This window comes from Streptosporangium sp. NPDC001559 (assembly GCF_042893955.1).
Lineage (GTDB): Bacteria > Actinomycetota > Actinomycetes > Streptosporangiales > Streptosporangiaceae > Streptosporangium.
Map to the genome: position 1 here is coordinate 451400 of NZ_JBIAVG010000003.1, position 113977 is coordinate 565376.

109 protein-coding genes (2 of these 109 cut by a window edge) are annotated in these 113977 nt (G+C 69.9%); 81 read left to right on the plus strand and 28 right to left on the minus strand.

Going from position 1 to position 113977, the window contains the following annotated elements; genetic code table 11:
• Window positions 1–357, plus strand: partial view of an MBL fold metallo-hydrolase gene (locus ACFYY8_RS09170; RefSeq protein ID WP_390038782.1) — the end only. 612 nt of this gene lie to the left of the window's left edge; the window shows 357 of its 969 coding nt (coding positions 613–969); the start codon falls outside the window, past its left edge; it ends in the stop codon at window positions 355–357.
• A gap of 6 nt (window positions 358–363) precedes the next feature.
• Here the strand turns inward: ACFYY8_RS09170 and ACFYY8_RS09175 are convergent, their stop codons facing one another.
• From ACFYY8_RS09175 to ACFYY8_RS09215, 9 genes are all read right to left on the minus strand, one after another.
• Window positions 364–2898, minus strand: a complete 2535-nt coding sequence (locus ACFYY8_RS09175) for a penicillin acylase family protein (protein WP_390038784.1) — start codon at window positions 2896–2898, stop codon at window positions 364–366.
• A 222-nt stretch (window positions 2899–3120) separates the two neighbouring features.
• The gene (locus ACFYY8_RS09180; protein WP_390038786.1) at window positions 3121–3597 is read right to left on the minus strand and encodes a GNAT family N-acetyltransferase; all 477 of its coding nucleotides are present in this window, start codon (window positions 3595–3597) and stop codon (window positions 3121–3123) included.
• Between the two features lie 36 nt (window positions 3598–3633).
• The gene (locus ACFYY8_RS09185) at window positions 3634–4956 is read right to left on the minus strand and encodes a cysteine--tRNA ligase (RefSeq protein ID WP_390038788.1); all 1323 of its coding nucleotides are present in this window, start codon (window positions 4954–4956) and stop codon (window positions 3634–3636) included.
• A 21-nt stretch (window positions 4957–4977) separates the two neighbouring features.
• Window positions 4978–6825 carry a sigma factor-like helix-turn-helix DNA-binding protein gene (locus ACFYY8_RS09190; protein ID WP_390038790.1) on the minus strand — a complete coding sequence of 616 codons (1848 nt, stop codon included), beginning with the start codon at window positions 6823–6825 and terminating at the stop codon, window positions 4978–4980.
• 49 nt (window positions 6826–6874) lie between these two features.
• On the minus strand, window positions 6875–8932 hold the full coding sequence (locus ACFYY8_RS09195; RefSeq protein ID WP_390038793.1) for a UvrD-helicase domain-containing protein: 2058 nt from the start codon (window positions 8930–8932) through the stop codon (window positions 6875–6877).
• A 3-nt stretch (window positions 8933–8935) separates the two neighbouring features.
• Window positions 8936–11185, minus strand: coding sequence for a hypothetical protein (locus tag ACFYY8_RS09200; protein WP_390038795.1), 2250 nt, complete (start codon window positions 11183–11185; stop codon window positions 8936–8938).
• 177 nt (window positions 11186–11362) lie between these two features.
• Window positions 11363–12115: a methyltransferase domain-containing protein gene (locus tag ACFYY8_RS09205; RefSeq protein ID WP_352016532.1), complete on the minus strand. Its 753-nt coding sequence runs from the start codon at window positions 12113–12115 to the stop codon at window positions 11363–11365.
• Window positions 12116–12244: 129 nt separating this feature from the next.
• The gene (locus ACFYY8_RS09210; protein ID WP_390038797.1) at window positions 12245–13309 is read right to left on the minus strand and encodes an ABC transporter substrate-binding protein; all 1065 of its coding nucleotides are present in this window, start codon (window positions 13307–13309) and stop codon (window positions 12245–12247) included.
• A 75-nt stretch (window positions 13310–13384) separates the two neighbouring features.
• Complete coding sequence (locus tag ACFYY8_RS09215) at window positions 13385–13621, minus strand: hypothetical protein (RefSeq protein ID WP_352016534.1); 237 nt, start codon at window positions 13619–13621, stop codon at window positions 13385–13387.
• Window positions 13622–13730: 109 nt separating this feature from the next.
• Here ACFYY8_RS09215 and fdxA point away from each other — a divergent pair, with 109 nt between their 5' ends.
• The 3 genes from fdxA to ACFYY8_RS09230 all read left to right on the plus strand — a co-directional run bounded on the left by fdxA (window position 13731) and on the right by ACFYY8_RS09230 (window position 15939).
• Window positions 13731–14057, plus strand: a complete 327-nt coding sequence (gene fdxA / locus ACFYY8_RS09220; protein WP_352016535.1) for a ferredoxin — start codon at window positions 13731–13733, stop codon at window positions 14055–14057.
• 125 nt (window positions 14058–14182) lie between these two features.
• On the plus strand, window positions 14183–15262 hold the full coding sequence (dapC, locus tag ACFYY8_RS09225) for a succinyldiaminopimelate transaminase (protein WP_390038800.1): 1080 nt from the start codon (window positions 14183–14185) through the stop codon (window positions 15260–15262).
• Window positions 15263–15273: 11 nt separating this feature from the next.
• On the plus strand, window positions 15274–15939 hold the full coding sequence (locus ACFYY8_RS09230; protein WP_390038802.1) for a DUF4178 domain-containing protein: 666 nt from the start codon (window positions 15274–15276) through the stop codon (window positions 15937–15939).
• Here ACFYY8_RS09230 and ACFYY8_RS09235 read toward each other — a convergent pair.
• On the minus strand, window positions 15936–16787 hold the full coding sequence (locus ACFYY8_RS09235; RefSeq protein ID WP_390038804.1) for a hypothetical protein: 852 nt from the start codon (window positions 16785–16787) through the stop codon (window positions 15936–15938). The genes ACFYY8_RS09230 and ACFYY8_RS09235 overlap by 4 nt on opposite strands.
• A 175-nt stretch (window positions 16788–16962) precedes the next feature.
• Between ACFYY8_RS09235 and dapE the strand changes: the two genes are divergently transcribed.
• From dapE to ACFYY8_RS09250, 3 genes are all read left to right on the plus strand, one after another.
• Window positions 16963–18027 (plus strand): succinyl-diaminopimelate desuccinylase, encoded by a 1065-nt coding sequence (gene dapE / locus ACFYY8_RS09240; protein ID WP_390038806.1) that lies wholly within the window; start codon window positions 16963–16965, stop codon window positions 18025–18027.
• A 182-nt stretch (window positions 18028–18209) separates the two neighbouring features.
• Window positions 18210–19004, plus strand: coding sequence for a TIGR00730 family Rossman fold protein (locus tag ACFYY8_RS09245; RefSeq protein ID WP_390038808.1), 795 nt, complete (start codon window positions 18210–18212; stop codon window positions 19002–19004).
• 40 nt (window positions 19005–19044) lie between these two features.
• The gene (locus ACFYY8_RS09250) at window positions 19045–19632 is read left to right on the plus strand and encodes a TIGR00730 family Rossman fold protein (protein WP_390038810.1); all 588 of its coding nucleotides are present in this window, start codon (window positions 19045–19047) and stop codon (window positions 19630–19632) included.
• Here the strand turns inward: ACFYY8_RS09250 and ACFYY8_RS09255 are convergent.
• Window positions 19609–19908 carry a hypothetical protein gene (locus tag ACFYY8_RS09255; RefSeq protein WP_390038812.1) on the minus strand — a complete coding sequence of 100 codons (300 nt, stop codon included), beginning with the start codon at window positions 19906–19908 and terminating at the stop codon, window positions 19609–19611. The genes ACFYY8_RS09250 and ACFYY8_RS09255 overlap by 24 nt on opposite strands.
• 42 nt (window positions 19909–19950) lie before the next feature.
• On the opposite strand from ACFYY8_RS09255, the gene ACFYY8_RS09260 reads away from it, so the two are divergent.
• The 4 genes from ACFYY8_RS09260 (at window position 19951) to ACFYY8_RS09275 (ending at window position 23538) form a co-directional block, all read left to right on the plus strand.
• Complete coding sequence (locus ACFYY8_RS09260; RefSeq protein WP_390038814.1) at window positions 19951–20805, plus strand: hypothetical protein; 855 nt, start codon at window positions 19951–19953, stop codon at window positions 20803–20805.
• Window positions 20802–21347 carry a DNA-3-methyladenine glycosylase I gene (locus ACFYY8_RS09265; RefSeq protein ID WP_390038816.1) on the plus strand — a complete coding sequence of 182 codons (546 nt, stop codon included), beginning with the start codon at window positions 20802–20804 and terminating at the stop codon, window positions 21345–21347. Before ACFYY8_RS09260 ends, ACFYY8_RS09265 begins: the two co-directional genes overlap by 4 nt.
• Window positions 21348–21737: 390 nt before the next feature.
• Entirely contained in the window at window positions 21738–21905 is a 168-nt protein-coding gene (locus ACFYY8_RS09270) for a DUF3117 domain-containing protein (RefSeq protein ID WP_012894793.1), read from the plus strand.
• A 175-nt stretch (window positions 21906–22080) separates the two neighbouring features.
• Entirely contained in the window at window positions 22081–23538 is a 1458-nt protein-coding gene (locus ACFYY8_RS09275; protein ID WP_390038818.1) for a leucyl aminopeptidase, read from the plus strand.
• A gap of 9 nt (window positions 23539–23547) precedes the next feature.
• Here ACFYY8_RS09275 and ACFYY8_RS09280 read toward each other — a convergent pair whose 3' ends face one another.
• Window positions 23548–24198, minus strand: coding sequence for an O-methyltransferase (locus ACFYY8_RS09280; RefSeq protein WP_390038820.1), 651 nt, complete (start codon window positions 24196–24198; stop codon window positions 23548–23550).
• A gap of 172 nt (window positions 24199–24370) precedes the next feature.
• Here ACFYY8_RS09280 and sigE point away from each other — a divergent pair, with 172 nt between their 5' ends.
• From sigE to ACFYY8_RS09305, 5 genes are all read left to right on the plus strand, one after another.
• Window positions 24371–25003: an RNA polymerase sigma factor SigE gene (sigE, locus tag ACFYY8_RS09285; protein WP_352016547.1), complete on the plus strand. Its 633-nt coding sequence runs from the start codon at window positions 24371–24373 to the stop codon at window positions 25001–25003.
• A gap of 52 nt (window positions 25004–25055) precedes the next feature.
• Complete coding sequence (locus tag ACFYY8_RS09290) at window positions 25056–25586, plus strand: anti-sigma factor family protein (RefSeq protein WP_390038823.1); 531 nt, start codon at window positions 25056–25058, stop codon at window positions 25584–25586.
• Entirely contained in the window at window positions 25583–26608 is a 1026-nt protein-coding gene (locus ACFYY8_RS09295) for a sigma-E factor regulatory protein RseB domain-containing protein (RefSeq protein WP_390038825.1), read from the plus strand. The genes ACFYY8_RS09290 and ACFYY8_RS09295 overlap by 4 nt, the downstream gene beginning before the upstream one ends.
• Window positions 26609–26703: 95 nt before the next feature.
• Window positions 26704–28335: a S1C family serine protease gene (locus ACFYY8_RS09300; RefSeq protein WP_390038827.1), complete on the plus strand. Its 1632-nt coding sequence runs from the start codon at window positions 26704–26706 to the stop codon at window positions 28333–28335.
• Window positions 28336–28441: 106 nt separating this feature from the next.
• Entirely contained in the window at window positions 28442–28819 is a 378-nt protein-coding gene (locus ACFYY8_RS09305; RefSeq protein ID WP_390038829.1) for a sec-independent translocase, read from the plus strand.
• A gap of 27 nt (window positions 28820–28846) precedes the next feature.
• Here the strand turns inward: ACFYY8_RS09305 and ACFYY8_RS09310 are convergent, their stop codons facing one another.
• Window positions 28847–29989: an Mrp/NBP35 family ATP-binding protein gene (locus ACFYY8_RS09310; protein ID WP_390038831.1), complete on the minus strand. Its 1143-nt coding sequence runs from the start codon at window positions 29987–29989 to the stop codon at window positions 28847–28849.
• Window positions 29990–30211: 222 nt separating this feature from the next.
• Here ACFYY8_RS09310 and ACFYY8_RS09315 point away from each other — a divergent pair, with 222 nt between their 5' ends.
• Window positions 30212–30679 (plus strand): MarR family winged helix-turn-helix transcriptional regulator, encoded by a 468-nt coding sequence (locus ACFYY8_RS09315; protein WP_390038833.1) that lies wholly within the window; start codon window positions 30212–30214, stop codon window positions 30677–30679.
• Between the two features lie 4 nt (window positions 30680–30683).
• Here ACFYY8_RS09315 and ACFYY8_RS09320 read toward each other — a convergent pair whose 3' ends face one another.
• Both ACFYY8_RS09320 and ACFYY8_RS09325 read right to left on the minus strand, forming a co-directional pair.
• Window positions 30684–31169, minus strand: a complete 486-nt coding sequence (locus ACFYY8_RS09320; RefSeq protein WP_352016554.1) for a DUF1003 domain-containing protein — start codon at window positions 31167–31169, stop codon at window positions 30684–30686.
• Window positions 31162–32403 carry a magnesium transporter MgtE N-terminal domain-containing protein gene (locus ACFYY8_RS09325; RefSeq protein ID WP_390038835.1) on the minus strand — a complete coding sequence of 414 codons (1242 nt, stop codon included), beginning with the start codon at window positions 32401–32403 and terminating at the stop codon, window positions 31162–31164. Before ACFYY8_RS09325 ends, ACFYY8_RS09320 begins: the two co-directional genes overlap by 8 nt.
• 118 nt (window positions 32404–32521) lie before the next feature.
• Here ACFYY8_RS09325 and ACFYY8_RS09330 point away from each other — a divergent pair, with 118 nt between their 5' ends.
• A complete protein-coding gene (locus ACFYY8_RS09330) occupies window positions 32522–33478 on the plus strand; it encodes a DMT family transporter (protein ID WP_390038837.1) in 957 nt (318 codons plus the stop codon).
• Window positions 33479–33512: 34 nt separating this feature from the next.
• On the opposite strand, the gene ACFYY8_RS09335 is transcribed toward ACFYY8_RS09330, so the two are convergent.
• Window positions 33513–33875, minus strand: coding sequence for a hypothetical protein (locus tag ACFYY8_RS09335; RefSeq protein ID WP_390038839.1), 363 nt, complete (start codon window positions 33873–33875; stop codon window positions 33513–33515).
• A 63-nt stretch (window positions 33876–33938) separates the two neighbouring features.
• Between ACFYY8_RS09335 and ACFYY8_RS09340 the strand changes: the two genes are divergently transcribed.
• Window positions 33939–34880, plus strand: a complete 942-nt coding sequence (locus ACFYY8_RS09340) for an HpcH/HpaI aldolase/citrate lyase family protein (RefSeq protein WP_390038841.1) — start codon at window positions 33939–33941, stop codon at window positions 34878–34880.
• Window positions 34881–35367: 487 nt separating this feature from the next.
• A complete protein-coding gene (locus ACFYY8_RS09345; protein ID WP_390038843.1) occupies window positions 35368–38496 on the plus strand; it encodes a hypothetical protein in 3129 nt (1042 codons plus the stop codon).
• On the opposite strand, the gene ACFYY8_RS09350 is transcribed toward ACFYY8_RS09345, so the two are convergent.
• Complete coding sequence (locus tag ACFYY8_RS09350; protein ID WP_390038845.1) at window positions 38459–38863, minus strand: NUDIX hydrolase; 405 nt, start codon at window positions 38861–38863, stop codon at window positions 38459–38461. The genes ACFYY8_RS09345 and ACFYY8_RS09350 overlap by 38 nt on opposite strands.
• An 89-nt stretch (window positions 38864–38952) precedes the next feature.
• On the opposite strand from ACFYY8_RS09350, the gene ACFYY8_RS09355 reads away from it, so the two are divergent.
• The 8 genes from ACFYY8_RS09355 (at window position 38953) to pqqE (ending at window position 45930) form a co-directional block, all read left to right on the plus strand.
• Window positions 38953–39582 (plus strand): DUF6758 family protein, encoded by a 630-nt coding sequence (locus tag ACFYY8_RS09355; RefSeq protein WP_390038847.1) that lies wholly within the window; start codon window positions 38953–38955, stop codon window positions 39580–39582.
• Window positions 39583–40109: 527 nt separating this feature from the next.
• Window positions 40110–40727: a MarC family protein gene (locus ACFYY8_RS09360; protein ID WP_352016271.1), complete on the plus strand. Its 618-nt coding sequence runs from the start codon at window positions 40110–40112 to the stop codon at window positions 40725–40727.
• 163 nt (window positions 40728–40890) lie between these two features.
• A complete protein-coding gene (locus ACFYY8_RS09365) occupies window positions 40891–41604 on the plus strand; it encodes an MBL fold metallo-hydrolase (RefSeq protein WP_390038850.1) in 714 nt (237 codons plus the stop codon).
• Window positions 41605–41611: 7 nt separating this feature from the next.
• A complete protein-coding gene (locus ACFYY8_RS09370) occupies window positions 41612–42508 on the plus strand; it encodes a RecB family exonuclease (RefSeq protein ID WP_390038852.1) in 897 nt (298 codons plus the stop codon).
• 464 nt (window positions 42509–42972) lie between these two features.
• On the plus strand, window positions 42973–43833 hold the full coding sequence (gene pqqB / locus ACFYY8_RS09375; protein ID WP_390038854.1) for a pyrroloquinoline quinone biosynthesis protein PqqB: 861 nt from the start codon (window positions 42973–42975) through the stop codon (window positions 43831–43833).
• Window positions 43830–44516: a pyrroloquinoline-quinone synthase PqqC gene (pqqC, locus tag ACFYY8_RS09380; protein WP_390038856.1), complete on the plus strand. Its 687-nt coding sequence runs from the start codon at window positions 43830–43832 to the stop codon at window positions 44514–44516. Before pqqB ends, pqqC begins: the two co-directional genes overlap by 4 nt.
• Complete coding sequence (pqqD, locus tag ACFYY8_RS09385; protein ID WP_390038858.1) at window positions 44513–44815, plus strand: pyrroloquinoline quinone biosynthesis peptide chaperone PqqD; 303 nt, start codon at window positions 44513–44515, stop codon at window positions 44813–44815. The genes pqqC and pqqD overlap by 4 nt, the downstream gene beginning before the upstream one ends.
• A complete protein-coding gene (gene pqqE, locus ACFYY8_RS09390; RefSeq protein WP_390038860.1) occupies window positions 44812–45930 on the plus strand; it encodes a pyrroloquinoline quinone biosynthesis protein PqqE in 1119 nt (372 codons plus the stop codon). Before pqqD ends, pqqE begins: the two co-directional genes overlap by 4 nt.
• A gap of 10 nt (window positions 45931–45940) precedes the next feature.
• On the opposite strand, the gene ACFYY8_RS09395 is transcribed toward pqqE, so the two are convergent.
• Together ACFYY8_RS09395 and ACFYY8_RS09400 are read right to left on the minus strand one after the other, a co-directional pair.
• A complete protein-coding gene (locus tag ACFYY8_RS09395; protein WP_390038862.1) occupies window positions 45941–46813 on the minus strand; it encodes an alpha/beta fold hydrolase in 873 nt (290 codons plus the stop codon).
• Window positions 46814–46926: 113 nt separating this feature from the next.
• Window positions 46927–48741, minus strand: a complete 1815-nt coding sequence (locus ACFYY8_RS09400; protein ID WP_390038864.1) for a DEAD/DEAH box helicase — start codon at window positions 48739–48741, stop codon at window positions 46927–46929.
• Between the two features lie 364 nt (window positions 48742–49105).
• Here ACFYY8_RS09400 and ACFYY8_RS09405 point away from each other — a divergent pair, with 364 nt between their 5' ends.
• Complete coding sequence (locus ACFYY8_RS09405) at window positions 49106–49756, plus strand: ferritin-like fold-containing protein (RefSeq protein WP_362914266.1); 651 nt, start codon at window positions 49106–49108, stop codon at window positions 49754–49756.
• A gap of 478 nt (window positions 49757–50234) precedes the next feature.
• Here the strand turns inward: ACFYY8_RS09405 and ACFYY8_RS09410 are convergent, their stop codons facing one another.
• The 3 genes from ACFYY8_RS09410 to ACFYY8_RS09420 all read right to left on the minus strand — a co-directional run bounded on the left by ACFYY8_RS09410 (window position 50235) and on the right by ACFYY8_RS09420 (window position 51469).
• Window positions 50235–50465 (minus strand): DUF3107 domain-containing protein, encoded by a 231-nt coding sequence (locus ACFYY8_RS09410; protein ID WP_184718831.1) that lies wholly within the window; start codon window positions 50463–50465, stop codon window positions 50235–50237.
• 90 nt (window positions 50466–50555) lie between these two features.
• Window positions 50556–51182 carry a TetR/AcrR family transcriptional regulator gene (locus tag ACFYY8_RS09415; RefSeq protein WP_352016261.1) on the minus strand — a complete coding sequence of 209 codons (627 nt, stop codon included), beginning with the start codon at window positions 51180–51182 and terminating at the stop codon, window positions 50556–50558.
• A 59-nt stretch (window positions 51183–51241) separates the two neighbouring features.
• On the minus strand, window positions 51242–51469 hold the full coding sequence (locus ACFYY8_RS09420) for a hypothetical protein (protein WP_390038866.1): 228 nt from the start codon (window positions 51467–51469) through the stop codon (window positions 51242–51244).
• A gap of 184 nt (window positions 51470–51653) precedes the next feature.
• Here ACFYY8_RS09420 and ACFYY8_RS09425 point away from each other — a divergent pair, with 184 nt between their 5' ends.
• Entirely contained in the window at window positions 51654–52505 is an 852-nt protein-coding gene (locus tag ACFYY8_RS09425; protein WP_390038868.1) for a Ku protein, read from the plus strand.
• A 343-nt stretch (window positions 52506–52848) separates the two neighbouring features.
• Here ACFYY8_RS09425 and ACFYY8_RS09430 read toward each other — a convergent pair whose 3' ends face one another.
• Complete coding sequence (locus ACFYY8_RS09430) at window positions 52849–53211, minus strand: hypothetical protein (protein WP_390038870.1); 363 nt, start codon at window positions 53209–53211, stop codon at window positions 52849–52851.
• A gap of 291 nt (window positions 53212–53502) precedes the next feature.
• Between ACFYY8_RS09430 and ACFYY8_RS09435 the strand changes: the two genes are divergently transcribed.
• The 9 genes from ACFYY8_RS09435 (at window position 53503) to ACFYY8_RS09475 (ending at window position 63848) form a co-directional block, all read left to right on the plus strand.
• Window positions 53503–54426, plus strand: a complete 924-nt coding sequence (locus ACFYY8_RS09435; RefSeq protein WP_390038872.1) for an alpha/beta fold hydrolase — start codon at window positions 53503–53505, stop codon at window positions 54424–54426.
• A gap of 80 nt (window positions 54427–54506) precedes the next feature.
• Window positions 54507–55688 (plus strand): adenylyltransferase/sulfurtransferase MoeZ, encoded by a 1182-nt coding sequence (gene moeZ / locus ACFYY8_RS09440; RefSeq protein WP_352016256.1) that lies wholly within the window; start codon window positions 54507–54509, stop codon window positions 55686–55688.
• A gap of 137 nt (window positions 55689–55825) precedes the next feature.
• Entirely contained in the window at window positions 55826–56569 is a 744-nt protein-coding gene (locus ACFYY8_RS09445; RefSeq protein ID WP_390038874.1) for a hypothetical protein, read from the plus strand.
• Complete coding sequence (locus ACFYY8_RS09450; RefSeq protein ID WP_390038876.1) at window positions 56557–57792, plus strand: S8 family serine peptidase; 1236 nt, start codon at window positions 56557–56559, stop codon at window positions 57790–57792. Before ACFYY8_RS09445 ends, ACFYY8_RS09450 begins: the two co-directional genes overlap by 13 nt.
• A 67-nt stretch (window positions 57793–57859) precedes the next feature.
• Complete coding sequence (locus ACFYY8_RS09455) at window positions 57860–58900, plus strand: hypothetical protein (RefSeq protein ID WP_390038878.1); 1041 nt, start codon at window positions 57860–57862, stop codon at window positions 58898–58900.
• Complete coding sequence (locus ACFYY8_RS09460; protein ID WP_390038880.1) at window positions 58894–60072, plus strand: S8 family serine peptidase; 1179 nt, start codon at window positions 58894–58896, stop codon at window positions 60070–60072. Before ACFYY8_RS09455 ends, ACFYY8_RS09460 begins: the two co-directional genes overlap by 7 nt.
• A gap of 122 nt (window positions 60073–60194) precedes the next feature.
• Window positions 60195–60575, plus strand: a complete 381-nt coding sequence (locus ACFYY8_RS09465) for a hypothetical protein (protein ID WP_390038882.1) — start codon at window positions 60195–60197, stop codon at window positions 60573–60575.
• Window positions 60563–60883: an MGMT family protein gene (locus ACFYY8_RS09470; RefSeq protein WP_390038884.1), complete on the plus strand. Its 321-nt coding sequence runs from the start codon at window positions 60563–60565 to the stop codon at window positions 60881–60883. Before ACFYY8_RS09465 ends, ACFYY8_RS09470 begins: the two co-directional genes overlap by 13 nt.
• A 181-nt stretch (window positions 60884–61064) precedes the next feature.
• On the plus strand, window positions 61065–63848 hold the full coding sequence (locus tag ACFYY8_RS09475) for a CDP-glycerol glycerophosphotransferase family protein (protein WP_390038886.1): 2784 nt from the start codon (window positions 61065–61067) through the stop codon (window positions 63846–63848).
• Window positions 63849–63861: 13 nt separating this feature from the next.
• On the opposite strand, the gene ACFYY8_RS09480 is transcribed toward ACFYY8_RS09475, so the two are convergent.
• Window positions 63862–64503: a hypothetical protein gene (locus ACFYY8_RS09480; protein ID WP_390038888.1), complete on the minus strand. Its 642-nt coding sequence runs from the start codon at window positions 64501–64503 to the stop codon at window positions 63862–63864.
• Window positions 64504–64972: 469 nt separating this feature from the next.
• Between ACFYY8_RS09480 and ACFYY8_RS09485 the strand changes: the two genes are divergently transcribed.
• Window positions 64973–65809 (plus strand): SDR family oxidoreductase, encoded by an 837-nt coding sequence (locus ACFYY8_RS09485; RefSeq protein ID WP_390038890.1) that lies wholly within the window; start codon window positions 64973–64975, stop codon window positions 65807–65809.
• A 140-nt stretch (window positions 65810–65949) separates the two neighbouring features.
• On the opposite strand, the gene ACFYY8_RS09490 is transcribed toward ACFYY8_RS09485, so the two are convergent.
• Both ACFYY8_RS09490 and ACFYY8_RS09495 read right to left on the minus strand, forming a co-directional pair.
• Entirely contained in the window at window positions 65950–66291 is a 342-nt protein-coding gene (locus tag ACFYY8_RS09490) for a cupin domain-containing protein (protein WP_390038892.1), read from the minus strand.
• 82 nt (window positions 66292–66373) lie between these two features.
• Window positions 66374–67330 (minus strand): LysR family transcriptional regulator, encoded by a 957-nt coding sequence (locus ACFYY8_RS09495; RefSeq protein ID WP_390038894.1) that lies wholly within the window; start codon window positions 67328–67330, stop codon window positions 66374–66376.
• A gap of 105 nt (window positions 67331–67435) precedes the next feature.
• On the opposite strand from ACFYY8_RS09495, the gene ACFYY8_RS09500 reads away from it, so the two are divergent.
• Window positions 67436–68161 carry an SDR family NAD(P)-dependent oxidoreductase gene (locus tag ACFYY8_RS09500; protein WP_390038896.1) on the plus strand — a complete coding sequence of 242 codons (726 nt, stop codon included), beginning with the start codon at window positions 67436–67438 and terminating at the stop codon, window positions 68159–68161.
• A 99-nt stretch (window positions 68162–68260) separates the two neighbouring features.
• Here ACFYY8_RS09500 and ACFYY8_RS09505 read toward each other — a convergent pair whose 3' ends face one another.
• A complete protein-coding gene (locus ACFYY8_RS09505; RefSeq protein WP_390038898.1) occupies window positions 68261–68539 on the minus strand; it encodes a hypothetical protein in 279 nt (92 codons plus the stop codon).
• A 341-nt stretch (window positions 68540–68880) separates the two neighbouring features.
• Between ACFYY8_RS09505 and ACFYY8_RS09510 the strand changes: the two genes are divergently transcribed.
• The 5 genes from ACFYY8_RS09510 to ACFYY8_RS09530 all read left to right on the plus strand — a co-directional run bounded on the left by ACFYY8_RS09510 (window position 68881) and on the right by ACFYY8_RS09530 (window position 79450).
• The gene (locus ACFYY8_RS09510) at window positions 68881–69756 is read left to right on the plus strand and encodes a helix-turn-helix domain-containing protein (RefSeq protein WP_390038900.1); all 876 of its coding nucleotides are present in this window, start codon (window positions 68881–68883) and stop codon (window positions 69754–69756) included.
• A 502-nt stretch (window positions 69757–70258) separates the two neighbouring features.
• Window positions 70259–73405 (plus strand): ATP-dependent helicase, encoded by a 3147-nt coding sequence (locus ACFYY8_RS09515; RefSeq protein ID WP_390038902.1) that lies wholly within the window; start codon window positions 70259–70261, stop codon window positions 73403–73405.
• Complete coding sequence (locus ACFYY8_RS09520) at window positions 73399–76860, plus strand: ATP-dependent helicase (protein WP_390038904.1); 3462 nt, start codon at window positions 73399–73401, stop codon at window positions 76858–76860. Before ACFYY8_RS09515 ends, ACFYY8_RS09520 begins: the two co-directional genes overlap by 7 nt.
• A 935-nt stretch (window positions 76861–77795) precedes the next feature.
• Window positions 77796–78470, plus strand: coding sequence for a response regulator transcription factor (locus ACFYY8_RS09525; protein ID WP_390039065.1), 675 nt, complete (start codon window positions 77796–77798; stop codon window positions 78468–78470).
• 32 nt (window positions 78471–78502) lie between these two features.
• On the plus strand, window positions 78503–79450 hold the full coding sequence (locus tag ACFYY8_RS09530; protein WP_390038906.1) for a sensor histidine kinase: 948 nt from the start codon (window positions 78503–78505) through the stop codon (window positions 79448–79450).
• A gap of 114 nt (window positions 79451–79564) precedes the next feature.
• Here ACFYY8_RS09530 and ACFYY8_RS09535 read toward each other — a convergent pair whose 3' ends face one another.
• Window positions 79565–80176 carry a helix-turn-helix domain-containing protein gene (locus ACFYY8_RS09535; protein ID WP_390038908.1) on the minus strand — a complete coding sequence of 204 codons (612 nt, stop codon included), beginning with the start codon at window positions 80174–80176 and terminating at the stop codon, window positions 79565–79567.
• Between the two features lie 493 nt (window positions 80177–80669).
• Here ACFYY8_RS09535 and ACFYY8_RS09540 point away from each other — a divergent pair, with 493 nt between their 5' ends.
• The 35 genes from ACFYY8_RS09540 to ACFYY8_RS09710 all read left to right on the plus strand — a co-directional run.
• The gene (locus ACFYY8_RS09540) at window positions 80670–82139 is read left to right on the plus strand and encodes an FAD-dependent monooxygenase (RefSeq protein ID WP_390038910.1); all 1470 of its coding nucleotides are present in this window, start codon (window positions 80670–80672) and stop codon (window positions 82137–82139) included.
• Between the two features lie 8 nt (window positions 82140–82147).
• On the plus strand, window positions 82148–84433 hold the full coding sequence (locus ACFYY8_RS09545; protein ID WP_390038912.1) for an SDR family oxidoreductase: 2286 nt from the start codon (window positions 82148–82150) through the stop codon (window positions 84431–84433).
• Between the two features lie 25 nt (window positions 84434–84458).
• Entirely contained in the window at window positions 84459–85325 is an 867-nt protein-coding gene (locus ACFYY8_RS09550) for an SDR family oxidoreductase (RefSeq protein ID WP_390038913.1), read from the plus strand.
• On the plus strand, window positions 85306–86010 hold the full coding sequence (locus ACFYY8_RS09555; RefSeq protein WP_390038915.1) for an antibiotic biosynthesis monooxygenase family protein: 705 nt from the start codon (window positions 85306–85308) through the stop codon (window positions 86008–86010). Before ACFYY8_RS09550 ends, ACFYY8_RS09555 begins: the two co-directional genes overlap by 20 nt.
• Window positions 86011–86061: 51 nt before the next feature.
• Window positions 86062–86976, plus strand: a complete 915-nt coding sequence (locus tag ACFYY8_RS09560; RefSeq protein WP_390038917.1) for an alpha/beta hydrolase — start codon at window positions 86062–86064, stop codon at window positions 86974–86976.
• Complete coding sequence (locus tag ACFYY8_RS09565; protein ID WP_390039067.1) at window positions 86976–88229, plus strand: cytochrome P450; 1254 nt, start codon at window positions 86976–86978, stop codon at window positions 88227–88229. Before ACFYY8_RS09560 ends, ACFYY8_RS09565 begins: the two co-directional genes overlap by 1 nt.
• On the plus strand, window positions 88226–88465 hold the full coding sequence (locus tag ACFYY8_RS09570; RefSeq protein WP_390038919.1) for a ferredoxin: 240 nt from the start codon (window positions 88226–88228) through the stop codon (window positions 88463–88465). Before ACFYY8_RS09565 ends, ACFYY8_RS09570 begins: the two co-directional genes overlap by 4 nt.
• Before the next feature lie 35 nt (window positions 88466–88500).
• On the plus strand, window positions 88501–89238 hold the full coding sequence (locus ACFYY8_RS09575; RefSeq protein WP_390038921.1) for a class I SAM-dependent methyltransferase: 738 nt from the start codon (window positions 88501–88503) through the stop codon (window positions 89236–89238).
• 73 nt (window positions 89239–89311) lie between these two features.
• The gene (locus ACFYY8_RS09580) at window positions 89312–89635 is read left to right on the plus strand and encodes a TcmI family type II polyketide cyclase (RefSeq protein WP_390038923.1); all 324 of its coding nucleotides are present in this window, start codon (window positions 89312–89314) and stop codon (window positions 89633–89635) included.
• The gene (locus ACFYY8_RS09585; protein WP_390038925.1) at window positions 89632–90903 is read left to right on the plus strand and encodes a beta-ketoacyl-[acyl-carrier-protein] synthase family protein; all 1272 of its coding nucleotides are present in this window, start codon (window positions 89632–89634) and stop codon (window positions 90901–90903) included. The genes ACFYY8_RS09580 and ACFYY8_RS09585 overlap by 4 nt, the downstream gene beginning before the upstream one ends.
• A complete protein-coding gene (locus tag ACFYY8_RS09590; protein WP_390038927.1) occupies window positions 90900–92120 on the plus strand; it encodes a ketosynthase chain-length factor in 1221 nt (406 codons plus the stop codon). The genes ACFYY8_RS09585 and ACFYY8_RS09590 overlap by 4 nt, the downstream gene beginning before the upstream one ends.
• Window positions 92121–92159: 39 nt before the next feature.
• Window positions 92160–92420 (plus strand): acyl carrier protein, encoded by a 261-nt coding sequence (locus tag ACFYY8_RS09595; protein WP_390038929.1) that lies wholly within the window; start codon window positions 92160–92162, stop codon window positions 92418–92420.
• Between the two features lie 27 nt (window positions 92421–92447).
• Entirely contained in the window at window positions 92448–93233 is a 786-nt protein-coding gene (fabG, locus tag ACFYY8_RS09600) for a 3-oxoacyl-ACP reductase FabG (protein ID WP_390038931.1), read from the plus strand.
• Window positions 93234–93250: 17 nt separating this feature from the next.
• Window positions 93251–94192: an aromatase/cyclase gene (locus ACFYY8_RS09605; RefSeq protein ID WP_390038933.1), complete on the plus strand. Its 942-nt coding sequence runs from the start codon at window positions 93251–93253 to the stop codon at window positions 94190–94192.
• 113 nt (window positions 94193–94305) lie between these two features.
• A complete protein-coding gene (locus ACFYY8_RS09610) occupies window positions 94306–94890 on the plus strand; it encodes an NADPH-dependent FMN reductase (RefSeq protein WP_390038935.1) in 585 nt (194 codons plus the stop codon).
• A 102-nt stretch (window positions 94891–94992) separates the two neighbouring features.
• Window positions 94993–96153, plus strand: a complete 1161-nt coding sequence (locus ACFYY8_RS09615) for a glycosyltransferase (protein WP_390039069.1) — start codon at window positions 94993–94995, stop codon at window positions 96151–96153.
• Window positions 96154–96897, plus strand: a complete 744-nt coding sequence (locus ACFYY8_RS09620; protein WP_390038937.1) for an NAD-dependent epimerase/dehydratase family protein — start codon at window positions 96154–96156, stop codon at window positions 96895–96897.
• A gap of 4 nt (window positions 96898–96901) precedes the next feature.
• A complete protein-coding gene (locus ACFYY8_RS09625) occupies window positions 96902–98293 on the plus strand; it encodes an NDP-hexose 2,3-dehydratase family protein (RefSeq protein WP_390038939.1) in 1392 nt (463 codons plus the stop codon).
• 102 nt (window positions 98294–98395) lie between these two features.
• Entirely contained in the window at window positions 98396–99664 is a 1269-nt protein-coding gene (locus tag ACFYY8_RS09630) for a beta-ketoacyl-[acyl-carrier-protein] synthase family protein (protein ID WP_390038941.1), read from the plus strand.
• Window positions 99661–100740, plus strand: coding sequence for a beta-ketoacyl synthase N-terminal-like domain-containing protein (locus ACFYY8_RS09635; RefSeq protein ID WP_390038943.1), 1080 nt, complete (start codon window positions 99661–99663; stop codon window positions 100738–100740). Before ACFYY8_RS09630 ends, ACFYY8_RS09635 begins: the two co-directional genes overlap by 4 nt.
• 10 nt (window positions 100741–100750) lie before the next feature.
• A complete protein-coding gene (locus ACFYY8_RS09640; protein WP_390038945.1) occupies window positions 100751–101158 on the plus strand; it encodes a hypothetical protein in 408 nt (135 codons plus the stop codon).
• Complete coding sequence (locus ACFYY8_RS09645; protein ID WP_390038947.1) at window positions 101155–101652, plus strand: 3-hydroxyacyl-ACP dehydratase FabZ family protein; 498 nt, start codon at window positions 101155–101157, stop codon at window positions 101650–101652. Before ACFYY8_RS09640 ends, ACFYY8_RS09645 begins: the two co-directional genes overlap by 4 nt.
• A gap of 192 nt (window positions 101653–101844) precedes the next feature.
• Window positions 101845–103389 (plus strand): acyl-CoA carboxylase subunit beta, encoded by a 1545-nt coding sequence (locus ACFYY8_RS09650; protein ID WP_390038949.1) that lies wholly within the window; start codon window positions 101845–101847, stop codon window positions 103387–103389.
• A gap of 20 nt (window positions 103390–103409) precedes the next feature.
• Window positions 103410–103670: an acyl carrier protein gene (locus tag ACFYY8_RS09655; RefSeq protein ID WP_390038951.1), complete on the plus strand. Its 261-nt coding sequence runs from the start codon at window positions 103410–103412 to the stop codon at window positions 103668–103670.
• A gap of 191 nt (window positions 103671–103861) precedes the next feature.
• On the plus strand, window positions 103862–105547 hold the full coding sequence (locus ACFYY8_RS09660) for an ABC transporter ATP-binding protein (RefSeq protein ID WP_390038953.1): 1686 nt from the start codon (window positions 103862–103864) through the stop codon (window positions 105545–105547).
• Complete coding sequence (locus ACFYY8_RS09665) at window positions 105544–107520, plus strand: ABC transporter ATP-binding protein (RefSeq protein WP_390038955.1); 1977 nt, start codon at window positions 105544–105546, stop codon at window positions 107518–107520. Before ACFYY8_RS09660 ends, ACFYY8_RS09665 begins: the two co-directional genes overlap by 4 nt.
• Before the next feature lie 54 nt (window positions 107521–107574).
• Window positions 107575–108315, plus strand: a complete 741-nt coding sequence (gene fabG / locus ACFYY8_RS09670) for a 3-oxoacyl-ACP reductase FabG (protein WP_390038957.1) — start codon at window positions 107575–107577, stop codon at window positions 108313–108315.
• 51 nt (window positions 108316–108366) lie between these two features.
• Window positions 108367–108576 carry an acyl-CoA carboxylase subunit epsilon gene (locus ACFYY8_RS09675; RefSeq protein WP_390038959.1) on the plus strand — a complete coding sequence of 70 codons (210 nt, stop codon included), beginning with the start codon at window positions 108367–108369 and terminating at the stop codon, window positions 108574–108576.
• On the plus strand, window positions 108573–109766 hold the full coding sequence (locus tag ACFYY8_RS09680; protein ID WP_390038961.1) for an MFS transporter: 1194 nt from the start codon (window positions 108573–108575) through the stop codon (window positions 109764–109766). The genes ACFYY8_RS09675 and ACFYY8_RS09680 overlap by 4 nt, the downstream gene beginning before the upstream one ends.
• Window positions 109763–110719, plus strand: a complete 957-nt coding sequence (locus ACFYY8_RS09685) for an acyltransferase domain-containing protein (protein WP_390038963.1) — start codon at window positions 109763–109765, stop codon at window positions 110717–110719. The genes ACFYY8_RS09680 and ACFYY8_RS09685 overlap by 4 nt, the downstream gene beginning before the upstream one ends.
• Window positions 110720–110794: 75 nt before the next feature.
• A complete protein-coding gene (gene soxR / locus ACFYY8_RS09690; RefSeq protein ID WP_390038965.1) occupies window positions 110795–111244 on the plus strand; it encodes a redox-sensitive transcriptional activator SoxR in 450 nt (149 codons plus the stop codon).
• Between the two features lie 114 nt (window positions 111245–111358).
• Window positions 111359–112582: a polysaccharide pyruvyl transferase family protein gene (locus tag ACFYY8_RS09695; protein WP_390038968.1), complete on the plus strand. Its 1224-nt coding sequence runs from the start codon at window positions 111359–111361 to the stop codon at window positions 112580–112582.
• A 31-nt stretch (window positions 112583–112613) separates the two neighbouring features.
• Window positions 112614–112961 carry a nuclear transport factor 2 family protein gene (locus tag ACFYY8_RS09700; RefSeq protein ID WP_390038970.1) on the plus strand — a complete coding sequence of 116 codons (348 nt, stop codon included), beginning with the start codon at window positions 112614–112616 and terminating at the stop codon, window positions 112959–112961.
• A 43-nt stretch (window positions 112962–113004) separates the two neighbouring features.
• Window positions 113005–113934, plus strand: a complete 930-nt coding sequence (locus tag ACFYY8_RS09705) for a 3-oxoacyl-[acyl-carrier-protein] synthase III C-terminal domain-containing protein (protein WP_390038972.1) — start codon at window positions 113005–113007, stop codon at window positions 113932–113934.
• Window positions 113935–113960: 26 nt separating this feature from the next.
• Window positions 113961–113977, plus strand: the 5' portion of a protein-coding gene (locus ACFYY8_RS09710) for a hypothetical protein (RefSeq protein WP_390038974.1). Its footprint extends 736 nt past the window's final position; 17 of the gene's 753 nt are visible here — the first part of the coding sequence; its start codon is at window positions 113961–113963; its stop codon lies beyond the right edge, outside the window.

Consider the following 113977-nt stretch of genomic DNA (forward strand, 5'->3'; position numbering starts at 1 on the left):
GTCGTCAGGACCGTGGACCAAACGGTCTACTTCGCCGGGGACAGCGGGTACGGCGAGCGCTTCACCCAGATCGGGGAGCGCTATCCGACGGGCATCGACCTGGCCCTGATGCCGGTCGGCGCGTTCGAACCCCGCTGGTTCATGAAGAACTCGCATGTCGATCCGGCGCAGGCCGTACAGGCGTGCGCGGACGTCGGGGCGCGGCGGATGGCGACCATGCACTGGGGCACCTTCCTGCTGTCCGGCGAGCCGCTGCTGGCCCCGGTCGAACAGGCCCGCGCGGCATGGACCGCGGCGGGCAGGGACCGCGCCGACCTGTGGGACCTGGCCGTCGGCGAGTCCCGGGTCCTGCCGTGAACCGGGTCACGGCAGGAGGGTCAGGGTGTCGACGGCGGCCTTTCTTACGGACTCCTCGCGGGAGAGCATCGGCGTCGTCCCGCCGTCGGCCCACAGGGGCGCCTGGTCCCAGTAGTTGTCGTGGAAGGCGTGTCCCGAGGCGCCCGTCAGGTTGATCCATCGTGACCTGTCCAGGTCGGCGAGGTCGACGACCATCCGCATCGACGGCAGCCAGCTGACCTCGTACCCCTCCTGGACGTCCCAGCCCGCGGCGTCGACCGCGTCGTCGTTGCCCGGCACCGGGAACGGGCCGCGGTTGAACAGCCGTTCGACCAGGGAGATCCCCGAGGAGCCAAAGGTCTGGTTGGTCAGGGTGAGCGTGTGCACCTCACCCCAGCGCCACGCCTTGACGTCCTCGCCCAGGCGCTGCCGCAGCTCGTCGTAGCCGAGCGCCATGGCCCGGCGCAGCATGTCGTCGCGGGTCTCCCGCTGCGGTGTCCGCGTGTCGTCCCAGAACGGGTCCTCCGGCCGGTCGAGCATGACGCGGACCACCTCGAACCACCGGTCGCCACCGGTCGGCCAGGCCACCTCCGGCAGGTCGTCGTTGAAGGTCTCGATGAGCAGGTGCCGCCAGACGGCGTTGAAGTACGCCGCGGGGGCCGAGTCGACGCCCTGCGAGCCGTCCCAGGAACGCAGCAGGTCGAGGGCGCGTGCCGGGTCTCCGGCCACCTTCAGGGCCGTCAGCCGGGGCACCAGGAAGGGCGCGAGGCCGTTGCCGGTGTCCTGCTGGATCGCGCCCATGGTCTCGACGCCCACCTTGCCCTTGGCGATCTCGGCCTCAAGGCGGTCGAGGATGCGCTGGGAGCGGTAGCCGTACGCCCAGTCCTTGGTCAGCATGTGCGGGTAGCGCCCGGGATCGACGACCGCGTTGTTCGCGGTCACGACGTAGCCCTCCGGCGGGTTGTAGGCGCTGGGCAGGTCCTGGAAGGGGATGGTCGACTGCCAGGAGTACTCGCCGGTCCAGCCGGGGACGGGCCAGGTGCCGTCGCCCCTGGTCCTGACCGGGATGCGGCCGGGCGCCTGGTAGCCGATGTTGCCGTCCACGTCGGCGTAGACCATGTTCTGCGAGGGAACCTCGAACTTGCTCGCCGCCGCCCTGAAACTCGGCCAGTCACGTGCCGTGTTGAGGTCGAAGATCGCGTCCGCGGTCCTGCCGGGTTCCAGTGCGGTCCACTTGAGGGCGACCGCGTCCGCCTGTTCCCTGAAGACCGTGGCCGCGCCGGGCAGGGCGGCCTTCGCGTCGCCCATGACGTCGGAGATGATCGGCCCGTGCAGGGTCTCGCGCACCGTGAGCGTGACCGGATCGCCCCCCGCGACCTCGATCTTCTCGGTCCTCGTGGTGAGCGGCCGCCACTCGCCCATGAACAGGTAGTAGTCGTCCTTCACCCGTTCGAGATACAGGTCGGCGACGTCGGGGCCGAGGTTGGTGAACCCCCAGGCGACCCGGTCGTTGTGCCCGATGATCACGCCGGGCAGCCCGGAGAAGGTGAACCCGGTGACGTCGAAGGAACACCGCTCACTCTTGGTACGGCAGTGCAACCCGGTCTGGTACCAGATCGAGGGCATCCCCGGCGCCAGGTGCGGGTCGTTGGCCAGCAGCGGCTTGCCCGAGGCGGTGTGCGCGCCGCCGACGACCCAGGAGTTCGAACCGATGCCGTTGCCCCCCTTGGGGTCGCCCATCAGGCTCGGTACCGCGGCGACGGTCGCGGCGGCCCCGGTCAGCGCCGTGGGGTCGGCACCCTCCTCGGGGTGGGGTGAGGCGCCACGCGGCTCCTGGGCCTGGTCGAAGCCGTGGTCGGTGACCGAGCCCTTGGTGACGATCGGCCGATGCGCGCCGAAGGGGTAGCCGGGCCAGAGCTGCTCGACCCGTTCACGGGGCAGTTCGCTCGCCGCCACCGCTCTGCCGATCTCGTCGGAGAGGTTGGAGCGCAGGTCCCAGGCCATGGCCTTGAGCCAGGCGACGGAGTCGACGGGGGTCCACGGCTCCGGCTGGTAGCCGGAGTTGGTGAGCTTGAGCAGGCCGTACTCCAGGCTCTTGCCGAGGGCGCCCTCGTGCTGCTCCATCCAGGAGTTGACGCCCTTGGCGTAGGCGTCGAGGTAGCGGCGGGTCTGCTCGGAGAGCATCGGCAGCTCCCGTTCGGCGATCCGCCGCCAGCCCATGGTCCTGATGGCCTTGTCCTGGGGGAGCGTCGAGGGGCCGAACATCTCGGACAGGCGTCCGGCCGTCACGTGCCTGCGGAAGTCCATCTCGAAGAACCGGTCCTGGGCGTGCACGTAGCCCTGGGCGAGGAACAGGTCCTCCGAGGAGTCCGCATAGAGGTGCGGCACCCCTGTTTTATCGCGATATACGGTGACTTTTCCGGTCAGGCCCTTCACCTTGAGGTCGCCCGACACCTGCGGGAACGACGCTCGTACGGCCAGCACCCCCGCTCCGGCCAGAGCCAGGCAGAGCACCACGAGGGTGGTCACCACCCGCGCGAGCCACATGAGCGGTCGGGGCATCCGGGCATATGGCCGGAACTTCACAAACACCTCCTAGGCGGCGTGCTCGAACAAGTTTGGCAGCTCTTCGCACGTCAGAACGCCGCTTCCACCTCCGCGACCCCCGGGGAACCGCGTGACGGCTCCGGGCGCAACGGGGGAAAACCCGTGGCGAGGTGGGAAAAAGACGGTGGAACGGCTCAAGGAGGACGGTGACGGTCGGTCATCGGCGACAACGGTGGGTCAGAGCGGTGTCTCCAGGACGACGGAGCGCGCGGCGAAGCCGTTGCGCTGGTAGAAGCGGATCGCCCCCTCGTTGCCCGCGTAGGCCGTCACCCCGGCGTACTGCGCGCCGTTGCCCCCGGCCCACGTCCTGAACTCGGCGACCAGCCTGCTGCCGATCTTCTGCCCCCGGTAGGCGGGCTGCACGTAGATGCTGCCCAGCGTCGCGACCGCGACCGGCCGCATCGGGGTCGGCCCCGACAGCGAGCCGGTCATGTGGCCCACGACCCTGCCCCCGTCGTCGGCGACCATCACCAGGCGTGCCGGGTCGCCCAGCGCGGCGGCGAAGTGGACCGGGCCGTGCTCCTTCGGCCAGTTCACGTCGAGAGAGGGGTCACGCCTGCCGGCGTCCTCGGCGAAGAGGGCCGCGCTGCACGCCACGACCCCGTCGAGGTCGGCGGCCGTGGCCGACCGTACGACAACGCCATTGTCACTCATGATCGGGACGCTACCGGTCGCCACCGACAAACGGCTTCAGGCGGGCCGCACCGACCAGTCCTGTCCCTCGGGTGTGTCACGGACGAGCACCCCGAGACCGGCCAGTTCCGCGCGGAGACGGTCGGCGGCGGCCCAGTCTCCGGCCTCCCGCGCCCTCGGGCGCCGCTGGAGCAGCTCTGCCGCGCCCGGCGGCAGGCTCTCGGAGCGGCCGATCCCACAGGACAGGTCGAGGCCCAGGACACGGTCCAGATGCAGGAACGCCTCAAGCCTGGCGCCGGGCGCGACCGCCTCGTCGCGTTCGAGCGCGCGCAGCAGGCGCAGCGCCAGCGGTGTGTCGAGGTCGTCGTCGAAGGCGTCCTCGATCGCGGAGACCGGCCCCGAGGGCATCGGGCGGCTCGGCGACTCCGCCCACCCGGCCACCCGCGAACGCCAGCGCCGCAGCGTGGCGTCGGCGACGCGCAGGGCCTCCCAGGTGAGGTCCAGCCGCCCGCGGTGACGGTGTTCGAGCAGCGCCAGCCGTACGGCCAGCGGGTCGAGACCGGCCTGGGCCACCTCCCCGAGCGCCGACGCTCCGCCCGCGCGTCCGTCCAGTTCGTGCCCGTCGAACAGCAGGTGACCGGAGTGGGCCCAGTGGGCGACCACCTCGTGCCCGGTGACCGCGTCCGACTGGGCGCGTTCGTTCTCGTGGTGGGGGAAGCACAGGTCGATCCCGCCCACGTGCAGGTCGATCCGTTCGCCGAGGGAGCCCAGGGCCATGGCCGAGCACCCGATGTGGCGGCCCGGCACCCCCCGCCCCCACGGTGCCAGCCAGGCGGGTTCGTCCTCGGTGGGCCGCCACAGCACCCAGTCGGCGGGGTGCCGCTTGCGCGGGCCGGCCTCCCCGGCGCGGGGCCGTAGCCGCTCGGGACGGTTGCCGGACAGCTCGCCGTAGGAGGGGAAGGAGGTGACGTCGAAGAGGACGGATCCGTCGGAGGCCGGATAGGCGTGCCCCCGCTCGATCAGCCCGGCGATCATCTCGATCACCGGGCCGACGGTCTCGGAGACCTCGGGGGAGTGCTGGGGCGGATGGACGTTCAGCGCGAGCGCCTCGGCCTCGAACGAGTCGCGCCGGCCACGCCCCTCGGCCCCGTGGCCGGCGGGAAGGCGGCCCAGATCGGTGAAGCCCAGGCAGTGGACGACCCGGACGCCCCGCCGTTCCACCACCCGCCTGACCAGGTCGGCCAGCAGACCGGCGCGCAGGTCGCCCAGATGCGTCACACGCCCGGCGGCCGGACCACAGCCGTAGACGCGCATCGAACGGGCGCCCTGCGGGAGGACCGGTTCGACGCGGCGGTGCCGCGTGTCATACAGCCGTAGCATTCTTCGAGCCTACGGGACGCCTCAGACGGCCCCCTCAAGAAGGACGAGAATGTCGCGATCACCCCGGTCACGCAGCCGGGCGCCGACATCCTCCTTCGGAGAGCCGTCCGGCAGGCCGATGCGGGCGCCGATGAGGCGGATGCCCTCGGCCTCCGAGGCGACGGGCGCGGTGTAGCCGATCAGGTGCAGGGCCCGGTTCAGCGGGGGCAGGGTCGCCGCCGCCGAGGGCAGGTAGCGGGTCAGCAGCTCACCCCCGTCGGAGACCGTGAGGAAGACGTGGTCGCCCTCCGCCGCGTTCGCGGCCACCAGGATGGGGCGGATGGAGCCCATGGTCGGCTGGTTGTGCCAGCTGACCACCACGTCGCCGGACGGGGTCGAGGCGGTCAGCTGGCCGCCGGGGGCCATGCCCAGGTAGGCGGCGAACCCGGTGGGCAGCGGGGAGCCGGAACCGCGCAGGTGCTCGGCGTTGACGTCGACCCGGTGCCACCAGCGCCCGTCACGGCTGCGGAAGCACCGCCTGGTCGAGGAGACGTCCCTGCGGGGCTGGTAGTCCGACTGCTCGGAGCCCGCGACCCTGATCCAGCCGCGCTGGGTGCGTTCGAACCCGGGGCCGCCCGCGTAGGCGCGCACCGAGCTCTCACTCACGTCGTAGCGCGAGGTCAGGTTCGTCACGATGGTGTTGACCGAGGCCTCGCCGTTGGCCCGCTCGATCTCCCTGGCGATCATCTCCCGGATGCCGAGATACTCCTCGCCGCCCCACCTGGCCAGGCCGTACTTGTTGCGGTCGAGGCGCAGGAAGCGGTCGTCGGCGGTCAGCTGGTTGCGGATGCCGACCAGGCTGTAGTCCTCGCCGATGCGCTCCTGGATCTCCTCGGGCGTCAGCGCGGTGCCCGCGACCGCGAGCACCGCCTCGGCCTTGTCGTTGACGCTGCGCGGCCAGGGCACCACATGCCCTTCGAGCACCCGCAACTGGGGTACGGCGATGAGCCAGCGTTCGGCCACGTCCTCGCGGATGCCGAGCTGGCTGACCAGCGAGACGGCCTCCTCAAGGGGGCGCGGCCCGTCGGTGAACAGCTGCCTGGTCTTCTCCCGCAGCTCGTCGGCGCCGCCCGCGACGAGCCAGCCGTCCACCTGGTCGTAGCCGGTGAGCAGGGTCCGCACGAACCGCCAGGACGGGATGCCCAGCGTGGCCAGGTCGCTGCGGTGCCACGGGACGGCGGCAGCCAGGTCGTCGGCGGGCACCGCGGAGCCGAGCCTGCCACGCAGCCAGGAGACGTGCCCGACCAGCGGGGCGGCGTCCTCACTCGTCAGCCAGGCCTCGACGTGGTCGCGCAGGTCGCGTTCGATCTGCCTGATGCGCTCCCTGGTCACGGAGAAACGCTGGGCCAGGTCGTCCAGCGTGGCCCGCTGCGAGGCGTAGAGGCGGTCCCTGGCGATGGCCCGCTGCCGCTCGTCCAGGGTCGCGAAGACCTCGTCGATCAGCTCGGGCAGCGGCCGGTCCGGGCGGGTGGGACGCGTCTGGCCGACGCTCTCCTCGGTGACGGGCTCCAGGAGGCGTTCGATGACCCCGGTGAACATCCGGTGCACCACCTCGCGTCCCAGGCCCTCCGGCGTGCTGACGCTCGAAGCCGGGTCGGAGAACCTGAGCAGGGGCAGGACGTCGCCGAGCATCAGGTGGCCCCAGCACGTCAGGGCGAGGTCGGCCAGGCGTCCGGCGACCTCGGACGTCCCGATGGTCGAGCAGGCCCGATCGAGCGGGAGCGCCTGCCACCACGCCTCGGGAAGACGGGGGTCGGTTGCGATCGGCGCTACCTGGCCGGGAGAGGTCCAGCGCAGGGGGGGCGCGATGTCGCTCAGGCTGAGGTTCATTGAGGTCCAACCGGCAAAGGGGAATATATCCGCAGTTCAGAGTATGTCGTTAGGTCGGGAGAAAGGGGCTTGCTCGTCCGGAGTGGGACACGTAAAGAAGCTCCCTGGCCCGGGTGCACGCGACATAGAGCAGGCCACGCTCCCGTTGGAGGTCGTGCGCCCGCGCGGTCGGGTCCTCCTCGGCCGGGGTGAGGGAGTCGGGAGCGGGCACGACACCGTCGGCGACTCCGATCACGGCGACCCGGCGGAACTCCAGGCCCTTCATGCCGTGCAACGTCGTCACCCTCACCCCCAGCTCGCGCAGGGCGTCACGGGCGTCGCGCACGAGGCCCGCCGTCCTGGCGGCCACCCCGATCTCCTGGGGTGGCACACCCTCCTGGATCCACTGTCCCACCTGTGTGGCCAGACCGGTCAGCTCTTCCTCCGGTGAATCGTAGGCACGGACCACCGGACGCGCCCCGTTCCGTGTCGCGCGGAAGCCGTACAGCTCCTGCACTCCGTCGACCAGGCCGTCCGCGGGGCCGCCGCCGCGCAACCGCACGCCCCAGGAGAGGATCTCCTGTGGAAGCCGGTGCGACACCTGCAGACGCCGTCTGATCGCGTCGATTCCCACCGAACCGAGTGTCACCCGGGTGTCGAAGATCCGTTGGTGCGGATCGCCCACGATGAAAAGGTCGTCCCGCCCGTACGGCACCGCCGCCCGCAGCAGCCGCCACTGCGCCGGATGCAGGTCCTGCGCCTCGTCGACCACGATGTGCCGGTACGGCTCCCGCCGCGGCGCGCTGTCGGCCAGCAGGTCCCCGGTCGTACGGCCGAGCAGCTGGCAGGCGTCGCCCGCGAGCTGGAGCAGGGTGCGCTTGCCGCGCTCCTTGAGCCGCAGGGTGACGTGCTCGACGGCCCCCCACACCTCGGTCCGCTCCTCGGCGGAGAGCCGGACGCCACGGCCCGACCTGGGGGCGTCGAGATACTCCTGCAGAGTCCTGAGGTTCTGCGCCAGCACGACCTGTTCCCACTCGCGCAGCAGGAAGGCCGGGCTGTGACCGGTGTCCGTCTCCAGCCAGAGCGCGTTCACCTCGGCGGCCCCGGCCAGCGCGGGCGCCCGTCCCTCCGCCTCGGCGACGATGCGGTGGGCCAGCCGGTCCACGTTGCCGACCTCGATCCGCTTACGGGTCACCTCGTCCTCGATCAGCAGGTCGAGACGGGAGGCGAGGTCGGCGCTCAGCCGCTGGGAGAAGGTGACCAGCAGGATCTGGCCCGCGCCACGTCTGGCCAGGAAAGCCGACCGGTGCAGGGCCAGCAGGGTCTTGCCCGTCCCGGCCCCGCCGGTGACCAGGGTCGGCTGCTCGTGGGTCTCCCAGCGGGCCAGGCGGTGCAGCGTCGGCTGGAGGAACACGCACCAGGCGGGTGCGTCGAGGACGTGGTTCAGCTCACGCGGGCTGCCCACGAAGATCGCACGGTCGGGGCTGCGCAGCAGCGCGGCGGTCAGGTCGTCGGGGTCGATCGGCCCGGAAGGGGGCGCGGTCGCCCGGCAGGTCTCAAGCTCCCGCCAGGCCCCGGCCATCGACTCACCCCTGGCCAGCGCGGCCAGTGGGGCGTACTGCGTGGCGGGCAGCAGGGGTTCGAGCGCCTCCAGGGTCAGCTCGTCGGTGATCTGCCTGACGAGGCCGAGCAGCCCGCGTTCGACGCCGAGCTCGGCCATGTCGGTGTCACAGGTGTCGGCGAACAGCCGGACCGAGGTCGCCCCGGCCGCCCTGAGCACGGCGGGCTCGATCCGTTCGAGCGCCTCGGCGTCCCACATCTCGACCACGCCGAGCGCGGTGTTGACGCTGAAGCGATGGCGCCTCGCGTAGGCCCAGGCCTCCGTCTCCGGCAGAACGGTCAGCAGCCAGTGGACGTCCCGGTGCCTGACCATGACGCCGCGATGGCCTTCGGCCAGCCTGAGGGTGACGACCCTGGGGTCCCTGGCCCCCCTGACCCTTTCCGGGTGCGGAGCCCCCGCCACGTTCTGCATGAAGCGGCGTACCGCGACGACGGCGTCCCGGCGCGCGGGCTGGGCCAGCGCGCCGAGTTCGGCGGGGAAGTCCGGGGAGATCGCGAGTCGGGGCATGGGCTAGGCCAGCAGGGACAACAGGTCGCGGTCCCCACGCTCTCTCAACCGGGCGAGCAGGTCCGGCAGGCCGACCTGCCCGGTCATGCCGACCCGGGTGGCGATGACCCTGGCCGCCTGCTCCGCCGTACCGCCGGGTGCCGTGTAGCCGACCAGCCGCAGCGCCCGCGCGACCGGCTCCGTGTCACCGCCCGCCGCGGGCAGGTGCCTGGCCCGCAGGACCCCCTCGTCGGACAACGTCACGAACAGGTGGCCGCCGGGCTTGGCCCCCGCGTCCTCAAGGAGTGTCCTGAGTGATTCGAGAACGGGACGCTCCTGCCAGCTCAGGCCCAGCTCGCCGACCGCGCTCTGCACCCTGCGGGCGCTCCCCGGCGACAGGCCGAGATAGGCGGCGAACCCACTGGGCAACGGACACTCGACGCCCTGGAGATGCTCGGCGGTGACGTCGATCCTGAGCCACCAGCGCCCGTCGGGCTGCCGGAAGCAGCGCCGGGTCAGCGAGACGTCCTTCAGCGGGCGGAACGGGCCCTCCCTGCGCTCCTCGTCCTCCTGGGCCGGTTGTTCCCGCTGTGGAGGCGGAGACCCCTGTTGTGGAGGCCCCTGCTGCGGAGGACGCTGCCCGGCGCCGAGGATGCGCAGCTGCGGGACGCCCGCGAGCCAATCCTTGGCCACGTCGTGGTGGATGCCCAGGGAGGCGACCAGGTCGAGGGCCTTGGACATGGTCAGCGGGGGTTTGGCGCCGCTGATCACGTCGCGGGTGAGGTGACGCAGTTCGGTGATGTCCCCCTCGACGAGCCAGTCCTCGGCCAGCCGGTGGTGGGGCAGGGTGGCCAGCACGAACTGCCAAGCGGGCACGTCCAGCGAGCGCAGCTCACGGGCGTGCCAGGACGCGACCGTGGCCAGGCGGGCCTTGGGCGCGGCCTTGCCGAGCGCCCTGCCGACCTCCGCCAGATGCTCCCGGTACGGCTCCGCCTCCGCCGAGGCGAGCCACTCGCCGAGCCTGTGCCGCAGGGCGGTCTCGACCTCGTCGATGACCTCGGGCTGCACCGCGAAGAGCTTGGACAGGGCCTCGACGGCCGCGGGCGCGTCGGTGAACACCCTGTTCTGCGCGACGGCCCAGCTCCTGTCGTCGAGGTCGGCGAAGGCGCCGTCGAGCAGCGCGTACAGGTCGTCCGGCTGGGGGACCCGCTCGGCGGCGGGCTCGGCGGGCTCGGCGGGCTCCGGTTCCGGCTCCCGCCGGGCCTCCGGTTCCGGCGCGGTCTCCGGCTCGGGCGCGGTCTCCGGCTCGGGCCGAGGTTCCAGCTCGGGCTGAGGTTCCGGTTCGGGCTTCGGCTCGGGTCCGGTCTCCGGGCTCACGGCGGTCATCGGCTCGAAGAGCCCGCGCTCGGAAGTGGAACCCGCCTGAGGAGGCGGCTTGGGGAGTGTGGACCCAGGGGTCCGCTTCGGCCGTACGGGAAGGGGAATCGGCTTGGGCTCGGGCGGGGCCGGGGGAGCGGCCCGGGAGACGGCCGGCGGGGCGTCCGGGGAAGCCGAAGCCTCCGCGGGCTCCTCCCCGCCCTTCTCCGCGGCCTTGTCCGTGGCCTCCTCCGCGGTCTCGGGAGCCTGGGGCGTGTCCTCGGACACGGCCTCAGGTACGGCCTCAGGCTCCGCCTCGGACCCCTCGGACACGGCCTCAGGTACGGCCTCGGCGTCGTCCTGCGGGGCCTCCTGGGGAGCTTCCTGGGGAGCCTCAGGGGCGTCCTGCGGCGCGGCTTCGTCCCCGGACCCCTCGGTGCCCCCGGCCTCCCCGTTGCTCTCGGCGTCCCCGTTGCTCTCGGCGTCCCCGGCGTCCTCGGCGTTCTCCGTGGCGTCCTCGACGGCCCCGCCGGTAAGGGCGTCCTCGACGGCCTCACCGGTACGGGCGGGCGCGACGCCCGGGGCGGCCAGGCGGGCGAAGACCGCGCCGAACAGCGCGTTCAGCACGGGAAGCGGCTGAATGAAGGGCTGCTCGCGCAGCTCGTGACCGGTCAGGGCCAGCAGCCCCGCCCAGGAGCCCGCACGGTCGAGGGCGATGGCCGTACAGGGTTCGTCGGCGTCCTCGGGGTCCAGGACGTACAGGGCGGGCAGCACGTCGCCGACGGCGGCGGCGGGCCAGTGCTCCAGGGTGATCCCGGCGAGAATTCCGGCTAACCGCTCGGGACCGAGCAGGGCCAGCACCCGGGAGACGGGCAGGCTGCGCCACCACGCGCCGGGCAGTTCAGACTGGTCGCGCAAGAGTGGAATCGTGGCCGCGTCGCTCCAGCGGAGCGGCGGCACGAGGTCACTCAGACAGAAGTTCATCCGTTCCCTTCACCAGCCCCTCAAGCCGCCCGAGTCACTCCTCGTCGCCGGGGAACGAGACTCATGGAACAGACCATAGTCTGGCAAATCGCCCCAGCGCATCGGGTCTGGTCAGCGTCGTACGGCGGCGAAGCGGAGCCGCACGTAGTCGGCCATCCAACCGGTCTCCCGCCGCAGGGCGGGAGCGGCCAGTTCGTTCACCCGAAGCAGCAGGGATTCGACCAGCTCCACCGGCTTCCCCTGAATCAGGGAACCGGCGAACGTTCGCACCCAGTCGGCGGCTCCCCCCGGGCACTCGTCGAGCGGGGTCGGCCGGTCGAAGTACTCGAGCAGGCGGAGGGTGAAACCGCCCTTCTCCAGCCGTGTGGCGTATTCGGCCGGACTGGGGAAGTACCACGGAAGGTCGGGCTCGGGGAGCCCGTGCTCCCGCCAGGCGGTGGACAGCGCCGCCGTCAGCGCGGCGCAGTTGCCGGCGCCGCCCATCTCCGCGACGAACCGCCCGCCCGGCGTCAGCGCCTGCCACACGTTGGAGATCACCGTGTCGGGCTCCCGCCCCATCCAGTGCAGGGCCGCGTTCGAGAAGACCGCGTTGTACGGCTCCGCGACCGTGAAGTCACGCCCGTCCCCCACGATGAACTCAAGTCCGGGATGCAGGGAGAGCGCCTTCTCGATCATCGCGGAGGAGCCGTCGATGCCGAGCACCCGTGCCCCCCGTGAGCTGATCTCGGCGGTCAGCAGCCCGGTGCCGCAGCCGAGGTCGAGGACACGCTCTCCCGGCTGGGGGTCGAGCAGGTCGACCAGGGGAGCGCCGTGGGCCGAGACGTATCCGAAGCTGCTGTCGTAGGCGCGAGCGTTCCACCTCATCTGACTCGGGGTGTCGTATCGCAAGACGATCAGCTCACATTCCGAGACGCCACGGCCTCTTATCGGTCCTCCCCAGACACTTTAGAGCCTCAAAGATGTCCCGACATATCAGTCGCATCAGCCTCCGGCTTAACCGACCCTCTCCGCCCACTCCTTCTTGAGGTAGGTCTTGGCCGTGTCGGTCTCGGGGATCGTCAGGATCACCGGCTTCGCGCTGGTCACCGGAAGTCTGGCGGCGGCCTCGGTGTCCAGGGTGCCACGCATCTGCAGGGCCTCCATTCTGACAGGTCTGGCATACCCCTTGAGGAAGAGGTTCTGACCCCGGTCGGAGAAGAGGAACTCCTGCCAGAGGCGGGCCGCCGCCGGGTGCGGGGCGTCCTTGTTGACGGCCTGGACGTAGTACGCGCTGAGCACGCTGTCACCGGGGATGGCGACCTTCCAGCCGTTCGCCTCGTGGGCCGCCCGCTCGGCGTTGTGGTAGTCCCAGTCGACGACCACGGTGGCCGCCCGCTCGTTCGCCGCGAGGTTGCCCGCCTTCTTCAGGCGGCCGAAGAAGGCGACGCCCCTGGCGGCCTCGGCCTTGCCCGCGCTGAGCGAGGCGGCCATCACCCCGTTGAAGGCGGCGGCCGTCTGCCGGGGGTCACCGGGCAGCGAGACGCTGTAGCCGGGCTTGAGCAGGTCCTGGTAGGAGGCGGGCGTCGCGACCTTGCGCGGGTCGTAACCGATGGACATGTAGCCGCCGTATCCGGCGTACCAGCGCCCGCCGTAGTCCTTCAGGTTGTCGGGCACGTCCGGCCACTGCTGCACCCGGTAGGGGGCGAACATCGGGGCGTTGGCGACCGCGACCTCCAGGCTCAGGTCGAACACGTCCGGCTTGAGCTGCGCGGCGGCCTCGATCTCCCGGCGGCTGCTGGCCGCGGGCTCCACCTGGTTGACCTTGATTCCGTACTCGTCGGAGAAGGTGTCGATGATCTCGCCGTAGTTCACCCAGTCACGCGGTAGCCCGATGACGGTGAGCGAACCCTCTTTCCTGGCGGCCTCGACGAGACGGTCCATCGTCGAGAAGCCGTCCTTCAGGGAGGCGGCCTGTGGCTTGATCGGCGGGAGCTTCCCGTCGTCCTGCGCCTGTGTGCCGCCGCATCCGGCGGTCGTGGCGATGAGGATCATGGCGGCGGCGCTGATGCGTACGGTCACTCACCGAATACTCTCGGTGATCGCGCCGTGGGTCGAGGAGGCGCGGCCTTTTTTGGGAAACGACTGGGGAACGGCTTACGTCCGGCCGGGCCGTCCGCCCTGGACGACCTTCGCCGCGACGAGTTCGGAACGGCGGATCTCAACGAGCGTGCCGTCGCGCTTGCGCACCCCGAGAAGATCGTCACGCCAGAACTCGAGTTCGCCGACGGCGTCACGGAAACCCTCAGGAACGCGACGCCGGGTAGTTACCCTTTTGCCCACGTCGGAAGGGGTTAGGGTGATTTTGAGGGCAGCACTGATACCGAGGATCATCGTCTTTTGCCCCCTCCCGTTTCAGACATCTGGTGGGCACGGCAATACTAGGGCGTAGCAACCCGCGGTCGAAGTCGTGCCTAGGTGCGGATAAAAGAAGGAGCCCGAGGTGACCTACGTCATCGCGCAGCCTTGCGTGGACGTCCTGGACAAGGCGTGCATCGAGGAATGCCCCGTCGATTGCATCTACGAGGGCGAGCGCATGCTTTACATCCACCCCGACGAGTGCGTGGACTGCGGCGCGTGCGAACCCGTCTGCCCGGTTGAGGCGATCTTCTACGAGGACGACCTTCCCGACCAGTGGAAGGACTTCTACAAGGCCAACGTCGAGTTCTTCGACGACCTGGGCTCCCCGGGTGGCGCCTCCAAGATCGGCAAGATCGCCAAGGACCACTCCGTCGTCTCGGCGCTGCCCCCGCAGGCCGAGGAGCACTAGAACACATCCCCGCGGGCGGGGGGCGACGCCGTCCGCCCGCGAGAGTCAGTCACCCGGATGTCCCGGGCGAAGAGGTCCCTTCCCCGGCCGGTGAGGCGGGGGGACAGTCATCAGCGGGGAGAGCTGTGATCGGCCTGCCAGATTTTCCGTGGGATCGGCTCACGCCGCTCAAGACGCTGGCGCAGGAGCATCCCGACGGGATCGTCGACCTCTCCGTCGGCACCCCCGTCGACCCGGTGCCCCCTCTCGTACGGCAGGCGCTCGCCGACGCCTCGGACAGCCCCGGATACCCGCTGACCTACGGCACCGAACGGCTGCGCTCCGCGGCCGCGGGCTGGCTCTCCCGCCGTCACGGGGTGAACCTGGACCAGGCCAACGTGCTGCCGCTGATCGGCTCGAAGGAGTTCGTCGCCTGGCTGCCGACCCTCCTCGGTGTCGGGCCGGGGCAGCGGGTGGTCTTCCCCGCGCTGGCCTACCCCACCTACGACGTCGGAGCGCGCCTCGCGGGGGCGGAGCCGTACGCGACGGACGGGTTGTTCTCCCTCGGCCCCGAGCGGGTGCCGCTCGTCTGGGTGAACTCCCCCTCGAACCCGAGCGGCAAGGTCCTGCCCGCCGAGCACCTGCGCAAGGTGGTCGCGTGGGCCCGTGAGCGCGGCGCCGTCGTGGCCTCCGACGAGTGCTACATCGAGCTGGGCTGGGAGGAACAGCCGATCTCGATCCTGCACCCCGACGTCTGCGGCGGCTCACACGAGGGCCTGCTCGCGGTGCACTCGCTGTCGAAGCGCTCCAACATGGCCGGTTACCGGGCGGGCTTCGTGGCCGGAGACCCGGAGCTGGTCGGGCGGCTGCTCGAAGTCCGCAAGCACGCCGGGATGATCATGCCTGGGCCGGTCCAGGCGGCGATGGCCGTGGCGTTCGACGACGACGCGCACGCCGACGAGCAGCGCGAGCGCTACGCGGCCCGTCGCGCGCTCCTGCGTCCCGCCCTTGAGGCGGCGGGCTGGCGGATCGAGCACTCCGAGGCGGGCCTGTACCTGTGGGCGACCAACGGCACCGACTGCTGGAAGCAGGTGCGCTCACTGGCGGACAAGGGCATCCTGGTCGCGCCCGGAGACTTCTACGGCCGGGCCGGTGCGGAACACGTCCGGATCGCCGTGACCGCGAGTGACGAGCGCATAAGTGCGGCGGTGAGCCGCCTCCAGTAGGATCGCGCGCCATGACCCCTGAGGTCGCCGCGATACTGGGACTGAGCGCGGTCACGCTCGTTCTGCTGCTGGGCGCGCTGTTCGCGACCACGCGCCAGGACAGGAGGCCACGCGGGTCCGGGGCCCCCGGCGAGTCCCCCGTCCAGGCGGCACAGGCCGCGGAGCCTGCCAGGCCGAGCGCGGGCCATGTCGGCATCGACTACCCCGACCCCCGCACGATCAAGGTCGGCGACACGATCGACTGCCAGGGCGTGCGGACCCGCGTCCTGGGAGCCCTGTACCTGTCGTCGCAGGGCGTCGAGTGGACCGAGTACCTCCTCGACGACGGCAGCCGCCGCTACCAGTGGCTGTCGATCGAGACACGGACCGGTTCCGACTCCGACGCGCCGCACCTGGAGGTGCTGCTGTGGACGCCGGTGCCGACACAGGGCATGGTCCCGGCCAGGACCACACTGAGCGTCGAGGGCGTCGAGTTCTTCCCCGTCGGCCGCGGCACCGCGGCCTTCCGCTCGGAGGGCGTCACCTTCATGCCCGAACGCGGTCTGCTCGACTTCGCCGACTACCGGGCCTCCGACGGCCGCCTGCTCTCCTTCGACCGTCCCCAGGACGAGCCCTGGACCTCCTCCTACGCCCAGCCCCTGGCCCCGGGCTCCATCACCATCCAGAAACGAGGCTAGGAGATGTCGACCTTGCCCTTTGGGGCGGTCGTGTCGGGCCGCCAGCCGTTCTCGCCGTTGGCGGACGTCCACGCCTGGCCGCTGTAGCGGACCCGCCGCAGCCCGAACTTCTGCGCGTGCGCGACCGACCAGCTCGCCCTCAGCCAGCCGTCACGCGAGGACGCCGCCTCGAACGAGGCGCTGGCGCCGAGCGCGTGGACGAGCCCGCGCATCGCCCTGTCAGCGGGGGGACGCGGCGTCGTGGTGGCCGTGCCCGACGTGCTGGGGGTCGAGGTCGGCTCGGGGAACCAGCAGTGCACGGCCTTGGGCACCCTCCCGGTGAAGGCCGCCGCCAGGATCTTGCCCTCGTCCTCATGCTGGGCGTAGGCCGACCCGTCGGCGGAGCGCTGCACCCGCTGCGCCGCCTCGTGGAGCGGCAGCTTGAGGTAGCCCTTCACCTTGACCAGCGCGGAGAAGAACTTCCCCGACGCGTAGACAGGGTCGATCAGCTGCTTGGGGGTGCCCCATCCCTGTGAGGGCCGCTGCTGGAAGACCCCGACGGAGTCACGGTCGCCGAAGGGCAGGTTCAGCAGCTTGGACTCCTGGATCCCGGTGGCGTAGGCGATCACCACCGCCCGTTCCGGCAGCTTCCTGCGGGCGGCGACCGCCGCGATGACCGAGGCGACCTGAGCCTGGTCGATCTCCAGTTCGAGCGTGCCGCCGGGCGTGGTGATCTTGCACCCCTCACCGGTCTCCCGGAACGGCGTCACCCGGTTGATCAGGGTGAAGACCCCCACGGTGATGGCCGCGGCGAGCACGGTCACGATCGCGACGATCGCGATGACCCCTTTGGAGAAGCGCCGACGCACGCTGAAGAACCTACCGATCGCAGACAGCGGGAAGGCGACGGCACTTCCTGCGAGCCCCGGAGGAGCCGTCGCGCTCTGTTATCGTTTCACAGGTTTTGCGAACGGGATCGCCCTTCGTGACGGCGGACGGCCGGGTCCGGGGCGGCTGAGGATCGGCTGAGGATAGGGTCGCCGCATGAGTACGCGGCTGGACCTCACACAGGACGTCGGCGCGCTGACCGCGCGAATCGTGGACATCGAGTCGGTCAGCGGAGACGAGAAGGTCCTGGCGGACGCGGTCGAGGAGGCGCTGCGGGCACTGCCGCACCTCCGTGTCGACCGTGACGGCGAGTCGATCGTGGCCAGGACCGGGCTCGGCCGGAGCGAGCGGGTGGTGATCGCGGGCCACATCGACACCGTCCCGGTCGCGGACAACCTGCCCAGCCACGTCGAGGACGGCCTGCTGTACGGCTGCGGCACCTCGGACATGAAGGCGGGCGTCGCGGTCGCGCTGAAACTCGCCGCCGCGCTCGACGAGCCCGCCAGGGACGTCACCTACGTCTTCTACGACTGCGAGGAGATCGAGGCGGAGCGCAACGGCCTGCGCAGGCTCAGCCTCGACCACCCCGACTGGCTCACCGGCGACTTCGCCGTCCTCATGGAGCCGACCGACGGCGAGATCGAGGGCGGCTGCCAGGGCACGCTCAGGGCCGAGATCACCGTGCGGGGCAGGAGAGCGCACAGCGCCAGGTCGTGGCTCGGCGTCAACGCCGTGCACCGGGCCATGCCGGTGCTGGAGATCCTCAACGCCTACCAGGCCAGGCAGCCGGTCGTGGACGGGCTCGAATACCACGAGGGGCTCAACGCGGTGGCGATCCGCGGTGGTGTCGCGGGCAACGTGATCCCCGACGAGTGCGTGGTGACCGTCAACTACCGCTTCGCCCCCGACCTTTCCCTCGACGCCGCGCAGGAGCACGTGCGCGAGGTCTTCGACGGGTTCGAGCTCCGTTTCACCGACCTCGCCCCGGCCGCGCGTCCCGGGCTGACCGACCCGGTCGCCGGGGCCTTCGTCGCCGCGGTCGGCGGCACGCCCAGGGCCAAGCTCGGCTGGACCGACGTCTCGCTGTTCTCCGGGCTCGGGATTCCCGCGGTGAACTACGGCCCCGGCGACCCCAATCTGGCGCACCAGCGGGGGGAGTACGTCTCGCTGGAGAAGATCGCCGACTGTGAACGCAGGATGATCGACTGGCTCCGCGGCTGAGCGCCGCACGGTACGCGGGCACAAATGAAAGTGGCTTTCCCCGCCGGCCATTTGGCGGGGAAAGCCACTTTCAGTCCCGAGCAGCACCCTCGGCAGTTAGACGTGGCGCCGGAGAAATCCGGTTCCCGGTTTTCCCCCAGAATTTTCAAGATTTTTCCAGAAGCGGCGCTAGCGTGTTCGGCATGAAGAAGACACGCCCCGAACGCCGTCAGGGAGCCGCGGTCGTCCGCGGTGACCTGGTCTCCGACTCCACCCACGACCAGCGCCTTCTCGACCGCAGGGGCCCCGCCGACTGGCTGCACATGGACCCGTGGCGGGTTATGCGCATCCAGGCGGAGTTCGTCGAGGGATTCGGTCAGCTCGCCGAACTGCCCGAGGCGGTGACCGTCTTCGGATCCGCGCGCACCCCGCAGGAGTCGCCGGACTACAAACTGGGCGTGGAACTCGGCCGCAGGCTTTCCGAGGCGGGCTACGCCGTGATCACCGGTGGCGGTCCCGGCTGCATGGAGGCCGCCAACCGCGGCGCCAGGGAGGCGGGCGGCGTCTCCGTCGGCCTGGGCATCGAGCTTCCCTTCGAACAGCACATGAACGAATATGTGGACCTCGGCATCGAGTTCCGCTACTTCTTCGTGCGCAAGACCATGTTCGTGAAGTACTCCCGCGGCTTCGTCGCGCTGCCCGGCGGCTTCGGCACGCTGGACGAGCTGTTCGAGGCGCTGACGCTGGTCCAGACGCGCAAGGTCACCTCCTTCCCCGTGGTGCTGCTCGGCACGGAGTTCTGGGGCGGCCTGTACGAGTGGATCAGGACGACCCTCGTGGACACCGGCAAGATCTCCCCGGCCGACCTCGACCTCATCCAGGTGACCGACGAGGTGGACGAGGCCGTACGGATCATCGTCGAGGCCGACAGGGACCGGGCGAGCGGCCTCGGGAAGGGACAGCAGGCCGCGCGGAGCACGGTCGCCGACGCCGAATAAGGGTTTCCCCGCGATCCCGGGCCACGACTATGGTTCCGATGTGTTCATATGCGTTTTCCTGGCATCACACCGGAAGATCGACAGGAAGTATCTGACGCTGGCGGAGGAGGTCGGGGCCGAACTGGCCCGGCGCGGGCACACCCTGGTCAGCGGCGGGGCGACGGTCTCGTGCATGGGGGCGGTCGCCAGAGCGGTCAGGGCGGGCGGCGGCCGTACGGTGGGGGTGATCCCGCAGGCCCTGGTGGATGTCGAGGTCGCCGACCACGACTCCGACGAACTGGTCGTCACCACCGACATGCGTGAGCGCAAGGGGGTCATGGACGCCCGCTCGGACGCCTTCCTCGTGCTGCCCGGCGGCATCGGGACGCTGGAGGAGCTGTTCGAGATCTGGACGACCAGGACTCTCGGTCTCCACGACAGACCGCTGGTGCTCCTCGACCCGTGGGGGCTCTACGCTCCGCTGCGGAGTCTGATCGAGGGCATGCACGAGGAGGGCTTCACCCGGCCCAACGTCTTCGACGCGATCTCCTGGACCACCACGGTCGAGGAGGCCTTCGAGCACCTGGAGAAGCGGACCAGACACCTGGAGCCGGGCGTCGAGGAGCTAGGCGAGGCCACGGCGGGTTAGCGCCGGGGGGCGCCGCCCGGCCAGCGACTCGGTCATCTCGACCGCGAGCCGCACCTGCTCAGGGCGGGTGGTGCGGAACACCCTGGCCCCGGCCCACGCGCAGACGGAGGCCGCCGCAAGCTCGGCGGCCTCTCCGTCGTGCCCCGCGAGGTCGGCGGGCGTGACGACGACGGTGTGCCCGGCCCGGACGAACTTCTCGATCTCGGCGATCGATCTCGCCTCGGCCCAGGAGGGATCGCCCTGGTCGCCGGGGGTGAGCACCGTGAGAGCGGTCATGAGGCGATCCTAGATCAGTGGGAGTTGTGGCACGATTCGTATGTGCTGGTCGTACTCGCCCTCGCCGCCTTAGCCGTCATCGCCGCAGTCGTGGCGGTCTCCATGGGGCGGGGTGGTGAACTGGCCAGATTCGCCCCCGACGTCCCCCCGGTCGAGCTGCCAGAGCCGAAGAGACTCGAGGCCGCCGACTTCATGGCCCTGCAACTGCCGGTGAGCGTGGTCGGCTACAACACGCAGAGCGTCGACGAGACCCTCAACCTCGTGGTGAACGCGCTGAGCGAGCGTGACACCAGGATCGCGGTCCTCGAACAGCAGATCGCCGAACTGCTCGCGGGCAGGCTCCAGGCCCGCCACGACGCCGCCCACACGGCCCCGCCGGTCATGCGCGAGGCCCTCTCCGAGTCCACGGGCGCGGTACGGCGTGCGGACCCCGAGACCGAGGAGCCGGTGGAGCCCGGTGAGGCGGACACGGCCGAGGCCATGGAGCCCGAGAAGGTTCAGGAGCCGGACGAGCCCCAGACCGTTCAGGAGGCCCAGAAGGCTCAGAAGCCTTCCGAGGCCGGTGAACCGGTGGAGACCGGTGAGGCGGACGCGGCCGAGGCGGGTGAGCCAGAGAAGGTTCAGGAAGCTCAGAAGGCCGAAGAACCCGGCAAGGCCGCAGAGCCTCAGGAAGCCTCGGAACCTCGGGAAACCGAGAAGCCCGTGGCCGAGGAAGCCGCCAAGCCCGAGGAGCCCCTGGAAACCGTACGGTCCCCTGAGGAGTCCGCCGAGCCCGCCGAGATCTCCGCGGGCGCCGTCAAACCCGCCGAGAGCGCGGAGAGCGCCGACAAGGACTCGGACGAGCAAGACGAGAAGGACAAGAAGCGGGAGAAGCAAGGTGTGAAGGAGGCCCGGTGACGGAACCGACACGTTGCGGCTGGGTGAGCTCCGCGCCCGAGTACATCGCCTACCACGACGAAGAGTGGGGCCGTCCGGTCACCGGTGACGACCGGGTGTTCGAACGCCTGTGCCTTGAGGCCTTCCAGTCGGGCCTGTCGTGGATCACGATCCTTCGCAAACGGGAGAACTTCCGGTCGGCGTTCGCCGATTTCTCCATCCCCGCCGTCGCGGCGTTCGGTGCGGCCGACGTCGAGCGGCTGCTCGCCGACACCGGCATCGTCCGTAACCGGGCCAAGATCGAGGCGGTCGTCGCGAACGCGCGGGCCGCGCTCGACGTCGACCTGTCCGACCTGATCTGGAAGCACGCCGACCCCGGGGCGCCCGTCCCCAAGACGCTGGCGGACGTGCCTCCCCAGACGCCCGGGTCGAAGGCCCTCGCCAAGGAGCTCAAGGCGAACGGCTTCCGTTTCGTCGGCCCGACGACCGCCTACGCCCTGATGCAGGCCATCGGGCTGGTCAACGACCATCTGGAGGACTGCTGGGTGCGGGGTACCTACTGACCCCCGACCTGACCCCGGCCGAGCCGGAACGCCTTCCCGGCGGCCCCCGAGCCGTTCAGTTGATCGTCTCGGTCCGGTAAATTCTCCGCGCCGCCACGCGCGCCCGTCCCGCCCGCTCCGGGACCACTTCGTAACCTGCCACCTCTGTGGCCTGGTCAGGGAAGTGAGAGGTCCCGCGGCCCGTCCGCGGACCGCGACGGCCCGGATGTCCGCGGGGCCGTCCCCGAGCGCGAAGGACGGTCTTGATTGCCCGATGAGTCGATGCTGGGGCTGATCGTTCCCATTCCGAGCGCGGAGACGGGATAATAGGACATCACAGAAGACGTGAATGCGTCGGCCACCCTCGGGTCAGTCGGAGATCCGGAGCCCGAAGCAGGAAGGGATACACGCATGGCGGCTATGAAGCCGAGGACCGGTGATGGTCCGCTGGAGGTCGTCAAGGAAGGCAGGGGCATCGTCATGCGGGTTCCCCTTGAGGGTGGCGGCCGGCTCGTCGTCGAGCTCTCGGCGGACGAGGCCAGCGCCCTTGGCGAAGAGTTGAAGAAGGTCGTCGTCTGATCCCGGCCTGAGACCAGCGGTGACGCCGGGCCCCGACTCGATCTCGTTCGCGGAGCACGACAGCCACTGCGGCCCGTGCGCCCCCGATCGACGAACACGGCCCTGGCCACCGGACCGCCGGAGCGCGGCTCGTGCCAGGGCCGCGGTGTCCCCCGGCTGATGACTGGAGTTCCACATGCCCATCTCTCCGTACACCCTGCTCACCGGTGCCCCCTCGGAACACGGGGCCGCCGTCCCGGCGGGGGTGCCGCCGCTCGGGGAGGCAGGGCTGCTCGCCGTACCCTTCTCCGCCGACCGCGCGCCCGAGGTGGAGCTGCCGCTGCCCGTCGAGGCCCTGCTGGCGCACTACGAGGCCAAGGGCGAGGCCGGTGAGGTCGTCGAGGTCCCGGTGGCCAACGGCGACGGCGTCGGCCGGGTGCTGCTCTACGGGGTCGGTGACGGTTCGGCGGGCGCGCTGCGCAAGGCCGGCGCCGCGGTCGTACGGCGGGGCAGGGGCAGGTCCTCCGTCAGGGCCGTGCTGCCGGAGGGTCCGGTGGCCGCGTTCGTCGAGGGCGCGCTGCTGGCCACCTACACCTTCAGGATCGGCGAGACCAGGTCCGCCCCCGCGGCCCTGGTCGAGTTCGTCGGCGACGGCGTCGAGGCGGAGGTCGCCAGGGGCGCCGTGGTCGCCGAGGCCGTCTCGTTCGCCAGGGACCTGGCCAACACCCCGGCCTCGATCAAGACGCCGCAGTGGCTCGCCGAGCGCGCGACGGAGCGGGCCGAGGCGGCCGGAGGCGTCGACGTGAAGGTGTGGGACGAACGCGAGCTGCGCGCCGAGGGCTTCGGCGGCATCCTGGCGGTCGGCCAGGGCTCGGTCAGCCCGCCGCGCCTGGTCCGGCTCTCCTACAGCCCGCAGGGCGCCACCAGGCACGTTGTCCTGGTCGGCAAGGGCATCACCTTCGACACCGGCGGCCTGTCCCTGAAGCCGTCCGACGGCATGAAGTTCATGAAGACCGACATGGCGGGAGCCGCGACCGTCATCGCGGCCGTCGGCGCGCTCGCCACGCTGGGCGCGCGGGTGCGGGTCACCGCCCTGGTCGCCGCCGCGGAGAACGCCTTCTCCGGTACGGCCCAGCGCCCCTCCGACGTGATCACCCAGTACGGCGGGCGGACCGTCGAGGTGCTCAACACCGACGCGGAGGGCCGGTTGGTGATGGCCGACGCGCTGGCCTACGCCGACGCCGAGCTCGACCCGGACGTCATGGTGGACGTCGCGACGCTCACCGGCGCGATCAGTGTCGCCCTGGGCAAGGACGTGGGGGCCGTCTTCGCCTCCGACGACGCCCTGGCGGCCGAGCTGACCGAGGCGGCCACGCAGACGGGGGAGCGGCTGTGGCGGATGCCGCTCATCGAGGACTACTCTCCGGCGCTGGAGTCGAGCGTGGCGGACCTGGCCAACATCGAGGCCGGATCGACCTACGGCGCCGGTTCCATCACGGCGGCGCTGTTCCTGCGCGAGTTCACCGGCGGGCGGCCGTGGGCGCACCTGGACATCGCGGGTGTCGGCAGGAGCACCGCGGACGAGGGCTTCCTCAGCAAGGGCGCCACCGGCTACGGCGTGCGCCTGCTGCTCGACTGGCTGACCAGGAGCTGAGCAGAACGGCTAGGAGCCGAGTTTGACGGCGGCCAGGACGCCGTCGCCGAGGGGGATCATCAGGGGGCGCAGCCGTTCGTCACCGCGGACGAGCTTGCCCAGCTCCCGCAGGGCGACGACGTCCGGGTCACGCCGGGTGGGGTCGGTCGCCCTGTGCTGCCACAGCGCGCTGTCGAAGATCACGATGCCGCCGACGCGCAGCAGGCGGACCGCCTCGGCCAGGTAGTCGGCGTACTCCTGCTTGGCTCCGTCACAGAAGACCAGGTCGTAGCCGCCGTCGGACAGACGAGGCAGCACGTCCAGGGCCCGTCCCGTGATGAGGCGGGTCCTGCCGCCGGGGAAGCCCGCCTGGGCGAAACTCTGCCGGGCGAGGCGCTGGTACTCCGGCTCGACGTCCACGCTGGTGAGCGTGCCGTCCTGGCGCATACCGCGCAGCAGCCACAGCCCGGACACGCCGCATCCCGTGCCGACCTCCACGACGGCCTTGGCGTTGATGGCCGAGGCGAGGAAACAGAGCGCGGCGCCGGTGCCGGGCGGGATGGGGGTGACCCCGACCTCCGCGGCGCGTCGGCGCGCGTCCCAGAGGATCTCGTCCTCCCTGTGGAATTCCTCGGCATAGGCCAGAGCGGCCTCCAACGGACTTGTCGGCGTCTCTGCCATCGGCCTCTCCTTCCCGCTTTCTCCGTACGGAGTCATATAGGAACTGGGTCGCAGCCTAGGGGAGCCAGGCCCGATCGGGAACTCATGTCACGCCTGGTGCGTTGCACGGTTTAAGCGGCCTTTGCCGGTCCTGAGGGTAGTGAGTGCGCACGAAGGGACGAAACCAGGCACTATGGCGATAGCGGTGGTCCCGGAGAGAGGAGTGCTGGTGGACGAGTTCGACCACCAGACGGATACTCCCGTGTCTGAATGGACACCTCCCACCTGGGAGGAGGTGGTCCGGACCCATTCGGCGCGCGTCTACAGGCTGGCCTATCGGCTGACCGGTAACGTCCACGACGCCGAGGACCTCACACAGGAGGTCTTCGTCAGGGTCTTCAGGTCCCTGTCGAACTACACTCCGGGGACCTTCGAGGGCTGGCTGCACCGCATCACCACCAACCTGTTCCTCGACATGGCGCGGCGCAAGCAGCGCATCAGGTTCGAGGGCTTGGCGGACGACGCGGCGGAACGGCTGCGTGGCCGCGAGCCGTCCCCCGCCCAGGTGTACGACGACACCCATCTCGAACCCGACATCCAGGCGGCACTCGACGCGCTCGCGCCCGAGTTCCGCGCGGCCGTCGTTCTGTGTGACATCGAGGGGCTGTCCTACGAGGAGATCGCCGCGACACTCGGCGTGAAGCTCGGCACGGTCCGCAGCCGTATTCACCGTGGCCGGGCTCAGCTGCGTGACGCGCTGGAACACCGCGCGCCCCGCGGAGATCAACTCCCCCCGACCATCACCCGCGGGGAGGAACTCGCATGAGAAGCCGCAGTTATGACGAATGTCACGACGAGCCGCTTGGCAAGGAGTGGTCATGAGTCATCTTGGAGAACGTGTTTCCGCGCTGGTCGACGGTGAGCTGAACCACCACGAGCGTGACCGGGCGCTGTCCCACCTCGCCTTCTGCGCCTCCTGCAGGGCCGAGGTGGAGGCCATGCGGGCGCTGAAGAGCCGCCTGAGGTCGCTCGACGGGCCCGCGATGCCCGCCGACCTGACGATGTCCCTGCTGCGGATGGCCGACCCCGGCGACCCGTTACCGCCGCGTGAGCGGCCTTTCCCCAGCGGCTCGCGGACCTTCGGCGGGGCGCCGATCCCGGGCATGCACACCGTCGCGCCGCCGGACAACCGGCCGCGCGGGCGAGCCGGATCGACGCGCCGCGCCCGCAGGGTCGGCTACGTCGCGGTCGGCGTCGCCTCCGCGGCGGTCGCCATCGGCACGCTGTTCGTCGTCGGCGGTCCCGACCCCGGCCCGCGTGTGCCCCCGGTCGACATGTTCGCCAACCAGCACAGGAACACCGCCCCGTACGGAGGCTCGGCGACTCCGAGCTTCTCGCCCACTCCGTGATCCGGCTGCCCGCCTGCCTGGCCGTGGCGGTCGCCATGGTGCTGGGCCTGGTGGCGGGCAGCCCGGCGCGAGCCGTACAGCAGTCTGTGCAGCACGGTGAGCGCGACGAGGACACGGGCCTGCGGCTGCTGCGTGAGGCGGCCGCCGCGGCCAGGGGGCGCGGTTACTCGGGCACCCAGTACGTCACGACCTGGGGCCGTTCCGGGTCCTTCTCCTCCATGGTCGAGGTCCGCAACGTCCCAGGGCGGGGTCTGTCGGTGACCTCACGCCCCTCGGGTACGGCGGGCTGGGTCGACCCCGGCACTCCCGCGGGGAGCATGGCCGCCCCCTCGGAGACGATGCTTGAGGTGCTGGCCCGCAACTACCGGGTGGTCGACGCGGGCAGGACCCGTACCGGTGGCCGTGTCGCCCACCTGGTGGACGTCCTGCGCACGGACGGCACGCCCGCGGCGCGTTACTGGCTGGACGAGTCGGGGGGCCTGGCGCTGCGCCGTGAGTTGTTCGACGGCCAGGGCCGGACCGTCCACGTGGGCGGCTTCCTCGACCTGACCCTCGACCCGGTGGCGCGCGGGAGCTCCGTGCCCGCGCCGGCTCCGGGCGGTCTCGACCTGGGCGAGGTGCCCGAGCTCCTGGACCGGGGGTGGCGTTTCCCCGCTGAGTTGCCCGGCCGCCTTGAGTTGTTCGCGGCGCACACCGCACCTGCCGGATACTTGTATCTGGGATATTCGGATGGGTTGTCGGTCGTGTCGGTTTTCGTGGACTCTGGTGTGCTTGATGGGGAAAAGCTCCGTGGGTGGCATGCCCAGCGTCATGACGGGCATACGATCTGGATGCGGAACTCAGCCGAGCAGGGGACGATCTGGGCCAGTGGGGACCATGTCTACACCGTCTTCGCGGACGCTCCGGCCGACACGGTCGACGCCGCGGTCGCGGCACTGCCCCACGAACCCGCCCCGAACCTGTGGAACCGGCTGGGCAGAGGAGCCCACCGCCTGCTTTCCTGGGTCAATCCCTTCGGATAGGGCGCGTTTTACGTCTCTCGTATGCCGTTCAGGGGAAGATTGCCGGGTGCCCCCGGTGAGTTGCCTCATGCGAGGCGAGGAGTGGTGAACATTCGATGACCGACGAGAACCGTACCCACGAGGCGGACGAGGCCGAGGGGCGTACGCAGTCGGGCCTCGCCGACGACAGAGGCGGTGCCGGCGCGACCTCGGAGTTCTCCAGGCCGGAGTTCCTGCCCGCAGGGCAGCCGCCTCCCTCGCCGGTGGACCGGTCCCACGGAGTCCAGGGCTCCCAGGGGTACGGCGAGGGCTGGAGCCAGCTCGGTGAGCCTCCGGCGCGTGCCCGCTGGGGCGCCAGGGAGCCGGAGGGACCCGGATACGAGGACTGGACCGGGCGTCAGGCCGCGCCTCCCGCCAACGGCGGCTGGGGAGACCCATCGGGCAGGACCTACCGCGACACCGCGGTCTTCGCCGCCCCCACGGGCTTTCCGGGGAACCAGCCGCCCCCGCCGTCGCGGGCGCACGGGCTCGGGCTGGGCTGGGCACCTCCGCCCGCGCCTCCGGTCCCCGGCGGGCCGGGGCCGTACGACGGGACCTTCGGCGGGTCGGCCGTCACCGAGCGGCGTGGCCCGCGCACCGGCACGCTGGCCGTACTGGCCGTGGTGATCGCGCTGCTGGCCTCCGCGGCGGGCAGCTTCGGCACCTACCTGCTCACCCGCCCGGCCAACTCCGACCTCGACCCGTCCTACCGGCTGGGGACGGCACCGAGCGGCTCCAACTCCAGGGCCCCCGAGTCGATCGCGGGCGTGGCCTCCAAGGTCCTGCCCAGCGTGGTCTCGCTGTCGGTCAACGCGGGCACGAGCGCGAGCACCGGCTCCGGCTTCCTGATCAAGGGCGGTTACGTGGTGACGAACAACCACGTGGTCGCCGGGGCGGAGCCGAACAACAGCCAGATCCAGATCCAGTTCAGCAACCGCAAGTCGACCTCCGCCCACGTCGTGGGCCGTGACCCCGAGTCCGACCTCGCGGTGGTCAAGCCGGACGAGACCTTCGGCGCCCCGGAGATCGCCCTCGGCAACTCCGACAACGTGGTCGTCGGCGACCCGGTCGTCGCCATCGGCTCCCCGCTCGGCCTGAGCGGGACCGTCACCTCCGGCATCGTCAGCGCCCTCAACCGTCCCGTCCAGGCCGGTGAGGAGAACAGCACCGACACGACCTGGCTGAGCGCCATCCAGACCGACGCCGCCATCAACCCCGGTAACTCGGGTGGCCCGCTGGTCAACTCGGCGGGTGAGGTGGTCGGCGTCAACTCGGCGATCGCCACCCTCGGCAGGTCGGTCGGCGGCCAGAGCGGCAGCATCGGCCTCGGCTTCGCCATCCCGGTCAACCACGCCCGCAGGGTCGCCGAGGAGCTGATCACCACCGGCACCGCCAAGAAGTCCCGGATCGGCGTCACCATCGACCAGTCCTACCAGGGCACCGGTGTCCGCATCGACACCGAGGTCAGGGGCGCCACCAAGCCCGTCGAGCCCGAGGGACCGGCTGACAAGGCCGGCCTCAAGCCCGGGGACATCATCACCGAGGTCAACGGCATCGTGCTGCAGGACGGCTACGAGCTGATCGCGCTGATCCGCAACAAGGCGCCGGGGGAGAGGCTGACGGTGAAGTTCCAGCGTGGCGGCCAGGAGAAGACCGTCGTCGTGACCGTCGGTGCCGCGTCCCCGCAGCCCACGCCCAGTCCCTCATGATCGATGGAGGGGCTGGTGCGGGCACGGGTCGTGGGCATTAGTCTGGAAAAGGCTCCGGGCGTATGTCCGGAGCGCCGCCTTGGTGTCATCCCGCTAGGAGATCACGGTGTTCGGACTCGGCTGGCCTGAGATCTTGGCGCTTGTGGTCATCGCGCTCCTCGTCTTCGGGCCGGACAAGCTGCCCCAGGCGGCCGCGCAGGCGGGCAGGACGCTGCGTTCCCTGCGGCAGATGGCCAACAACGCCAAGCAGGACCTGCAGGACGGTCTCGGGCCGGAGTTCGCCAACTTCGACCCGACCGACCTGAACCCGAAGAACTTCGTCCGCAAGCACCTCACCGGTGACCTGGAGGACGAGTGGCGCAGCGCCACGGCGGGCGTCGCCGGAGGCGCCGCCGCCTCCGGCCGCACGGGGACCGACGTCCTGGACGACTTCGACGAACTGGGGTACGGCGAGCTCCCGCCCTACGACTCCGAGGCCACCTGACCTCTGGGGCCCGCCGTACGTCCCGCTCTAGCGGCCCCTGGTCGGGGAGATGCCGAGCTGCATGCCCTTGAGGCTGTTCGACCTCCTGCTCAGACCCGAGGCGATCTTGATCAGCTCGGCGGCGGCCGGGGCGTCGGGGTCGGTCAGCACGAGCGGCTTGCCCTCGTCGCCGCCCTCGCGAAGCCGCATGTCGATCGGCACCTGGCCGAGCAGCGGCACACGGGCGCCGAGGGTGCGGGTGAGCGCGTCGGCGACCGTCTGGCCACCGCCCTCACCGAAGACGGCGATCCGCTCGTCACAGTGCGGGCACGGCAGCCAGGCCATGTTCTCGATGACGCCCGCGATCTGCTGGTGGGTCTGCACGGCGATCGAACCGGCGCGCTCGGCCACCTCGGCGGCGGCCTGCTGCGGGGTCGTCACCACGAGGATCTCGGCAGAGGGCATCCGCTGCGCCACCGAGATCGCGATGTCACCGGTGCCGGGGGGCAGGTCCATCAGCAGGACGTCGAGGTCGCCCCAGAAGACGTCGGCGAGGAACTGGTGCAGCGCCCTGTCCAGCATCGGGCCGCGCCACACCACCGGAGTGTTGCCCTCCGGCTTGAACATGCCGACCGAGATGACCTTGATGTCATGCGCGACCGGCGGCATGATCATGTCTTCGACCTTGGTCGGACGCTCGGAGACGCCGAGCATGCGGGGCACGCTGTGGCCGTAGATGTCGGCGTCCACGACACCGACCTTCAGACCGCCGGCGGCCATCGCGGCGGCGAGGTTGACGGTCACCGAGGACTTGCCGACTCCGCCCTTGCCCGAGGCGACCGCGAACACCCGGGTCAGGGAACCGGCCTGGGCGAAGGGGATCTCCTTCTCGGGCCCCCGGTTGCCGCGCAACTTCGTCTGGAGCGACTTGCGCTGCTCGGTGCTCATGACGTCCATCTCGACCTGGACGCCCGTCACCCCTTCGACCTTGGAGACGGCCGTGGTGACGTCGCGTGTGATGGTGTCACGCATGGGACAGCCGGACACGGTGAGGTAGATTCCGACGCGCACCACCCCCTCGGGGGAGATGTCGACGCTCTTGACCATGTCGAGTTCGGTGATCGGCCGACGGATCTCAGGGTCGTTGACGGTCGCCAGCGCGGCCGTGACCAGTTCCGGGGTAGGTGCCATCGAAGTGTCGGCAACGGGCGTCGCGATGAGGCGGCGGGGCTGCCGTCCCTCCTTGTCTATTGTCGTCCAGGCGTTTCACGGACAGTTCGTGCCGCTCCCGGCTGAGAGTGGGAGGGGTCACGGACCCATGGTATGAACCGGAGGTTGACGCCGGGAATTCCGGGCTCCCGCACCTGGGTGATCCTCTATGTAGGTGCGCGTGCAACAGTCTAAGGTTACTGCGTGACCGTTACGGCGGACGAGCCGAAGGAGGCCGTCAACTCAGAGGAGCTGGTGGTCTGGAGGGTGCTGCAACGCGTCCAGGCGCGTGTCACCCGGGCGCTGGAGACCGACCTGCTCGTCGGTCACGACCTCGCCCTGGCCTCCTACGACGTGCTCTCCCATCTGGCGGAGGCACCGGAGGGCAGGCTGCGCATGAACGACCTGGCCGAGCGGGTCCTGCTCTCCCGCAGCGGCCTGACCAGGCTGATCGACCGCCTCCAGCGTGACGGCCTGGTCGACCGCGAGGCCTGTCCCAGCGACGCGCGTGGCCTGTTCGCGGTGCTCACCGAGGCCGGTGCCGTACGGCTGGCGCAGGCACGGCCCACCTATCTGCGGGGCATCCGCGCCCAGCTCCTCGACACCCTGGGCCCTGAGGAACTGCGCCGGTGCGCCTCGACCCTGACCGAGCTCTTCCCCGCGGACGACTGACCCCTCAGAGGAGGTCGTTCGCCGGGGGCCGGGGTTGCTGGAGGTCCTCCAGCAGGCGTTGGAGTTCGGAGCGGACGTAGTCGCGGGTGGCCACGTCGCCCAGGGCGATCCTCAGGGCCGCGATCTCCCGGGTCAGGTACTCCAGGTCCGCCTGGTTGCGTTCGGCCGCGGCCCGGTCTATGTCGGTCTGGACGCGGTCCCGGTCGTCCTGCCGGTTCTGGGCGAGCAGGATCAGTGGCGCCGCGTAGGAGGCCTGGAGCGAGAGCATCAGGGTGAGGAAGATGAACGGGTAGGGGTCGAACCTCCCCTCGCCCGGCACCAGGGCGTTCCACACCACCCAGACCCCGACGAAGACGGTCATGTAGACGAGGAACCTGGCGGTACCGAGAAAACGCGCGATGCGTTCGGACAGCTTCCCGAAGGCCTCGGGGTCGTAGTGCGCGCGCAGACGCAGGCCCTGCTGTCTCGGCTGGTCGAGACGGTCAACCATGTTCGGCTCCCGGTTCGTGGTTGCGCTCCCGCCAGTCTTCGGGCAGCAGGTGGTCGAGGACGTCGTCCACGGTGACGGCGCCGACCAGGCGGCCGAGCTCGTCCACAACGGGCACCGCCATCAGGTTGTAGGTGGCCATGTAGGAGGCCACCTGGTTGAGCGTGAACTCGGGCCTGATCGGGTCGAGCGAGCTGTCCACGACCCCGCCGAGCAGCGTCGAGGGAGGCTCGCGCAGCAGCCGCTGGAAGTGCGCCAGCCCGAGGAAGCGGCCGGTCGGGGTCTCGATGGGCGGCCTGGCCACGTAGACCTGCGCGGCCACGGAGGGCGTGACCTCCCGCTGGCGGATGTGGGCGAGCGCCTCGGCGACGGTCGCGCTCGGCGGGAGCACCACGGGTTCGCTGGTCATCATGCCGCCCGCGGTGTCCTCCGGGTAGATCAGCAGTCGCCGGATGGGGGCGGCCTCCTCGGGCTCCATCAGCGCCATCAGGGCCTCGGCCTGTTCGGGAGGGAGGTCCTGGAGCAGGTCGGCCGCGTCGTCGGGGTTCATCTCCTCAAGGACGTCCGCGGCGCGCCGGGGGGTGAGCCTGCCCAGGATGCCGATCTGGTCGCGTTCCGGGAGCTCTTCGAGCACGTCGGCGAGCCGTACGTCGTCGAGGGCGGCGGCGACCTCGGTGCGGCGTTTGGCGGGCAGCTCGTGCAGCGCGCTGGCCAGGTCGGCGGCGCGCATCGTCTCGAAGGCGACCAGCAGGCCGGCCGCGCCCTGGTCCTTCTGCACCGCGCTGAAGCCGCTGACCTCGGCCCAGTCGACGATCCTGGCCGGGCCGCGCCGCCGCAGGCCGAGTCCCTGGCCCGCCCTGACGACGGCGACCTTGGTGATGAGCCACTCGGCACGTCTGACCTGTTCCATGGCCAGGTCCAGGACGGTCACGCGTTCACCCTCGACCTGCACCTCCAGGTCGAGCATCTGGCCGATCACCAGGCTCTCCGTGGCCCGCTGCTCGAAGCGCCGCACGTTGATCTGGCCGCTGAAGACGACGGAGCCCGCCTCGATGCCGCGGACCCTGGTGATCGGCAGGAAGACCCGCCGCCTGGGCTGCACCTCGACGACGAGGCCGTGCACGCGTGGGGCGGCGGCGCCCGCGAACGCCACCACGACGTCCCTCACCCGCCCGATCCGGTCACCCACCGGGTCGAAGACCGGGGTTCCCGCGAGTCGCGCGATGAAGATCTTCACATTTGCAGGGTAGGTCGCCTTCTCGCCGGGGCGGTTCAAGGCTCGCTCACATTTCGGACGTCCCCTTGCTGGGCGCATATACGATATGTCAGCATCAAAGTATGCGAACGGTAGTTACATGGGTGGTGAATCCGTGCGGCGTGACGGTCTGCTGATCGCCTTCGCGTCGTCCTGGTGTTTCGCGTTCTCCGGGCCGATGGCCAAATATCTCGGCGCGGCCGGGCTGTCCCCTCTTGAGGCCGTCTGGGTGCGGATGGCCGGGGCCGGACTGCTGCTCACCGGGGTCCTGGCGCTCCTGCGGCCCGCCGCGCTGCGCATCCCGCGCTCCCGGCTGCCGCTCTTCGTGGCCTACGCGGTCGTCGCGGTGGCCGGGGTGCAGGCGCTGTACTTCGCGGCGATCACCAGGCTGCCGGTCGGCGTCACCCTGCTCATCGAGTTCACCGCCCCGGTGCTGGTCGTGCTCTGGGTGCGCTTCGTCCGCCGGGTACGGCTGCCGCGCGCCGCCTTCGTCGGCGCCGTGGTCGCGGTCGTCGGCCTCGGCATCGTGGTCGAGGTGTGGTCGGGCATGGCCCTGGACCCGTTCGGGCTGCTGCTCGCCTTCGGCGCCGCCGCCTGCTGCACGGGCTACTTCCTGCTCAGCGACGGCTTCGGCGGGGACGTCGACCCGCTCGGCCTGATCGCCTGGGGCCTGGTCGGCGCGGCGATCGTGCTCGTACCGGTCTCCCAGCCGTGGAACATCCCGTGGCGGGCCTTCGGCCAGGTCGTCGCCCCCGCGGGAGGCCACCCGCTGCCCGTGCTGGCCGCGGCGCTGTGGATGATCCTCATCGCGACCGTCGCCGCCTACATCCTCGGTGTCACCGCGGTGCGCCGCCTGTCGGCCGCCGTCGGCTCGACGGTCGCCTCGCTCGAGGTCATCGCGGGGGCGATCATCGCCTGGGTGCTGGTCGGCGAGGCGCTCGGCCCCTTCCAGATCGTCGGCGGTCTCATCGTCCTGTTCGGCGCCTACCTGGCCCAGCGCGCCACCGCGGCCCTGCCCGCCCCCGTCGAGGCCGGGGAACCGGCCAGGGTCGGCTGACCCGGGCGGGCCCGAAGCAGGCCCCAGCCGGGCCTCAGGCGGGCTCCTGGGGCGTCAGCCGTACCACCGTGGAGGCGGCGGCCCAGCGTTCTGGCAGACCCGCGGCGTCGGGGGCGTTGAGCCGCTCCTTGGCCAGCACGGCGACCGCCTCGGGGGAGGCGGCCTGGTCGACCACCTCGACGGCCGCGTCGAAGACGACCAGGCGGGCCCCGTTGTCCTTGCTCCTGAGCGTCACCTGGACCCGCTCCGCCTCGGCGAGGCGGGGCAGGTCCTGCTCGTCCCCGCCGGTGACGAGGTAGATCGCCCCGTCGTGCCACACGTGCCAGGCGAGCCGCTGCCGGTCCAGGGACAGCCACAGGACCCCGGACTTCCTGGCGCCCTCCTCGATCACTCCCATGGCACGAATGTACGGCCTTCGCCCGTCGTCCCCGGCGGGGCGGGCTGCCGCTAGCGTTGGGTCATGCGCTCGCGACGTTCGTGCCTGGCGGTGCCCGGCAGTAATCCCCGCTTCCTGGAGAAGGCCCAGGGGCTGCCCGCGGACGAGGTCTTCCTCGACCTTGAGGACTCCGTCGCGCCGTCGGCCAAGGAGGGCGCGCGCAAGAACGTCGTGGCGGCTCTGCGCGAGGGCGACTGGTCGGGCAGGACCCGGGTCGTGCGGGTCAACGACCTGAGCACGCAGTGGACCTACCGGGACGTCATCGAGGTCGTCGAGGGCGCCGGGGAGTTCCTCGACTGCCTGATGCTGCCCAAGGTCGAGGATCCGGCCCAGGTGGTCTGGCTCGACACGCTGCTGACCCAGATCGAGAAGGCCAACGGCCTGCCGGTCGGCCGGATCGGCATCGAGGCCCAGATCGAGAGCGCCAGGGGTCTGGTCAACGTGGACGCCGTCGGCGGAGCCTCCAGGAGGCTCGAGACGCTGGTCTTCGGCCCCGCCGACTTCATGGCCTCGATCAACATGCGGACGCTGGTCGTGGGGGAGCAGCCTCCCGGCTACACCGAGGGCGACGCCTACCACTACATCCTGATGCGCATCCTGATGGCCGCCCGTACGCACGGCCTGCAGGCCATCGACGGCCCCTACCTGGCGATCAGGGACCTGGACGGCTTCCGCCGGGTCGCGGGGCGCTCCGCGGCCCTCGGCTTCGACGGCAAGTGGGTGCTCCACCCCACGCAGATCGAGGCGGCGAACGAGGTGTTCTCGCCGTCCCAGGAGGACTACGACCGGGCCGAGCTGATCCTGGACGCCTACGACCACTCCACGACGGTCGAGGGGCGCGGCGCGGTCATGCTCGGTGACGAGATGATCGACGAGGCGTCCCGCAAGATGGCGTTGGTCGTGACGGCCAAGGGGAGGGCGGCGGGGATGATCCGGACCACCGCCTTCACCCCACCGGCCTCCTGACTCCCGGCTCGCGGGTTTTTCCCGTCATGAAATCTCGGAATTAAAGCCACAGACAGTGATAATTCCGGCGTCACGCCGATAAATCTGACTAGAGAGGTCTCGTCATCGGGGCTCCGGCGTGTTGCTCTTGATGTGCACGGTTGGAACCCCCGCCGCCCCACGGAGGTGATCGTTTCCGCGGAACGGGGTAGTAGTAAGGTCTCCTGCGCTTCGCCGTGGCCGTACGGTGACGCGACGGAGTGTCACGGAGATGAATGGAACGGTCCGGAGTGCCCAACCCCGGGCTGGACGGGCTTCCTGCGAGGAGGTGCTGAGCGTGGCCCCGGGCCCCCACGAACCGCGCTCACGAGAGTGGCCGGCGGACGAAGAAGGGACGCACGGAGGCGGACGCCGGCGGCATCCGGACTCGCCTCCGACGATCCAGCACTTCCCCCCGGGCCCCTCTGACGACGATCCCCGAGGACTTCCGCTCGCCTCCCCATGGAGGTTGCCGCCGTTCGCCGCGCCGACCCCGGAGGACGAGCCCCCCAGAGCCCGCCCCGAGGGCCTGGGCGGTGAGCGCCGCCGCGCCCACACCCAGCCGTACGCCTCCCCGGCGGGCAGCCCGCCGGACCCCGACCAGCGCCCCGGCCCCGAGCTGTGGCCGGACCGGCCGCCCGAGCGCAGGCACGGCAGGCGGGACGGCGAGCGCCCCGACCTGCTGGTGGCCTCAGGGCCGTCCCGCGAGCGGGACGACACCCCCGGCGACGGCGACTACGGAGACCTTCTGAGCCCCTCCTGGTTCGACGACTCCGACCCCCTCGGCCCGGCGGCCGAGACGCCCAGGAGGACCGGAGAGGGCGACTACGGGGAGCTCCTCGGCCACTCGGGGCGCGACGACGCCCACGCGGTCTTCTCGGCCCCCGATCCCGACGTGGAGACCGTCCCGTCCTGGGGGGAGACCGAGGAGCCGGACGTCCCCCGTGAACCGGTCAGACGCCGCCGTGGCGACCGGCCCGACCTGCTGGTGGCCTCGGGGCCGCCGCGCAGTCCCGCCGAACCCGCCCAGGAGGACCGGACCGGCCCGTACGACGTGTGGCACGACCTTCAGGAGGAGGCGCCTGCCCAGCCGTGGGAACCGGACGAGGACGAGCCCGCCGTACCGGGGGAGGACGACGACCTCGAGCCGGTGCACCGGCTCGGACGTCCCCCCGGAGGCAGGCCGGCCCGACCTGACCTGCTGGTCGCCGAGGGGCCGCCGGGCAGGAGAGGATCCGGCGGACGGCACCACCGCTCCACGACCGCCCCCTCCGCGCTGCGCCGTTCGAGCCCGACCGGCCGCGGGCGCAGAGGCCTGGTCGTGCCCGTCGTGGTCGCCGCCGTACTGGCCGTCGCGGTCGGCGGGGGAGCGGTGCTGTGGAGCTGGAACGGCGGGCCGTTCACCACCGGCCTGCAACTCGTCGGAGCCGAGGTGAGCCCCGGCGACACCGACTTCGCGCCGCCGGCGGACGCGGGCGGCACCGGATCGAGCCAGGTGCTCAACGCCGTGGCCTCATCGGGCTCCGTCATGGTCGCCGTGGGCAGCGACACGACCAGCCCCGTGCCCAGGCCACTGTTCCTCGTCTCCCCCGACGGAGGGGCGACCTGGCAGCTGGGCAAGGTGACCGGCCCTGCCGGTTACGAGAACGGCCCCACGACCGTGGGCAGGGTCGCGGGCGGCGACGGGCTCTGGCTGGCCGCGGGCAACGACCTCCTGGGCGCGGGCCGGGGCCTGTGGACCAGCGAGGACGGCACCACCTGGACCGCCGTGGCCCCGGCGAAACTGGGCGCGTTCACGACCGGCGACAAGATCATGGACCTGGCCAGAACCTCCTCCGGGTTCGTCGCGGTCGGCACGAGAGTGCTTCAGGACGGCTCATCGGGGGCCGTGGCCTGGACCTCCCCCGACGGGCAGGACTGGAACAGGGTCGAAGCCGGTGAACTCGGCACCCCGAACCAGGTCAGAGGGCTCAAGGCGGTCGTCGCCAGAGGCGACTCCGTGGTCGCGCTCGGCGACCCGGGACGGAGCGGCTCCCCGGCCGTCCTGCGCTCGGCGGACGGAGGGAAGACCTGGACGCGGGCCGGTTCCGCGCCCTCGGGCGTCACCCCTGAGGCGGGCGCGCTCGCGGCCTCCTCCTCGGGGTTCGTGCTCGTCCCGATCCAGCGGCGCGACGCGAAGGGCGACGTCGTCGTCTACTGCTCCGCCAGGGGCGACGACTGGGAGCGGTGCGGCGGCATCACCGGCCTGGCCCGGGAGGGCTCCGGGGTCAGGCGTCTGGCCTCCTCGGACGCCGGAATCGCCGCGGTCGCCGAATCCGGCTTCGAACGCTACGCCGTCTACACCAGCAGGGACGGCCGTGACTGGCGCAGGTCCACCGACCTGGGCGACGTGCCCGGCTCGCTACGGGCCCTGGCCATCTCGGAGGAGGGCACGCTCGTCGTCGGCGGAGACGAACGCGCCGCCGACGTGGACAACCGCCTGGTCCTCATCACGGCCCCCGAAGGAGGTCAGGCGCGTCCCGTCGCCCTCGACCGGATCGACGGCCTGACCAGGGCCTCCCGAGACACCGCCAGGATCGCCGCCGGGAACGGCGCATTCGTCGCCGTCGGCGCGGTCGCCGGAGACGCGGGCATATGGACCAGCCGGGACGGCCGCACCTGGAAGGGCGCGGGCCCGGCACAGGCTCTCGGCGGCTCGTGGCGGCAGGCCCTCAGCGACGTCGCCCGGGGCAGGCAGGGCTGGCTCGCCGTCGGCGGCACCATGACCGACGCCTCCTCGACGGGGCCGCTCCTGGTCACCTCGGCCGACGGCGCGACCTGGCGCAGGCTTCCCGCGACCGGCCCCCTCGCCCCCGCCGCGGAGCACGACCTCCTCGCCCCGCACGCGGTGGCCGCGGGCCCGTCGGGCTACGTGCTGGCAGGAGAGGACCGGGGGCCGTCCGCGACCGTCCCGGTGCTGTGGTTCACCGCCGACCTCAAACGCTTCACCCGGGCGGCGCGTCTGCCCGCAGGCGGTGTCGGCGTGCGCCTGTACGACGTCTCCGTCACCTCCTCCGGGTACGTCGCCGTCGGCGGCACGGGTACGGACGGCCATGAGACCGGTGTGGTCTGGGTTTCCGCCGACGGGATCAACTGGGTCGCGCGCAAACCCGTGCTGCCCGAGGGCGCGACGGCGGCGGGCCTGAGACACGTGGTCCAGCACGGCACGACCATCGTCGCCACCGGAACCGCCGTCACCGGCGACGGGCAACGGGCCTTCGGGGCGATGTCGGAGGACAACGGCATCTCGTGGGAGTTCTCCTGGCTGCCCGCCGAAGGGGCGGCGGCCGTACTGGACATGGCGGCGACAGCCGACGGCGTGGTCGCGGTCGGCTGGCAGGGAGCGCCGGGCGAGGGGGACAGCGTCGCGTGGACCTCGGAGGACGGGCTGAAGTGGCAGCCGCACACCCAGACGGAGGACGGCCTCGCCGGGGAGGGCGCGCAACGGCTCGGCGCCGTCACCGTCGCCGGTGACCAGGTCGTCGCCCTGGGGCGTTCGACCACCTACGACAGCGACCACCTCACCCTGTGGCGCTCGACCCTGACGGCCTCCCGATGACCTTCCAGCCGATGAGGTCGTCGAGCAGGCCCAGCGAGAGGGGCAGCCGGGCCAGGTCGTCCTCGGTGAACCAGCCGACGTCCTCCGCGTCGTCCCCGGCGCGGAGCGTGCCGCCGGAGGCCTCGGCGAGATAGTCGTGGATCTCGTAGACGACACCGCCGGGGCCCGGACGGTCGACCGTGCCCGCCAGGCCGACGGCCCTGACCGTCAGGCCCGTCTCCTCACGCAGCTCACGGGCCAGCGCCTCGGCGTCGGACTCGCCCGGCTCGACCCGCCCTCCGGGGATGGACCACAGGCCCTTCCCCGGGGGACGGCCTCGCCGTACGAGGAGTAACCGGCCTTCCGCGTCACGGATGATCGCTCCCACACAATTTACGCGCACATGGACAAGATTACGGCTGCATAACGAGAAGCGCCCTTGACGAACCGGGTGTGGACAAAGCACCGTGGGTAGGCGTGAGAGCCGAGCCCATTTGTCCGCGTTGTTTCGGCCCCCTCCGCCCGCCCAGTGCCTGGTCGAGCGCCTGGCGGTGTGGACCGCACGGTGACGTCCTGCCGTTGCAGTCGCCGAAACGCCCCTCTCAGGCTGCGATCGAGGTCCTCGGAAACTCCAGGGTCCCGGCCTGGCTTCCGTGGCCGCTGCCGCAGGGATGGCTGGTGACGGGCTTCGCGGAGGCGGGCGACGAACGCAGCGGCGTCAGAGGCACCGTGGTCGCGATCTCCGGCCCCTCACTGACCCACGGCCCCGCCGACATGCTGATCATCGCCGAGGAGCCCGGAGTGGGACTCGGCGCCGGGTTCGCCGGAATCTCGGGAACCGACCCGGGAGAAGGATTCGGCGAGGGGCCGCCGCACGCCAAGGTCGAGATCATGGGCCACCCCACGCCCATGTGGTGCGTCGAAGCGGCCCCCGACCGGGCCGTCTACGCGGGCGAGGCCCTGGGAAACTGGCTGTGGGCGGTCGTCTGGCCGGGCGAGGCGGGCTACCTGGTGACCCTCGCCGAACTCTCCCTGAGGGACCTCAGAGAGCACGACCAAACCCTCGACCTTCCTCTGGGGGCTTTCTCTCCGCGACTGGAAAACTAGGTCCTGCCTCTTTGCTCCGCCTGGCGGCGTCGCGGGCTGTGTCTCTTTGCTCCGCCTGACGGCGTCGCGGGCTTGGGCGCTTCGGGTCGGTGCTTTCCCTCGTCTCTTCGTCGCTTCGCTCCTGCGTTCCTCAGTCCAAGCACCGACGCGCCCAAGCCGGGTCTCCTTGCGCGCCTCGCGCCGGAACCTGGACCCCTCACGCACGGCGCCGGTAAGACCGAGATCAAAAACTTCATCGTTGGCCGTGAGCTCTTCTTTCCGCGTGGGGGCCGGGGTCGGTGCGGCTCGTCTGTGAACCGGGAGAGCTTCTCGTCGGGAACGGTCGTCTGCCGTGTGTTCTTCGGTCTTCGGTCAGGTGGCAAGGTCGTGTTCGCCGGGGGTCGGTGGGGCCGTTACCGGGTGGGCTGAGGGGGCCGAATTCTGGGAGGGCTACTTTGAGTGAGGGGAACGGGGATGCTTGCTACCCTGCGGGGCGGGAACGTCTGGTCCGTCATGGCGTGTTCCTTACCGAGGGTCAGGGGAAACGGGTGTTCGACGTCCAGTTCTTCGTCGAGGCGTTCGTCACGATGTTCGTGATCATGGACCCGCCCGGAATCATCCCGCTCTTCCTCGCCTACACGGGCGGTCGTACGGCCCTCGAACGCCGCAGGATCGCCTGGCAGGCCCCCATCGTCGCGTTCTGCCTCATCGTGATCTTCGCCGTTTTCGGTCAGGCCATCCTGGGATACCTGCACGTCGAGGTGGCGGCCATGCAGATCGCCGGTGGCCTCCTGCTCCTGCTGGTCGCCCTGCAACTGCTCACCGGCGACACCGAGCCTCCCGCCAACGCCGTACGGTCCAACGTCAACGTGGCGCTCGTCCCACTCGGCACCCCACTGCTCGCCGGGCCAGGCGCGATCGTCGCCACGATCGTCTTCGCCCAGCAGGCCGGTCACAAGGACGGCGGCATCCTGGCCCTGGCCCTGGCCATCGCCGTCGTGCACATCCTGCTGTGGGTGTTCATGCGTTTCTCGGTCACCGTCATAAGAGTGATCAAGGAGAACGGCGTGGAACTCATCACCCGGGTCTCCGGTCTTCTCCTGTCCGCCCTGGCCGTACAGCTGATCATCACCGCCATCCGCACCCTCCTGAACACCCCCACCTGAGACCCCTTCTCCGCCTTTTCGGCCCAGGTCCTCCGGCCCCGCGCGTGAGGGGTTTGATCTCGGTCTTACCGGTGCCGTGCGTGAGGGGTTCAGGTTCCGGCGCGAGGCGCCCGAACCCGCGACGCCGAAGGCGTCGCAAAGAAACAGAGTAAAGTGCGGAAGCGTGACAGCGCGTATCGAGCGAGTGGTGACCGAGGGTGTCGTCGATGTCGACGGCGTCGAGCACAAGGTCGAGAACAACACCTGGATCGTGGGTGACGATGAGGAGGTCATCGTCATCGACCCCGCGCGTGACGCGGAGGCGATCCTGGAGAAGGTCGGCGAGCGGGAGGTGCTGGCGGTCGTCTGCACTCATGGTCTGCCCGACCACGTGGGTGCGGCCATCGAGGTGGCGGCCCGTGACGAGGCCGTGGTCGCGCTCCACCCGAAGGACCGGCCGCTGTGGCGGCTGACCTGGTCGGAGACGTGGCCGGACATCGAGATGGAGGACGAGGGACTGTTCGGCGTCGCGGGCGTCCAGCTTGAGGTCCTCTCGACGCCCGGTGTCTCGCAGGGTGGGGTCTCGCTGTACTGCGAGGCGCTCGACGTGGTCTTCAGCGGCAAGACGCTGCAGGCCGACGGCCCCGGCAAGATCGGCGGGGAGTATCCCGCGCTGGCCGACCAGCTCACCGCGATCGGCGGCAGGTTGTTCACGCTGCCGCACCGCACCCGGGTGCTGCCCGCGCACGGCGAGGAGTCCAAGATCGGTGACCTGGAGCCGCAGTTCGACGCCTGGCTCTCCGGTTCGCTGACCCGCGGCACGGTCGAGGAGAAGGAAGGGCCGCTCACCGACGGCACCAGGGCCGCGGGCATCCGGATCAACCTGAACGACGAGTAGTCCTTTCATGGACCAGCTGCCCCTGGAGGGCATGCCGCGGCGGCTGTACTCGTGCACGCCGTCGCGGTTGAACACCTGGCTGGACTGCCCGAGGCGTTACCGGTTCACCTACCTGGACCGGCCCGCGCCGCAGAAGGGTCCGCCGTGGGCGCACAACAGCGTCGGCGTCAGCGTGCACAACGCGCTGGCCGGGTGGTGGCGGGAGCCGTACGAGCGGCGCACGCCCGTGATGGCGGGTGTCCTGCTGAACAACGGCTGGATCGGCGAGGGGTTCCGCGACGCCGCCCAGTCGGCGGCGTGGCGTGCGCGGGCCCGTGAGATGGTCATGGGCTACGCCGCCTCGCTGGACCCCGCCGACGAGCCGGTCGGGGTCGAGCGTACGGTCGCCACCAGGACGTCCGTCATCGCCGTCTCAGGGCGGGTCGACCGGCTCGACCGGCGCGGTGACGAACTGGTCGTCGTGGACTACAAGACGGGCCGTCGCCCGCTGACCGAGGACGACGCGCGTTCCTCGCTGGCGCTGGCCGTCTACGCCGTCGCCTCCTCCCGGATGATGCGCCGTCCCTGCCACCGGGTGGAGCTGCACCACCTGCCGACGGGCTCGATCGTGGAGTGGGAGCACTCCGAGGAGTCCCTGGCCCGGCACATCGGGCGTGCCGAGGCGATCGCGGTCGAGGCGTCGGAGGCGGACGAGGCCTACCGGGCCTGGGCGGGCGAGGCCCCCCGGGGTTCCCGTACGGCCGCCGCGGGGCGCACGCCGCCCGCCGTACCACCTCGGATCGACGAGGTTTTCCCGCCCAGGACGGGTCCGCTCTGCTCCTGGTGTGATTTCCGCGCGCACTGCCCGGAGGGCCGGCAGGCCGCCGACGGCCGTCAGCCGTGGGACGGCCTCGGCGACGACTGAGGCACTCTCAACGCGCCCCCGCAGGCCCCAGGAGGGGCCTCTAACGGCATGCCTGAGCGTCCCCTGAGGCGAGGTTCCGGGGGCGGGCGATGACTGGGGCGCGGGTGTCCGGAATTTGGCGTTCAGTGCATGAGTATCTCGGGGCTTCTGTCGTGTTGTGCCCCGGATTGATCCGATGAAATATGTATCAAAAGTGGTAGATTATTATATTTGGGGCCAATAACAGAAAATAGGTCCGACGTAATTGCCGCCAACCATTGACGAAAGCACTGATATCGGGTCATAACGGTTGTGACCCAAAACCCACGCGTCACATGGAAGGCGGTGCACTCTCATGGTCGAGACCACGGAGCGCCAAGGCGAGAAGGCCACCTGGCACAAGCCCGGTTACCAGGTCGTCGAGGCGTCGATGGAGATGACGGCGTACTTCCTGGCCACCAGGTAACCGGACGGGGGTTCACGCCATGCGACTGCGAATTCTGGGAACCGCCGCAGGCGGTGGCGTCCCCCAGTGGAACTGTGCGTGCCCCGGGTGCACCGGGGCACGCACCAACCCGGCCTGGCGGCGCACCCACGCGTCGCTGGCCGTCGAGGACCACATCGTCAACGCGACCCCCGACATCGCCGAGCACGTCGAGACACTGCGTTCCGGCGGTACGCCCACGGAGCGGACACGCGTCATGCGCGTGGTCCTCACCGACGCCGAACTCGACCACACACTGGGGCTGTTCCGGCTGCGCGAGGCCGACGAACTGGAGATCGTCGCCACCCCCACGGTCCAGCAGGCGCTCACCCGCGGGCTGAGGCTGTCCGAGGTGCTCTCCCCGTACGCCGACCTGCGCTGGCGTGACCTGGCGGCGGACGGCGAGGTAGCGCTCGCCGAGGGCGTCGGTGTCCAGGCGGTCCCGGTTTCCGGGAAACGTCCCCGCTACGCCTCCGACGAGGCGGCGGCTTCCGACTGGGTGGCCGCGCTGCGCTTCACCGACCGGGCGACCGGCGGGACGTGCCTGTACGCCCCGGCCTTCGGCGTCTGGTCACCCGAGCTTGAGGCGGCGATGGCCGAGGCCGACTGTGTGATCGTCGACGGCACCTTCTGGGACGACGAGGAGCCCCGCCGTACCGGGATCTCCTCGCGCACCGCGACCGAGATGGGCCACCTGCCCGTCGAGGCGACGGCGGAGCGACTGTCCCGGCTGCCCGGCCGGTGCCTGTACACGCATCTGAACAACACCAACCCCCTCGTCGATCCGGACGCACCCCAGCACAAGAGGCTGGCCGAACTGGGCGTCGAGGTGGCCGCCGACGGAATGGTGATCGAGCTGTGAACGCCGAATCCTGGACCCCCGCCGAGTTCGAGGCCCGTCTGCGGGCCGTGCCCGAGGCGCGATACCACAACCGCCACCCCTTCAACGTGCGCATGCACGCCGGGGAGCTGTCGCCGGAGGAGATCCGCCGGTGGATTCTCAACCGCTTCCACTACCAGCGGCACATTCCGATCAAGGACGCGCTCATCCTCGCCAAGCTGGAGGCGCCGGAACTGCGTCGCATGTGGATCCGCCGCATCCAGGACCACGACGGAAGGCGCGCGGGCGAGGGCGGCATCGAGCGCTGGCTGCGCCTGGGAGAGGCCGCGGGCCTGGACCGCAAGGACCTGCTGTCCGGGGAGGGCATCCTGCCCGGCGTGCGGTTCGCCGTCGAGGCGTACGTGAACCTGTGCAGGCTGGGGACGCCGCTTGAGGCCGTCGCCGCGTCGCTGACCGAGCTGTTCGCCCCCGACATCATGCGGACCAGGATCGAGGCCTTCGAGCGGCACTACACCTGGATCGACTCCGAGGGCCTGCAGTACTTCAGGGGCAGGATCAGCCAGGGACGGCAGGACAGCGGGGAGGCCCTCGAAATGGTCCTGGACTGGGCCAGGGGACGGGCCGAGCAGGAACGGGCCGTGGCCGCGCTCTCCCGCAAGTGCGACGTGCTGTGGGCGCTGCTCGACGCGGTGGACCAGGCGTGACGGCCGCCGAGGCCCCCACTCCGGGGGCGGAGACCGTGCCTCAGGCCGACTGGCGGCCCCGCCTCGGTTCCGGGATCATCCTGCGGCACGACGCCGTACGGCGGGCCGACCTGCTGGTCATGCCGGAGCGGATCGTGCTGCTTGAGGGCGGGGCGGTCGCCGTACTGCGGCTGTGCGACGGGGTCAGGACCGTGGCGGAGATCGTCGAGAGGCTGAGCGCGGACTTCCCCGGGGCGCCGGTGGCCGACGACGTCACCGAGTTCCTCAGCCGGGTGCGCACGGAGGGGTGGGTGCGATGAGTGAGACGGGCGACGGGCCCGCGCCGCCGTGGGCCATGCTGGCCGAGCTCACCCACGGCTGCCCGCTGCACTGCCCCTACTGTTCCAACCCGGTCGGGCTCATCCCGCGTTCCCGGGAGCTGGCCACCGCCGACTGGGTGCGGGTCTTCGAGGAGGCCGCCGCGCTCGGGGTGGTCCACGCGCACCTGTCCGGCGGCGAGCCGCTGCTGCGCGCCGACCTTGAGGAGATCACCGCCGCCGCCGCGCGCAACGGCGTCTACACCCAGCTGGTGACCAGCGGTGTCGGGCTCGACGAGGACCGGCTCGCCCGGCTGGTCGAGGCGGGGCTGCACAGCGTCCAGCTCTCGGTGCAGGACTCGACGGCCGCAGCCTCCGACCTCATCGCCGGGACCCGCTCCTTCGCCGCGAAGGAGCGCGCGGCGGCCCTGGTGCGGGAGACGGGGCTCCCGCTCGGGCTCAACGTCGTCCTCCACCGGCGCAACCTCGACTCCATCGAGGGCATCGTCGAGCTGGCCGCCTCCTGGGGCGCCGAGCGGGTCGAGCTGGCCAACACCCAGTTCTACGGCTGGGCGCTGCGCAACCGGCGCGCGCTGCTGCCCACGCGCGAGCAGCTCACCCGGGCCAAGGAGACCGTGGAACGGCTGCGCGAACGGGTCGAGGGCGTCGAACTGATCTGGGTCGTCCCCGACTACTTCGACGGGGTGCCCAAGCCCTGTATGGGCGGCTGGGGGGCGATCTCGCTGACCGTCGGCCCCGACGGCTCGGTGCTGCCCTGCCCGGCCTCCTACGACCTGCCGCTGAAGTTCCCCAACGTCAGGGATCACTCCCTTGAGTGGATCTGGCGGCGTTCCGCGGCCTTCGAGGCCTACCGGGGCACGGAGTGGATGAGCGGGCCGTGCGCCGGCTGCCCGCGCAAGGAGGTGGACTTCGGCGGCTGCCGCTGCCAGGCCTACGCGCTCACCGGGGACGCGAGCCGTACGGACCCGGCGTGCGGGCTCTCACCCGACCACCACCTGATCACCGAGCTGGTCGAGTCGGCGGGGGACGGGGAACTGGTCTACCGGCGGCCGGAACGGCTCACCCCGCCCCGTCAGGCGGTCGGTCCGAACCCCTGAGGAACGCGGTTCAGCTGCGCAGGTTCGCCTCGGCGGCGGTCCAGAAGCGGATGAGCGCCGCCGCCGTCGTCTCCGGGGCCTCGACCGCGGGAGAGTGGGCCGCGCCGGGCACGACGACGCAGTCGGCGTTCAGCCGGTCGGCCATCTCCGACTGCGCCATCGGCGGCCAGCCGTCGTCGTGCTCGCCGAACAGCACCAGGGTCGCCACGTCCACCTGGTTGAGCTCGTCACAGCGGTCACGGGCCGCGAGGATCTCCTTGGTCATCACGGACATCCCGACCGGGGAGTTGGCGAAGAAACGCTTGCGCAGGAACGCCACGATCTCGTCGGGCACCCCGGCGGACAGGGCCTCCGGCTCAAGGTGGGTGTCCCACATCCGTTCGAGCCCCACCTCGGGGGCCCTGGTCAGCATCTCCCGGCCCACCCGCTCTCTGGGGCCGACGATCGCGTCGGGGCCGGTGCTCATCATCGTGTAGGAGGCGAACTTGGTGCGGCCGTCGATGACCGCCTCCCGGGTGACCAGGCCGCCGAAGGAGTGCCCGACCAGGTGGACGGGCTCACCCCTGCCGATCAGCTGCGCCAGCGCGTCGACGTCGTTGCCCAACGCCGCGCACGTGTAGGCCGACGGGTCGTCGGGGCCGCCCGTCTCGAACTGCCCCCGCATGTCGATCGCGACGACCTGACGGCCCGACTGGGCGAGCGTCTGAAGAACCGCGAGGAAGTCCTCCTTGCTGCCGGTGAGACCGGGAACCAGCAGGGCGGGCATGCGTTCGGCGATGCCGCTGACCGGCAACGCCTCCAGCGCGGCGAACGTGCCGGCCGCCGTCTCCAGCCGGCGGGCACGGACGCCTGGAGGCAGGGTCAGAAAACGCGGCGTACTCACGTGGCCCCACGATACCTCTCTTGGTGACATGTCTCCGCGCCCCGAGACCGGACGTGCCGGGATGTGGCAAGGGGCGCCACCTCGCGGTCGCGCCCCTCGTCACACCGGTACGGCTAGCCCTGGCGGCGGGGACCCCGCTGCTGGCCCCTGACCTGCGGACGGCGGCGGCTCTGCGCCCGCTCGGAGGCGGCGGACGGCGCGATCTCGTCGTCGTCGGTGGCCAGGTCGGGCGACTGGAAGATCACCGCGAACGGGCTGGGCGGGATGATCTTCTCCGGCTGGGGGCGCGGCGCGGGCGCCTCGTCCTCCCAGTCCTGCTCGTCCTCCCACAGCGGAGCCTCGGCGGCCTCCCCACCGGGACCCTCGTCGGTGAGACTCACCTCGGGGTTCAGGCCTGCCCTCCGGTTGCGGCCCCTGCGGGACGCGGTCTCGGCGGGCCGGTCGTCACGGATGTCCTTGCGGGGCGTCACATCCACGTCCACCTCCAGCTCGGCGGGTTCGACGATCGGGCTCTCGACCGTCCGCGCCGCGAGCGGCGCCTGGGTCTCCTCGGAGACACGGTCCCCCCGCGAGCGGCGGCGCCCGGACTCCTCGTGCTGTGCCTCGGCGACGGCCGGCCGGGACTCCTGGGTCCCCGCGGACTCGGCCGCCTCCGCGCCGGTACGGCCACCGCGGGTGCGGCGCCTCTCCCTGGTGCGGGCGGGGCGCTCACGGCGCTCCTCCCGCTCCTCCTCACGGCCCCTGCGGCCGCGTGAGCGGGTCCGGCCCGTCTCTCCGAGATCTTCGACCTCTTCCGCGGCCAGGCCCGCCCTGGAGCGGTTGGCGTGCGGCAGCACACCCTTGGTGCCCTCGGGGATGCCCAGCTCGGTGAAGATGTGCGGTGAGGTCGAGTAGGTCTCGACGGGCTCGGCGAAGTCGAGCGAGAGCGCGTTGTTGATGACCTTCCAGCGGGTGAGGTCCTCCCACTCGACGAAGGTCACCGCGACGCCGGTCTTACCCGCCCGGCCGGTACGGCCGATGCGGTGCACGTAGGCCTTCTCGTCCTGCGGGCAGTCGTAGTTGACGACGTGGGTGACGTCGTCGACGTCGATGCCCCGCGCCGCGACGTCGGTCGCGACCAGGACGTCGATCTTGCCGTTCCTGAAGGCGCGCAGCGCCTGCTCGCGCTGGCTCTGGCCCAGGTCGCCGTGTACGGCCGCCGCGGCGAATCCACGCTCCTTGAGCTGTTCGACGACCATGTCGCAGGCGCGCTTGGTCTCACAGAAGATCATCGTGAGACCCCGGCCCTCGCACTGGAGCAGGCGGCCCAGGATCTCGATCTTGTCCATCCGGTGCACGCGCCAGACGAACTGGGTGGTCTGCGGCGTCGCCTCGGCCTCGGCGTCGTTGTTCTCCGCGCGCACGTGCGTCGGGCGGTTGAGGTAGCGCCGTGACAGCGCGACGATCTCGCCGGGCAGTGTCGCGGAGAACAGCATCGTCTGCCGCTTGGCCGGGACGAGCTTGATGATGCGCTCGATGTCGGGCAGGAAGCCCAGGTCGAGCATGCGGTCGGCCTCGTCGAGGACGAGCGCGTCGATCTGACCGAGGTCGAGGTGCTTCTGCTTGACCAGGTCGAGCAGGCGGCCCGGGGTGCCGACGATCACGTCGACGCCCTGCTTGAGCGCCTCGATCTGGGGCTCGTAGGCGCGCCCGCCGTACACGGTGAGGATGCGGGAGCCGAGCTTGCCCGCGGCCGTGACCAGGTCTTCGGTGACCTGGATGGCCAGCTCACGGGTGGGCACGACGATCAGCCCGCGCGGCTTCTTGCGATTCTTCCTCGGCTTGCCGACACGCTGCAGCATCGCCACGCCGAAGGCGTAGGTCTTGCCGGTACCCGTGCGGGCCTGGCCGATGATGTCCTGGCCGGTCAGTGCCAGGGGAAGGGCCATTTCCTGGATCGGGAACGGTGCGGTGATGCCCTCGGTCTCAAGGGCGTCAGCGATCTCTGGTGTGACTCCGAGGTCTCGGAACGTCGTCAGCTTGGCCTGCCTAATCTCCGTTGAAGGCAGTCCTGCCGGGACCACGGGCGTAAAGGTTCCCCGTGCCGTGTCCTCGCGGAAGGGCTAGCCCTCTCAATGTCATCAGCGACCGCTGCGGCGTCATGCCGACTTGGGGGCGTCCAGGAGCAGGTCTCCTGGATTAACACAGGGCGGTCGCACTTTCACACAGTAGTGTACTCGATACCACAACGTGCAGCCGATTTCTTCGTATTCCAGCTGAAAGGGCAGGCGCCGCAACTCATAGGCTTCCTGCATGAGTGATTCCCCTCCTGGCGTCCCCGACCTGCTCGGAGTGCTCGCCTACGCCGAGTTGACCGCGTTCCTCAGGCTCGCAGAAGACGCCGCGAGACACGCCCCGACACTGACCGACCGGGCCGCCCTCAGCGACCTCGCCGCGACCGAGTACGCCCATTTCCGTCTTCTGCGTGACCGGATAGCCTCGCTCGGGGTGGATCCGGAGGAGGCGATGGAGCCCTTCGTGCGGCCCTTGGACGACTGGCATGCCCAGACCACGCCCTCCGACTGGCTTGAGGCACTGGTCAAGGCCTATGTCGGCACGGGGATCGCGCTCGACTTCTACCGGGAGGCCGCCGCCCACGTCGACGACAAGACGCGGGAGCTGGTCGAGGAGGTGCTCGTCGACGAGGGCCGTTCCCAGTTCGCGGTTGATCGTGTCGGCGCGGCGATCAGGCAGGACCACAGGCAGGCGGGGCGGCTCGCCCTGTGGGCCAGGCGGTTGGTCGGTGAGGCCCTGAGCCAGGGACAGCACGTGGTGGCCGCGCGTCCTGAGCTGGCGGCGTTGCTGGTCGAGGCGGCCGGGGAGGACATCACCCGGATGTTCGGCAGGCTGACCGAGGCGCACGGCGGGCGGATGGCCGCCCTCGGCCTGACCCCCGGCCCCTGAGCGCCTCCCGGCGTCGGGGGCGGCGCCGGGCGAAAGCGCCATCGGGCGGAACGCCGGGCCAGATGTGGGGTGAAGGAGGAAAGGCGCCCGGCGAGACCACGCGTCGAGGCGCCAAACGGTTGTACCGTGCGAGACATGAGGGCCTCGCGCCGCTATGGCAGTTTCCTAACGAGATGTGGACCGAACCCCTGGACGTCACGTCCGGTGCTGCGAAGGGGAGGCGCCGACTGTCCGGCGGCCCCTTCGGAGGGCCATTCCGCAAGAAGGGCCCGCCGTCCGCGCGGGTGCGGACTCGGAGAGAGGGGAGAGTGCCCCGGGGAGTGCTGAGACCGCACTGAGGCGTCCGCCGACGCCGGTGCGGGATTCTCCGTCTCCGCCGGCGCCGGAATCGCCCAGGATTCGGTGACGGGTCGCGCCAGGATCGGTGCGCCGGTTCCACGACCGGCGTCACGGCCTGGCGCGAGCCGCACCGGGTCTGTCAGAGAGTGCCGCCGAAGCCGACGGGGCGTGCCTCCTCCTCGCCGATCTCGACGAAACCGAGTGAGGTGATGGGGACGAGGACCCTGCGGCCTTTGCTGTCGGTGAGGGAGAAGATCCCACGGTCGGCGGCGAGCGCCTTGCCGAGCTCCTCCTCGACCTGCTCGGCCGTCAGGTCCGTCTCGACCACGAGTTCGCGGTGCACCGAGCGCACGCCGATCTTGATTTCCATGTTGCTCCCTTTCGACGAGGGTTGCTCGTCCCATGGTCGCCCCATCGGAGGCACGACATGCGGGCTGATCGCGTCAAGCGAACAGCCGGATCAGTGGTCGGCGGTCCTTGGGAAGCCGGAGATGCCGCGCCAGGCCAGGCGGGCGATGAGCTGGGTCGCGGCGTCCTTCGGGATGGAGCCGGTGCTGCTGATCCAGTAGCGCGCGCTGACCTCGGCCATGCCGACCAGGCCGACGCCGAGCAGACGGGCCTCGTCGCTTGAGCAGCCGGTGTCCTCCTGGATGACCTGGCTGATCATCTCGGCGCTCTCGCGGAGGTTGCGCTCCATGCGCTGGCGGACGGGGGCGATGTTGCGCAGGTCGGACTCGAAGACCAGCCGGAAGGCCTCACCCTGGCCGGAGACGAAGTCGAAGAAGGCGCCGATCGCGGCCTGGACGCGCTGCTTGTTGTCCGTGGTGGAGGCCAGGGCGTCGCGGCAACGGGCGATCATGTCGTCGACGTGCAGGTCGAGCAGGGCCAGATAGAGCTCCTGCTTGCCGGGGAAGTGCTGGTAGAGGACCGGTTTGCTCACCCCGGCGCGCTCGGCGATCTCGTCCATCGCCGCCGCGTGGTAGCCGTTCTCGACGAAGACCTCCTGGGCCGCGTTCAGCAACTGGCGGCGGCGGGCCAGCCGGGGCAGCCGGGTGCCCCGGGGCTTGGCGTCCGGGGTAGTCGTCACGGCGGTCTCCTCGCGGGGTCTCATGCTGTCTCGCTCATCCTACGCGCGGGTAATCCACGTCAGCGATAATCGTCCTCATCAAGATCAACAGCACGGCTCTGCTCCGTGGTGTCCGCCGTGTCGGCCTCCTGGGGGATGTGGTCGGGCCAGGTCGGGGAGCCCTCCTCACGTGCCGGACGCTGCTGTTCCACGGCGTCCGCCTCGGGCGCCTCGATGTCGAGTTCCTCGCTGAAAGGCTCCTGCGGCTCGTTCTCCGCGCCTTCGCCGTGAACGTCCATCTCTGACATCTGCCCTCCCGTTGCTCTCCCTGGCTCTCCGGATTCCTCGGTGGACACCTTCCCCGTTCTCTGGGGAATACCGGACATGGCCGGACATCGTCAGCGTACGGCCTTGGATGTCCCCGCCCTCGTCCGGAGACGTCTCCGAACACGCGTGCGAGACTTGGGGAAAGCCCCTATCCAGGGAGACGCCATGCGGAGCATCTGGAACGGCGCGGTCTCGTTCGGTCTGGTGACGATCCCGGTCAGGATGTACGCCGCGACCGAGCAGCGGAACGTCACCTTCAACCTGGTGCACCGGGAGGACGCGGGCCGGATCAGGCTCCGCAGGTTCTGCTCGGCCTGCGAGCAGGAGGTCCCCTACTCCGAGGTGGCCAGGGGCTACGAACTGCCGACCGGTGAGGTGGTCGTGCTTGAGGGGGAGGACTTCGAGGACCTGCCGTTGTCCACGGCGCACCGGATCGAGGTCCTGCAGTTCACCCCGGCGGAGCAGATCGACCCGGTCCTGCTCGGCAGGGCCTACTACCTGGAGCCGGACGAGGGGGCCGCCGGGCCGTACGTCCTGTTGCGGGAGGCGCTGGGGCGTTCGGGGCGGGTGGGGATCGCGAAGGTCGCGCTGCGGCAGCGTGAGTCGCTCGCGACGCTGCGGGTCAGGGAGGGGGTCCTGGTGCTGGAGACCATGCTCTGGCCCGACGAGGTGCGCCCGGCCGACTTCGCCTTCCTGGAGGAGGAGCCCGAGGTCAGGCCGCAGGAGCTGCGGATGGCCGAGTCGCTGGTCGAGAGCATGACGGCCGACTTCGATCCCTCGCGCCACCACGACGCCTACCGCAGGGCTCTGCAGGAGGTCATCGAGGCGAAGGTCGCGGGCAGGGAGGTCGTCTCCGTGGGCCCGCCGCCGGAGCCGGGCCCGACGGCCGACCTGATGGCCGCGCTGCGGGCCAGCGTCGAGGCCGCCAAGCGGAGGCGTCCCGCCCCCGGGGAAGGCGGGCGGAGGCGCCCCGCGGCGTCCGGGGACTCCGGGGAGGAGACACGGGGTACGGCGTGAGCCTCACGTGAGAACGCTCGACGGAAACGAGAACGCCCAATCGAGAAGCGGGCGCGATGAGGACCCCGGAGATTCGAGAAATCCCCGGGGCCCTCGCCGGTCTCCACGAAGAACCGTGCTTCGCGTCTATCTGAAAGGCGAATCGATTGATTCACTCCCGGGGGCCCGCGTCCTTTTCCTCGCGTATTCGGAGGAGAACGCGGGCACCGCACCCCTTCGCCATGGGCGGGAGTTTCGCGGCGGCCGCCGGCGCCGGTCGCGCCCGGTCACGTGACTCGGCCTCGTGTCACGTTCACGCCGGGCGCGCCGGACTGACGGTCTGCCGCCGTGGGTCCGCTACGGACTAACGCGCGGCCTCTTCGAGGCCACCACGGCGACCCCGCTCGTTGTCGTTGTCGTTGAAGTTACGGGCAGCGCCACCGCCACCGCCGCCGCCACCGCCGGCGCCGACGTTGTTGGTGTTGATGATGACGAGCCTACGGTGGTGGTGACGCCTCCAGCCGCAGCCCCAGCCGCGGTGGCCCCAGCCGCCCCAGCGACGGCCCCAGCCCCAGCCGCAGCCGCCGGTGGTGAAGCCGACGCTGGTCTGGAAGGCCGGAACCACAGAGGCCTCGGCGGTCGAGGTCGCGGCACTCATCGCGACGACCCCGCCCGACAGGGCGGTGCTGAGCGCGAGTCCCGTGAGAATGCTCTTGAACTTGGGCATTTCGTTTCCCCCTTGAAAGGATCGGTTGCCCCCACTCTTTGGACATTTTCCACACTGGCCAGAAAATGCCCCGGATGACTGTTAATCGGTCATCCTTCGCAGTCTTGTATTTCCGTGCATCTCGCCTACCAAACGGCGATCGGTGGCTTTTACTGTCTCCTTATCTCTCTATTGACGGCGTTGGACTCTTATTAATTGTTTTGATGCGATAAGTCTTTAATGTCGCTTTTGTGCCCACGCTGTACGGCGGAGAGCTATCGTCGAAACGGAAGGCGAACGAGGGGGGAAGTCGTGGGAAGCGAGCCGATTCCGAGCTGGCCCGGAGAGCTGGTCGACCTGGCGGAGAACGGATGGGACGGACGTGTCCACGTGCGCTCGACTCCGCCGGGGCCCGAGGAGAGCGCCGTCTACGTGCACGGCCTGGCGGGTTCGGCGACCAACTGGACCGACCTGATGGGCGAGTTGGCCGACGTGGTCAGGGGATACGCGCTGGACCTGCCCGGCGCCGGGCACTCGCCGGAGCCGCCCGGCGGCGACTACTCCGTCGCCGCCCACGCCAGGGCCGTCGTCGCGCTGATCGAGCGCGTCTCCGGCACCCCGGTCCACCTGTTCGGCAACTCCCTCGGCGGGGCGGTCTCGGTGCGCGTCGCCGCGACCAGGCCCGACCTGGTCCGTTCGCTCACCCTCATCTCCCCGGCACTGCCCGACCTGCTGCCCCGGTACGGCCCGGCACGCGTGGCCCTGTCGAGCGTGCCGAAGGTCGGGGAGTGGGCCGTGGGCCGGATGCGCATGCTGCCCGCGGAGCGCAGGATCACGATGACGATGTCCATGTGCTACGCCGACTTCGGCAGGCTCCACCCCGACCGGCTGAAGGAGGCGGCCGAGGAACTGCGGCGCAGGGACGGCCTGCCGTACTCGGCGGGTGTCCTGACGGGCTACGCCAGGGGGATCGTCGCCGAGTACTTCAGGCGGGGCGAGGAGAACCTGTGGCGTCAGGCGGCCCTGGTGGCCGCGCCCACGCTGGTCATCCACGGCAGGCGCGACCGGCTGGTGCACCCTCGCATGGCCGTCCGCGCGGGCCGGGCCTTCCCACACGTCAGGCTGGTGCTGCTGCCCGACGCCGGGCACGTGGCGCAGATGGAGGTGCCCGGCAGGGTCGCCCGTGAGGCCCGCAGGCTCATCTCCGATTCCATACCCGTCCCGATTGGGGAATGACAGGAGCATCCGGTTAGGTTGTGAATGGTGCGTGCTGTGCCAGCCGTGTCGTCAAAACCCCCTGAAACGGGAGTAGAACTGTGTCGTTGCCACCCTTGGTAGAGCCGGCAGCCGAGCTGACCGTCGACGAGGTGCGTCGCTACTCGCGCCATCTGATCATCCCCGACGTGGGTATGGCAGGGCAGAAGCGCCTGAAGAACGCCAAGGTGCTCTGTGTGGGCGCGGGCGGCCTGGGATCTCCCACTCTGCTGTACCTCGCCGCCGCGGGCGTGGGCACCCTCGGCGTCGTCGACTTCGACGTCGTCGACGAGTCCAACCTCCAGCGTCAGGTCATCCACGGTCAGTCCGACATCGGCAGGCTGAAGGCCGAGAGCGCCGCGGCCAGCGTCAGGGAGATCAACCCCCTGATCGACGTGATCGTTCACAACGTGGCGCTGACCACCGACAACATCATGGAGATCTTCTCCGGCTACGACCTGATCGTGGACGGCACCGACAACTTCGCCACCCGCTACATGGTGAACGACGCGGCCGTCCTGCTCGGCAAGCCGTACGTCTGGGGCTCGATCTACCGCTTCGACGGACAGGCCAGCGTGTTCTGGGCCGAGCACGGTCCCTGCTACCGCTGCCTCTACCCCGAGCCCCCGCCCCCCGGCATGGTGCCCTCGTGCGCCGAGGGCGGCGTGCTCGGCGTGCTGTGCGCCTCGATCGGCTCCATCCAGGTCAACGAGGCCATCAAGCTCCTCGCGGGTATCGGCGAGCCCCTGGTCGGCCGCCTGATGATCTACGACGCCCTGGAGATGACCTACCGCTCGGTCAAGGTCCGCAAGGACCCCGAGTGCGTGCTCTGCGGCAAGAACCCGACGGTCACCCAGCTCCTGGACGACTACGAGGCGTTCTGCGGCGCGGTCTCCCAGGAGGCCCAGGACGCGGCCTCCGGTTCCACGATCACCGCGACCGACCTCAAGGCCATGCAGGACGCGGACGAGAACATCTACGTGATCGACGTCCGCGAGCCGAACGAGTACGAGATCGTCTCCATTCCCGGCGCCGTGCTCATCCCCAAGGGTGAGTTCACCAACGGCTCCGCGCTGGAGCGGCTCCCGCAGGACAAGCGCATCGTGCTGCACTGCAAGTCCGGCGCGCGTTCGGCCGAGGTGCTGGCGATCGTCAAGAACGCCGGTTTCTCCGACGCCGTCCACGTCGGCGGTGGCGTGCTGAGCTGGATCAAGTCCGTGGACCCCAGCCTGCCGACCTACTAGTCACGGCCGTACCTCACGCCCCGCGGAGCCTCGCTCCGCGGGGCGTGGTGTTGTCACGGACATCCGTTGTCATGAGGCGTCCGTTATTTGGGGATAGAGCGGGTGAGATCCCTAGAGGCCGGTTTAAGGTCGAGAATGTGAACGAAGTCCCAGGTCAGCGCAGGCGCGCGTGGATGACGCTGATCGCGGCGTCCACGCTGGCGCTGGCCTGCGCGGCCGTGGCGGCGGTCACGGCGGGCGCCGCGGTGACCGAGCTGACCAGGGGTCCGTCCAGGGCGGAGCTCGACCGCGCGGTCGCCGCCGAGACCGCGGGCCGCTGGCTGGCCTGGCCCGCCGGGCGGATCTTCCCCGAGACCGTCGGCTACGCCGCGGAACAGGGCGGCAGGGAGCGGGCGCACCGGGTGGGCATCTCCCCGGAGACCCGCTGCGACCGGGCCGTCGACCCCGGGCTGCGTGAGGCGCTGCGCCGTACGGGGTGCCGGGGGGTGCTGCGTGCCACCTACATCGACGCGCTCCAGGGGGTCGTCGTCACCGTCGGCGTCGTGGCGTTCGCGGGGGAGCGGGAGGCGGCGAGGGCCAAGGCCGCGCTGCCCAGGACCGGCCGTCCCTCCCCGGGCCTGCTGGCCCTCGGCTTCCCCGGTACGGTCACCGACCGCTTCACCGCCGTAGGCAGGCAGAGCGGCCTGGTACGGCAGGCGGGGCCGTACGTGGTGATGACCACGGTCGGCCAGGTGGACGGCAGGCCGGGCAAGGCCGTTGGGGAGCAGCGGCCGACGATCTTCGCCTTCACCGGGGACATCGCCGACCGGATCCTCGCCGGGCTCGCGACCCCGGAACGCCCCGACTGCGGCTCCGAGTCTGCTGGACGGTGGCGGTGCTGAGAGTACGGCGGGCGGTCCTGGCGCTCGCGCTGACCGGGCTCTGGCTGGTGCCCGCCGTACCGGCCGGGTGGGCCGACGAGGTGCGGGGCAACCAGCGGCAGGTGCTGCGGACCCTGGACCTGGCCGACGCCTGGCGCGTCTCCAAGGGGGCGGGTGTGCTGGTCGCGGTGCTGGACTCGGGGGTCGATCCCGTCCATCGCGACCTGGCGGGTTCGGTCACCGAGGGCAGGGACTTCACCGTGGGCGCCAACCCACGAGGGGTGGCCCCTTCACGACTGCACGGCACCTACATGGCCTCGCTCATCGCCGGGCACGGGCACGGTCCCGGCGGGGGCAGCGGGGTGATCGGCGTCGCGCCCAAGGCGAGGATCCTGTCCGTGCGGGTGATCCTGGAGGACGAGGAACCGGGCTTTCGCACCTTCAACACCGCCGAGCGGTTCGAGAACGTGGTGGCCAAGGGCATCAGATACGCCGTCGACCACGGCGCAGACGTGATCAACATGTCGATCTCGAAGGAACTGGCGACCAGGGAGGAGCGGGCGGCGGTCCGCTACGCGATCTCCAGGGGGGTCGTGCTCGTCGCCGCGGCGGGCAACGAGGGGGCGGGCAGGCCGGAGGCGACCGGCTACGCCCCCTACTCCTATCCGGCGGCCTTTCCCGGGGTGGTCTCGGTCGCGGCGGCCGACCGCAGGCTGCGCCGGGCCTCCTTCTCCAACTGGAACCCCTCGGTCCTGGTGGCGGCGCCCGGGGTGGACATCCTCGGCGCGGGGCCGGGCAACGAATACTGGATCGGCCGGGGAACCTCACAGGCGACCGCGTTGGTCTCCGGAGTCGCCGCCCTGATAAAAGCGAAATATCCGAAAATGTCGCCCGCACTGGTCGCGCAGGCCCTGACCAAGGGGGCGACCAGGCGGCCCAGCGGAGGCTACGACACCGGCATGGGCTTCGGCGTGGTCAACGCCCCCCGCGCGCTGGCCGAGGCCGCCAGGATCTCCCGCCACACCCTGACCGCGGACGGGGACGACGTCCACGATCCCGCCCTGCCGATGGGCGCGGCGGCGGAGCCGGTCCAGGTGGTCAGGCGTGACCGGCGCGGGATCGCCCTCAACGGCGGGGCGGCCGTGGCCGCCGCGCTCTGCGCGACCGCCTGCCTGGTGACGGCCGGACTCGCCGTCCGCCGAGCCCGTACGGCTCCCGCGGCCCCCGAGGGTGACGGGGGATGACAGGGCGCGACCCGCCAAACACACTCCGGCGATAGGGCGGCGGGAGCGCGCGACGTAGCATCGAACTATGTCAAAGCCCGGGCGGTCCCAGGAGCCTGAACGGCACCTGGAGGCCTCGGGACCGCACACGGGCGGCTCCCAGGCTCCGTCCGCCGGTGGACACACCGGTGGGCGCGCCGGGGGCCGTGCCACGGGCTGGCCTCCGAGCGGTTCCCGGGTGCCCCGGGGCCGCCCCCGCAGGACCGTCGAAGGCGGCGCCCCCGGCTCCCCCGGCGCGCCGCGACGCACCAGGGTCCGGACCTGGTCCGCCGCGGGGCGCAGGGAGAACGGCTGGCACCGCCGTCCCGCGCTTGAGCGTGTCGAGGCGGCGAGCCTCGAAGAGGGCATGCGCCTGCGGGTGATCTTCCTGATCCTGATGGGCGTCATCCTGGCCATCGCCGTGAGCGACGTGCTCGCGGGCGCGGTCGGGGTCCTCCGCGAGACCAGGGCCCGCCCGCTCACCCCCGCCGAGCAGGCCCGTTACATCCAGGAGGACATCGCGGCCCGCTGGCACACCTGGTCGGCCGACCTGATCTTCCCCACCGAGCTGCAGTACGTCGCCCTCGGCCGCGCGCAGCAGTACGCCAGACGGATCGGGCTGGCCCCGGAGACCTCCTGCGGAGCGGGCCTGGACGCCCCGGTCGGCTCGGTGCTCTCCGAGCACGGCTGCCTGACCCTGCTGCGGGCGACCTACGTGGACCAGACCTCGACCTTCGTGGTCACGGTCGGCGTGGCCGTACTCGGCAGTGAGGATCGCCGGATCGCCGCGACCGGGCAGCTGCCCGTGGACGACCGGGTCGGGGTGCGCCCCGTCGCCTTCCCCGGCACGGCGGGCGAGCTGTTCGGCGCCGCGCAGCGCCAGCACAACTCCTGGATCGCGGCCGGGCCGTACGTCGTCCTCTCCACCGCCGGATACGCCGACGGCCGTACGCGTGAGGCCGTTCCCCCCGAGGAGATCCTGCACAGCGAACTGTGGCCGACCGCCCAGTCCATCGCGGGACGCATCGCCCGCGCTCTGGGGGACGAGCCGAGCGCCGTGCCCCAGTGCACCCAGGGGAACGTGTGCTGAGGCGGCTGGGGGTCGCGGGAGCCCTGATCACACTCTGCCTGGGGGTCTGCGCCCCGGCGGTCGCCGACGACGTGCGCCAGGACCAGCGCTGGGTGCTGGAGAAGATGAACGTCGAGCAGGCGTGGAAGATCACCAAGGGGGCCGGGGTGACCGTCGCGCTGGTCGACAGCGACGTGGACGTCCAGGTCCCGGAGCTGCGCGGCAGGGTGACCGTCGGGCCGGAGATGGGTTCGGCCGGACCGGTCGGGGACGACGCGAAGGAGGTCTGGCACGGCACCGCGATGGCCTCGCTCATCGCGGGGGGAGGCCGGGGCGAGGGAGGCCTGCTGGGGATCGCCCCCGAGGCGCGCGTCCTGTCCCTGCCGCTGTTCCTGCGTGACAGCGAGCAGAGCGCCCCCCCGCTCCCCGAGCAGGACCAGCGCACCGGGGCGAACAGCCCGGTCGCCCGCGCGATCCGCTACGCGGCCGACCACGGCGCCAAGGTCATCAGCATGTCCCTGGGGGCGTACGGCCCGCAGAAGAGCGAGCGCGAGGCCGTCTCCTACGCCCTGGCGAAGGGGGTCGTGCTGGTCGCGGCGGTCGGCAACGACGGGGAGACCCCCTACGCGATCAAGAAGGACACCTCCTTCTGGAGCTTCCCCGCGGGCTACTCCGGGGTCATCGGCGTGGGCGCGGTGAACGAACGGAGCGAGCCCGCCGGGTTCAGCAGCGACAACCTGTCGGTCCTGGTCTCCGCGCCGGGCGTCGGCGTGCCCGTGGTCGTTCCCGGCGGGGGGTACCGCTCCTCGGAGGGGACCAGTTCGGCGGCGGCGCTGGTCGCCGGAGCCGTCGCACTGATAAAAGCGAAATATCCAGATATCCCGCCTTATTTGGTGGCGCGAGCGTTGAGTTCGACCGCCACCTCCGCGCCGCTCGCCGGATACGACGACCACGTCGGTTTCGGTGTGGTCGACGCGGGCGCCGCCCTGGCCAGGGCGGGGGAGTTGCTGCGCGCCTCGGCCGGCGCGCCGCCCGACGAGGGGGAGCGTCACTTCGGCGCGGGCCTCCAGACCGAGGAGCCCGCCAGGCCCGGCCCCGACGCCCTCAGGCTCTGGGTGTACGGCACCGGCCTGGCCGTCGGCCTGCTCGCGTTCTGCTGGACCGTGGTGACACTCACTCGCCGTTCCGGATAAATGTCATATAACGTCATATATGGGACGGGCTTTGATTCGGTTCGAAGTCTTTTTGGACACCGTTCGGACGCGGACGGCCCCATGCGGCTTCTCATGGTCCGGCGACCGTCGAACATTCGCTAATGTCGCGCATCATGGGGTACGAGTTGCGCGTGGAGCGCCCGGCGCCTCTCGCCTTCGCGGAGCTCGCGAACGTGCTGGGGCGAGCGGGGTTCGAGTTCCGCGGTTCGCAGGAGAAGGGTGAGGTCCTGGCCCGCCACGGCGACGGGGTCCACCCGGTGGCCGTCTGGGACGGCAAGCTCTCGGGTGCGCCGGGCTCCGACTGGCAGGTGGCTCAGCTCGCCAGGGTCTCCGCGCTGCTCGGCGCCCGCCTGGTCGGTGAGGACGGCGAGCAGTACGCGATCCGTGACGGCCTCGTCGAGCAGCTGAACGGCTCGACGGCCTACGAGTTCGGGAAGATCGACGAGATTCTCGCGGCCGGACCCTCCGTATGGAGTCAGTAGGCCACCCGACCCCCTACGCCGAGCGCGTGCTCGACCTGGTCGAGCGCATCCCCGCCGGCAGGGTGATGGCCTACGGCGACATCGCCGAATACCTCGGTGAGGGCGGCCCCCGTCAGGTCGGCAGGGTCATGTCCACCTGGGGTGGCGGCGTGCCGTGGTGGCGTGTCGTGCACGCCGATGGAACCCCGGCTCCCGGGCACGAGGCGCGCTGCCTGGCCAGGTGGCGCGAGGAGGGCACACCCGTACGGGGCGAGCGCGCCGACATGCGTTTCGCACGCTGGGACGGTCTACCAGAAATCACGACGTAACCGGCTTCTTCGTGGCCCACTAACATTGCCTAGGACAGCGCTCTGTCCGAAAGGCGGTGCCCCCTTCATGGCCACAGGCGTCACGCCCGCCCGAACAGGTGGCGACTCCGTCGCCGACCGTCTTCGGGTTGTCCAAGATCTCTGTGACCGGGGAGAACCGCTCGAGTCGATCCTCTCGGCCGTGACAGCCGAGGGACTGACACCCGCGCAACGCCGCCGCTTCGACGCCGGAGTCCTCTCCGGTCCGCTCGGCAGCCGCCTGGATCTCGCGGTCAAACGCGGCGCCGCCCGCCGCCGCGAGTTCGTCACGCTCTTCAAGCCCTACGTCACGGGCGTCGACCCCAAGGTCAAGCGTGACCTCCCGGTCGCCAGGAGGCTCGCCTTCCACCTCGTCGAGCACCGTACGATCGACGACCTCGCCGAGGGCGACGCGCTGCAGAGCCTCACCACCGCGGCGGCCGAGCCCTCCCGGCGGGTCCGCAGACGTCTGCGCTGGTACGCCAACCTGCCCCTCCAGGACGAGCTGCCCGAAACCATGTACCGGCTGCGCGCGGCCGACCTGATCCCGATGACGCACATCGAGGACGTCTCCTGGAGCGGCGGGCGGCTGCGCGTCACCGGGCACGCCTACCTCGCCGGGCTCTCCGTCCGCAGTCCCCGCTTCAACCGGGCCTTCGTCGTGCTGCGCGGCCCTCGCTGGCTGCCCCCCGTACGGCTGCGCACCCGCAGGGTCCTGCGCCCCGAGGCCACCCACGGGGCCCGCGAGCCCGGCTGCAACTACGACTGGTCCGGCTTCGTCGCCGAGATGCCCGCCTGGCCGCTGCGCTGGCGCGGCGCCCTGCGCTCCCTGGTGAACGGCGTCAGGCGGACCCTGCGCCGCAGGGAGACCGTGCCCGACACCACCACCTGGCGGGCCGAGATCGCCATCTGGAGCCGCGGCGCCCGTGCCACCGGCCTGCTCCGCGGCCCCTCGAACGGCCGCACCGAGCGTCCGGCCGGGCTCGCGCTCCCCGGCGGCTGGTGGATCCGTCCCGTCTGGACCTCCGACCGCGCCCTGCAGATCGCCCTGCAGCCGACCAGGGCCGAGCTGACCGGGATCCATCTCGACGGCGACCGTCTCGAACTGACGGTCTTCCTGCCCGGCGGGGAGCACACCAGGGGACAGGCCCGGCTCGACGGCCACCGGATGTCCGCCGAGTTCACCCCGGTCGAGGGGGGAACCCAGGTCGTCGTGCCGCTGGCCGTACCCTCGCTGTTGCAGGAGCGCGACGGCGGCAGGCTCTGGATCGAGCCGAAGGGCGACCCCGCCGCACCCGTCATGATCGGCCAGGCCCGGGAGAGCCGGCTGGTCGTCGGCGACCGGGAGATCACCGTGCTGCGCGACCGGCGCGACCGCGTCAGCGTCGCCGCGCACCGCATCCGCCCGGTCATCTCCTCCGTCACCTGGGACGACGAGGGCACGCTCACCGTCGAGGGCTCCTACCCCGGCTCGGGGCCCGCCGAGCTGACACTCAGGCACCGTGGCGGGACGGTCCACACCGTGCCGATGGAGCGTGCCGACGACCGCTTCGCCGTACGGCTGACGCCCTCGGCCATGCCGAAGTTCGGCGAGGCCGTCGCGATGGGGAGCGGAAGCTGGAGCATGACCACCCGCGACCCCTCGGGCGAGGTCGTCCCCCTCCGCGTGGACCACGCCGCGCTGGACACCCTCGACGAGGAGCCGAGGGTCCGCGACGGCAGGGCCTACCGCCTGCTGTCCACCAGGTTCGACGTGCCCGTGCTGACCGTCGCCGAGGACGTCCCCGACGACGAGAAGGGCGCCGGGGGCCTGTACGCCCTGCAGCGCTCCTTCTACCCCGACCAGCGGCGTCGTGAGCTGGACGAGGCCACCGTCTACGTCGCCTACGACGGCCGCCAGTACGAGGGCAACGTCCGCGCCATCTACGAGGAGCGCGTACGGCGCGGCGACGACCGCGAGCACGTCTGGATCGTCAAGGACGGCGCCTTCACCCCGCCCGGTTCGGCGGAGCTCGGGTTCGGCTCGGGCATCCGGCCCACGGTGGTCAGGGCGGGCAGCCGCGAGCACTACGCCGTGCTGGCACGCTCCCGGTACGTCGTCACCAACGGCTTCCTGCCGCCCTGGTTCCGGGCCCGCGACGACCAGATGGTCGTGCAGACCTGGCACGGCAGCCCGCTCAAGCGCCTGGGCAACGACCTGCCCCACATGTCCCGCGATCCGAAGCCCGCCGCCTGGCACCGGCAGGCCGCCGAGGTGCGCGGCTGGGACCTGCTGGTCTCGCAGAGCCCCTGGGCGACCCCGATCCTGCGCAAGGCGTTCGGCTACCACGGGGAGGTCCTGGAATGCGGCTACCCCCGCAACGACGTGCTCTCCTCGCCCGAGCGGGACGAACTGGCCGCCCGGGTGCGCCGCAGGCTCGGCGTCGCCGACGGGGTCAGGGTGGTGCTGTACGCGCCGACCTTCCGCGACTACGACCGTAAGAACTCCTCGCTCAAGCTGGACCTGGCGCGGGCGCACAAGGCGCTCGGCCCGGGGCACGAGTTCCTGATCAGGGCGCACTCGATGCAGGCGGCGCCCAACATCCCCGAAGGGCTTGGCCGCGACGTCACGGCTTATCCGGATATAACGGACTTATTGCTGGTTGCGGATGTGTTGATCACTGATTACTCGTCCGTCATGTTCGACTTCGCGGCCACCGGCAGGCCCATGCTCTTCTTCACCTACGACCTGCAGCGCTACTCGACCAAGCGTGGTCTGTACCTCGACCTCGCCGCCGAGGCCCCGGGGCCGCTGCTGACCAACGGCGCCGACGTCATCGAGGCCCTCAGGACCATCGACACCGTGGCGGCCGCCCACGCCGAACGCTACGACCACTTCCGCAACACCTACGCCCCCCGAGACGACGGCAAGGCCACCCCCCGCCTCGTGGACCACATCTTCATCTGACCCTCGTCCCAGGTCACAGGCCGGCCCGCGCCTCCTGGACCTGACGCAGCACGCCGTCGGCCCGGGACGACTCGGCGATGGAACCCGCCTCGTCGAGAAGCCTCAGCGCCTCGTCGCGGCGGCCCTCCCCGGCCGTGACGTAGGCGAGCCCGACCAGGTTGGCGGCGACACCCGGAAGGAACCCGGTCTCACGGCGGAGCCGGGTCGACTCCTCCAGGCGCTCCCGCGCCGCTCCCAGCCGGCCCGCCCGGTGCTCCGCGATGCCCAGGTGCCGGAGGGCGTAGGACGCGGTCAGGGCGTCACCGGCGCGCACCGCCCGCCGGTGGGACTGTTCCAGCACGGGAACCGCGGCGGCGTCGTCGTTCCGTACGACCTGGTGGAAACACCCGATCCAGAACAGGGCCTCCGCCTCACCGCGTACGTCCCCGAGGCTCCGGTAGAGCTCGGCGGCGCGCTCGAACAGACCCGGTTCGTACGGCTCCCGGTGCCCGCCGTCCAGGAACCGCGCGTGCGCGACACGCCCCCGGGCGAGGGAGAGATCGGCCTCGACCGCGTCCAACTCCCGATCGGCCGCCGCAACGGCGCCGGCGTCACCCCCGAAGACCGCCCGCTCGTACAACATCCCGGCCCGCTCGATCCGGTCGTCCGCGCCCATCTCGCCCTCCGCCGCCTTATGGGTGGTTCACAGCCTTGGCAGAACCTACTCCTGGGTCCCTTGCGGTGTACCGGTGATCGCAGATGTCGTGATTTGTGGTACGTTCCCGCTCGTAAGGTGCAGCGCTCCTCGGTGAGCGCGTCGGGACATCCGGCCGGCACGGCAGCCTCAGCAAGGCTGTCTGGATCTCTCAACGGAGAGCGTGCTCAGCCATGCCCGCAACCTTCCCCTCGCGCGTACGCGCGGTCCTCCCGCTCATGGCCTGCCTTCACCGTCGTGAAGGAACCCGGCTCCTCCGGTTCCCTGGGCCGGAGCTCCCTGACGATCACCGGTGGGTCTGAAGACGATCCCGTCTGTGCCCACCTCCACCGAGCCTCACAGGCCTTTCGACGCAGGCCCCTTCAACGCCGGGCCGGGGCGTCTCTCCACCGGCCCGAACCCTGACCACACCATCCGAAGGAACACTTTCATGATCCTCGTCACCGGAGGCCGCGGCGCGGTCGCCACCCAGCTGACCGCCCTGCTGCACCAGGCGGGTCACCCCGTACGCGTCGCCTCCCGCACCCCCGGGGAACTCCACGTCCCCGACGGCGTCGCGACCGTCACCTGCGACCTCGGCGACCCGGCCACCTTCCCTGCCGCTCTCCACGGTGTCAGCGCGGTCTTCCTGTACGCCGAGGCGTCGCACGCCGACGAGTTCGTCGGTGCCGCCACCACGGCGGGCGTCAAGCATGTGGCGCTGCTGTCCTCCGCCAGCGTCCTCGACCCCGGCGCGGCCGACAACCCGCTGGCCGCGTCCCACCTCGACGTCGAGACCGCCCTGCTGAACTCGCCGCTGACCACCACGCTCCTGCGCCCCGGCTCCTTCGCGGGCAACGCGAGCGCCTGGGCCTGGGCGATCAAGGCCGGTCACCCGGTGAACCTGCCCTACCCGGGCTCCTACACCGACCCCATCCACGAACGGGACATCGCCGAGGTGGCCTTCACCGTGCTCACCGACCCGCACCACCAGGGTGGGAACCTCCACCTGACCGGCCCGCAGACCCTCACCTTCAGCGAGCAGATCGACCGGCTCTCCGAGGCCGTCGGCCGCCCGATCACCGTCGACCACGTCACCCCCGAGGAATGGGGGAAGGAAGTGGCGGCCTACATCCCCGCGTCCTACGCCGACGCCCTGCTCGACTACTGGCGCGCCAACGACGGCCGCCCGACTCCTCTCAGCGACACCGTCGAACGGGTCACCGGCCACCCGGCCCGCCCGTTCACCACCTGGATCCGGGATCACATCGCCGAATTCGTCGGGTAACCCTCCACCGTACGACGGCCGGGCGGACCTTCGGAATCACTCCTGAGGGCCGTCCGGCACCCACCGATGGACCGTCGAATCCCGTCGCCGGAAGCCCATGCGCTCGTACAACCGATCGGCCGCCTCGCGCGGGCCGGTCGTCAGGACCGGGATGCCGCGCGTGAGCCGTAAGCCGGGCCGAAGACGACCAGCAGGGCCAGGTCCTCGGTGATGTCGACGAAGCGGTGCTCCTCGCCCGCCGGGACGAAGATCACGGCGCCGGGGCCGACCTCCGCCTCGCCGTCCGGCGTCACGATCCTGGCCCGGCCCGAGGTCACCACGTAGATCTCGTCCTCGGTGTGCGGGCTCTGACTGTCGACCCCGCCCGCCGGGATGCAGTACGTCCCGACCGACAGATCAGGCACCTTGAGCTGCTCGACCCAGTCGTTGGCGGCCCCACCGGCCGGCTGCGCCCACTCACCCGCACCCTTGATGATTCGCATGCCGACGACCCTACCGAGGGCCGTTCCCAGGTGAGAAAAGTGTCCAAAATGGCTCAATCCTACGATTTCTGGACGGTGGTGGTCACGGCCGAACCTCGTCAATCCGGCATGAGCGGTCGGATCTTGCCGCCGGTCGCCGACCGGAAGACGACGTCGCCGTGATCGGCGGGAGAACCTCGGTTCGCGCAGCGGGTATCGGCTGGAGGCGTGTCGCGGCGCGGACGAGGTCGGCGACGGCTTTGGATCTGCTGTGCGGCGGCCAGGCGATGACGGTCGTGACGGCCGGTGCGTCCGGCACCGGCACGATGGCGTGGTCGTCGCGTAGCTGGTCTCGGAGCGACTCGGGTACGACGGCGCAGGCCAGCCCGAGCGCGATCAGTTGGAGCAACTGGGTATGGTCGCGCACCCGCGGGCCGGGGCCGTCGGGATAGTCGCCGTCCCGTCCGGGCCAGCGCGGCAGGGGCAGGTCCGTCTGGGCGTTGACCTCGGCCAACGACAGACGCGCCCGGTCGGCGAGGGGATGACCTTTGGGCAGGACCACGATCTGCCGTTCGGTGTGCAGATCCTCGGTGTCGAGTCCGGCTGTCGTGTCGTAGGGCCGGTGGAGCAGAGCGACGTCGGCACGCCCGGTGCGCAGCAGACTTCCCGGCTCACCCGGCCCGCACAGCATCACCTCGACCGCCACTGAGCCCGGCTCGGCGGCGTAGGCGTCCAGAAGCTTCGACAACAGTTCCCTGGACGCTCCGGCCTTGACGGCCAGGACCACACCGGGCTGGTCGGCCGCGGCGCGGCGGGTGCGGCGCTCGGCGGCTTCGACCGCGTCGAGCGCGGTCCGGGCCTCCCGCAGCAGCACCGATCCGGCCTCGGTCAAGGCGACGGCGCGAGCGGTGCGGTGCAGCAGGACGACGCCGAGCCGCCGTTCCAGCTGCTGGATCGCCCGCGACAGTGGTGGTTGCGCCATCGCGAGCCGTTGTGCCGCCCGCCCGAAGTGCAGCTCCTCGGCGACGGCGACGAAGTATCGCAGCTCCCGCGTCTCCACCCGATCATCGTATCCAGCGCTGACCACGACCGATACCCGTGCGGTATCGCCGCCCACCCGACCGGTCTTGGACGTCCCGCCGGAGTCCGCAACATGATCGACGGTATGAGCGAACGGACGATCGCGCTGGTGACCGGCGCGAACAAGGGAATCGGATACGAGATCGCCGCAGGCCTCGGCGCGCTTGGCTGGCGAATCGGTGTGGGCGCGAGGGATCGGCAACGCCGCGAAACCGCCGTGGAGAAGCTGCGCGCGGCCGGGACCGACGCGTTCGGTGTGCCGCTCGACGTGACCGACGACGCGAGTGCGGCCGCGGCGGCCGAGCTGATCGCCGACCATGCCGGAGGGCTCGACGTCCTGGTCAACAACGCCGCGATCACCGGCGGTATGCCGCAGACACCCACCACGGTCGAGCCCGCGACCGTGCGAGCCGTCGTGGAGACCAACGTGATCGGGGTCATCCGGGTCACCAACGCGATGCTGCCGATGCTGCGCGACTCGGCGTCACCACGGATCGTCAACATGTCCAGCAGCGTCGGCTCGCTCACCCTGCAGACCACCCCCGGCGTCGACATGGGCCCGATCTCGGCCGCCTACCTGACCTCGAAGACCTTCCTCAACGCCCTCACCATCCAGTACGCCAAGGAACTGAGCGAAACCAACATCCTGATCAACGCGGGCTGCCCCGGCTTCACCGCCACCGACCTCAACGGCTTCCGGGGCGTCCGCACACCACAACAGGGCGCGGCCATCGCGATCCGCCTCGCGACCCTGCCCGGCAACGGCCCGACCGGCGGATTCTTCGACGACGCCGGAACGGTGCCCTGGTAACGGTCATACCGGCACGAACCGGTGGCTGTTTCCGCCATTGTACTTTTACCGCTGCCTGAACCGGTCCGATCAGGCTTCACAAGGGCTGCGGTGACCGGTTTACGACCAGCAGTTGGCCGCGACCGCGGTCACCGAAGGAGCGACCATTCGGCCCAGGGCCGGATTCGTCGACTTGATGAGGCTGAACATGTCCTTCCCTTCCGTTTCAGGGGTCCATTGATCGAGGGTGAGGAACCGGGCGTCTCGCTCCCCCCTCCTGGCTCGGTGATATTTTGGCCAGAAAAGTCCGGTCACCTCGTCGAGGTGGAAAATGATCAGTGTGGCCACGCCTGCCGGGGCGGTCGCCGAAGCCGCGCCCGGCGCATACAGGCCGCTCATGGGGTGAGCGGCCTCATTCGGCGCTGTGGACGCACAGAGGGCGGACGCGAGAAGAGATTCGCATTCCAGGGCCACACATACCACCATGGCGCAGCCTTCCTTCTGTTCGATCCGCCCGAATGGAGCCCTTGCGTCACCATCTTTTCCGATCGAGCCTGATCGCGCTTGAACATCGGTACGCGGCTTCTCGGAGCCCGCGGGGACGGTCGTCGGTCCGAGGGCTGAATTAATTGTGACGGGATGGGTTTCGAGAGCTTTTCTTAATTTCTCTGATCGAAGGTCTTGTTGTCGTGGAATGAATCGCCGGATGCCGCGATCCCTCCGTATGTTGACTATTTTAAATGGTATTCATTGACAGGGGTGTTTACCTCTATCCGATAACGTGTAATGCTTCGGCCATGCCCAGGGACAACTTGATGCACGCACCCGACATCGGCATCAGAATCGACCGCGCCCATGGCGGCGGCGGTCCTCCCACGAAATGGTCAGGGTTTTCACCCGACGAGATGGACGCGGTCGTCCTCTTCCAGACCAGCGGCTTCGTCCGTGAGGCCGAAGGCATGGCGTCCTATCTCGACCTCGTCACCGGATACGTCAACATCGCCGGCACAGAGGAAAGGTTCGCCGATCCCCTGGGCCGGAACTGGGTGTACACGGCGATCATCTTCGAGCCGGGTAGTTTCGCCGATCGCTTCAGCGGCCCGTCGCGTCACGACTGGACCCTCCGGGTCAGCGCGCAAGCCGACCTTCGCCATCGGAAGCTGCTGAGAGCCCTTCTGCGGGGAACCGACCGCCTTGAGGTCGAGGAACGGCTCTACCGGCTCTTCGACACGCTGACCTCGTCCCGGCCGGCGCGGAAAGCGTTCACCGGCACTTCGACGGCCACACGCGTGGTGCATCGTCGGCTGGCGTTGGCCGTCCAGGAAGCCCTCAACGCCGGTTATCTCACGACGAACCTCGAAGACCTCGCCCGAATGGTCGGCGCGTCCCCCAAACACCTGAGCAAGGTCTTCCACGCCGTCACCGGCCGCACCATCACCGACTACCGGAACGACCTACGGGTCCGCGCCGTCCTCAACGATCTGACCGCGGGTGGCGACTGCCTGGCGGACCTCGCCGCCCGCTATGGCTTCGCCGACCACGCCCACCTGACCCGAACCGTCCGCAAACACGTCGGCGAGGCTCCCTCCACCTTGCGCGAGGCGCTGAGCGGGTAGCGGTTTCCGAAGCCGGGGCAGGGTGGTCCGCGTCGAGAGCAGCCCGTACGTCGAGGGGCGAGCCGCGGTGGGCGTGGACGTCGGGACGCGTGATCACTGGTGGCGGCGTCCCCGCCGCGGCTTCTACCGACCCATGCGAAGGGGCCGTACGGCGAGCCGCTCGGCGAACGGCCGTCCCCCGCGCCTTCTCGGTGGGACCGGCTTCCTCTGAGGTCGGACGCCGGCCGTTCCGGTCGATGCCTGTGGGAGAAGGCCGGTCATCGGCTGGGACCGGGATGAAGGAGCAGGACCGAGGGGGCGCGGGCCAGGGAGTCCGGTGACCGCCGGGGGTGATGGTCAGGTCGAACTCCTCATGGCCCGGTCCGCTCTGACGTCCTACGAGAGGGACCGGAGGGGCGGAGTCGGCACGATCATCGTCCGGGATCTGGTGGAATGACGAGTTGTGAGTGGTCAGGGTTGGCGGTTGGTGCGTCGTGTGGGTGCCGGGAGGGCTGTTGCCCCCGTGCTCGACGAGCACCAGCGGGCGGCCGTCACGCATGAGAGCGGTCCGCTGCTGGTCCTGGCCGGGCCGGGGACCGGCAAGACGACCACGATCGTGGAGAGCGTCGTCGACCGGATCGAACGCAGGGGGACGGACCCGGAACGGGTGCTCGTCCTCACCTACAGCCGCAAGGCCGCCGAGGAGCTGCGCGAGCGCATCACGGCGCGCGTGCGCCGTACGACCAGGACGCCGCTGGCGCTCACCTTCCACAGCTACGCCTACGCGCTGCTGCGCCGCGAGGCCGTACTCGCCGGGAACGTCGCGCCCCGGGTGCTGACCGCGCCCGAGCAACTGCTTGAGATCCGCCGCCTGCTCCACGGCGAGCTTGAGGACGGCGCCCCGCTGTGGCCGCAGGACATGCGGGAGGCGCTCGGAACCAGGGGGTTCGCCCAGGAGCTGCGCGACTTCATGGCCCGTGCCGCGGAACGTGGCCTGGACGGTGAGGACGTGGTCGCGCTCGGCCGGGCGCACGGCCGTACCGACTGGGTGGCCGCGGGCCGGTTCGCGGGCCGCTACCAGGCACGGTTCGATCTCGACCTGGAGCCGGTGCTCGACTACGCCGACCTGATCCGGGCCGCGGGGGCGCTGCTGACCGACCCCGAGGTACGGCAGCGCGAACGTTCCGCCTACGACGCCGTCTTCGTCGACGAGTACCAGGACGCCGACCCCTCCCAGGAGTTCCTGCTCGGGCAGCTCGCGGGGGAGGGGCGTGACCTGGTCGTGGTGGGTGACCCCGACCAGTCGATCTACGGGTTCCGGGGCGCGGACGTGCGCGGGATCATGGAGTTCCCCGACCGCTTCAGGAGGAAGGACGGCGGGAAGGCCCCCGTCATCGCGTTGCGGGTCTGCCGCCGTAGCGGCGCCGAGCTGCTGAAGGCCTCGCGGCGGGTGACGGCCCGCCTGCCGGTTGCGCCGGGCGGCGCCGGGCACCGCGACCTGAGGCCGTTGCCGGACGTGGAGCCGGGCGAGGTCGACGTCGTGGTGGCCGACGGCGAGGCGCAGGAGGCGGCGCTGGTGGCCGACACGCTGCGCAGGGCCCACCTGCTCGACGGCGTCCCGTGGTCACGGATGGCGGTGCTGGTGCGTTCCGCGACCCGTCAGCTGCCGTTGCTGCGCCGGGCGCTGGTCGCGGCCGGAGTGCCGGTCGCGGTCGGCGCGGGTGAGCTGCCGCTGTTCCAGGAGCCGGGGGTGCGCCCGCTGATCAGGCTGATCCAGGTCGCGCTCGACCCGGAGATCCTTGACGAGGCGATGGCGGAGGAACTTCTGACCGGCGCGCTCGGCGGCACCGACATGATCGGGGTACGGCGGCTGCGCAGGGCCCTGCGCGTCGCCGAGCACGAGGCCGTGACCAGCCCGGAGGAGCACGACCTCGACGACCCGGCCCCCACGGCCGAGCCCCGTTCCTCGGGCGAGCTGCTGGTGGCCGCGCTGAAGGACGAGCGGGAGCTGGTCAGGATCGAGCCGCACGTCGCGCTCCCCGCCGAACGGCTCGCCAGGCTCATCGCGGGCGCCGCGGAGGTCGTACGGCGCGGCGGCACCGCCGAGGACGTCCTGTGGGGCGTCTGGAGCGCCACCGAGCTGGCCGGACGGTGGACCGAGACGAGCCTGTCCGGCGGGTTCAGAGGCACCATGGCCGATCGTGACCTCGACGCGGTCGTGGCGCTGTTCGACTACGCGGCGGGCTTCGTGGACCGGTTGCCGCACGCCGGTGTCGAGGTGTTCGTCGAGGACCTCATCGCGAGGGAGATCCCCGGAGACTCCCTGGCCGAGCGCGCCCCCGACAGCGAGGCGGTGCGCATCATGACCGCCCACCGCTCCAAGGGCCTCGAATGGGACGTCGTGGTCGTCGCCGGGGTGCAGGAGGGGGCCTGGCCCGACCTGCGGCTGCGGGGGTCGGTGCTGGGCACCGACGAGATGGTCGCCAAGGCGGCCGGTTCCGAGCACGAGAACCCCGCGGCCGTCTCGGCGGCGCTGGCCTCGCAGATGCTGGCCGAGGAGCGGCGCCTGTTCTACGTGGCGGCCACCAGGGCGAGGAGGAAGCTGGTCGTCACCGCCGTCGGAGGGGACGACGCCGACGAGCGGCCCTCCAGATTTCTGGCCGAGCTCGCCCCCGGCGAGACGGGGGAGACGGTCGTGGACGAACGCTCCCGCTGGCTGAGCATGTCCGCGCTGGTCGCGGACCTGCGTTCGGCCGTCTCCGACCCGACACGGCCCGAGGCGCTGCGCCGGGCCGCCGCCGAGCACCTGGCCAGGCTCGCCGCCGCCGGGGCGCCCGGCGCGCACCCCAACGAGTGGTACGCCCTGACGGAGATCTCCGACGAGCGTCCGCTGCGCTGGCCGGACGACATCGTGCGCGTCTCGCCGTCCGCGGTGGAGAACTTCACCAAGTGCGGGCTGCGCTGGCTGCTGGAGACCTCGGTCGGCGCGGGCGGCACCGACGTCGCCAGGGGCCTCGGCACGGTCATCCACGCCCTGGCGGTGCTCGCGGCGACCGGCGAGGGGACCGAGGAGACGCTCGGCAAACGGCTCGACGACGTCTGGCACGAGCTGGACTTCGGCGGCGCCTGGTACAACCGCAAGCAGCGCGGCGTCGCCGAGGAGATGGTCTCCCGGTTCCTGCGCTGGCAGCGGGACAACCCCCGGGAACTGGTCGCCCTTGAGGAGTCGTTCGTCGCGACGGTCTCCGAGGGCGTGCAGATCAAGGGGCGGGTCGACCGGGTCGAGCGGGACGGCGAGGGCCGGGCCGTGATCATCGACATCAAGACCGGCAAGCACGGCCCCAAGGAGGCCGACCTCGAACGCCACCCCCAGCTCGGGGTCTACCAGCTCGCCACGCTGCTCGGCGCGTTCGAACGGCACGGGATGACCGAGCCCGGCGGCGCGGCCCTGGTGCAGGTCGGAGACGCGGCGACGAAGAACGCCGCCAAGGAGCAGGCCCAGATCCCGCTGGCCGACGATACCGATCCGGGCTGGGCCCGTGACATGGTGGACACCGTGGCGGCCGGGATGTCCGGCCCGGTCTTCCAGGCGAAGGTCAACGACGGCTGCCGCACTTGTGTCGTGCGGGCGAGCTGCCCGGTCAGCAAGAACGGAGACCAGGTGTGCTGAGCCCGGTTCAGCTCGCGGCCAAGCTGGGCATCCTCCCGCCGACGCCGGAGCAGGCCGAGGTCATCGAGGCCGGTCTCGAACCGATGGTCGTGGTCGCAGGGGCGGGTTCCGGCAAGAGCGAGACCATGGCGGGACGGGTCGTGTGGCTGGTCGCCAACGGCCTGGTCCGTCCCGAGCAGGTGCTCGGCCTGACCTTCACCAGGAAGGCCGCCGGGGAGCTGGCCGTACGGGTCCGTGAGCGGCTCAACGGGCTGGTCGAGGCCGAGCAGGTGCCCGCCGAGCTGTTGCAGGGCGAGCCGACGATCTCCACCTACCACGCCTACGCGGCCAGGCTGGTCACCGAGCACGCCCTGCGGGAGGCGCTCGAACCCACCATGCGCCTGATCAGCCCGGCCGTCGCGTGGCAGCTCGCCGGACGGGTGGTCAGCGGCTACGACGGCCCGATGGAGCAGATCGAGTGGGGCCCGGCGACCGTCACGCGGGCGGTGCTCGACCTCGCCGGGGAGATGGCCGAGCACCTGCGCACCCCGCGGGAGGTGCGGGAGATCGGCGCCTGGCTGACCGAGCGGTACGGCAGGCTGCCCGGCACACCCACCCAGCTCCAGCGCAGGCCGCTGGCCACGCAGCGGGCCAGGGAGCAGCTGCTTCCGCTGGTCGAGGCCTACGAACGGCTCAAACGCCGCCGCGAGGTCGTCGACCACGGCGACCAGATGGCGCTCGCGGCCAGGATCGCCGAACGGCACCCCGAGGTCGGGGAGGCCGAGCGGGGCAGGTTCGCCGTCGTCCTGCTCGACGAGTACCAGGACACCAGCCACGCCCAGCTGGTCCTGCTGCGCTCGCTGTTCGGGAACGGGCACCCGGTGACGGCGGTCGGCGACCCCTGCCAGTCGATCTACGGCTGGCGCGGGGCCTCCTCGGGCAACCTCACCCGCTTTCCCCGCGACTTCAGGACGGCCTCGGGGGAGCCCGCCCCGGTCCGCCGGCTGTCGATCAGCTTCCGCAACGGCGACGCCGTACTCGACGTGGCGGCCAGGGTGCAGATCCCGCTGCGGCTCGAAGCCCGTGAGGTGCCGGTGCTGGTGCCCGGCGGCAACCGGATCGAGCGGGGCCGGGTCGTGACCGCCTTCCACGGGACCGCGGAGGACGAGGCGGAGTGGATCGCGGCGAAGATCTCCGGGCTGCTGGGCAGCGAGAGCGCCCCCGACGGGCTGCCCTGGGGCGACGGCGAACGCAAACGGGCCAAGCAGAGCGCCTGGGGCGGGCCGCAGTGCCTGCAACCCCACGACGTGGCGATCCTGGCCCGCAAACGGTCGCAGTTCCCCACGCTGCGCAGGGCCCTTGAGGCGCGGGGCGTCCCGGTCGAGGTGGTCGGTCTCGGCGGGCTGCTGACCGTGCCCGAGGTGGCGGACATCGTGGCGACGCTGCGGGTGATCTACGACCCGACGGCCGGGGACGCCCTGGTCAGGCTGCTGTCCGGGCCGCGCTGGCGGATCGGCCCCGCCGACCTGAAGGAGCTGGGCGACCGGGCGCGTGAGCTGAACCGGGAGACCCGTGAGGGTGGCCCCGGCGTCGTCGCCGACCCCCTCGACCAGGTCGTCGCGGACATGGCCGAGGAGCGGGGCAGCCTGGTCGACGCCCTCGACGAGCTGCCGGAACGCCCCGAGTGGCAGGAGGCGTTCTCCCCGCTCGCCCGGGTCCGCCTGGTGGCCATGGCCCAGGAGCTGCGGGTCCTGCGCGCCCACACCGGGCAGCCGCTGCCCGACCTGGTCGCCGAGATCGAACGCAGGCTCGGCCTGGACATCGAGGTCGCGGCCAGGGGCTCCGCCGGTGTCTTCGCGGCCCGCGCCGACCTGGACGCCTTCCTCGACGCCGCCTCCCGCTTCGCCGGAGACTCCGAGGATCCGACGCTGGGGGCGTTCCTGGCGTTCCTGAAGGCCGCCGACGAGGAGGAGAACGGCCTCGACGCGGGCCGGGTCGGGGAGAGCAACAGCGTCAAGCTGATGACGGTCCACGCCTCGAAGGGCCTCGAATGGCCGGTCGTGATCGTGCCCGGGATGTCCCAGGCGCTGTCGAAGGGCGGGACGCTCACCGTCGGCACGGTCTTCCCGGCCAGGCCGACCGTCAGCCCCAGGTGGACGGAGAACGCGCGCAAACTGCCGTACCCGCTACGGGGCGACGCCTCCGACCTGCCCAGGCTCGGCGGCCTGTCCAAGGAGGAGATCGGTGACTTCGACGAGCGCTGCCGGGAGCGGGAGCTCCTTGAGGAACGCCGTCTGGCCTACGTCGCCGTCACCCGCGCCCACTACCTGCTGATCGCCTCCGGCTACCGCTGGGGCGGCGGGTCGAAGCCCCTCGACCCGTCCGACTTCCTGGTCGAGGTCCGCGACACGTGCGGGCGGGCCGAGGTCTGGGCGCCGCCCCTTGAGGAGGGGGAGACCAACCCGCTGCTGGCCGAGCCCGCCGAGTCCCGGTGGCCCGTCACCCCGGCCGGGGCGCGGTATGAGGCCGTACGGGACGGCGCGGACATGGTCAGCGCGGCGCTGGCGGCGCTGACGGCGCCGTCCGGGGAATCCGAGGAGCCGGAGGCCGTCCCGGTCGAGGAGGTGTTCGTCGTCGAGGACGACGAGGTGCCCTTCCCCGACGACCCCTACGAGGATCCCGACGATGATCCCAGTGCGGCGGATCGGCCTCTCCCCGAGCCCTACGACGACGTCCCCGACCGGGTCTCCCCGGCGTTGCGCGGGTGGGACAGGGAACGGGCCAGGGCCTGGGAACGCGACATCGAACTGCTGCTCAGGGAACGTGAGCTGAACCGGCGGCGCGGTCCCGGCCGGGTCGAGCTGCCCGCTCACCTGACCGTGTCCTCGCTGGTCACGCTCGCCTCCGACCCCAAGGCGCTGGCCCGCCAGATCCGCCGTCCCGTGCCGAGGAAGCCCGCCCCGCTGGCCCGCAGGGGCACCTCCTTCCACAGCTGGCTCGAATCCCGCTGGGGCCAGCAGCGGCTGATCGACGAGCTTGACCTGCCCGGTTCGGCCGACGAGACGGGCGAGGCCGACGAGGCCGCCGACATTCAGCTGGCCGAACTGCGCGAGCGGTTCGAGGAGAGCGAGTGGGCGGGCAGGGAGCCGCTTGACGTCGAGGTCCCGTTCGAGACCATGATCGCCGACAGGCTGGTCAGGGGCCGGATGGACGCGGTCTTCGAGACGCCGGACGGCGGTTACGAGGTCGTCGACTGGAAGACCGGCAGACGGCCGAAGGGAAAGAAGGCCGAGGTCGCGGCGGCCGTACAGCTGGCGGCCTACCGGCTGGCCTGGGCGCACCTGGCGGAGGTCCCGCTCGGCCGGGTGAGCGCGGCCTTCCACTACGTGCGGCTCAACGAGACCGTACGGCCCGCCGACCTCCTCGACGAACGCGGCCTGGTCGCCCTCGTCGAGTCGGTTCCCACGATCGGTTGAACCGTGTCACGTCACGCGAACGTCTCCGGCACTGCGGCTTGACACAGGGTCGCCGGCCGCGAATCCGGCGTTCCGCCGAACTCGATCATGTTTGAGGAGCCGGACTCTCCACGTTGATCCGGAATCCTGGTGGGCGGATCGCGCCGGAAAGATACGAGCGAACACTGATCGGAGATCGCCCAATCCGCTGATTTCGTCCCTTATTCCGCCTTTTATGTCCCGCCTGTGGGTTGTCCGGACCGTGATTCCGGTTCGGGACGGTGCGGGTGCCCAAGGGGGAATGGGGGCCGGGCCGCCCCGCGGGCGGCCATCTGGAGGGCTTGGCGTTTCTCGTCACATCCGAGGCACGCCCTCCACCGGGAGATCATTGGCCACGCATATCGGTGCCTCGAAGTCATGAGCATCCCGGTGTGATATATGTCACACGACACCATAGAACCAGGCAATGACCTGTGCCATTACTCATGGTAACCGTCCTAATACGATTATGATCTTGTCTAATAATGGGAAGAGGGCGACCTTAAGGCGATGGCCAAAGGTGGCCGAAGTATCCGTGTACGGGGCGTCGAAGGGGAGCTGGGCCCGGCATATCGGGCACAAATGTGAATTACGGTTGTTTCAAAATGGGGGTTGCTGAACGGCGGAGACCTTCAGTCTTTACATGGTCGGCGGGAGTGGTGTTCGTTGTCCGTTTCGGGCCGGTTCTGAAAGAACGCCCAGCTGTCCGTCTGACCGCCAGAGCCGTACGTCGATATCGGGGTTGGTCGACGTCTCTCCACTCGAACGGCATCATTCTCCGGGCGTACTCGTCGCTCTTCCCGGTCGAGCCGGGCTCGTGACGGCTCGACATGATCGTCGGCCCGGTGATCCGATGCGGTACACGCAGATGGTGCATGCAGATCATGGAAAATCCTGATCGATACACTGGGAGACCAATGCGGGTTCTGCTTGTTGAAGACGACTCGGAGTTCAGAGACGAACTGAAGGGAGGGCTGAACGAGCAGGGGATGGACATCCTGGCGGTCGACGGAGGGCAGGCAGCCCTGGAGCACTTCGGCAAGGTCGACGTGGTGCTCCTTGATCTCAAACTGCCGGACATCGACGGCTTCGAAGTGTGTCAGCGGATCCGAGCCATTTCGAGCGTGCCCATAATCATCGTCAGCGGTCGCAGCGATGAATTCGATCGTGTTCTCGGCCTGAAAATGGGTGCGGACGACTACGTCATGAAGCCGTACCTGCTGCGTGAGCTGACGGCACGCATCGAGGCGGTCGTACGGCGCACCAAAAGCGCCTGGCACGTGAACGTCCTGGGCAACGGGGACTCGGTCAGGGAATTCGGTGTGCTCAAGCTTGACCTGCGCCTGCGCCAGGTGCTCGTGAACGGCAGGGAAGTGGTGCTGCCCCGCAAGGAGTTCGAGCTTCTCGCGCTCCTGGCGTCCGAACCCGGCCGTGCCTTCACCAGGGAGCAGATCATGACCAAGGTATGGGGGCATGACGGCGCGGGCGACACCAGGACTCTGGGGGTGCACATGGTGGGCCTGCGCAAGAAGCTCGGTGTGCCCGGTCTGATCGAGACCGTGCGCGGCGTGGGATTCCGCCTGGTCGGCTGACCATGTGGTTCCGGGCCCTCGTAGGGCAGCTCGTGCTGTCCACACTGACACTGCTGGCGGTTTGCGGGCTCCTGGGGGTGATCCTGGGGCACTGGAACGTCATCCTGATCGTAGGTCTGATCGTCCTGATCGTGGTGGCCGCCGCCGCGGTCCCGACGGCGTTCTGGGTGCTCGCGCCGGGAGTCGCGCTGATCGAGGCCGTCAACGGGATGGAGACCAGCGACGTCGAACGGCTGGCCGTCGCGCATCGCGCCCCTCGTGAGCTGCGCCAGTTGATCGAGTGCATCAACGGGATGGCCGCCACCCTGCAGAGCAACACGTTCTTCCTCGCCGATGTGGCCCATCAGCTCCGGACGGAGCTGCAGCTGATGCAGATCAGGTTGGAGCGGCTGGGCGGCCATGTGTCCGCGGAGGGGATGGAGATTCACGCTCGGGCCATGGCGGATGTGGAACGTCTGCACAACACTCTGACGGAGCACCTCGAACTCGCCAGGATGATCGAGGCCAGCCCGCCGGTGGAGGTCGACATATGCGGCGTCGTCCTGGAGCGAGCCCGGGCTTGGCGGGATATCGCCGCCCGGCACAACGTCAAGATCAGGACATTGCTGAACGGGAGCCCCGTCGCCCTGATGCGGCGCGGCACGCTCGAGCAACTACTTGACATCCTGCTGGACAACGCGGTCCGACATTCGCCACGCTCGGGCACCATCATCGTCACGGTGCATCTCGACAAACAGCACAGCACTCTCCACGTACTGGACGAGGGGTCGGGTATGACGGCCGAGGAGCGTGAACGCGCCACGGTGCGCGGCTGGCGCGGTGACCACGCGGAGGGCGAAGGCCGTGGCCTGGGTCTGTCGATAGCCAACATGCTCGTCAGCTCGAACGGTGGCCGCTTCGCGCTGGACGCCGGCCCCCGGGGCTGCGGAGTGGACGTCCGTTCCACCTTCCCGATAGTTCACCGCGATGGAAGCCGCTGACCGGAGCCGCTGACCGGAACCGCTGACCGGAACCGCTGACCGGAACCGCTGATCGCAGGCGCCGGTGGGCGGCCGCGGAGGGCCGATCACCGGTGCCACGCGAAGGTCGGAGGATCAGCGGTCGCCGCGTTCGGCGAAGGTCCGCTCCACGTCGGTGGAGTCATAACGGACACGACCGGACTGGCTTCGGCGGTGCCAGCGATGTTCACTGGCCAGTCGATAGACGCTTCCCGCGGGTACTCGCCACAGGCGGGCGACCTCAGCCGCGCTGAGCCAGCGGGTCGCCCGGCCCGCACCGGAGTTCCCGCCCATCCGATGGCTCAGTCGCGTCCATTCGTGGGTCTGCCATCGGTGAGTCTCATCGGAGGAGCAGACGATCTCGCCTCCCGCCGGGTGCGCCTGCTGTGGCAGGACCGAGACGATCAGCTCGCCGGGGCAGCCCGCCTCGACGCACTCGCCGACCCGGACGCGGCGCCGCTCGCTGGGATGGGCCACCGCGCGAGCCGTGTTGACCAGACGCGCCATCTCACGGGTGATCTCGGCCGCGGCCTCGTGGCCGGTCAGCCAGGTGACGTGACGCCTGAGGAAACGGGCCAGGTCCCCGACCGCGCGGGAGGGCGGGGTGACGCCCCGTTGCTCGGCGACCAGGCCGCTCCACGAGCCGAGCACGGTGAGGACGGACTCGCGAGCGTCGGCGGCGGCGGTGTTGAACGGCAACCCGGGCATGGGCCCTCCCGAGGTCCGGCCGACCGTGGACCGTTGAGAGGAACCTGCGAGCACCCGCCCGCACTCTTCGTAGAGAGCCGGTAGGCGATCCAGATCCGTGGCGAGCCCGCGCTCGCACACGTGACACAACCGCGCGCCTTTCGGCACGTCACGAGGTTCACGCCGGCATCGTGCCCCCTGGCACAGGACACCGGCCTGCTGAATTGCGTCTGCGTATCCCACCTGGCTCACAGTAGATATCGCCCCAGGCATCAACAAGGTGCTGCGACAAGAAGTTGATCAACCTTAGTGAAGCGGCACCGACTGAAATGTTACCGTTCCTGACCTAACGTTTTCCTGATTTTTCCGAACCTGGCTTAACGAAAGCTTAGTGCCCTGCCCACTTGTTCTTCCGTGCGGTTTCGAAGAATGTATGAACTACCTTCCCAACGAGTGTCTCCACCGGCCGCCCATGAAATTCGGCAGCAGGTGGCGAAGAGTCAAGGAGGCGTACGTGGACGCCGAGGTAATCGTCGTGGGAGCGGGACCGACCGGAATGATGCTCGCTGGCGAACTACGCCTGAGCGGGGTCGATGTCATCGTCTTGGAGCGCCTGGAGAAAAGGTCGGGAGAGTCGCGCGGCCTGGGGTTCACCGCGCGCACGATGGAGGTTTTCGACCAGCGCGGACTGCTGCCGCGATTCGGTGACATCGATATAAGCGGCTTGGGTCACTTCGGCGGCATTCCCATTGACTTTGGGCTGCTCGACGGTGCGCACCAGGCGGCCAAGTCGGTTCCTCAGTCCCAGACCGAGACGGTTCTGGAAGAATGGGTCACCGAACTGGGAGGAGACATCCGGCGTGGCCACGAGGTCGTTCTCGTGGAGAACAACGGCGACCTGGTAGCCGTCGAGGTCGGCACTCCCACGGGCGTCCGGCGACTGACCGCCCGTTATCTGGTCGGGTGCGACGGCGGGCGCAGCACCATTCGAAAGGCCGCCGGTTTCGATTTTCCCGGCACGGCCGCGACAATGGAAATGTATCTCGCCGATGTGAAGGGGCTCGATCTCGAACCGCGGATGATCGGTGAAACCCTGCCCGGTGGAATGGTCATGGTCGGCCCGCTGCCCGGTGGCGTCACCAGGCTCATCGTCTGCGAACGGGGCACCCCGCCCCGGCAAAGAACGGAGCCTCCGGAATACGACGAGGTGGCCGCCGCGTGGAAACGCCTCACCGGCGACGACATCTCGCACGGTGAGCCGGTGTGGGTGAGTGCCTTCGGCGACGCCACGCGTCAGGTGACCGAGTATCGCCGCGGAAACGTGTTCCTCGCGGGCGACGCCGCGCACATCCACCTGCCCGCCGGAGGCCAGGGCATGAACACCGGCATCCAGGACGCGGTGAATCTGGGGTGGAAGCTCGCCGCCGTCCTGCGGGACCGCGCCCGCGAGCCGCTGCTCGACACCTACCACGACGAGCGGCATCCGGTGGGCAGGCGGCTGCTGATGAACACGCAGGCACAGGGGCTGCTGTTTCTCGGTGGCCCGGAGACACAGCCGCTTCGAGATGTGTTCGCCGAACTTGTCGGCTACGAGGAGGTCTCCCGCCACCTCGCCGGCATGGTCAGCGGACTGGAGATCCACTACGACTTCGGAGGGGGCGGCAACCCCCTGCTCGGCCGACGCATGCCCAACCTGGAGCTGGACGGCACCCCTCTCGTGACCAGCAGCACCCAGGCGCTGCGCGGAGGCCGGGGCGTGCTGCTCGACCTGGAGGACAACCCCCGGCTGCGCCGCAGGGCGGCCGGATGGGGAGACCGGGTCGACATCGTGACCTCAAGGCCGCGTGACGCGAAGCGGAGCAACTTGCCGGAGGGCACGGCGGCCGTACTCGTACGCCCCGACGGATATGTGGCCTGGGCCGCGCCGGGCAGCCACGACGACCTGCCCACGGTCCTGCGGCGCTGGTTCGGAGAGCCCCGGTAAGGAGGACCATGCGCGAAACCCGCACGGATACACAGGTCATCGTGGTCGGGGCGGGGCCGGTGGGCCTGATGCTCGCCGGTGAGCTACGGCTTGGCGGGGCGGACGTGATGGTGCTGGAGAGGCTGGCCGAGCCCACCACCGAGTCCCGGGCGTCGACCCTGCACGCCCGCACGATGGAGATCTTCGACAGCCGGGATCTGCTGAAGGACTTCGCGGCTCTGCCGAACGACGTCATGGGACACTTCGGCGGGGTTCCCCTGGATCTGACGCTGCCCGGACCGTACCCCGGCCAGTGGAAGGCCCCTCAGGTTCAGACCGAGGAGGTTCTCCAACGATGGGCCCTCTCCCTCGGGGCTGACCTTCGCCGTGGCCATGAGCTGCGCGACCTCACGGTTCACCGGAGCCATGTGGAGGCGGAGGTCGTCGGCCCGGACGGACCGCTTCGTGTCCGCGGCCTGTACCTGGTCGGATGCGACGGCGAGCAGAGCACCGTACGCCGGCTGACCGGTGTGGCGTTCCCCGGCAGGGAGGCGAGCCGCGAGCTGTTGCGCGCGGACGTGGACGGCGTCGAGATACCGAACCGGCGCTTCCAGCGTCTCCCCGGAGGACTGGCCATCGCGGCCCGGCGCGGTGACGGCGTCACCCGCGTGATGGTGCACGAGTTCGGTCGTGAGGCCGTACCGCGAACCGAGGCCCTCGGCTTCGCAGAGGTCCGGGACGTGTGGCTGCGCGTCACCGGCGAGGACATCGGCGGCGGGACCCCGCGGTGGGTCGATTCCTTCGGCGACGCCTCCCGTCAGGTGACCCACTACCGTCAAGGCCGCGTCCTGTTCGCAGGAGACGCCGCGCACCAGAAGATGCCCGTCGGCGGACAGGCCCTCAACCTGGGCCTGCAGGACGCGGTCAATCTTGGCTGGAAGCTGGCCCTTGAGGTGGCGGGCAAGGCCCCCGCCGGGTTGCTGGACAGCTACCACGAGGAGCGGCACGCGGTCGGCGCACGGGTACTCGAAGGCATCCGGGCGCAGGCGATGCTGTTGCTTGGCGGTTCCGAGGTGGAGGCGGGACGGGCCGTCCTCGGTGAACTGACCGGCTACGAGCGGGTCCGGCGGTCACTCGCCGAGGTGATCTCAGGACTGGGGATCCGCTACGACGTCGGTCCGGGCGATCATCCGCTGCTCGGCGCGCGCGTCCCCCCGGCGGACTACGTGACCGAGGCGGGCCCGACGAGTACCGCGGCGCTTCTCCGCCCGGGTCGAGGACTGCTCTTGGACCTCAGCGGGGAGCCCGGCCGTCACGCCGGGCTGCGCCGTCTCACCGCACCGTGGGCGGACCGGGTCAACACGGTGGCGGCCCGTACGGCGGCTGGGGACGCGGCCACTGACGGGAGCGTCTTCCTCGTACGTCCGGACGGTTACATCGCCTGGGCGGAGACCTCCGGGGCCGCCGGGCTGCGGGACGCGCTGGAGCGCTGGTTCGGACGACCGGCTTCGCTCTCCGGCACAGGAGCGACCTCATCTGATCGGAGAGGTGAAATGGATAGATTCGTAGGCAAAACAGCCCTGGTCACGGGGGCGAGCCGGGGAATCGGCAGGGAGATCGCGTCACGGCTGGCCAGGGAGGGTGCCCTGGTCGCCGTGCATTACTCGGGTGGTGGGGAGGCGGCCGAGGAGGTCGTCGCCTCGATCGAGAAGGACGGAGGCCGGGCCTTCACCGTGCAGGCGGAGTTCGGGCTTCCGGGTGACGTCCACGAACTCTTCCTCGGCCTGGAGCGAGGGCTGAAGGAGCGGACCGGGTCCGTCGAGCTGAACATCCTGGTCAACAACGCCGGTGTGATGGGCGGGGCCGCCCCCGAGGACACCACCCCCGAGCAGTTCGACCGGCTGTTCGCGGTGAACGCCAAGGCGCCCTTCTTCATCATCCGGCGGGCGTTGACGAACCTCGCTCCGGGCGGCCGGGTCATCAACGTCTCCTCTGGTCTGACCCGTTTCGCCAACCCCAACGAGATCGCGTACGCGATGACCAAAGGCGCCGTCGAGCAGCTCGCACTGCACTTCGCCAAGCTCCTCGCACCGCGCGGCATCACGATCAACAGCGTGGCGCCGGGCATCACCCGCAACGGCAGCCCGGTCTTCGACATCCCCGAGGCCGTCGAGCAGATGGCGCGCCTGTCAGCCTTCGACCGGGTGGGAGAGCCACGAGACATCGCCGACGTGGTCGCCTTCCTCGCCTCCGACGACGCCCGCTGGGTGACGGGGGCCTTCATCGACGCCAGCGGCGGCACGCTGCTCGGCTGACCGCCCAGAAGAGGAGACGATCTTCATGTCCGTACCATGCAAGGTCCTGATCACCGCCGCCACCGGCAACGTCGGTCCCCACGCCGCCGCGTATCTGCTGGAGGCGGGCGTCTCCGTCCGCGCTCTGGTACTGCGCGACGACCCTCAGATCGGCAAACTGCCCGAAGGTGTCGAGATCGTCTACGGAGACCTGGCCGACCCGGACTCCCTGGACGCCGCACTGGACGGGATCAAGGGCGTCTTCTGGATGTGGCCGTTCTTCACGCTCAGCACCGCGACCGCCCCCGCGGTTCTGGAAAAGATCGAGAAGCGGGCACTTCGCATCGCCCTGGTGTCGTCCGTCGGTGTCCACATCGGACTCGAACGGAGCGACAACAACTGCCACGCGTACCTCGAAGAGCTGATCGAGAAGACCCGCCTGGAGTGGACGTTCCTGCGTACCACCGGGTTCATGGCGAACGCGCTGGGCTTCGCCTCGCAGATCCGCGGAGACACGGGCGTGGTGCGCTTCCCCTACGGCGCGGCGGCCCGCACCTCGGTGCACGAGGGAGACCTGGCGGCCGTCGGAGTTCGGTCGCTCATCAGTGAAGGGCACGCGGGAAAGAAGTATCTGGTGACCGGCCCGGAGGTGCTCACCCAGGAGGAGCAGGTCCGCATCATCGGTGAGGTGATCGGCCGTGAACCGAGGTGGGAGGACGTGCACGCGCAGGCGGCGCGTGAGCAGATGGTGCTCTCGGGCTGGCCGCCCTCGTACGCCGACGGCGCGCTCGACTACTTCGCCATGCTGACCAAGGAACCCGAGGTGATGTCGGACGTCGTACGGGAGGTCACCGGAAAGCCGGCACGCACGTTCCGTGAATGGGCGCGGGAACATGCCGACAGCTTCCGCTGAGCCCGGGGACGGGACGGTCCCCGGTACGGCGCCGGCGGTCTCCCCCCAACCGGACGAGAACTTCGTCACCTTCGACGTCTTCCGGACCGACGGCGTCGCGACAGCGGGGATCCTCGCGGAGACCATCACTCGGGAGCTGTCCTCCCTGGTCGGGGAGGCACCCGGCTTCGTCTCCGCACGGGTCCACACCGATCTCGGCGGGACCACCGTCGTGGTCCGCGGTGAGTGGGCCGACGCGCGGGCCCACCGCGGGTTCGTCCTGGGCCACCCCGCAGGCCGTACGCTGCGGGAGCTCGCGAACCGGCCGGGTGTGCTCTCCGTCACGGCCTTCGGCGGCGTTCCTGAGGCCGGACTGCGGGGTCCGGCGGCCGGGCGGGTCCCAGGGATCGTGGCGGTCGCGACCCGGTACCTGGCGGACCGTGAGTCCGCCGAGGCGTTGCTGAGGCTGCTGGCCGACAGCGGGGAATGGAAACGACACTTCCCCGGATTCATCTCGGCGACGCCGTATCTCGCCCCCGACGCGAAGACCTTCGTCAACTACCCGATGTGGGTCGACGAGGCGGCGTACCGGGCCTGGATGGACGATCCGAGGATCACTACGGGCCAGGAGGAGATCACCCGGCTGGAGGTCGCCCCCGCCGAGTATCTGGTCTGCCGTGTGGTCGCGGACATCCACATGACCTGATGCGAACTCGACAGCCTCGTGGTGTCGACCGACATGAGGGAAACGCGTGACATGGACGACAGGACAAGCGAGAACCCGAAGGTCAGTGAGATCGTTCTCAACGCCGACGGCATCGTCCTGTCGGCACTCCTGGCCGAACCACCGCACGACCCGGCCAAGGCGGTCGTGGTCGCTCTACACGGTGCGGGCATGCGGGCCGGTTACTTCCACGGCCAGGCCCACCCCGAGCAGTCGTTGCTCAGCCTCGGGGCGAAGCTGGGGTTCGCCGTGCTGTCGGTCGACCGCCCCGGCTACGGACTGTCGGCCGCCCGGCTCCCGAAGGGACAGGGACTGACCGAGCAGTCCGCCACCCTGCGCGCGGCGCTCGCCGACTACGCGGGCCGGTATTCCCTCGGCGCGGGCATGTTCCTGCTCGCCCATTCCTACGGCGGCAAGCTCGCGCTGGCGGCCGCCGCGGACACGCACGACGACTTGCTGGGGCTGGACCTCTCAGGGGTCGGCCATCGGTACGCCGTGGACGAGCGGCTCGTCACCACCTCCGCCAGCCGAGCGAACTGGGCGACGCACTGGGGACCGCTCAGACTGTACCCACAGGGGACCTTCCGGTCCGCCGCGCCGTTGATCTCCGAGGTGCCGGCACGGGAGCGGGAGGAGGCTTGGGACTGGCCGGACCGCTTTCCCGGGATCGCGGCCCGCGTACGGCTTCCGGTTCGTTTCACCTATGCCGAGCACGAGCGATGGTGGTGTCATGACGAGGCGTCCGTCGCCACGATGACGGGCCTGCTGGCCTCACCTCGCGTCACCGTGGACCGGCTGTCTCACGCCGGGCACAACATCAGCCTGGGCTTGGCCGCGCGCACCTACCACCTGCGGGCTCTGGCCTTCTTCGAGGAATGCCTGACGGAGCGGACGACCCTCCCTGACCGCGGCCTGATTTCTTCTCATACCTCACAGGAGATCGAGTGATGGTCGAATCCGGACAACCAGCACCGCTGTTCAGCTCTGAGTACTACCAGGATCCCTATCCCACCTTCGCCTGGCTCCGGGAGAACTCCCCGGTCCACGAGTTCCGGTTTCCGGTCGGCGACGTACGCATGTGGATCGTGACGCGTTATGAGGACGTGCGCACGGTGTTGAGCGACTCCCGTTTCAGCTCCGAGGGGGGCAGGTGGGGAAACGAGGAGTTCAAGCAGGCAGGACTGGTCTCCGGCGCGGGGAGCGTGCTGGAGGAGGCCGTCACGGTCGTCGATCCGCCCGCGCACACCAGGCTACGGCGGCTCGCCATGAGCACCTTCACCCCCCGCCGGGTCGAGGAGTGGCGCGGGATCGTGCGCCGGCTCGTCACGTCCACCCTCGACCGGTGCGCGGAGCGCGGGCGGTTCGACGTCATGGAGGACTACGCGGGCGTGGTGTCCGCCGGTGTGATGGGGGAGATCCTCGGCTTCCGCATCGAGCGGCACCAGGAACTCGTGGAGACCCTCGCCAAGGTGTTCCCCTCCGATCCCGCGCTCATGCGGTACGTGCCGGAGGGCATGGCGAAGATCTGCGAGTACGCCGAACGGCTGGTCGAGGAGAAACGTCGTAACGCGGGTGAGGACCTGACCTCCGCCCTCATCAGGGCCGAGGAAGCGGGGGACCAGCTGTCCAAGAAGGAGCTGGTCGCGATGGTGGCGGCCATGATCCTGGCGGGGAGCGACACCATCAGGGCCTTCGTCGGCAACGCCGTACTGGCGCTGCTCGACCGTCCCGACCAGGCGCGGCTGCTCCGTGAGCGGCCCGAACTCGCAGGATCCGCCGTCGAGGAGTTCCTGCGCTTCGAGGGCGCGCTGAGCACCGTCCTGTTCCGGCTGACCACCGAGGACCTGGATCTGGCCGGAACGAAGTTGCCCGCCGGCTCGCCGGTCATCGCGGCGATCCTGTCCGCCAACCGGGATCCCCTGCGGTTCGCCGAACCCGACCGGCTGGACATCACGCGCACGGGCACCCGCCACCTGGGGCTCGGCCACGGACTTCACAACTGCCTGGGGGCGGCGCTGGCGCGCCTTGAGGGGGAGATCGCCATCCCGGCGCTCTTCGAACGCTTCCCCGGGCTCGTGCCGGCGACGCCACGCGAAGAGATCCGCTACATCGAGAGCTGGGCGATGCGCCGCGTTGTACGGCTTCCCGTGGAGGTCGCGGAAGACGGTCCTGTCTCAGCCGCCGCGGGGCCGTCGGCATGAAGGCGCTGCTGTGGATCGACAGGCGGATGTGTCTTGGCACCGGTCTGTGCGAGGCGATGTCCCCGGAACTTTTCGTCCTGGCGGACGACAACCTCGCCCAGGTGATCGAACGGCATCTTCACGATGACGACCGCGTCGAGCTGGCGCGGTCGGTCGCGGAGTGCTGTCCCAGTGGCGCGATCGTCGTCAGCGCGGAGGCGCATGCCCGCGCATCAGAGGAAGGCACAGGCAGTTGACACGAATCCAGACGCCGGCCGTTGAGTCCAGCGAAGTGATCATCACCCGTCTCTGGGAGAAGAACTATGACCGGCTGACGACCTCGATCATCGAGAGTCTGCCGATCGAGCCGACCTGGCGTTGCCTCGACGTCGGCGCGGGGGGCGGGTCGATGTCCTACTGGCTGGCCGAACGCGTCCCCCAGGGGTCGGTGATCGCGCTCGACACCGACGTCAGGTTGCTCGACGCCGGCCGGGCCCCCAATCTGACGGTCGAACAGGCCGACATCACTACCAAAGGGCCGGACGAGCCCGGATCACTCGACTTCATCCTCATCCGGGCCGTGCTCTCACTCGTCCCCGACCCGGATGAACTGATCGCCCGGGCGGTGAGCTGGCTCGCCCCAGGAGGCTGGCTGCTCGCCGAGGATTTCTACTTCATGCCGGGCGCGGACTGTCCCACCGCCAACGGGCGCACCGTGGTCGGCGCCTACGTACAGGCGTTCGACGCCGGCGGTGCCAACCCCTGGGTGGGACGCAGGCTCCCGGCGGCCCTCGCCCGCGCGGGCCTGACGTCGGTGAACAAGCACGTGCGGCCGTTGGGGCCGGGCCAGGGGGACAGCGAGAACGCGCTCATGCGGGCACGGATGGAGTTGCAGGGGCAGCCCCTCATCGACAACGGCCTGCTGACCGCCGACGACATCGCCCAGTTCATCGAGTCGCTGGAGCGTCCTGAAAGCCAAGACGTCACGACCCTGCTGTTCTCCGCGTGGGGGCAGCGCCCCCGGACCTGAGCGGTGTCCCGTGGAGGGCCATGGAAGGCCATGGAAGGCCATGGACACTCGTCACCAACAAGAGGAGAGAGCGTTGCACAGCACCCTGATCGTCGCTCGGATGGCCGGTGAGTCGAGGGAACAGGTCGCCCGGCTCTTCGCCGAGTTCGACAAGACGGAGATGCCGCATCTGATGGGCACTCGGCGGCGGCAGCTGTTCATGTACAAGGACCTTTACTTCCACCTACAGGATTTCGACGCCGAATCCGGTGGCGAGGCCATCGAGGACGCCAAGACGCATCCGCTCTTCCAGCAGATCAGCGCCGATCTGCGGCCGCACATCCAGCCGTACGACCCCAACTGGCGAACCCCGTCGGACGCGATGGCCACCCGCTTCTACACCTGGAAACCGGCGTGAGCCGCCGCGTCGCCATTACCGGAATCGGGGTGGTGGCCCCCGGTGGGCTGGGTGTCAAGAACTTCTGGAGCCTGCTGACCGAGGGACGGACGGCCACCAGGGGGATCACCTTCTTCGACCCCGCGCCTTTCCGTTCCCGGATCGCCGCCGAGTGCGACTTCGACCCCGCCTCCCACGGCCTGACGCCGCAGGAGATCCGGCGGATGGATCGCGCCGCGCAGTTCGCGGTGGTCGCCACCCGGGAGGCGGTGGCCGACAGCGGGCTGGAACTCTGCGGGCTGGATCCCGGCCGCACCGGCGTCAGCGTCGGCAGCGCGGTCGGCGCGACGACGGGGCTGGAGGAGGAGTATCGCGTCGTCAGCGACGACGGCCGGCTCTGGACCGTGGCCCCCGAGTACAGGGTGCCGCACCTCTACAACTACCTGGTACCGAGCTCGTTCGCGGCCGAGGTGGCGTGGGAGGTCGGAGCCGAGGGCCCCGCGGCGGTGGTGTCCACCGGATGCACCTCGGGCCTGGACTCGGTGGGGTACGCCTGTGAGCTGATCCGTGAGGGGACGGCCGACCTGATGATCACCGGTGCGGCCGACGCGCCGATCTCCCCGATCACCCTCGCCTGCTTCGACGCCATCAAGGCGACCACGCAGCGTAACGACGATCCGGAGCACGCCTCGCGGCCGTTCGACGGCACCCGGGACGGCTTCGTGCTCGGTGAGGGCTCGGCCATGTTCGTGCTGGAGGAGCTGGAGGGCGCCCAACGGCGCGGCGCACGGATCTATGCGGAGATCAGGGGGTACGCCTCGCGGTGCAACGCGTACCACATGACAGGCCTGAAACCGGACGGCCGGGAGATGGCCGAGGCCATCGGGGAGGCGATGGCTGAGGCACGGCTGAACGCGGAGGACGTCGACTACGTCAACGCGCACGGCTCGGGCACCAGGCAGAACGACCGCCACGAGACCGCGGCGTTCAAACGGAGCCTGGGCGAGCACGCCTACCGCACGCCGGTCAGCTCGATCAAGTCGATGATCGGCCATTCACTGGGCGCCATCGGCTCGCTGGAGATCGCCGCCTCGGCGCTGGCCATCGAACAGGACGTCGTTCCTCCGACCGCCAACCTGCGCACTCCCGACCCCGAGTGCGACCTGGACTACGTGCCGCTGACCGCCCGTCAGCAGCGCACCGACGTGGTGCTCACGGTCGGCAGCGGGTTCGGCGGCTTCCAGAGCGCGATGGTACTGGCGGCTCCGGACAGGACGCCCGCGGTATGAGAGCGGTCATCACAGGGATCGGCGTCACCGCCCCCAACGGTCTGGGGACAGAGGCGTACTGGGCGGCGACGCGCGACGGGACCAGCGGTATCGCCCGCGTCACCAGATTCGACCCTTCCTCCTATCCAGCCCGCCTGGCCGGTGAGGTACCGGGCTTCGTCGCGGAGGACCACCTGCCGAGCAGGTTGCTGCCGCAGACCGACCACATGACCCGGCTGGCCCTGGTGGCGGCGGACTGGGCGCTCGCGGATGCCGGAGTCAGTCCGGAGGACCTTCCCGAGTTCGGGATGGGGGTGTCCACCGCCGCGTCCTCCGGCGGATTCGAGTTCGGGCAGCGGGAACTGCAGAACCTGTGGAGCAAGGGCAGCCGGCACGTCAGCGGCTACCAGTCGTTCGCGTGGTTCTACGCGGTGAACACCGGTCAGATCTCCATCCGCAACGGGATGCGCGGCCCGTCGAGCGTCCTGGTCAGCGACCAGGCGGGCGGTTTGGACGCCGTCGCCCAGGCCAGGCGGCAGATCCGCAAAGGCATCAGGCTGATGGTCACCGGTGGCGTGGACGGTTCGATCTGTCCGTGGGGCTGGGTGGCTCAGTTGGCCGGCGGTCGGCTGAGCGGCCGTGACCAAGCGGATCGGGCCTATCTGCCCTTCGACGCCGCGGCCTGCGGGCATGTGCCGGGAGAGGGCGGAGCGATCCTCCTCGTCGAGGAGGCAGGGGTCGCCGCCGCCCGGGGCGCGCGGATCTACGGTGAGATCGCCGGGTACGCGGCCACCTTCGATCCCAAGCCGGGCAGCGGACGACCGCCCGCGCTGAGGCGGGCGATCGAGCTCGCGCTTGACGACGCCGAACTGGCCCCCGGGGACATCGACGTGGTGTTCGCCGACGCGGCGGCCACGCCCGAGCTTGACCGTCTTGAGGCCGAGGCGATCACCGCGGTCTTCGGCCCCTACGGCGTTCCGGTCACCGCGCCGAAGACGATGACCGGACGGCTCTACTCCGGAGCGGGCGCGCTGGATCTGGCCGCCGCGCTTCTGGCGATACGGGACGGGATCGTCCCGCCCACGATCAACGTCTCACCGGCCGCCGAGTACGAACTCGACCTGGTCACCGGCCAGGCGCGGCCGGCACCGGTGCGCGCGGCGCTGGTGCTCGCCCGCGGTCACGGAGGCTTCAATTCGGCGATCGTGGTGCGTGGTCGTGCCGAGCAGCAGGCGTGACCGCGGACTTCAACGGTGCTGCGAGCGAGAGGGATCCATATGACCGACCAGGAGTTCACTCTCACGGATCTCCGGCGCACCCTGCGCCAGGCCGCGGGAGAGGTCGAGGAACTCGACGGAGACATCCTTGACATCCGGTTCGAGGAACTGGGCTACGACTCGCTGGCCCTGCTGGAGACCGCCGGCCGGATCGAGCGCGAGCGCGGCATCCGGTTCGACGAGCAGGCGCTCATCGACGCTCAAACACCGCGAGCCTTTCTCACAGTCGTCAACGCCCATCTCACCCCCGAAGCGGTTTAGCCGGTGGTGAGACCCGAAGGAGTGGACATGCCCAATCGATACCGGCCCCACGCCATCGTCACCGGGGCTACCAGCGGGATCGGCCTGGCCGTGGCCCGCGACCTGGGTGGACGGGGGCATCGTGTTTTCATCTGCGCGCGCGATGCCGAGACCGTGGCCGCCACGGTCAAACGGCTCTCCGAGGAAGGCCTCGAGGTCGGTGGCGCGGCCTGCGACGTCCGGGACGGGAACGAGATCAAGCGGTTCGTCCAGGTCGCCGTGGATCGGTTCGGGCCGGTGGACGTGCTGGTGAACAACGCGGGCCGAAGCGGTGGAGGAGTGACCGCCGACATCGCCGACGAGCTGTGGTTCGACGTCATCGACACCAATCTCAACAGCGTGTTCCTCATGACACGTGAGGTGCTGAACACCGGAGGGATGAGGACCAGGGCCCGCGGTCGCATCATCAACATCGCCTCCACCGCGGGCAAACAGGGCGTCGTGCTGGGCGCGCCGTACTCGGCCTCCAAACACGGGGTCGTGGGATTCACCAAGGCGCTCGGCAACGAGCTGGCCCCGACCGGTATCACGGTCAACGCGGTCTGCCCCGGGTACGTCGAGACCCGGATGGCCGAGCGCGTCCGGCAGGGTTACGCCGCGGCCTGGGAGACCACCGAGGAAGCGGTCATGGCGAAGTTCACGGCCAAGATTCCGCTGGGGCGCTACTCCACTCCTGAGGAGGTAGCCGGTCTTGTCGGCTATCTGTCCTCCGACACCGCCGCTTCGATCACCGCCCAAGCCATCAACGTCTGCGGTGGTCTGGGCAACTTCTGAGTGAAGGAGAACAGAGCATGCAGCCTGCCCGCGAGGTCGAACACGACATCACGGTGGCCGCGTCCGCCGAGTCGGTCTACCGGCTCATCGCCGAGGTGGAGAGCTGGCCGCGCATCTTTCCGCCCACGGTTCACGTGGAGTATCTGGAACGCGACGAAGGCAGGGAACGGATCCGGATCTGGGCCACCGCCAACGGCGAACCGAAGTCCTGGACGTCCCGCCGCATCTTGGATCCCGACAGGCTGCGGATCGAGTTCCGGCAGGAGGTGTCGACCCCTCCGGTGGCCGCGATGGGCGGAACGTGGGTGATCGAGCCCACGTCCGACGGGGGGTGCCGCGTCCGACTGCTGCACGACTACCGGGCCGTCGACGACGACCCCGGCGGTCTCACGTGGATCGACAAGGCGGTGGACCGCAACAGCACCTCCGAACTGGCGGCGTTGAAGACCAACGTGGAGCTGGCCACCGGAGCCGAGGCCGACCGGCTGCTGTCCTTCGAGGACACCGTACGGATCGACGGCTCGGCCGCTGACGTCTACGACTTCCTCAACGACGCGCAGCTGTGGGAGAAGCGGCTGCCGCACGTGGCCCGGGTCTCACTGCTGGAGGACGTCCCGGGACTACAGGTTCTGGAGATGGACACCCGGACCAAGGACGGCTCGGTCCACACCACCAAGTCGGTACGAGTGTGCTTCCCCCACCGGCGGATCGTCTACAAGCAGATCGTTCTTCCGGCGCTGCTGAGCCTGCACACCGGAAACTGGCTGCTGGAGCCGGACGGTGACGGCGTGGTGGTGACCTCGGAACACACCGTTGTGATCAACACGGCGAACATCGCGAAGGTGCTCGGTGACCAGGCCGTCGTCGAGGACGCCAAGGCGTTCGTGCGGAGCGCGCTGAGCGGCAATAGCCGGGCCACCCTGGGCCACGCCAAAGAATACGCCGAGAGAAGGCGCTGAATTCGCGGTGGTTCGGGAGCGGCGCGACTTGACTTGAAGCGCGGTTCAATTTCTAGTCTCCATCTCGACAGCGGTGGAGAGGCAATGCGTTTCTCCCGACGGAAGGAACGGTCGTGTCAGAACGTCTTCGTTTAGGTGTAATCATCGGAAGTGTTCGCAAGGGACGGTCGGGAACCATCGTTGCGGATTGGTTCGCCGCGGAAGCTCGCAAGTCCGACCAATTCGAGGTCGAGCTTATCGACTTGGCCGATTTCCACCTTCCCCTCCCCTTCGGCGAGGGGATGACCGCCGAGGAACTGGCCCAGATCAGACCGCTGACCCAGGCGCTGCACGAGGCGGACGCGTACGTCGTGGTGACGCCGGAGTACAACCACAGCTACCCGGCCGGCCTCAAGAACGCGATCGACTGGCACGGTAAGGAGTGGGAGGCCAAGCCCGTCGCGTTCGTCTCGTACGGCGGCATCTCGGGCGGCCTGCGTGCGGTGGAGCATCTGCGGACCGTTCTCGCCGAGCTTCACGCGGTGACCATCCGCGCGACGGTGAGCTTCGTGAACTACTGGGACCAGTTCGACGGTGAAGGGCGCTGGCCCAAGGAGCCGGAGACCGGCAACTCCGCCGCCAAGGGGCTGCTTCAGCAGCTGGCCTGGTGGGCGCAGGCGTTGAAGGAGGCCAAGGCCAAGGAGCCGTACCCGGGCTAGAAGCGTGCTGGGGTACCCGGGGGGGCGACGTGCGACGTCGCCCCCCCGAGTCATGTCATCCCCCGGCAGACGGAAGGACGATGGAAGGGAGAAGTTGTGCGGATGCTGTTCATCGCCGGTGGCAGTGCGGCGACCGTCTTCGCGTTGACCCCGCTGGCCACGGCGGCGCGTAATGCTGGGCACGAGGTCTTCATGGCGGGCACCGACACCATGGCACCGGTGATCGCGGGGGTCGGACTACCCGCTGTCTCCGCGTCCTCCGTGCCGATGAGCCGGTTCATCTACGCTGATCGGCGGGGCACGCCGGTGGAGGTTCCCTCGGACCCGGCCGAGCAGCTTCCGTTCACAGGAGTCTGGTTCGGGCGAATGGCGGCGGACTGGCTCGGCCCGCTGCTCGAACTGGCCCGTGAGTGGCGTCCGGATGTCGTGGTGGGCGGCACCATGATGTACGTCGCCCCGCTGCTCGCCGCCCACCTCGGCGTGCCGTACGTCCGGCACACGTGGGACGCCATCGAGGTCACCGAGGTCGATCCGGGAGCCGAGCGGGAGCTTGAGCCCGAGCTCGCCGAGCTGGGGCTGGACCGGCTGCCGGAGCCGGATCTGCTCCTGGAGGTCTGCCCGCCCAGCCTGCTGCCGCCCAAGTCGCTGCCCGCCAAGCGCACGCTACCCCTGCGGTGGATCGCCGCCCCCGGTCAGCGACGGCTTGAGCCCTGGATGTACAGCCGGGGCGATCGTCCCCGGATCTGTGTGACGGCCGGCAGCCAGGCGGCCCCGCCGAAGGAGGCCCAGGACTACCGGCGGCGCTCTTTCGAGTTCCTGCGCTCCCTCGCGACGAAGGTCGACGCGCTGGGCACGGACCTGGTGATAGCGGCGCCCGAGGGGGTGGCGGAGGAGCTGAGGCCGCAGCTGCCCGGTGCCCGCGTCGGCTGGATCCCGCTGGACGTGGTGGCACGCCGCTGTGACCTGCTGGTGCACCACGGAGGAGGGGTCACCAGCATGACGGCGCTGAGCGTGGGCCTGCCCCAGGTGATCATTCCGCAGGCGCCCATCATGGTTCCGGCCGCGAGCCGGATAGCCGACCGTGGAGCCGCGATCGTCGTGCTCCCCGGTGAGGACACCGCGGACGCCGTCGCGGACGCCTGCCGGAACGTCCTCGCCGGCCCGTCCTACGCGGAACGGGCGGCCGGCATCGCCGGCGAGATCGCCGCGCTTCCTACGCCCACCGAGGTGTTGGCGGCCTTGGAAGACCTGGTAAGGAACTGAATGGAGATCATCGGAAGCGGGTTCCTCGCCAGGCATCTCAGGCCGATCGCCCTCCGGCATCCCGGCGCCGTGGCCCTGGCCGCGGGAGCCTCCTGGGCGATGGACACCTCGGAGGCCGCTTTCGCACGGGAGACCGCCCTGGTGGAATCCGTGGCCGACCGGTGCCGGGCGACCGGCCGGCTGTTGATCTTCTTCTCCACCTCATCCGCCGCCGTGTACGGTGCCGACCGGCCTGGCCGGGAGGACGACCAGGTCGTCCCCCGCAACCTGTACGGCGCGCACAAGCTCGCTCTGGAAAGCCTGCTGCGCGACTCGGGCACCGACTATCTGGTGCTGCGGCTCGCCCACGTCGTGGGTGCCGGGCAGCCGCCGCACCAGCTGCTGCCGACCCTCACCCGGCTGTTGTGCGAGAACGCCGTACGCGTCCATCGCGGCGCCACCCGCGACCTCATCGACGTCGGCGACATGGTCGCCATCACCGACGCGCTGCTCACCCGCGGGGTACGCGGCGAGACGGTCAACGTGGCCTCGGGCACGGCCGTCCCCATCGAGGAGATCATCGACCACCTGGAGCGACGTATGGGCGTGACCGCGCGCCGCGAATATCTGGACGGCGGCCACGCCGCCCATCTCGTCAGCACCGAAAAACTTCGCTCTCTGGTCCCGGAAGTGAAGACCATGGGCTTCGGCCCCGACTACTACCGGCGTGTGCTCGATTCGTTTCTCTCCTGTCCAGGAGGTTAGGTCGATGAGCATCAGTACTGCCTCGCGGCTTCGGCCGCGTACCGAACCGGAACTGGCCGGATGGCTCGCCAGGTCGGCCGCCACCACGCAGGGCGCCCAGCTGAGCACCGACGAAGTCCTCAGCTGGCTGGCTGACCGGACCCAGGCCCATGACTTCCGGGTGGACCCCATCCCCTTCGCCGATCTGGACGGCTGGTTCTTCGACGAGGCCAGCGGCAACCTGGGCCACCACAGTGGCCGGTTCTTCACCGTCGAAGGACTTCAGGTGACGGTGGCGGACGCGTCGGGCGTGACCGCGCCCAGGCGGTGGTGCCAACCCATTCTCAACCAGCCGGAGATCGGGATTCTCGGCCTGCTGGTCAAGGAGTTCGACGGGGTCGCGCATGTCCTGATCCAGGCCAAGATGGAGCCCGGCAACCGGAACCTCCTGCAGCTCTCGCCGACCGTGCAGGCCACCTGGAGCAACTACACCGGGGTGCATCGTGGGGCCGCCGTGCGCTACCTCGAGTACTTCACCGGGCCCGCGGACGGCCGCGTGCTCGCGGACGTGCTGCAGTCCGAGCAGGGCTCCTGGTTCTATCGCAAGGTCAACCGCAACATGATCGTCGAGGTCTCCGGTGAGGTTCCGCCGCACGAGGACTTCCGCTGGCTGACCCTTGGGCAGATAGGGCAGTTGCTCCATCACGACAACGTCGTTTCCATGGACGCGCGCTCCACCCTGTCCTGCCTGCCGCTCGACCGGGGCGAGCGGGGCGCGCTGCACTCCGACGCGGAGGTGCTCTCCTGGTTCACCGGCGTGCGATCCCGGTACACCGTGCGCGCGGACCGCATCCCGCTGGCGGACGTGTCCGGCTGGACGCGGACGGAATCGGCCATCGGGCACGAGCACGGGCGGCATTTCCGCATCGTCGGCGTCTCGGTGCACGCCGGTAGCCGCGAGATCACCAGCTGGAGCCAGCCGCTCCTGGAACCCAGCGGGCTGGGCGTCGTCTGCTTCCTCGCCTGCCAGATCGACGGAGTCCGGCATGTGCTGGCGCGCGGCTACGTCGAGGGCGGCCTGGTGGCCTCCGTCGAGCTGGGCCCGACCGTGCAGTGCGTACCCGACGACTGCGCGCACCTGCCCGAGGCGCAACGGCCCCCCTTCCTCGATCGGGTGCTGTCGGCCGCCCCGTCACGGATCCTGTACTCGGCGATCCAGTCGGAAGAGGGCGGTCGCTTTCTCAACGCCGAGAACCGCTACCTGGTGATCGACGTCGGGGAACCGTTCGAGCCCCCGCCCGACTACCTCTGGGTGACCCACGGCCAGCTCAACACCCTGGTCAGGCACGGTCACTATCTCAACGTCGAGGCACGCACCCTGCTGACCGCTCTGAACGCGATAGCGGTGACCGCGTGATCCGTCACCCGTTGACGTGTTCCCCCACGGCCTCGGCCGTGCTCGAAACGCTCCAGGACGAGGACGACCTTCAAGACTTCGCCGGTTCGGCTAAGGAGACTCATGTCTGTAGCTGTCGTACAAACCGATGAGGCGCGCCGGGGGAGACCCGCCCTCAGACGTGTGGTCGTCTCCGGGGTCGGTGTGATCTCCAGCATCGGTGTGGGTGTCGAGGAGTTCACCGAGGGCCTGCGGGAGGGCCGTAGCGGTGTCTCACCGATCACCGCCTTCGACACCACCGGGTTCGCCCACGTCAACGGTTGTGAGGTGAGGGACTTCAAGCCCGAGGTGTGGATTCGGCGCACGCCGGTTGAACAGCTCGGCCGCGCCAGCCAGTTCGCCGTGGCAGCGGCCAGGATGGCCCTTTCCGACGCGGGCCTGGATGAGGAGGGGCTACGGCACAGGCGTGGGCACATCTCCATCGGCACCACCGACGGAGGGTCCCGGGAGATCGACCTTCTCACCGAAGCCGAGGTGGCGGCGGGTCCCGAGTCCTGGGACCCGGGGATCGTACGCACCATCCCGGCGGGCAGGCTCTCGGCTGCGATCGCCGGGGAACTGGGCATGTCCGACGTGGAGGCGATGACATTCGCCACCGCCTGCTCGGCCGGCAACTACTCGATCGGCAGCGGGGTCGACGCCATCCGGCTGGGGGAGGCCGACTTCGCCCTGTGCGGCGGGGCCGACGCCGTCTGCAGAAAGACGTTCACCGCCTTCTACCGGCTCGGCACCATCGCCCCTGACTACTGCCGGCCCTTCGACAGGAACCGGAAGGGGATCCTGACCGGTGAGGGGGCCGCGGTGCTCCTGCTGGAGAGCCTGGAGTCCGCTCTCGCGAGAGGGGCGCGTATATACGCCGAGGTGCTGGGATACGGCCTGAACTGTGATGCCTACCATCCCGTCGCGCCCGACCAGGACAGCATCACCCGCTGCATGAGGCTCGCGCTTGAGGACGCGGGGGTGCGGCCCGAGGAGGTCGACCTCATCTCCGCGCACGGCACCGGGACCAAGGCCAACGACGTGACCGAGTGTCGTTCGGTCAACGAGGTGTTCGGGGGACGGCCGCCCCGCACGGTCTCCCTGAAGTCCATGATCGGCCACACCATGGGGGCGGCGAGCGCGATCGCCGCGGCCGCCTGCTCCCTGGCCATCACACACGGGTTCATCCCGCCCACCGTCAACCACGTCGAGACCGACCCCGAGTGTGAGATCGACTGCGTTCCGAACCACTCCGTCCCGGCGGACCTGCGGATCGTGCAGAGCAACGGGCTGGCCTTCGCGGGCAACAACGCGGTCGTGCTCTTCGGTAAGTACAAGGAGCAGGTCAAATGAATGGTCTGGCGTATCCGGTCATCACGGCGTGGTCGGCGGCCTCTCCGTTCGGCATGGGCCGGGAGGCCTTCGTCGAGGGGGTGTCCACCCGGCGCACGGCCGTCACCGAGCTCGACCGGGAACGGTGGGGAACACCGCCCGACGAGCGGGCCGGCCTGATCGTGGGATTCGAGCAGCGTGAGGTGCTGGGCAAGAAGGGCACCCGGGGCATGAACCGGGTCTCCGGTTTGGCCGTCACCACCGTTCGCCGCCTTCAGGAGGAGATCGCAGCCGACGGGACCACCGCGCTCGTCCTGGGCACGACCACCGGCAGCGCGGAGACGATGATGGAGACCATCAGGACCGCGCTGACCGCTGAACTGCCCTTCCGCACCGACCCGGCTACCACGCCGTACGGTGTGATGAACGGTGCCGCCGGTCAGTGCGCCATCTGGCACGGGTTCAAGGGCCCCAACGCCACGATCGCCTCGGGCAGGCCGACCGGTCTGGCGGCGCTGGGCTACGCGCGGCGGCTCCTGCTGACCGGCAGAGCACGGACCGTGCTGTTCGGGGCGGCCGAGGAGTACAGCCGCGCCCGCTCGTGGCTGGAGTTCCACGCGCGGGAGAGCGGCGCCTCCGCGACGGTTCTCGGTGAGGGCTGCGCGATGTTCTCGCTCACCACCCGGCCGTCCGCCGACACCCCGATCCTGGCCGAGGTGCTCGCACTGGATTTCCGCGTCTGCGTCGACGGTGACTGGGGCGGCGTGGTGGACAGGTCCGTACGGCGCGCCCTGGCCGCAGCCGGCCGTTCGGCCGCGGACGTGTGGGCGACCTGTGCCTCGGGAGCCGCGGGGGCGGCGGGCAAGGCCGAGCTCGCGGCCCTCAACGAGGCCGTGTCCGCCGACGTCGATCTTCCCTTCGTGACCGAACTCATCGGCGAGACCCATGCCTGCTCGGCGGCCTTCCAGCTGGCCGCGGTGCTCAGCCTGGCCGAACGGGATCCCGGGGCGGCGGGGCGGCTCGCCGTGATCACTTCGATCGACCCGCCGAGCGGGACGGCCGCCGCGGCCGTGCTACGCCTGGGCGACCCCCGCTGAGAGGAGACCGATGGCGACACCGGAGGTGTGCAGTCCCGTCAGTACGCTGCCCGGGGTCTTCGAGACCGGGCCGGAACATGTGAAGGCCGGCGTTACCGTCGAAACCACGGAGGCCGTGTTCGCCGGACACTATCCGGGACGGCCGATCCTTCCCGGTATGTGCGTTGTGGAGTACGTACGGCTGGCCGCGCTGGCGAACCTCCCCGAGACACCGGGCGGCTGGCGGCTGGCGGCCATCGAATCAGGCCGGTTTCTCAGTCCGGTCCTTCCCGAGGACCGGCTCGTCATCGACTGCGTGTCGTCGGCCGGGGATACGGGTCCGCGCTGTTCGGCGACCGTCAGCACGGAACGCGGTGTCATGGCACGCGTTCGCCTGCGCTTCGAGGCCCGGCGAGCGCGGGAGGAGAGCACCGAGTGATCGGCGTGGGCGAGCTCAAGAAGATCCTGCCGCACCGCTATCCGATTCTCCTCATCGATCGTGTGACCGAGCTCGTGCCCGGTGAGCGGCTGACCGCGCTGAAAGCGGTCACGTGCAACGAGCCCTGGTACCGGACGATGCCCCCCGACGCGGGTGAGGAAGCCCACGACTATCCGGGAGTCCTGCTGGTCGAGTCATGGTGTCAGGCCGCCGCCGTCCTCGGCGGCCGGTCGGCGGGAACTCTCCGAACCCAGGCCGGGCAGGTCCCGCTCCTCGGCGGTGTCTCGGACGTGAGGTTGTCCGGGCACGCGCGTCCGGGCGATGTGGTGGAGCACCGGGTCCGGCTCGTCAGGGACTTCGGCGACACGCTCATCTTCGAAGGTGAGAGCACGGTCGCCGGTCGCCTCATCGCCGAGATCGGCCGCGCGACGATGGCGCTGCGTCCGGGCACGGACATGGGGCGCGCGTCACAGGGCCGGCCTGCGGCACCGTGAGGAAACCATCCGCCGACAGGGATTAGCAAAAGCTTAGAACTGTGCCTCTTGCGGGCCGGAGGGCAATGGAGAGAGCATTATGTAAAGCCCGGTAAATGTCTTTCTTCGGTCGTGCCGGTTGATTAGGGAATATGGCATAGAAAATAGGCTGCGATTCAAGGAGAAACTGTGCCCGAAGACAGGACTCCAGCCGTGATCGGCTTAGTGGAGGAACTCGCGGGCCTGAAGCGACAGGCCGCCGACGGGCCGAGTGAGCGGGCCACGGAGGCCCAGCGGGCCAAGGGGAAGCTGACCGCCAGGGAACGGATCGCGCTGCTGCTGGACCCGGGGACGTTCCAGGAGGTGGAGCCACTCCGCCGGCACCGCGCCACCGAGTTCGGGCTGCTGGACAACAGCCCCTACACCGACGGAGTGGTCACCGGCTGGGGCGCCGTGGAAGGGCGGACCGTCTTCGTCTACGCCCATGACTTCCGGATCTTCGGCGGGGCGCTCGGTGAGGCCCACGCCCACAAGATTCACAAAATCATGGACATGGCCGCCACGGCCGGCGCCCCCCTGGTCTCGCTGAACGACGGGGCGGGCGCGCGGATCCAGGAGGGGGTCATGGCGCTGGCCGGCTACGGCGGAATCTTCCAGCGCAACACCCGGGCCTCGGGAGTCATTCCGCAGATCAGCGTCATGCTCGGACCGTGTGCGGGCGGCGCGGCCTACTCGCCCGCGTTGACCGACTTCGTGTTCATGGTCCGCAACACCTCCAAGATGTTCATCACCGGCCCGGACGTGATTCGCGCGGTGACGGGCGAGGAGATCGACCATGACGGGCTCGGCGGCGCCGACGTGCACGCCGGAACCTCAGGGGTGTGTCACTTCGTCTACGACGACGAGGAGACCTGCCTGGAGCAGGTCCGGTACCTGTTGTCGCTGCTGCCCGGCAACAACCGGGAGACTCCTCCGCGGGCCGACTGTGACGACCCGGCGGAGCGGCGTTGTGAAGCGCTGCTGGACGTCGTCCCGGCGCACGGCAATCTCCCGTACGACATGCGCCGGGTGATCGAGGAGATCGTCGACTACGGCGAACACCTGGAGGTGCACGAGAGCTGGGCCACCAACCTCATCTGCACGCTGGCGCGCCTGGACGGACACGTGGTTGGGATCGTGGCCAGTCAACCCCAATCAATGGCAGGCGTGCTGAACATCGAGGCATCGGAGAAAGGCGCCCGCTTCGTGCGCTTCTGTGATGCCTTCAGTATTCCGCTCGTCACCCTGGTCGACGTTCCCGGTTTTCTGCCCGGAGTTTCGCAGGAGCACAACGGAATCATCCGGCACGGCGCCAAGCTGCTCTACGCGTACTGCGGCGCCACCGTGCCAAGGATCTCCGTGATCCTCCGCAAGGCGTACGGCGGCGCGTACATCGTGATGGACTCGCGCTCCATCGGCGCCGACCTCAGCTTCGCCTGGCCGACCAACGAGATCGCGGTCATGGGGGCCGAGGGGGCGGCGAACGTCATCTTCCGCCGGGAGATCGCGGCGGCCGACGACCCGGACACGATGCGGGACGCGCTGGTCAAGGAGTACAGGGCCAAACTGATGCATCCCTACTACGCCGCCGAGCGCGGCCTGGTGGACGACGTCATCGACCCGGCCGAAACCCGCGGGGTTCTCATCCGCTCACTGGACATGCTGCGGACCAAGCACGCGGACCTTCCCGTCCGTAAGCACGGCAACCCTCCGCAGTAACCCACACCTGGAGGCAAAACATGGCTGTTCTGACCGACGAGGTACGTGAGAAGGTCAAGGAAATCGTCTGTGACGTCCTTTCCCTGGAGAGCGACGATGTCACCGAGACGAGTCTGTTCGTCGAGGACCATGAGGCCGACTCGATGCAGGCGATCGAGATTCTGGCGTCTTTGGAAATCAATTTCAATGTGACGGTCGACCAGTCCGAACTTGAGCGTATGGTCAACCTGGCCGGTGTCTACGAGGTGCTCAAGGGCTGCCTGGCCGACCCGGCCGCCTGACCGGAGGCGGGCCGCGTCGCCCTCGGTGACGCGGCCGGACGGGTGTCCAAGGCGGAGCAGTTGACTTGAACCTGGCTTCAAGTTGCATGGTCAAGATGTCATCGGTCCTCTATGGGCCGCGGCTTCCGACCTTGGGAGGTCGAGTGCTCTTCAAACTCATGCGTTTATATCTGCGCCCATACCGGTCCTCCTTGATCGCGCTCGTCGCCTTGCAGTTCCTGTCGGTGGTCGGCATGCTCCTCATGCCCACGTTGAACGCCGAGATCATCAACAACGGCGTGATCAAGGGGGACACCGACTACATCCTGTGGCTCGGTGGCGTCATGCTCGGCGTGACGGTGCTGCAGGTGATAGCCACGGCAGGTCCCGTCTACTTCGGTGCCCGTGCCGCCCTCGCCCTGGGGCGCGACATCAGGGCCGCCATCTTCGACCGGGTGCAGGACTTCTCAGTTCGTGAGCTCGGGCGGTTCGGCACCCCGTCGTTGATCACTCGTACGACCAACGACGTCCAGCAGGTTCAGATGGTGGCGTTGCTGGCGTTCACGATGATGGTGACGGCACCCCTGATCTGCGTGGCGGGGACGGTGCTGGCCCTGCGTCAGAGCGTGCCGCTGTCGGCGGTGCTGCTGTTCAGCCTGCCCTCCATGATGGTGATGTTCACATTGATCATCCGGCGGATGCGTCCGCTGTTCCGCCGGATGCAGAGCCGTATCGACGAGGCGAACCGGGTACTGCGCGAGCAGATCGCCGGAGTCCGGGTCATCCGGGCCTTCGTCCGTGACGTCCCGGAGCGAGCCCGTTTCAAGGCGGTCAACAGCGATCTGCGTGTGCTGGGCATCGGCACCGGCTGGCTGATCGCGATGATGTACCCGCTGGTGATGCTGCTGACCAACATCTCCAGCGTCGCCGTGCTGTGGTTCGGCGGTTACATGATCGATGGAGGCTCGCTGTCGGTGGGCTCGCTGTCGGCGTTCATGAACTACCTGCAGCTGATCATGGGCTCGACGATGCTGGCGACCTTCATGTTCATGATGGTCCCGCGCGCCGAGGTCTGCGCCGAGCGGATTCAGGAGGTGCTCGACACCGAGACCAGCGTGGTCCCGTCGGCGGATCCGGTCCGCACGGTGCCCCGTCCCGGCCTGCTGGAACTGCGCGGGGCGGCCTTCGGTTACCCCGGGGCTGAGGAGCCGGTGCTGTCCGGCATCGATCTCGTCGCCCAGCCCGGGGAGATGCTCGCCGTGGTCGGCAGCACCGGCAGCGGTAAGACCACCCTGCTCAATCTCGTTCCCCGACTCGCCGACGTGACCGCGGGCACCGTGCTGGTCGGCGGGACCGACGTCCGCGACCTGGACCCGGCCACCCTTTCGGCAGAGGTCGGGATGGTGCCGCAACGGCCGTACCTCTTCTCCGGCACCATCGCCTCCAACCTGCGGTACGGGCGGCCGGACGCCACCGACGAGGAGCTGTGGCACGCGCTGGAGGTCGCCCAGGCCGGCGACTTCGTCAGGCAGTTGTCCGGCGGGCTAGAGGCCGAGATCTCCCAGGGCGGCACCAATCTCTCAGGCGGGCAGCGGCAGCGAATCGCGATAGCCCGTACGCTCGTCCGCCGTCCCCACATCTACCTGTTCGACGACTCCTTCTCCGCCCTCGACTACACCACGGACGCGGCACTGCGCACGGCGCTGGCGGAGGAGACCACCGAGGCCACCGTCGTGATCGTCGCCCAGCGGGTGAGCACGATCCGTGACGCGGACCGCATCGTCGTCCTTGACCAGGGACGGGTCGTCGGCGTCGGCACCCACAGGGAGCTGCTGGAGAGCAACCCGACCTACCAGGAGATCGTGTTCTCCCAACTGTCCGAGCGGGAGGCGGCGTGACCACGGTGGGCAAGTCCAAGAACGAGGCGTCGCCCGCGTCCTCCCCAGGAGGGGTCGTGCCTCGCGGCCCCGCCGCCCTCATGAACGGCCCGCAGCTCGAGCGGTCGCGCAACGCGCTCCGCACCGCGCGGCGGGTGTTGAACCTGTTGAGGCCCGAGCGGCTGCTGGTGGTGCTCATCACGACCTCGGTCGCCCTGGGCGTGCTGCTCACCCTGGTGGGGCCCCGTGTGCTCGGCAGGGCCACGGACCTGATCTTCGCCGGGGTGCTCGGCCGGAGTCTTCCCCCGGGAATCACCCGGGAGCAGGCGCTGGCCCAGCTGCGGCAGCAGGGGCAGAGCGCCAGGGCGGACATGATTGAGCGGATCGACGTGGTTCCCGGTCACGGGATCGACTTCGGTCAGGTCGGCCGGGTGCTGTTGCTGGCCCTGGCCGTCTACGCGGCCGTGACCGCCCTCACCCTGCTGGCCGGCAGGCTGACCAGCGTCATCGTGCAGCGGGCGATCTTCAGGCTGCGCGAGCAGGCGCAGGCCAAACTGTCCCGGCTGCCGCTCGGCTACTACGACGGGCGACCGCTCGGTGAGGTGCTGAGCCGGGTCACCAACGATGTCGACAATCTCGCGCAGTCTCTGCAACAGACGCTCAACCAGGTCCTGACCGTCATGCTGACCATAGTCGGCCTGCTCGCGATGATGTTCGTGATCTCGCCGTTGCTGGCGGCGATCGCCCTGGTGACGCTGCCGTTCGTGCTCTGGGTGAACGCCCGTATCGGCGCGCTCGCCAAGCCTCAGTTCCTCACGCAGTGGGGAGCGACCGGCAAGCTCAACGGCCATATCGAGGAGATGTACACGGGCCACTCGCTGGTGACGCTGTTCGGCCGCAAGGAGGAGTCGGCCCAGGTCTTTCGGGAGCACAACGAGAAGCTCTACCAGGCCGCCTACAAGGCCCAGATCATCTCCGGGATGGCCCGTCCCGCCACGATGTTCATCGGCAACCTCAACTACATCGTCATCGCGGTCGTCGGCGGCCTGGGCGTCATCTCCGGGACGATCACCCTCGGTGGCGTGCAGGCGTTCATCCAGTACTCCCAGTTGTTCACCCAGCAGTTCAACCAGGTGGCGGGGATGACAGGACTGATTCAGTCCGGCCTGGCCTCGGCGGAGCGCATCTTCGAACTGCTGGACGAGACCGAACAGGAGCCCGACCCGCGTGAACCGCGGCGGGTCGCCGAAGCACGCGGGCGAGTTGAGTTCCAGAACGTGTCTTTCCAGTACAAGCCGGACGTCCCGCTGATCGAGAACCTGTCGCTCACCGTGGAACCGGGGCAGATGGCGGCGATCGTCGGCCCTACCGGTGCGGGCAAGACGACGCTGGTCAACCTGCTCATGCGGTTCTTCGAGCTCGGCTCGGGCCGGATCCTGCTGGACGGAGTGGACATCGCTGAGATGGACCGCGAAGACCTGCGGTCCAAGACCGGCATGGTTCTGCAGGATCCCTGGCTGTTCCAGGGGACGATCGCCGAGAACATCGCCTACGGCGCCCGCGACGCCACCCACGAGCAGATCGTGACGGCGGCACGGGCCACCTATGTGGACCATCTCGTGCGCACACTGCCCGCAGGGTACGAAACGCTCCTCGACGAGGAGGGAACCGGCATAAGCGCGGGGGAGAAGCAACTGATCACGATCGCCCGCGCCTTCATCGCCAATCCCGCGATCCTCGTCCTGGACGAGGCCACCAGTTCGGTGGACACCCGTACCGAGCTGCTGGTCCAGCGGGCGATGAACTCTCTGCGCGAGGGACGGACCAGTTTCGTGATCGCGCATCGCCTGTCCACCATCCGGGAGGCCGACGTCATCTTGATGATGGAGGCCGGTCGCATCGTCGAGCAGGGCACGCACGACGAGCTGCTCGCGGCCGACGGAGCGTACGCCCGACTGTACGCGGCCCAGTTCGCCCAGCCCGTCACCGACTGAGGCCCGGTACCCGAAGCCCCGCCCCGATCCACCGTTACCTTAAGGAGTCCGTTCATGCCTGACAGCAGCCCGGGTGTCGTTCTGGTCAGCGGGGGATCCCGGGGCATCGGCCGTGCCACGGTTCTGCGTTTCGCCCGGCAGGGGGCGCAGGTCGCCTTCTGCTACCGGTCCAACAAGACCGCCGCCGCCGACCTGGAGAAGGAGGCGGCGGAGCTGGGCGGCCGAGCGGTGGCCACCGAGGTCGATGTGACCGACGCCGACGCCGTACGCGGCTGGGTGGCCGAGACCGAGGCGCGAGTCGGCCCCCTCGGCACGGTCGTGACCTCGGCGGGGATCGTCCGGGACGGCCCGTTGCTCAGGATGCCCGACGAGGACTGGCACCAGGTCGTCGACGTCAACCTCAGCGGCATGTACAACGTCTGCCGTTCGGTGATCTTCCCGATGATGAAGCGCAAGTCGGGAAGCCTGGTCAACATCTCGTCGGTGTCCGGGGTGTTCGGCAACCCCACCCAGTGCAACTACTCAGCGGCCAAGTCCGGGATCATCGGCTTCACCCGGGCGTTGGCCAAGGAGGTCGGGAAGTACGGCATCCGCGCCAACGTGGTCGCTCCCGGTCTCATCGAGACGGACATGACCGCCGACCTTTCCGGCAAACGCCGGCAGGAGGCCCTGTCCGCGATCCCGCTGGGCCGGTTCGGCAGTTCGGAGGAGGTCGCCGACGCGGTCGTCTATCTGGCAGGCGCGTCGTACATCACCGGATCGGTACTCCAGGTGGACGGCGGGATAGTGATCTGACGCGGGACCGCACGCACAAGTGAACAGTGGAGGGGGGACAGGGTGCAGGACGTGGTCTTTCGCATCGAGAAGGGACGGCCGACGGCCGAGGAACTGGCCGCGCTGATCTCGGTACTGACCGCCTGGTCCGCGAGGCGGGGAACCGCGACCGGCTCCGCGCGCGTACGGCACGCGCTAAGCCGGTCCGGCTGGAACCGCGGGGAACACCGTGTCGCGGCCTTCCGTGACCCGCGTAGCTGGCGGGTGGTGACCTCCGGATGACGTCCACCGTTCCCGCGGCTCCGGTCCGTGACCGGTGGGGTCTCCTGGCGGTCCTTTCCGGCAACATGCTCATCGACGCCCTGGAGGTGTCGGTGGCGATCGTCGCCCTTCCCGCGATCGGCCATGACCTGCGTGTCGATGACGCCGTGGCGCAGTGGGTCGTCGGCGGGTTCGCGCTCGGTTTCGGTGGCCTGCTCGTCGCGGGCCGCCGGGCCGTCGCCCGCTGGGGGGAGCGTCGCGTCTACCTGGTCGCGCTGCTGGTGTTCGCGGTGGTCTCCGCGGTGGGCGCCGCGGCGACCTCCATCGCCGTGCTGGTCCTCGCCCGAGTGGTCAAGGGCGCCTGCGTCGCGCTCACCGCCCCGACCGGGCTGGCCGTCATCGGCCGGGCCTTTCCCGAGGGCGAGGCCCGCAACCGCGCGATCTCGGTCTACAGCTCATTCGGGGCCTGTGGATTCTCCGCGGGGCTGCTGCTGTCCGGCCTGGTCACGCAGGTGGACTGGCGGTGGACGTTCCTGTTTCCCGCACCGGTCGCACTGGTGCTGTTCCTGTTCGGCGTGCGGCTGATTCCAGGGCGCGCCGGAGATACGAGCGTCCCGGCGGGCGGACGTGGCCTGCCGGTGAGCCGCGGGCTGCTGCGGTCGGCACTCGGCGCCGCGGCCCTCAACGGCTCGTTCTGGGGCCTGCTCGTCACGTGCACCTTCCGGCTACAGGACGGGCTCGGCTGGACGCCGTTGCAGGCAGGGGTGGCCTTGCTGCCCGCGAGCCTGCCGGTGGCGCTGACGGCCCCGTTCTCCGGCCGGCTGGTCGGCCGCTTCGGCACGAGAGGGCCGATCGCCCTGGGGGCCGCGCTGCTGCCGATCGGATACCTGTCGGTGTGGCGTTTCCGAGGTGATCGACCGGATCTCCTCACGGAGTACGCGGTCGGCGTTCTGCCCGCTCTGCTGATCGTCGGAGGGGGGTTCGCGTTGTGCTTCTCCGCCCTGCACATGCAAGCGCTCAGCGGGCTTCGCGCTGCGGAACACGGGATGGCCACCGCTCTGTATCAGAGCGCGGTACAGCTCGGCGGAGTCCTGGTGCTCGCTCTCGTCACGGTTCCCGCGTTCTCCCCTTTGGGGGTCGTCACGGCTGTCGGCCTTCTGGGCTTCCTCGTCGCGCTCACCGGAATCATCGCCGAGAGGAGAACTCTATGAACAGCGAGGTGTGGGTTTTTTCCGGACACGGCTCGCAGTGGCCCGGCATGGGCCGTGAGCTGCTGGAGGAGCCGGCGTTCGCCAAGGTGATCGATGCCCTGGAGCCGATCTTCCTGCGAGAGGTCGGCTTCTCCCCCCGGCGGGTGCTGACCGAGGGGAGTCTTGACCGCGTCGACCGGGTCCAGACGATGATCTTCGCGATGCAGGTCGGTCTGGTGGAACTCCTGCGCGAGCAGGGCGCCGAACCCGCCGCCGTCATCGGCCACTCGGTGGGAGAGATAGCCGCGGCGGTGACGGCCGGTGCGCTGTCGATCGAGGACGGCGCCCGGCTGATCTGCCGACGGTCGCTGCTCCTGCGCCGGGTGGCGGGGCAGGGCGCCATGGTGATGGTTACCCTGCCGTTCGACGAGGTGGAACGGCGGCTGACCGGCCATGCCGACGCGGCGGCCGTCATCGCGTCGGCGCCTGCCGCGACCGTTGTGGCGGGCTCTCCCCAGGTGATCGGGCAACTGACCCGCTCCTGGAAGGAGGAGGGGATCGGGACGTTCCATCTGGCTTCGGACGTGGCCTTCCACAGCTCCCACATGGATCCGTTGCTCAACGACCTGTTGGCGGCCACGGCCGATCTGGCACCCCGCGCCTACGAGGTGCCGGTCTACTCGACGGCACTGCCCGATCCGCGGACCACACCCGCCGCGGACGGCGCGTACTGGGCGGCGAACCTGCGCAACCCGGTGCGGCTGGTGGCGGCTGTCTCGGCCGCCGTGGCCGACGGCCACCGGAGATTCCTGGAGATCTCACCGCATCCGGTGGTGGCCCACTCCATCGCCAGGACCCTCACGGAGCTGGGGGTGGAGGACGGAGTCGTCATCGGCACGCTGCGGCGGAACAAGCCTCAGATGCAGGCACTCGATTCGGCGTTGAAGACCCTCGCGGCGCGTGCGACGAGTTGATCGGCACCCACTGACGCGGGCCACCGCGTAAGAGCCGCTCACGCAGTGAGCGGAACAATGGTTCTCCCCATTTGCATGAGCTATCGTCAAGCTGTGGAGCTGACGGTCGGAGAATTGTCCAGGCGTAGCGGTGTGGCCACCTCCACCCTGCGCTTCTACGAACGCAAGAAGCTCATAGCCAGTCGCCGCACGGCGGGCAATCAACGACGTTACTCGCGTGACACTCTTCGCAGGGTGGCCTTTATCCGCGCGTCCCAGCAGCTGGGGACCTCTCTTGCGGAGATCAGCTTCTACCTGTCCATCCTTCCCGAGGGACGTACGCCGACGAAGGAAGACTGGGCCAAGCTGTCGGAATGCTACCAAAAAGACCTGAACGGTCGAATCCAGCGTCTTGAGTGGCTCCGCGACCGGCTCGCCGGATGCATCGGCTGCGGTTGCCTGTCCCTGGGACTGTGCAAGCTGGTCAACCCGGACGACTATCTCGGGGAAAACGCCTCGGGGGCGCGCAAACTCTATGAGCCGTGATCGGGGCACATAATCTTAATATAGTGAAAACGTAGCGGGCGGCCTATTGTGCCATTCCGGGTTTGTCGAAGAAGCTGATGGTGAAAATTCGACGACGCGTACCCGGGAGTGTGAATGAGCTCTAAAAATCGCCCGCTTTACTATTTGGTCTCGACCGCGGGAATCCCGAACCTGGGTGACGAGCTCATCGCCGCCACCTGGTTGAGGTACCTCGCCGAGACCGCTCCCGACGCGGACGTGGTGCTCGACTGCGTCGATCCGGCCGGCGTCGTCGCCATGCTGGGCGGAGTCCATCCCCGGCTGCGCACGATGTCCGTCCTGTGGCAGATCTGCTTCCGGAACTGGTCGGAGGGGGTGCGCACACAGGGGATAGCGGAGTCCTTGGTGGCCGATCCGTCCCTGGCCGGCGACCTCAGGGAAGGGGTCGAGCTGCTCCGGCGGGCCGATGTGGTGCACCTGACCGGCGGGGGCTTCCTCAACGGCATCTGGCCGGCGTTCGTCGGTCTTCTGGCCGGTATAGCGACGGCGACCGAACACTCCGGCGGAGTCTCCGCGGTCACCGGGGTCGGTCTGTACCCGGCCATCGCCGGGGCGGGTGATCTCGTGGTCGACCTGGCTTCTCGGTTCTCCGTGGCGGATGTGCGGGACGAGGCCTCCGCCGGTCTGCTCGGCGAGCACGGCCGTTACTCGTGTGACGACGTGTTTCTCTCCCCGGGCGCGTGGCTCGGCGAACCGAGGGGGGAGACGCCCGAGGTGATGGTCTCCATTCAGTCCACCCGCCCCCCCAGCACCCTGTTCCCGCCGGCTTCGGCGCTGGAGGGCGAGGCGCGCCTCTCCCGGGAGGAACAGGCGCGCGCGGTCCGTTCCGATCAGGGGATGGGCATGCTCGTCGGTTTTTTCGCCAAGACACTGGCCGAATGGGGTGTGCGGGACATCGGGCTGATCGAGTGCTGGCCGGACGTGGACAGGAGGGCGTTGGACCTGGCGGGAAGTCTCGCTCCGAACGTCCGGCGTTACACGCTGGATGAGGTTCTGCGCGACGGTTTTCCCGCCGCGCCCGGACAGACGTGGCTGTCCACCCGGTTCCATCCGCATCTGTTCGCGGCGGCGGCCGGTGCGTCGGGTGTCGCGGTCAACCTGATGAAGGGCTACTACGACACCAAGCACAGATCGCTCATCGAGCAGGGGTCGAGTTGGAGCCTGGCTCATTACCGGCCTTTCTCACGACGACAGGAAATACCGGAGCGTCCGACGTCCGGCGGTTTCACAAAGGAGTCGCTGGCCGTTCTCCGCGCGAGGAAACTCCTGGTGGCGGAGCAAATATACGGCGGAAGGTAGATCCGGTCCGCTGGATCCGGAAGGGATTTCCATGGGTGCCGATCACAGAAATAAAGTCGAGAGATACATCTCAATCTGGAACCTGCCGGACGAGGACCGAAGGGCAAGAATGGAGGAGGTCTTCACCGAGGACGTCTTCTACGCCGACCCGACCGTCGTCACCCGTGGCCGTGCGGAGCTGACCGAATACATCGGTCGTACCGCACGGCGTTTCGAGGGGATGCGGTTCAGCGTTCCGGGCCCCGTCGACGGTCACCACGATCAGGTGCGTTTCGTGTGGCACTGCGGTGCGCCGGGCAAGGGGCCCGTCATCACCGGATTCGACGTCGCTCTGTTCGATGGCGATCACATTAAGGCGATATATGGCTTCTTTGACTGATATCGACCGATCTGCTCTGGACTCGGTGGTCACTCTTGACGCGGTGGAGTCTTTCTTCCCCGAACGAGTGGTGACAGTGGAGGAGCGGGCGGCACAGCTTGAGCTGAACCCGGCGCAGACTCACATGTTCCGCCGGATCCAGGGGCTGGACCGTATGCACTACGACCCCGACCTGAGCCTGCACGACCTGGTGTTGCCACCCGCGCGGGAGATCCTGTCGCGGACGGATCCACACTCCGTGCGCTACCTGATGTACTGCCAGGCCTTCCAGGGGGTCGCCCGTACGGCGTCGGACACGGCCCAGGAGATCAAGCACCTGCTGGGGCTGGAGCGTGCGACGGCCTTCACGCTCACCCAGCAGAACTGCGCCATCCCGCTGTCGGCCATCGACATGGCCGGGGCACTGCTGCGGGCCGAGGCCACCCCGGGGGCACAGGTCCTCGTGGTGACAGGTGACAAGCCCCGCTATCGGGGGGCGCAGCTGGTCGGGAACACCTGCATGGTCGCGGACGGCGCCGCCTCCTGCCTGATCTCCCTCGACGGCCCGGGGGCCGTGGTCCGCTCCTTCGCGACCGCGGCCAAGGGCGAATACTCCGACGGGATGAGCATGACCGCCGAACGGGCCAGGGCATCGGCCGAGGCGCGCCCCCACAACCTGCTCGAAGTGATGAACGAGGCCGTCCGGCGGGCGGGATGCACGCTGGACGACCTCCAGATGATCATTCCAACGAACCCGAACACCACGTACTGGGTGGAGACCATCAAGGACGAGGAGCTGCGCGGCAGGTTCTTCGTTGACAACGTGCCCCGCTACAGTCACTGCCTCGCCGCGGACGTCTTCATCAACTACGTGACGTTGCGCGAGGAGAAGCGCTTCGAACCCGGTCGTCCCGCGATGTTCATCGGGATCGGGATCGGGATGACGTTCTCCGCCATGGTCTTCACCCCGCCTCCGGACACAGGAGTCTCCTGACAATGGCTCTTCGACTACGGACCGCGGTGGCGGTGAACGGGTA

Coding starts and splice junctions, on each gene's coding strand:
- ACFYY8_RS09290 (WP_390038823.1), top strand. CDS start 25,056: ATGAGTCATCTTGGAGAACGTGTTTCCGCGCTGGTCGACGGTGAGCTG.
- ACFYY8_RS09505 (WP_390038898.1), bottom strand. CDS start 68,539: ATGAGCGGCCTGTATGCGCCGGGCGCGGCTTCGGCGACCGCCCCGGCA.
- ACFYY8_RS09270 (WP_012894793.1), top strand. CDS start 21,738: ATGGCGGCTATGAAGCCGAGGACCGGTGATGGTCCGCTGGAGGTCGTC.
- ACFYY8_RS09550 (WP_390038913.1), top strand. CDS start 84,459: ATGTCCGTACCATGCAAGGTCCTGATCACCGCCGCCACCGGCAACGTC.
- ACFYY8_RS09230 (WP_390038802.1), top strand. CDS start 15,274: ATGACCCCTGAGGTCGCCGCGATACTGGGACTGAGCGCGGTCACGCTC.
- ACFYY8_RS09500 (WP_390038896.1), top strand. CDS start 67,436: ATGAGCGAACGGACGATCGCGCTGGTGACCGGCGCGAACAAGGGAATC.
- ACFYY8_RS09340 (WP_390038841.1), top strand. CDS start 33,939: ATGCGCTCGCGACGTTCGTGCCTGGCGGTGCCCGGCAGTAATCCCCGC.
- ACFYY8_RS09635 (WP_390038943.1), top strand. CDS start 99,661: ATGAATGGTCTGGCGTATCCGGTCATCACGGCGTGGTCGGCGGCCTCT.
- ACFYY8_RS09280 (WP_390038820.1), bottom strand. CDS start 24,198: ATGGCAGAGACGCCGACAAGTCCGTTGGAGGCCGCTCTGGCCTATGCC.
- ACFYY8_RS09430 (WP_390038870.1), bottom strand. CDS start 53,211: ATGCCCAAGTTCAAGAGCATTCTCACGGGACTCGCGCTCAGCACCGCC.
- ACFYY8_RS09605 (WP_390038933.1), top strand. CDS start 93,251: ATGCAGCCTGCCCGCGAGGTCGAACACGACATCACGGTGGCCGCGTCC.
- ACFYY8_RS09490 (WP_390038892.1), bottom strand. CDS start 66,291: ATGCGAATCATCAAGGGTGCGGGTGAGTGGGCGCAGCCGGCCGGTGGG.
- ACFYY8_RS09335 (WP_390038839.1), bottom strand. CDS start 33,875: ATGGGAGTGATCGAGGAGGGCGCCAGGAAGTCCGGGGTCCTGTGGCTG.
- ACFYY8_RS09205 (WP_352016532.1), bottom strand. CDS start 12,115: ATGAGGTGGAACGCTCGCGCCTACGACAGCAGCTTCGGATACGTCTCG.
- ACFYY8_RS09370 (WP_390038852.1), top strand. CDS start 41,612: ATGGACCAGCTGCCCCTGGAGGGCATGCCGCGGCGGCTGTACTCGTGC.
- ACFYY8_RS09535 (WP_390038908.1), bottom strand. CDS start 80,176: ATGCCCGGGTTGCCGTTCAACACCGCCGCCGCCGACGCTCGCGAGTCC.
- fabG (WP_390038931.1), top strand. CDS start 92,448: ATGCCCAATCGATACCGGCCCCACGCCATCGTCACCGGGGCTACCAGC.
- ACFYY8_RS09620 (WP_390038937.1), top strand. CDS start 96,154: ATGGAGATCATCGGAAGCGGGTTCCTCGCCAGGCATCTCAGGCCGATC.
- ACFYY8_RS09310 (WP_390038831.1), bottom strand. CDS start 29,989: ATGGCACCTACCCCGGAACTGGTCACGGCCGCGCTGGCGACCGTCAAC.
- ACFYY8_RS09465 (WP_390038882.1), top strand. CDS start 60,195: ATGTCGCGCATCATGGGGTACGAGTTGCGCGTGGAGCGCCCGGCGCCT.
- ACFYY8_RS09560 (WP_390038917.1), top strand. CDS start 86,062: ATGGACGACAGGACAAGCGAGAACCCGAAGGTCAGTGAGATCGTTCTC.
- ACFYY8_RS09405 (WP_362914266.1), top strand. CDS start 49,106: ATGAGTGATTCCCCTCCTGGCGTCCCCGACCTGCTCGGAGTGCTCGCC.
- ACFYY8_RS09685 (WP_390038963.1), top strand. CDS start 109,763: ATGAACAGCGAGGTGTGGGTTTTTTCCGGACACGGCTCGCAGTGGCCC.
- ACFYY8_RS09195 (WP_390038793.1), bottom strand. CDS start 8,932: ATGCCCCGACTCGCGATCTCCCCGGACTTCCCCGCCGAACTCGGCGCG.
- ACFYY8_RS09630 (WP_390038941.1), top strand. CDS start 98,396: ATGTCTGTAGCTGTCGTACAAACCGATGAGGCGCGCCGGGGGAGACCC.
- ACFYY8_RS09420 (WP_390038866.1), bottom strand. CDS start 51,469: ATGTCAGAGATGGACGTTCACGGCGAAGGCGCGGAGAACGAGCCGCAG.
- ACFYY8_RS09555 (WP_390038915.1), top strand. CDS start 85,306: ATGCCGACAGCTTCCGCTGAGCCCGGGGACGGGACGGTCCCCGGTACG.
- ACFYY8_RS09215 (WP_352016534.1), bottom strand. CDS start 13,621: ATGATCCTCGGTATCAGTGCTGCCCTCAAAATCACCCTAACCCCTTCC.
- ACFYY8_RS09470 (WP_390038884.1), top strand. CDS start 60,563: ATGGAGTCAGTAGGCCACCCGACCCCCTACGCCGAGCGCGTGCTCGAC.
- ACFYY8_RS09485 (WP_390038890.1), top strand. CDS start 64,973: ATGATCCTCGTCACCGGAGGCCGCGGCGCGGTCGCCACCCAGCTGACC.
- pqqE (WP_390038860.1), top strand. CDS start 44,812: ATGAGTGAGACGGGCGACGGGCCCGCGCCGCCGTGGGCCATGCTGGCC.
- ACFYY8_RS09680 (WP_390038961.1), top strand. CDS start 108,573: ATGACGTCCACCGTTCCCGCGGCTCCGGTCCGTGACCGGTGGGGTCTC.
- fabG (WP_390038957.1), top strand. CDS start 107,575: ATGCCTGACAGCAGCCCGGGTGTCGTTCTGGTCAGCGGGGGATCCCGG.
- ACFYY8_RS09695 (WP_390038968.1), top strand. CDS start 111,359: ATGAGCTCTAAAAATCGCCCGCTTTACTATTTGGTCTCGACCGCGGGA.
- ACFYY8_RS09180 (WP_390038786.1), bottom strand. CDS start 3,597: ATGAGTGACAATGGCGTTGTCGTACGGTCGGCCACGGCCGCCGACCTC.
- ACFYY8_RS09595 (WP_390038929.1), top strand. CDS start 92,160: ATGACCGACCAGGAGTTCACTCTCACGGATCTCCGGCGCACCCTGCGC.
- ACFYY8_RS09320 (WP_352016554.1), bottom strand. CDS start 31,169: ATGGTTGACCGTCTCGACCAGCCGAGACAGCAGGGCCTGCGTCTGCGC.
- ACFYY8_RS09400 (WP_390038864.1), bottom strand. CDS start 48,741: ATGGCCCTTCCCCTGGCACTGACCGGCCAGGACATCATCGGCCAGGCC.
- ACFYY8_RS09625 (WP_390038939.1), top strand. CDS start 96,902: ATGAGCATCAGTACTGCCTCGCGGCTTCGGCCGCGTACCGAACCGGAA.
- ACFYY8_RS09545 (WP_390038912.1), top strand. CDS start 82,148: ATGCGCGAAACCCGCACGGATACACAGGTCATCGTGGTCGGGGCGGGG.
- ACFYY8_RS09185 (WP_390038788.1), bottom strand. CDS start 4,956: ATGCTACGGCTGTATGACACGCGGCACCGCCGCGTCGAACCGGTCCTC.
- ACFYY8_RS09300 (WP_390038827.1), top strand. CDS start 26,704: ATGACCGACGAGAACCGTACCCACGAGGCGGACGAGGCCGAGGGGCGT.
- ACFYY8_RS09615 (WP_390039069.1), top strand. CDS start 94,993: ATGCTGTTCATCGCCGGTGGCAGTGCGGCGACCGTCTTCGCGTTGACC.
- ACFYY8_RS09480 (WP_390038888.1), bottom strand. CDS start 64,503: ATGGGCGCGGACGACCGGATCGAGCGGGCCGGGATGTTGTACGAGCGG.
- ACFYY8_RS09525 (WP_390039065.1), top strand. CDS start 77,796: ATGCGGGTTCTGCTTGTTGAAGACGACTCGGAGTTCAGAGACGAACTG.
- ACFYY8_RS09640 (WP_390038945.1), top strand. CDS start 100,751: ATGGCGACACCGGAGGTGTGCAGTCCCGTCAGTACGCTGCCCGGGGTC.
- ACFYY8_RS09255 (WP_390038812.1), bottom strand. CDS start 19,908: ATGACCGCTCTCACGGTGCTCACCCCCGGCGACCAGGGCGATCCCTCC.
- sigE (WP_352016547.1), top strand. CDS start 24,371: ATGGCGATAGCGGTGGTCCCGGAGAGAGGAGTGCTGGTGGACGAGTTC.
- ACFYY8_RS09190 (WP_390038790.1), bottom strand. CDS start 6,825: ATGAACCTCAGCCTGAGCGACATCGCGCCCCCCCTGCGCTGGACCTCT.
- ACFYY8_RS09700 (WP_390038970.1), top strand. CDS start 112,614: ATGGGTGCCGATCACAGAAATAAAGTCGAGAGATACATCTCAATCTGG.
- ACFYY8_RS09245 (WP_390038808.1), top strand. CDS start 18,210: ATGAAGAAGACACGCCCCGAACGCCGTCAGGGAGCCGCGGTCGTCCGC.
- ACFYY8_RS09175 (WP_390038784.1), bottom strand. CDS start 2,898: ATGCCCCGACCGCTCATGTGGCTCGCGCGGGTGGTGACCACCCTCGTG.
- ACFYY8_RS09510 (WP_390038900.1), top strand. CDS start 68,881: ATGGTATTCATTGACAGGGGTGTTTACCTCTATCCGATAACGTGTAAT.
- ACFYY8_RS09590 (WP_390038927.1), top strand. CDS start 90,900: ATGAGAGCGGTCATCACAGGGATCGGCGTCACCGCCCCCAACGGTCTG.
- ACFYY8_RS09410 (WP_184718831.1), bottom strand. CDS start 50,465: ATGGAAATCAAGATCGGCGTGCGCTCGGTGCACCGCGAACTCGTGGTC.
- soxR (WP_390038965.1), top strand. CDS start 110,795: ATGAGCTATCGTCAAGCTGTGGAGCTGACGGTCGGAGAATTGTCCAGG.
- ACFYY8_RS09330 (WP_390038837.1), top strand. CDS start 32,522: ATGGGTGGTGAATCCGTGCGGCGTGACGGTCTGCTGATCGCCTTCGCG.
- ACFYY8_RS09565 (WP_390039067.1), top strand. CDS start 86,976: ATGGTCGAATCCGGACAACCAGCACCGCTGTTCAGCTCTGAGTACTAC.
- ACFYY8_RS09570 (WP_390038919.1), top strand. CDS start 88,226: ATGAAGGCGCTGCTGTGGATCGACAGGCGGATGTGTCTTGGCACCGGT.
- ACFYY8_RS09425 (WP_390038868.1), top strand. CDS start 51,654: ATGCGGAGCATCTGGAACGGCGCGGTCTCGTTCGGTCTGGTGACGATC.
- ACFYY8_RS09655 (WP_390038951.1), top strand. CDS start 103,410: ATGGCTGTTCTGACCGACGAGGTACGTGAGAAGGTCAAGGAAATCGTC.
- pqqB (WP_390038854.1), top strand. CDS start 42,973: ATGCGACTGCGAATTCTGGGAACCGCCGCAGGCGGTGGCGTCCCCCAG.
- ACFYY8_RS09455 (WP_390038878.1), top strand. CDS start 57,860: ATGTCAAAGCCCGGGCGGTCCCAGGAGCCTGAACGGCACCTGGAGGCC.
- dapE (WP_390038806.1), top strand. CDS start 16,963: ATGAGTACGCGGCTGGACCTCACACAGGACGTCGGCGCGCTGACCGCG.
- ACFYY8_RS09275 (WP_390038818.1), top strand. CDS start 22,081: ATGCCCATCTCTCCGTACACCCTGCTCACCGGTGCCCCCTCGGAACAC.